Below are 113,727 nucleotides of genomic sequence, written 5' to 3' on the forward strand. Positions count from 1 at the left end.
AAGAAAACGACAAGACGGTTCTCCTAGGCTGAGCGCATGCGACGTGTCCCTCGGCGTGCGCGCGCCGTCGCCTCGGTGGCCGTCGCCACCCTCACGCTCGCCGTCTCCGCTCTCCCCGGAGCCGCGTCGGCCACCGCGTACCGGCGACGGCCCGCCGCCGCGCCCACCCCGGTCGGCCTGCCCGTCATGCCGTCGTCCCTCGCCACCGGCCAGCCCTGCACCGGCGCCTCCCCCACGGAGGCGCACGCCCAGCCGTGGACGGTGCGCGCGCTGAGCCTGTCGCGGGTGCGCCAGCTGAGCCAGGGCGCGGGGATCACGGTCGCGGTCGTGGACACCGGCGTGTCCCCCACGGTGCCCGCGCTGGCCGGCCGGGTCTCCGCACCGGGCGGCGCGGACAAGGACTGCGTCGGCCACGGCACCTTCGCCGCGGGCCTGATCGCCGGCCGCGCCGACGACGCGACCGGCGGCGGTGTCGCACCCCAGGCGCGGATCCTCGCCGTACGCGGCACCGGCCCGCGCGGTGAGCCCGACCCCACCGCGGTCGCGGCGGGCATCCGCTCCGCGGCCGACGCCGGCGCGCGCGTCGTGTACGTCGGTGTGGCCCTGATCGTGGGACGCGCCGAACTCACCGCGGCGGTCGCGTACGCCACCCGCAAGGACGTCCTCGTGGTCGCGCCCGCGGCGCTGGACGTGGCCCCCACCACCGGCGGTGTGCCCGGGGCCGCGCCGAGCACCCCGCCGGCCCAGCCGTACTTTCCGGCCTTCATCCCGCAGGTGGTCTCGGTCGAGGACTACGGGGACGGCGGCACCCGCCCGAAGGACGCCCCGACCATCTTCGCCGCCGACCTGGCCGCCCCCGGCGACGCGGTGGTGAGCGTCGGGCCGAAGGGCACCGGCCACTTCATCGGCTCCGGCTCGTCACTGGCGGCGGCCAACGTGGCGGGGACGGCGGCGCTCATCCGGGCGTACGACCCCAAGCTCACCGCCGCCGAGGTCGCCCGGCGGCTGGTCGTCTCCTCCTATCCGGCGGCGGTCCCGATCCTGGACCCGTACGCCGCGGTGTCCGCCGTCTCGTCCACGGCTGCCCCGGCCGCCGCGCCGCGGCCCGACCCCGCCGTCCGGATGCCCGCCTCCGGCGCTGACACCACGCGCGGCCGGGCCCTGATCGTCGCCGCGGTGGGCGGCGGCCTGGTCGCACTGGTGGCCGCCGCCGCCGTGGTCATCCCCCGCGGCCGCGCCCGCCACTGGCGCCCCGCCGGACGCGACGGCTGAGCCGGCGGACGCGCGAGCGCGTCCCCGGCACCTCGCCGATCAGTACTCGTCGAGTCAGTACTCGTCGAGGATGGCCAGGCGGGCGGTTCCGCTCACGTCGGCGACCGTCGGCCGGACGCCCGCGACGCGGCACAGCAACTCGATGTCGTGGTCGAACGCGGTGTCCAGAGCGTCTTCGGAGTCCATCTCCTCCAGCGCGCGCCGCGCCTCGGGTGAGTTCACCTCGCCGTCGCCGTTCTCCCCGAAGTTGTCGACCTCCTCGCCGTCACGGGACACGATGAAGCCGAAGTCGGCGTTGACGCTCATGTAGCTGGACACCGCGAAGGTGCCCGCCGAGAGGGCGGGATCGTTGACCGCGCGGTACCCGTTGTCCTCCACGAGCAGCGTGTGCGGGCCGAGCGCGAAGGCGGCGACCGTCGTGTTCGGCTCGGCCTCCTCCAGGTCGGCGCGCTCCATCAGGTCGGTCCACGTGCCGGTGGTGACCTGCGACGGTTCGGCGCCGAGGCGCCGCAGCGCCTCGTCCGGCTCGACGTCGTGGATGACGGTCACGCAGTACGCCTCGTCGTTCAGCCGCTCCAGCCATGAGGTGTGGTCCTCTTCCGCCGTCGCGGCCGGTTCGCCCTCGCGCCAGACGACGGTTCCGTCCTCGCGGCGCAGCACGACGCTCTCGCGTCCCACGACCAGCTCGTCGCCCGGCCCGCCCAGGTCCAGCGCCGAGGAACCGTCGTCGGCGCGTAGGCGAAGCATGCCGTCGTCGTCGAGCGTGAGATGGGTACGGCCGTCGTCCCCGAAGTGACTGTTCCAGAGCCAGCGTCCGTCCTCGCCGTACAGCACGATCCGGCAGTCGTCGCGATGGGCCAGCACCGTGCCGCCGTCGACGGAGGTGAGGGACTGGCGCCGCAGCGTCTCGCCGCGGCGCAGCACCGATCCCCGCGCCACGTCGGCCACCGGCGCCGGGGCATGCGGCCCGGTCCTGACCTCCCAGACCGCGGTGCCCGCGTCGTCGAGCAGCGCGATGCCGCCTTCGTCGTCGACGACGAGCCACTGCGCGTCCGAGCCCGCCGTGCCCGACCGCCAGACCGGTCCCCCGCACAGGTTGCGGACGACGAGTTCGCCGTCCTCGGTCAGGTCGGTCCAGCCGTCGCCGGCCCACCACGTGTCCGTCGCCCAGACCGCCCGGCGCTCCGGGTTGTAGTACAGGACCAGGTTCCCGTCGTCCTGGTGCACGAGCGTGTAGACGCCTGAGATCGAGGTGAGCGACTGGTGTCGCAGGCGTCCGCCGCGGCCCAGCTCCGGGCCGCCGTACACGTGCGGGAGGGCCTGTGGGGGCACCGGCGACAGGCCGCGCATGTCGTCGCGCCAGAGCGGTTCGCCCTCGGTGTCCACCAGGCAGAGTTCCCGGGTCTTGCGGCCCTCGTACGGGAGGATCCGCCAGGTCAGGAGCGTGTCGGGTTGCCGCTCCATCCACTGGACCAGCGGGGCGATCAACGTGTGGCTCCAGCCGTAGCCGGGCGCGCTCATGCTGACCTGCAGCGAGCCGTCCGGGTTCCGGACCACGACGTGGCGCCTCTTTCCGCCTTCCCGCAGCAGGTAGCGGTCGCCCGTGATCGCAGCGACGGGCGCCGCGTCGCCCAGGGCCGCCGAGTCCACCGGGCCGGTGCGCGAGTTCAGCAGCCGGACGCGTTGCCCGTCGAGAAGTTCGAAGTCTCCGTCGTCGGTGAGGACGAGCGCGCGTGCCTCCGGCGCCGCGCAGTCGGAGCTCCACAAGGTCTCGTAGCGGTCGTCGGCGGACTCGACCTGGATCGCCCCGCCGCTGCCGAGGAGAAACCGTCCCGCGACCGGCCGGTCCGGCTCGCCGGCCCGCCACCGGACCTCTCCGGTGCTCTGGTCCGTGACGGTGGCGACGCCGTCGGCGTCGTATCGCAGCACGAACCGGCCGGACGGCGAGCTGAGCGGTTCATCGTCGTCGTAAAGCCGATTGAACTGGATCAATTCCTGCACTGATATCTCCGCTTCACCTGAGTGGAAAGACGGCGCCGCCCATTCGCCCGGTCAATCCCGCCTACGAAGCGAAGGACGGAACGGTTCACCCATCAGCGACATCTCCTCCCAAATCGCCGTCGAGGATCGAACGCGCCGTACGATGATCGCTCTCGAGAACAGGCAGGTGGCCCGTGATCAGACAAGTCGCCTCGATCGCGGCTTCGGCCGCCTTTCTCCTGCCGGCGGCGAGCACACCGGCCCGCGCGTCCGACACGACGGCCGAGCGCATCGACGGCTACAACGTCGTCCTCACCGTCGAGCCCGGCGGGCGCCTGCACGTGGCCGAGCGGATCCGGTACACGTTCGCCCCCGGCCGGGAGCGGCACGGCATCGAACGCCGGATCCCCGAGCGCGTGCGGTACGACGGGCGCCACGACCGGGTTCTGCGGCTCAGCGGGTTCCGCGTGGCCGGCCCACCAGGCCCCGCGGGCGCGCTGGCCGGCCACGAGGACGACGGCACGGAGAAGCTGCGCATCGGCGATCCGCACCGGACCGTCACCGGCACCCAGACCTACGCGATCGACTACGACGTCGACCGCGCGCTGACACGCGACGCCTCCGGGATCCTCCTGACCTGGAACGCGATCGGAACCGACTGGAACGTCCCGATCACGCGTGCCGACGTGACCGTACGCTCGCCCGTCCCCATCCTGGGCGTGACCTGCGCCGCGGGCGCCGAGCACGACACGGCGCCGTGCGCACGGGCGACGTCGGCGGGCACCGGCCCTGCTCTTCGGGCGACCTTCGCCGCCACCGCGCTACCCGACCACGCCGGGCTCACCGTCCGCGTCGGGCTTCCGCGGGGTTCGGTCCCCGTCTCGCCGCCCCGGCTCCTGGCGCTCACCGAGCCGTTCGCCGTGACGCGCTTCACGACAGTGGGAATCGGCACGGCGGCGGGCCTGCTGCTGATCGCCGCCTGGTGGTTCCTGCCGCACCGTCGCCGTGGCCGGGCCCGTGGCGACGGCGGCCCGCCGGACGGCCCGCGCGTGCCGCCGGGGCCGGCCGCGCTGGCGCTGAACGGCCCGGGCGCGGAGCGGCCCGCCCTCGCCGCCACCCTGGTGGACCTCGCCGTACGCGGCCACATCCGCCTGGAGGCGTACCGGCCGACCCGTGAGGAGAAACTGATCCGGGCCATCCGGGGTGAGGCGGCGGAGGAGGACCTTCTCGACGTCGAACGCCGGTTCCTCGACATCGTCTTCCGCACGCACCGCACCGCGTCCGTCCACATGCTGTGGACACACGCGCCCCTGCGGCCGATGAGTGAATCGCTGGAGCGCGCCCTCGTCGAGCTCGGCTGGTACCGCAGGTCCCAGCGGGCGCAGGCGGCCCAGGGAACCGCGGCGGCGTGGTCGGCCGGGATCGTGGGCGTGCTCCTGTTCGTGCTCTCCTTCGCCGCATCGTCGTTCGCCGGTGCGGGATGGGTGAGCCTGACCGCACTGGTGATCGTGCCGGCGCTCGCGGTGATGGGACGGTACGCCGTGCCGCGCCGGGCGGCGGGCGCACGGGCGGAGGCGGCCGCGGACGCCTGGCGGACGACGGTGATGGGAGGACCGCCGCGCGACGACGTCACCGCGCTGTCGCGCACGTTCCCCTACGCGCTGGCGTTCGGACGAGCCCACGCCTGGCCCGAGGCACTGGCGCCGTCGGCGCTCCGCGGCGAACTGGACTGGTTCACCGTCGTCGAGCACGGGCGTGGACGTAGGCGCAGGCGTGAGCGGGAGACCGAACAGACGGTCGCCCCCTGGATCAACAGCCTGGGGGCCGCCTGGCCTCGGCACCGGCCCCTGCGGGGTACCGCGGGTCGTACGAGCCGGAGTTCCGGCCGGGGTGGAAGCACCGACTCCTACCCTCTCGGCTCCGCCGGCGGTGGCGGAGGAATGTCCGTCGGCGATGGTGGCGGAGGGGGAGGAGGTGGCAGCTGGTGAGAGGAAATGGAAATGGCGCGAAATCAACGCGATCGAACATGACGACTCGTCGAATTAAACAGTGATTGACACGATTGACCCAGCTATTTAACTTAAATCGACACCTAGGTGCAGCCCCGCCAAAACGTCCGCCGTGCCGGCCGGCAGACGCTTCCAACCCTCCGCACCAGGAGCCGTCGCCATGCGCAGACATCGCCCCATGACTGCCGCCCCGCCCCCGGCGTCACCGCCATCCCGACGCCGCATCCGCCTGTCGTCCGTCCTCGCCACCCTCGTCCTCGCCATCGGCGCCCTCATCGGCATGACCGGCGCCGCGCCGGCCGCCACGTCGCTCCCCTGCGACATCTACGCCGCCGCCGGCACGCCGTGCGTCGCCGCGCACAGCACCGTACGCGCCCTCTTCACCGCCTACTCGGGCCCGCTCTACCAGCTGACCCGCGCCTCCGACCATGCGACGCACGACGTGGGCGTGCTGTCCGCGGGCGGCTATGCGAACGCGGGCGACCACGACGCGTTCTGCAACGGCACCACGTGCGGCATCACGAAGATCTACGACCAGTCCTCGCGCCACAACGACCTGACCCCGTCGCCGGCCGGCACGGCCGGGACGGGGGCGGACAGCCCGGCGGACGCGAGCGAGATCGCGGTCACCGCCGGCGGTCACAAGGTGTACGGCGTGTGGATCTCCCCGCAGCACGGCTACCGGCACGCCGTCGGGTCCGGCGTCGCGCAGAACGGCCAGCCCGAGGGCATGTACATGGTCGCGAGCGGCACCCACGTCGGATCCGCGTGCTGCTTCGACTACGGCAACGCCGAGGCCACGCCGGCCGACACCGGAAACGGCCACATGGACGCCGTCAGCATCGCCACCACCTGCTACTTCACCCCATGCAGCGGCTCGGGTCCATGGGTCGAGGCCGACCTGGAGAACGGCATGTTCCAGGGCGCCAACGGCTCCAACACCGCGAACCTCGGCAACAACAGCACGTACGTCACGGCACTGCTGAAGAACAACGGCCAGACCACGTACGCGCTCAAGGGCGGCAACGCGCAGTCCGGCGGCCTGAGCACGTGGTGGAACGGCGCGCTGCCGAACCGCGGCGGCTACATCCCGATGCACCAGGAGGGCTCGATCATCCTGGGCACCGGCGGCGACAACAGCAACTGGAACATGGGCACGTTCTTCGAAGGGGTGATGACCTCCGGCTACCCGACCGACGCCGCCGACAACGCGGTGCAGGCCAACATCGTCTCGGTCGGCTACTCCGGTCAGACGAACGTGCCGAACGGCCCGCAGGGCACGGTCATCGGCCCGGGCAGCAAGTGCGTCGACGTCGCCGCCGACGACACCGGCGTCAACCAGGCCGCGGTGCAGCTGTGGGACTGCCAGAGCTACGCCGAAGACCAGCACTGGGAGCACTTCGCCGACAACACGCTGCGCACCCTCGGCCGCTGCCTCGACATCAACGGCAACGGCACCGCGAACGGCACGCAGGTGGAGCTGTACGACTGTAACGGCGTCGGCGGTCAGAAGTGGGTCCAGCAGGCCGACGGCTCGCTACGCAACCCGCAGTCGGGCCGCTGCCTCGACTCACCGAGCGGCGCGACCGGGAACGGCACGCGGCTACAGATCTATGACTGCAACGGCTCCGCGGCGCAGAAGTTCGCGGTGAACGGCGGCGGCGCGATCGTCGGCCCCGGTGGCAAGTGCGTCGACGTCCTCGGCGACGACAACGGCGCCAACTCCACGGCCGTCAACATCTGGGACTGCCAGTCGTACTCGGTGGACCAGCACTGGGTGCACCAGTCGGGCGGCACGCTCAAGACGCTCGGCCGCTGCCTGGACATCAACGGCAACGGCACGGCGAACGGCACCCAGGTCCAGCTCTACGACTGCGACGGGGCCGGTGGCCAGGTCTGGCAGCAGCAGGCCGACGGCTCACTGCTCAATCCGCAGTCCGGCCGCTGCCTCGACTCGCCGAGCGGAGCGACGACGAACGGCACCCGGCTCCAGATCTGGGACTGCAACGGCGCCGCGGCGCAGAAGTTCGCCCTGAGCTAGGGCCCTGCGGCGAGGCCCGTCGTCGTGGCGGGCCTCGCCCCGGTCACCGGGCAGATGCGCTTTAAGGTCCATCCGATTCCCGCGACGCAGGCACGCACCCTTTAAGCGTATTGTTTCCGCCGAATTCCATGCTCCTGAAATCGAGTATGGACTCTCCCGAGAATCCCGGGTTACCTTTCTTCGACCATCGACGGGGAGAGGAACGCGCCATGTCACAGCCGCTCGGCGAGGTGGACCAGAAAGCACTTCTTCGGTGGGCGTTCCAGCGCCGTTCGGAGATCTCGAAGATCCTTTCCCGGATGCCCGCCCGCGAGTCTCGAACCGGGGTCGAGACGCTGATCAGCCGGGTGAGCCGGCTTGAGACGAACCTGGTGGGCGGCACGGACCCGATCGAGGCATGGGACGAGTTCGTCGAGTTCCTGGACGGCGAGGGCGCCGACGCCTGGGAGTACTACCTCAAGCAGCAGGAGGCGGTCGACAAGGAGCTACAGGAGGCCGAGCGCCGTAAGGCGCGGGACCGCCTCGCCGCCCTCGCCGCCAGGGTCGCCGTCAAAGCGCGCAACAAGTACCAAGGCGGCCCGAACGCCCAGGTCGGCACCGTGATCGCCGGACTGGTCGACGTGACCACCGGCCGCACGTGGGTCGGCACGAGCGGAGTCGCCGCGCACGCGACCGCGGCGCATCCGGTCATGACCGCACTGCTCGACCGGACCAGAGACGTCGAGAAGTGGCCGGTCGCCTCCTGCGCCGAAGTCGACGCGATGAAACAGTATCTCCACGCGAACAACATCACCTCGCTGCAGGAGATCCCGGCGGAGTCCCTGTTTTTCCACGCCGAGACGTGGAACGAAGAAGCCCGCAAATGGCAGGGCCGCAGCGCCTGCAAGAACTGCAGCCAGTGGTTCACCAAAATCCAGGCCCAGCGCGTCTGAGCCAAGGCAGGACGGCGAGGCCCGCGGATACCCCCCTGCGGGCCTCGCGTTTACGCTAACCGTCCGTCTCGACGGCAGCGCCACGGTACGAGAAAATGTCAGGTGATGAGCCGCAAGAGCAGGAAGCCGCGACAGCGGCCGTTACCGCGGCGTTCCCCCGACAAGGCGGATCCGGGGAGAAACGGGAGCACTGTGGGCTCTGGTCGGTGCCGGAGGCGACGAGCTGGACCCGGTAGGCGTGGATCTGCTCGCCCAGGGCCCCGGCTTCACTGTCGCAGGACCGCCAAGATCGGGGCGCTCTACAGTCCTTATGACGATGTGTTGTCATTGTTGGATCCGACGCTCGACGAAGGCACCGTACCTCTGGCGTGGGTCTGCCCTCGCCGGTCCCCTTTGCGCGCACTGGAAGGCGAACCGGGAGTTCAGGCGGGTCTCGGGGCGGACGCCGATGAGGATGCTCTGCTCGATGCGGTCGGGAGTCTTGAGCGATGTGTCGTCGTTGTCGACGACGCGAAGCTCATGCCAGGCATAACACACCCAATACAATCCGCGCTTGCACTACGTCAGGCCGAGTGACGAAGATTCGGCAGACAGGGCAATAGTCGGTCAATACCGCGGATCGTTCTGTGATCTCGCAGCCCGAGGGCTTACCTTTTCGGGACAGCTCCTCAGCGCAGCCTGGACTTTATTGATCAAATCATCCGCGAAAGAGCGCAATTGCCCCCTCTTCTCTATTTAGAATCACCAACCGCTGGAGAGCTACTGATACGCGGCCCATGAAACTTGTCCACCCGACCAAGCAGATCACCTGAACGGGAAGGTGGCTTCAGGCAGGGGCCACTTATCTCAATGTTCGCCACAGACGCCTTCTCGGCGTTCTTCAGAAAGAACTTATCCTTGTCTTTCAGCGCAGAGATCTCCCAAGCGTCGCCGTCATGCAGAGTCCCCGGACCCCAGACCTCGTCCATCCCCCACTCAGAATTCTTGAGGTACGCGATAATGCGGCCGATGAGGTCACGCCGAAAGCTTTTCGGTTTGAACGCGTCTTCCATTGAAAGCTTGACCTGATAACTACGCTCCCCAGCCGACCCATAACAATCGACAAAGTCGCCAGTTCCATCAATGGAGACATAAAGCGAAACAAAGTTGTGCTGGAACGCTGACGCAAACCGGCTCAGAGATGCCCTACTTTCTTCCATTCGCTTACGCGGCAGCGCAGACTGGTCATGGGAACCGCTCGAGCACCCAGTCAAGCCAACGGATATGACTAGGGCGGCTACCGCCGTCACGCCAGAAGGTTGCCTCATTCGGGCCATCTTATACAAAAACTTACTAGAGGTATTAAGAGCAGACGTCACCACGGCAGGCATTCGCTAGTCTCCTGGTGCGAACCTAGACTCCACTGAATGGACCACGACTGGATCGGTTGGTCTATTTCAACGACATGATGGGGCGGCGCATCGGCGCACTGCCGTCGGCGTCACCGCCTTCCGCGGTTCTCGTCGCGGTAGCGGTGTACCTGGCGGTCGTCGCCGTCCTCGGGCTCGGATTCGACATCCTGCGGATCGTGGCAAGGGACGGCAACTTGATCTTTGGGACGGCCGGTGTGGTCGGCTTCGTCAAATGGGCTCGCCTGGTGGCCGCCGACGACCCCGAAACCGTCGGTCACGCCGACGTCCGGTGGTGGGTCGGTTCGCTGTAACGGTCGGCCCGCGACGCCCATTGCCGTGGTGGGACTGGTGCTCCGCTGCTGCCGCCGCTGAACGCCGCGGCGGAGGCCGCCGCGTCCGCGCGGACCGCGTTACTCGTCGGCGCCGCCATGGTGCTGGCCACCGGGAGCGCCCAGCAGGCCCCGGACTACCTGAAGGCGGTCCTGGATAAGGCCGTGTTGCCGAAGTGACCGGCGACCCTCCGCCCGTGACCTGCTGATCACGCTGGGTCGGTGCGGCGCGGGTGGGGGCCGGGCGGCGTCAGGGGCGTGAAAGACTTGGGCCGGGAAGAAGTCGAACGACGCCCGGTGATTCGCGCTGGTCAGCCTGGCCTTGCCTCATCGCACCGCGGTCCGTACGCGCGGTCGGCGCTCGGGGCTCTCCGTGTCGTTCGCCTTGTCGGGGGTACGCGCGGTACCGGTCGCGCGCGCCGGGATCCCGTCTCTTCGGAGTGGGGCGTCCGCGCGCCGTGGCGTCGGTGCCGTCGCAGTGGAAGGAGCACGTGTGAAGATCCCGAGGCGTCTCAACTCCGCCTTGGACTGGATCGGCGACCATGCCCGGGTCATGTTGATCGTCGTGTCTCTGGTGATCGCCGCGATCGCCGTGCCGTGGATGCCCGCCCTGGCCGCGCTCGTGGTGGGCGTCGGCGCCGGCAGTGTGGCGGTCCACTTCCGGATGAGCAAGCGGGTGGCCCGGCTGCGCGCCGAGGTCGACGACCTGCTGCGCGAGAACGGCGCGCTGCGGCACCGGCGGACCATGATCGCCCAGGCGAACATCACGTCCGAAAGCGTGCTCACCCAGAGGCTGCCCACGATCCCCGAGGAACGCGACGAGTAGCCGCCCCGCAGTACGCCGAACGCGCGAACGCCCGCAACCTCGGTTCCCTCCCCCAAAGAAACCGGTGCGGACGTCCGCTCTGGGGCCCCGTGGACGTCGACACACAGCCGGGCCCCACTCGGCCGGAGCGCGAGAACCCCCCAATTCTCGCCGCGGTCCGGCCAATTCTTCGCTCAGACCGCGAGGATACGAAAATCCCCCGCCGACTTGCGTCAGTCCACGGTTGACATCTGCGTGTACACCCACGGTTGACATCACGCCCGGGGTCACCCCGTCGGGATCCGGACGCGCAGCGACGTGCCCTGGCCGGGCGGGCTGGAGATCGCCAGGTCGCCGCCCAGCGCCTCGACGCGGTCCCGGATCCCGATCAGGCCCGACCCGTGCGCGAGGCTCGCCCCGTGCGGGAGGTGGGCCCCGCCGCGGCCATCGTCGTGGCACCACATCCACACGGCCCCTCGCTGGAGGCGGACGTCGATGTGGGCCCTGGTCGCGTTCGCGTGTTGGAGCGTGTTGGCCAGCGCCTCCGAGGCGGCGGCGTACACGGCCGTCTCGACGGTCTCGGCCAGCCGGCCGCCCACACACCCACTGAGCTCCACCGGGAGCGGCGAACGGCGCGCCAGCGACTTCAGAGCGGCGTCGATGCCGCCCTGGGACAGGCTGACCGGGTGCAGCCCATGGGAGATCTCCCACAGGTCCGTCATGGCGCCGTACAGGTCCGCCTCCATGCGCCGCACGCGTTCCCTCAGCTCCTCGTCGACGGCGCCCTGGAGGCCGCGCAGCTCCAGGGCGAGCACGACGAGGCGCTGCTGGACCCCGTCGTGGAGATCGCGTTCGACGCGACGCCTCGTGACGTCGCAGGCGAGGGCGAGGCGGGCGCGAGAGGCGAGCAGCTCGTCCCGGCTCTCGGCGTGGGCGATCGCGGCGGCGAGGAGTTCGGCGAACTTTGCCATCCGCTCCTCCGTGCCGTCGGGCCGCGGCGCGGGCCCGAAGGAGACCTCCGCCATGAGGCCCCACAGGCGTCCCTGGACGATGACCGGGCACGCGACGATGTGCCGCGGCCCACGGGTCCACACGCCGATCTTGGTGCCGTGGCGTGCCTGGTCCGTCCGGCGCGCCGACCGGCCCGTCCGCGCGACCTCGGACCCCAAGGCGCTCTCGTCGACGGAACGGCGCCGGGCGGAGAACGGAGCACGGCCGGCCCAGCGGCAGACCACGATGGTCGTACGGTCCGGCTGGTACCTGCTGATCGTGACGTGGTCGCCGCCCAGCAGCCGGCCGAGCTCCTGGGCGACCGAGGCGAACATCCGCGCGGGCGAGGCACCTTGCGCGGCCAGCGTCATCACACGGTGAAGCGCCGCCTGCTCGTCCGTGAGTTCACGCAGCCATGCACGCGCCGTCGCCAGCGAGATGACGGCGCTCTGCCCGCCGGCCCGCGAGCCGTCGTACGTCCACGCGACCGGATCACCGCGCGCTCCGGCCGGGTCCGTCCGGCGGCGGGCACGGCTCCAGGCCCTGGTCCGGCTCCCCCAGCCTCCCACCGATGGTCCCCTCGACACGATAAATGACTGGTCACGGGGGATTTCACCAGCAGTCTACGCGGGTCGGCGGACGTTCACCGCCGCCAGCGGGACCACCAGCCACGCCGGGGACGTGGGGCGGCCTCCGGTGCGCCGACGGGCACGGGCTCGAGCGCGTTGCTGAGGTAGACCAGGCGGAACTTGCCGATCTGGACCTCATCGCCGCTGGACAGGGCGGTCTCGTCGATCCGCTGCCGGTTGACGTAGGTGCCGTTGAGGCTGCCCACGTCGCGTACGGAGAACCGCGCGCCCTGCCGGTAGAACTCGGCGTGCCCTCGCGACACGGTGACGTCGTCGAGGAAGATGTCGCTCTCCGGGTGACGGCCCGCGCTGGTTCTCTCCCGGTCGAGCAGGAACCGGCTGCCGGCGTTCGGCCCTCTCTTCACGAGGAGAAGCGCCGTGTTGGGCGGGAGTGACTCGATCCCCACCTGATCGCCGGTCGACTCGTCGGCCTGCTCGGCCGCCACGGCCGCCTCGATCGCGCTGAACGACATCGTCGACGTCGAATCACCGGGCTCATCTGTCACCGGCGGAACACCGTGAGTGAGCGGAGTGCCGCAGTTCGAGCAGAAGCGGGCACCATCCGGATTGGTGTGACCGCACTGCGTACAGGAAGCGCTCGGCATCGTCGCTCCACCTCCTACCTGTGGCTTCGGGGGTGCCTCGTGCACCGTACGGCACGCGCGTCGCGCATTCGTCCTCCGGTGGCACCACGGCTCCGATCCGTCCGCGTCGCACCGCCCGTCACGCTACGTACGAACCGAAACGATCTTGAAGATTTCCCGCCTGAGGGTTGGCGAAACGTTGACTGATCAACACTTGGGCGCCGCGAGGAGTTCCCGCCGGCACGAGAAACCCGGCGATCCAGTGATCCCGGTCAAGGTTATCTGGCCCGAGGGAGCGATCAATCGATCCCGGATGGGCTGGAAATCTCCCCCCAAAAAAGTCAATCTCTGACGCGTCACGGATGTTCAGCGGGAGGCCGGCTTGACGAGCATGATCGACCTGCGTGATGGAAGACGCGTCGCGGTGGAGGAATGGGGGGCGCCCAGCGGAAGTCCCGTCTTACTCCTCCACGGCACGCCGGGCAGCCGTCTCGGGCCGGTTCCGCGGCCCCTCGTCCTGTACCAGCTCGGCATCCGGCTGATCACCTTCGACCGGCCCGGCTATGGCCGCTCCGACCGCATGCCCGGCCGCAGGGTCGCCGACGTCGCCGCCGACGTTCTGGAGATAGCCGACGCCCTGGGACTGGAACGGTTCGGCGTCCTCGGCCGCTCCGGCGGCGGGCCGCACGCACTGGCGTGCGCCGCGCTCCTGCCCGAACGGACGACCCGCGCCGCGGTGCTCGTCGGGCTGGCGCCGAGCGAGGCCGACGGGCTCGACTGGTTCGCCGACATGACCGCCTCGAACGTCGACGCCTACCAGGCGGTCCGCGACGACGGCGGCGAGGTGATGGCCCGCCTCCGGCCGATGGCCGACCAGATCCGGGCGAACCCCGCGCAGTTGGTCACGAACCTCTACGACGAGCTCACCCAGTCCGACCGCCGGATCGTGGCGGATGCGGGCATCAGACGGCAGCTCATCGAGAACTACGCCGAGGCCGTGCGGGACTCCGCCGATGGCTGGTTCGACGACCTGCACGCCTTCGCCACCTCCTGGGGTTTCGAACCCGGCAGCATCGAACGACCGATCATGCTGTGGCACGGCGCCGAGGACACCTTCTCCCCGGTCGGTCACTCACGATGGCTCGGCGAGCACATCCCCTCCTCCTTCGTGATCGTGGAGCGGGGCAGCGCGCACTTCGGCGCGTTGAACGTCATGCCCGACGTGCTGCACTGGCTCGCCGGATCGTGATCAGGCGGGCTGCGGCTCGAGGTCCCGGCAGAGACGCCGGCCGCGCCGTACGGCGACGACGTCAGGGTGATCTTCGCCGAGCAGCCGGCTCATGAGAGCGATCGCCTCCTGGCGGTGTGCCCTCGCCTCCGTGGTGCGGCCCAGCGCCTCCAGGCTGGCGGAGAGGTTGCAGCGGGCGGCCAGCGTGTCGGGGTGCGTCGGGTACAGGCGGTCGGTCAGCTTCGCGATCGCGTCGCCCTCCAGCTCGGCGGCGTCCGCGTACCGGTCGAGATCGGCGGCGCAGTTCGCCAGGTTCAGCATGCCGGCCAGCGTGAACGGGTGCTCCTCCCCGAAGGTCGTGAGGAGCCGCGGCACGGTCGACTTCGCGAGTTCGTACGCTCCGCCGACGTCCCCGACCTCCCGGAGGAAGATGGCCAGGTTGTTCTCCAGCAGCCGGCCGTAGTGGTGATCCTCGCCCAGGGCGTCGCGGAGCACACCGAGTGTCCGGCGGGTACGGTCCCGGGCGGCGACGCCGTCGCCGATCGCCCACAGGCAGACGGCGACCTCCGCGTCGGCCGCCACAGCGTCGGGCGAGTCCGGATAGAACTGGCGGTAACGGTCGTAGGTGCCCTCCGCCAGCTTGAGGGCCTCCTCGGTATGTCCGGCCTTCCGCAGCGACACCGCGAGGCTCTTGGCGGTGCGCAGTGGATCCGGGAGCTGGTCGCCGAGCACCTCGAGGTAGGTCTCGTAGGTCGCGCGCAGGCGCGTCACGGACTCCTCGTACTGTCCGCCCTCCCGCAGGTCGCGGGCGAGGTTGGCGGCCGAGAAGAGCGTGTAGGGATGTTTCTCCCCGAGTGCGGTCTGCCGGCGCTCCAGCGTGTCCTCGTCCAGCTTCCGCGCGCTGTAGTAGTTCCCGACCGAACGATGCGACACGGCCAGGTTGTTCGCCGTCATCAGCGTCCGGGGGTGATCCTCTCCGTAGAGGTCCTTGAGCGCCGCGTACGTCTCCTCGTCCAGCCGGAGCGCGTTCTTGAACATGCCGAGCGCGCGCATGTCGGCGGTCAGTCCGCTGGCCGTGATGAGCGTGTGCGGATGCGTGGGCCCGATCGCCGGTGACTTCTTCTGCCGGTCCCAGACGTCCATGTCGAGCTTGTACGCCTCGGTGAACAGGCCCTGCGAGCGGTAGACGTTGGCCAGTTGCGACAGCAGGAACAGGCGCTGCCAGTAATCCGCGCCGAGCCGATCGCGCCACAGGTCGGCGAGGTACTGACCGCTGGCGAGAGCGCCCTCGAAGTTGCCGCGCTTCCACTGGTAGCGGACGAGATCGATGAACATCTGCCGGGTGTCCTCCTCGTCGCACTCCGCGGCGAGTGAGGCTTCGACGTGCGGCATGATCTTGTCGAGGCTGGGCCAGTTGTCGGGGTCGTCGGTGTCTCCGTGCGGGGGCCGCGCGCCCACGAGGATCTTGTGTACGTCGTGCATGGTCTCGTTCGCGCGTTCGGGATCCATGCCCTCTCGCATGACGGCCTGCACCAGTGTGTGCACCTGGATGGAGTTGTTCCCCTGGTCCACCTTGGCCAGCGCGAACCGGCTGATCTCACGCACGACCTTGCCCAGCACCAGCTTGTCGCGCAGGGTCTCGTCGTACGGGACGAGGATCTCGGCCGTCTGGTCGCTGTAGATCAGGTCCAGGGAGATCGGCTCGGAGGAGAAGAAGGCGAGGAGTTCGAGCAGGCGGGCCGCGGCCGGTGACGCCTCTCTGAGCTGCCGGAAGGACACGTTCCACGTCAGCGCCACCGACTGGGGGAACTCCTTCGTCCTGAGATCGAGCGTCGAAGCGGTCTCGTGTTCCAGTGCGTTGAGGTACTCACTCGCCGGCATCGAGGTGGCCTCCAGCCACGCGGCCACCTGTTCGATGGCCAGTGGCAGGAACCCCAGCGCCCGGCCGATCTTCACGGCGTTCTCCGGGGCGAGGCCCGGCACCCGGCGCAGCAGGTGTAACGCGGCCTCCCTTTCGGTGAAGACGTCGACGGCGATCGGCTTGGCGAGCTTGGTCCAGGCCGGATCCAGGGACGTGATCAGCACGTGGCCGTCACCGCCGGGGAGGAACTGCTTGAGTTCGGTCTGGTTGGGGGCGTTGTCGAAGATCAGGAGCCAGCGCGCGTACGGTGTGCCCCGGCGAAGGGCCTCCAGAGCCGCGTTGGCGGCCTCGGCGACGTTGTCGCCCACTCGTAGTCCGAGCCGGCCCGCCATGGCGGCCAGCGCGCTCCTGATCGAGTCGGGTTGCAGCGCGGGAACCCACCAGACCACGTCGTAGTCGGCGCGGAAACGATGGGCGTACTCAAGCGCGACCTGGGTCTTGCCCACTCCCGCGAGGCCGTGCAGCGCCTGGGGCAGCACGACGCGCTGGGTGGCGCCGAGCAGTTGGTCGCGGAGTTGTTCGAGCACCTGGCCGCGACCGGTGAAGACCGCGTTCCGCCGGTCGACGTTCCACACCGCCGGTGAGGTCCTCGCCGCGCCGGGGAACCTCGCGGTCAGCCGGCCGTGTTCGCTGACCGGCTCGGCGGTACGGCTCGGCCGGCCGAGTGCGCGCAGGACGGCGTCGGCCGCCTGTTCCTCGCCGAGGCCCGTGAGGTCCAGCGGCGTCAGCTGGGAGAAGAACGGCTCGAGCTTGGCATTCAGGATGCGGAGAACCGTCACCTGCTGAAAGGCCGCGCCGGGCTGCGTCGGCGCGAGCGACTCCCAGGTCCGTCGGCCACGCTCGGATTCGATGAAGGCCGGCGAGAGAAGGACGATCGTATGGCTGCTCCGCTCCAGACGAACGTCGAGTTCCTCGGGAGACGCCACGTCCGTGCAGTTGGCCGTGACCCGGAAGCCCGCCGAACTGAGCACTCCCGAGACCCAGTCAGCCCAGGGCCGGTCCTCGGCGGCGTGGACGATGAGGGCTTCGGAGCTCTCCGCGGGTCCACGCCTCGTGAAGCGCTCGAGCGTCGCCAGGCGGAGTTGTTCGTCCATGGGAGAGATGGCCGAGACCTGTCCCTCGGTGATCTCCGCGGCGAGCCGTTCGAACGCGGCCAGCATGGAGTTGGGCGAGCCTGGCGCGTCGCCGAACGTCGCGAGTGTCTCCTCGAACGCATAGAAGGGCCGATAGGGGATCTCGACGGAGAGCCAGTACCGATTCGCCTCTTCGTGGTCGAGACCTTTCGGGAACCGGTCGAAGCGCGCCCGAGCCAGCGCACGACCCGCCTCGACCTTGGCGTTCTCCCCGAATTCAATACGCATCGGAACCGGAAGGATGCGGATTTTACGCCGGCGGCCGTAGCGCTGGTCGATGTGCCGGGCCACCGCGGAGGCGCCGTCGATGCTCTGGTCGCTCAGGGTGAAGCAGTCGACGAGGACGTCCGGGAACTGCACGGTGCAAATTTCGGCGATGTCGCTCAGTCCGGTCCTGCTGTCGATCAGCACGTAGTCGTAGTGCCGCTTCATGTCCTCTCGTAGCGCGTCGAAGAACTGGCCGCCGCCGAGCCGCCCATAGAAGTTGTCCCAGTCCATGCTGGTGATCAACGACGAGTAGTCGCGGTTCTGACGTCCGGCGGAGACGAAGTCCAGCGTGCCCTCGCCAGGGAAATCCCATTCCAGCGACACCGCGTAGTCGAGTATCTTCGCGAACTCCATGTGCCAGTCCAGTGCGTTCTCGTGCTGCTCGGTGGCGGCCCATGAGTATCGGCTCAATAACTCGACGACGCCATCGGTCACAGCCAGCGCGCTCTGATCGATGAATGGCTGGAAGAACCGGTGCAGACCCGGCGACTCGAGGTCCCAATCCAGGGCGAGAACTCGTTTACCGGCCATAGCGAGGATCCAGGAGACATTCGCCAGCGCCATCGTGCGGCCGGTGCCTCCCTTGTAGGAGTAGAAGGTCACTATCGTTCCGGCCGTTTTTTCCACGAGTCCCCCAAACGTCTACTTATCCGGCAGTTCTAGGGTCGGCCGCTCCATCGTCGGCTCGATCTCCGGCGGGTGCACCGGAGCCTCCTTGAAATATCGATTGATCGCTTCACCCACGGCCTTCGGGAGGGCCGCACGGAACGCCTCGATGCTCGCCACCGACTTCACCGAACCGGGGAGGACGAGGCTGCGGCCGAGCACGGCGTCGACGGTCCGGTTGAGGTCCTTCTCCGCGTCGGTGGTCTCCCCGTCGTCGGCGTTGTAGGGCACGAGGACGTTCACCGGATCCTCGTCGATCCGGCGAAGCTCGCCGCCGATCGCCGGATCCCGGCTGACCCACGGGTCGACGAGCAGTACCGTCGGCGACGCGGCCGGATCGGTCGCGGGCTCGTCGACGCTGTCCACTATGGGCTCGTGGCCGAGCTCGGCGACCACCTGCTCGGCGTACCGCGCGATCGGAGTGGTGTAGTCGGCGTTGCGATACGGGGTCCATTCGGGCATGGTCCGCCCGTAGTAGTACGTGTCCCGACCGGGTGGAAGGCTGTCGAGCCGGTGTGCGGCCACCGTGAGCTTGATCGGCCGGCGGCCTCGCGCGCGGCCGCGATAGTCGGCGAAGGCGTTGCCGAGGGCGTCGAAGTCGGAGATCGGCCCGGTCGCCAGATCCGCCTGCTCTGCGGTCTCCTTGACCAGCCGGGCGAGTTGAAGAACGGCCTGTTTGTACTGCTCGCGGTAGCGTCCCAGCTTCATGATTCCGTAGAAGCCCTCCGCGGCGTACTGAGACGGAAAGTCGGGAGGGATGTACTGCATGGACTTCAGGTCAGGCGGGAGTTCGGACGGGTCCAGCCGCGTCCATAACGCGGGAATGACCGCCAACGGGCGATCGAGACCGGCCTGCTGACTCTTCACCCGCCCTAAGAACGCCGCCCACTCCTTACCGCAGTATTCGCTCGTGAAGTACGCGGGCGACAGCAGCGCCAGGAACACGCGGCAGCTCGCCAGCGCCTCGGCGAGATGATCGGGCCACTGCGTTCCGGCGGGTATTTGCCTGTCCATAAAGCCGGGCGTGGGCATTCCGGTAACGACACCGACGTCATGGCAGAGATCTTTGAACAGTTTCGTCACCCAACGATCGGGATCGGTGCCGTCGTCGGGCCGGAAGCGGGACCTCGCGTAGCTGAGGAAGAAGTAGGGACGCCGATCATCGTCACCGTATATTCCCAAGGTCATACATTCCTCCCCATCTCCGACTATACGGGCGGAACAACTGGCAACGGCACCCCTGTTCTCCCGGAGATATGGCGCTCAGCGTTCGCGAGTGGCGGCGAACCAGCCGGCCGCGAAGTCGACCAACCGCCGGAGCGATACCAACCGGGAGTCGGCGAGCCCCACCCGCCCCCGTCTGACGTATGAGGTGTCGTCGAAGGCGGCACCGACCGCGAGGAAGTCACGGTCGTCGAGAACCACGTCCGCGTAGGTCCACCACCGTGCCTCACCGTCCCGCTCGATCACACAGCTGTAGCCGCGCGTCGGCGGGTTTCGGGTGTAGCGGTACTCGGCCAGGTGAAGAGCCGTACAGGTGTCGTATCCGGTGCCGAGCATGAGCACCTCGGCGTCAAGGTCGTACAGCCGGGCGAGCGGGGACTCCTCGCCCAGGTGGCAGTCGGGCGCATGGCCGTCGATGATCAGCTTCGCCTGCGCGCCCACGGCCGCGAACGACGTCTGCGGATGCTCGCTGCGCAACGCACCGGGGGTGAGCCGGACGCTCTCGGGAAAGACTCCGGCCCCCGTGGACGGTGTGCGCGCCGGATCGAAGGCGGGCATCGCGGCACGGTGGCGACGCCGCTCCGCGGCGGTCATTCCCTCGACCCGGGCCAGATGGGCCCGCGAGGAATCGGAGTTCTCCGGCGTCGGGGTGGGCACGACGACGGTGCCGTCCGGCCCCAGCGCCGCGAGGATCGCTTCCGCCAGGGCCGTCGCGCCGCCGATGAGGCGGCCGATGCGCCGCATGGACGTGTGCACCAGCAGCGCCGTGCCGGGACGCGGACCCAGGGTACGAAGATCGGAGAGGAGATCGTCGCGAGTCATCTCAAGCCGACCACGCGTCCAGCGTGCCGCGCATCTCTTCGACGAATTCCCTGCCGAGCCGGGTCAACGAGCCTGATGCGAGAATCACATCCACATCCGTCGCCGCCTCGGTTATGGTCTGGCCTCCCGGACGCCGTCGCCGGAAGTCGGTAATGGCGAGCCGAGCATACGAGTCGAACAAAAGGCGTTCTGTGTCGGCTGACGCAGTGGACGTGCGATCGTCGAACAGCTGCAGCATGTCCAGGACGCCACCGAGTTTCATCCGCTGTGTCTCCCCCAGCAACAGCAGGCACAACGTCTCGGGGTCCGGGGGCAGGGCGACGCCGACCGAGCCGAAGGCGTCCCGCACCGATGAGCCCATCGGCTCCCCTTCGACCGGCACCACCGTGGACAGGGCGACCGTCAGCGTGGGGACGTACTCGGGACACCGCGTCGCGATAAGGTCCCAGGCCGCGTCGAACATCACCTGCCAGTGCCCGGCCTGCTCGTCGGTGAGCCGGCCGGCGACCGGCCGCCGGTGACGGTCACGGAGCGGATCCAGGTCCTCGACCAGCAGCGGATGACCGCCGACGTCCAGGAACCGCACCCGGCGTACGGCGGTGGCGCGCTCGACCGTGACCTCGCCGGACCGGATCTCGACCGTGGTCTCGACCGCGTCGGGGACCTCGTAGCGGCCGACGGTGGGCAGGAAGACCGCGCCGTCCCGCACCGGCACGCGCAGGGCCGCGGACATGCCGGCGCGCGCCGCCGCCACACAGGCGAGAGCCGCCAGACGACCGTCGTCACGCCGATCCGGGTGGCGCAGCCGGCCCACCGCCCAGACCCGGTTGTACGGATGGCTGAACACGTCGTCCACGATGGCGGGCTCGACCCGGCGAAGAAGATCCCACTCCGGCGACGGGCCGGCCTGGTCCCGCACCGCGGTGATCAACGCCCGGCGAATGCTTCGCTGGCCCCGCTGGAGAATGGTGAGCGCCTCCACCGTGCCCTGCCCGGCCGCGATCGACCGCAGGGCCGCGTGGGGCACGATGTGGCGGGGAACGGATATGCGCCGTTGGACGTGCTCGATCAGTTCTTTCAGGTCGGCACAGAAGACACTGGGGTTGTCGAAACCCGAGCCGGCGCGATAGCGGTGCGCGAAGAGGCCACCTCCGCAACTCTCCAATACCGGGCAGGCGCGGCACGTCGCGCTCACGCCGTCTCTGCCTCGCCGCCGGGCGGCCACGCCTTCGTGTTCGGCGACCTGATCGATCGAGTGCCGGAAGACGTCCGTCCCGGTTTCCGGGGCGCCGTCGAACGCGATCTTGATGGAATCCGCCTGCTCGAACGTCCCGTCGGTCTCCACGACCAGAAGGTCGCTGGGTTCGAGGCCGAGCGACTCGGTCAGTGCCGGGCCGCCCTGACTGGTGCTGATGATGGAGTCGAACGTGCGTACCGGAACCGGGCGACCGTCCGCGAGCCACTTGTCGAAAATGGTGGCGAGCCAGTCGGCGTAATCGGTCTCACCGGCGCGGAATGGAGGATCGTCCCAGGTGGCGTGCGGGAGCAGCAGATCGATCGCCGGCGGATCATGGGACACCAGAGCGTCGTACACCGCGATGGGATCATTTCTTATGTCGATCGTGCAGAGGAGCCCGGAGTAGAGGTCGGGATACCCGGTACGGAGCAGTTCGATGGCTCTGGCCACCTTGTCGAAACTGCTCCGCCCGTCCCGGTAGCGCCGGTGCCGATCATTCGCCGCGCGGTCTCCGTCGAGCGAAATACCGACCTTGACGCCGTGCGCACGGAACAACTCGCAGAACCGGCGGTCGAGCAGCACACCGTTGGTGTGGATGTGCAGGTCGAGTTCGCAGTCTCCGGGGAGTCCCGACTCCAGCGCGCGGATCAGCGCGGACAGCCGCTCGGGGCCGCAGAGCAGTGGTTCACCGCCGTGCAGCACCGCGTGGACCCGGTCGAGCCCCTGGCTCCTGGCGTGCTCCCCGATCCGGGCAGCCACCTGGGCCATGGTCTCGACGGCCATCGTGACCGGCTTGCCACGCCAACTCTGGTCGGCGTGTTCGTAGACGTAACAGTGATCGCAGGCGAGGTCACATCTACTGTGCACCTTGAGCACGAATTGACGAAACGGGAGTCGTGTGCTCATTGTGCGGCTTACGATTTATATGTAAGAGTTGAAGGCGCCGACCGTGCGGGCTTGGGGCTTGCGCTCCCCGAAGGCGAACCGGGCGACCATCGCTTGCATGGCGACACCGGTGGCCGGCTCGGACAACGGGGCGCCACAGAGGTCAATAACGTCGGATGCGTTCGAAGGCACCGTGATCATTGCGTCGTTCATATCGACCATCCAGGTCAGTTGAGAGGACGGCACGACGCCTGGAGTGCCCGGGGTCCACGGCAACCTACGCCGAACACCGCCACATCTCCAGCGGCGTGCCGGAAGGGTAGCCTGACTTCGCAGGCTAGCAAGATAACTCCTTTCCGCCGCCGCCATGCGGGATTCTCGTATGTGATTTTGTACCGAGTCGGCTAAAGCCAAACCCGGGACTCGGCCATCTCGCGCCGACCGGCGCGAAACCCCGACACCGCGCTGAGCTCAGATGTCGACCTGGGACCCCATGACCACGAGGCGGAGCTCGGGCAGGTTGAAACGCTCCGCCGGGCTGGCGGCGTTGTTGGCCAGCACGAGGAACAGGCGCTTACGCCACATGCGCATCCCCGGTGCCCGGGTCACCTGCAACGTCACCTTCGACAGGAAGTACGACGCCTGATCCGGGTCGATGTTCAGTTCGGCGTTCGTACGGTCCGACGCCAGACGACGCAGCGCCGCCGGGATGTCCCGGTCGTCCTGGAAGCCGTACCGGAGGGTGACGTGCACGAGCCCGTCGTCCCGGTAGCCGAGGTCGTCGACGCTGGCGCGTTCGGCCACCGGGACGTGCGGGACGTTCTCGTCCATGGTCGAGACGATCACCACGTGCTCGTGGACGACCTGGTTGTGCTCGACGTTCGCGCGCAGCGCCAGCGGCGTGGTCGCCTTCGTCGGATGCGGGAAGACCGCGGTGCCCGGCACGCGGACGACGTCCGAGCCGCGGAGCGTCTCGACGAACTCCGGCAGCGGACCCTCCTTGGCCGTACGGCGCTCGGTGACGATCTCGCGTCCCCGCTCCCAGGTCTTCATGATGGTGAACACCGACACGGCGATCAGCAGCGGCAGCCAGCCGCCGTGGGCGACCTTCGTCAGGTTGGCCGCGAAGTAGGTGACCTCCGCGCCGCCGATCACGACCGCCACCACCACGAGCCTCCACACCGCCCAGCCCCAGTGCGCCCGCGCCACCACGAGGAACAGCACGGTGGTGATGATCAGGGTCGCGGTGACGGCGACCCCGTACGCCGTCGCGAGGCGTTCGGAGGAGCGGAAGCCGAGCATCAGGCCCAGCACGCCGACGAACAGGATCCAGTTGACGGCCGGCACGTACACCTGCCCGACCTCACGCGGCGACGTGTGCCGGATCCGCAGGAACGGCAGGAAGCCGAGCCGTACCGCCTGCCGCGACACCGAGAACGCGCCGGTGATCACCGCCTGCGAGGCGATCACCGTGGCGAGCGTCGCCAGGACGACCATCGGCACCCGCGCCCAGGTGGGCAGGAGCAGGAAGAACGGGTTCGCGATGCTGCGCGGGTCGCGCAGGATCAGCGCGCCCTGGCCCAGGTAGTTCAGCGTCAGCGCGGGGAACACCACGGCGAACCAGGCACGCCGGATCGGCCGGCGGCCGAAGTGGCCCATGTCCGCGTACAGCGCCTCCGCGCCGGTGATCGACAGCACCACCGCGCCCATCGCGATGAAGGCGATGTACGGGTGGTCGAGCACGAACGCGCCCGCGTACGTCGGCGACAGGCCCGTGATGATGCCGGGACGCCGGACCACCTCCTGCACGCCCGCCACGGCGATCGCCGAGAACCACAGCACCATCACCGGCCCGAACAGGCTCCCGACCCGGTGCGTGCCCCAGCGCTGCGCCACGAACAGCAGCGTCAGGATCGTCGCCGCGACCGGCACGACCACGTGGGACAGGCTGGGCGTGGCCACCTTGAGGCCCTCCACGGCCGACAGCACCGAGATCGCCGGCGTGATGACGCTGTCGCCGTAGAACAGCGAGGCGCCGAACACGCCCAGCGCCATGACCGCGGCCGCCCTCCCGCGCACCCCGCCGAGCACCCGGCGTACGAGGGCGGCGAGCGCCATCACGCCGCCCTCCCCGTCGTTGTCGGCGCGGAGGATGAAGACCACGTACTTCACCGACACGATGAGGGTGACCGACCAGAACACCATCGAGATCACGCCGTAGACGTCGCCGCTCGTCGGGCGCACCGCCCCGTGGTCGATCGAGAAGACCGTCTGCAGGGCGTACAGCGGGCTGGTGCCGATGTCCCCGTACACGACACCCAGCGCACCGAGCATCAGCGCCAGCTGCCCGGCGCGGCCGCCGGACGCACCGGAATGAGAGCCTTGCGGCCGCTTCGCGGAAGACGCGCCGGTGACGTGCGCGGAATCTGTCATGGTGCCTACCTAACCGGACGGCCCGGCGACGACCAACGACGGCCTCCGATTCCTGAGCCGACGACCGGTCGGCTACCGCACTCCTGTCGGCCAAACCCCCGGCTGGCCGACACAGGCCTCGTACTAGGTCGAGTCGACCATTCACGGTAAAGTCCGCTTGGGTCTTTTGGGGTGCATGTGTACGGGGGGAAAGCGGATGACGCATGGGGTTCGACGCATCGTCACGTGGATGGTCGCTGTCGTACTCATCGGGGCGGGTATCGGATTCGCCGGCACGGGCCAGGCGGACGCGGCATTCAACCCGAAGGCCGGACCGGTCTTCAACGATCCCGAGGGCGACACGGCCGCCCAGTACGCGATCGTCCGGCAGATCGAGACGAACATCGACACCGCGCCCGCGGGATCGGTGATCCGGGCCGCGTTCTACAGCATCAATCTGAGCGATTTCGCCGACAAGCTGATCGCCGCGCACAAGCGCGGCGTCTACGTCCAGGTGCTGATGGACCAGCACGCTCAGAATTCGACCTGGTCTCGCCTGGTCTCCGCGCTGGGGAAGAAGGTGAGCACCGCGAGCGCCGCCAGCTACGCGGCCGTGTGTTACGGCGGGTGCGTCGCGCACCATTACACCAACGGGGCGCCGTCGGCGTTCCTGCACACGAAGTTCTTCCTCTTCTCCGGCGGCGGAACGCGCGCCGTGACCGTCTCCAGCGCGAACCCCACCGACACGCAGGCCGAGGTCGCCTACAACAACAGCTACACCGTGGTCGGCAACACCGGTCTCTACAACGCCTACGTCAAGACCTTCACCGACATGGCGAAGGGTGCGACGGGCAAGTACAAGCCCGGTTACTACTGGACGTACGGCTCGAACCCGAAGGCGTACTACTGGCCCAAGGCCAGCGGGGGCAGCGACACGGTCCTGGGCATGCTGCAACTGGTCACGTGCTCCAAGACCTACCCGAGCCAGGTCCGCGTGGCGATGTTCGAGTGGACCGACAACCGGCTCCCGCTCGCCAAGCAGCTCGTCAGCATGGCGTCCAAGGGTTGCAAGGTCACGGTGGCGTACACCAAGGCCCAGGTCTCCTCGACGGTCCGGTCGACACTGGCCAACTCCAAGATCGACGTACGGGACACGACCCACGGCAAGGACGCCGACGGGTACGCCGAGCACTACACGCACGACAAGTACCTGCTGATCGACGGCCGGTACAGCGGCGCGAGCGGGCAGAAGATCGTCCTGACCGGCTCGGCGAACTACACCGCGAACTCGCTGTACCACAACGACGAGTCGGACGTTAAGGTCACGAGCTCGACGGTGTACGCGGCCTACCTGGCGAACTTCAACGACCAGCTCGCGGCGATCCCGACGATCACCGCGAAGCAGCAGGCGCTCGGCCAGAAGCCCACCATCCCGGTCAACCCCGAGGAAGCCGCCGACAGCTGATCGTTCGCGGTCTCCGCGACGCCGTGCGGCGTCGCGGAGACGCCGGCGGCCGGTGAGAGACTACGGCGCCTCCGTGCGCGGGGAACGGGTCCGCGTCGCCCGGCGGTAGCGGAGCTCGGGACGGCCGACCTGCCCGTACTGCGGCGCTCGTTCGGCGTAGCCGTGGTCGACGAGGTACTCCAGATAGCGGCGAGCGGTGACACGGGAAACACCCGCCGCCTTCGCCGTGGCCTCGGCGGTCACGCCCTCCTCGGCGTGGCGCAGGATCTCCCGTACGGACTCCAGCGTCGGCGCGCTCACGCCTTTCGGCAGGGCCGATCCGTCGGGGCTGCGAAGAGTGGCGATCGCGCGGTCCACCTCGTCCTGGTCGGTCGCCTCGCCCGGCCGGCCGAGCGTGGAGTGGAACCGGGCGTAGCGTTCGAGTTTGGCGCGGAACGTGGCGAACGTGAACGGCTTCAGCAGGTACTGCACCACGCCGACGGACACCGCCGACCGGACCGTGGCCAGGTCGCGCGCCGAGGTCACCGCGATCACGTCGGCGAGGTGGCCGGCGGCGCGGAGGCGCCGGCAGATCTCCAGGCCGTGGCGGTCCGGCAGGTAGAAGTCGAGCAGGACCAGGTCGACGGGTCGCCGATCCAGGACGCGCAGTGCCTCGGCGCCGGAGTGGACCACGTCCACGACGGCGAAGCCGGGCACCCGTTCGACGTAGCGCCGGTGCGCCTCCGCGGCGAGCCGGTCGTCCTCGACGACGAGGACCTCGATCATGCGTTCACCTCCTCGTGCAGCGGAAGCGTGACGGTGAACACCGCTCCGACGTCGCGGTCCACGTCCACGCGCCCGCCGTGCCGGGCGGCCGCCTGCGCGACGAGGGCGAGGCCCAGCCCCCGGCCGGACGGCCGGGCTCCGGGTTTGGTCGACCAGCCGCGCCGGAACACGTTTCGCACGGCGTCGCTCTCGACGCCACGGCCGGTGTCGGCGACGCGCAGGACGAGCGCGCCGGCGTCGGCTCGGACGGTGACGAAGACCCTCGGCGGGCGTCCTTCGCCGTCGGCCGCCGCGTCGATGGCATTGTCGACCAGGTTCCCCAGGATCGTCACCAGGTCGCGCGCCTCGAGACCGTCCGGTATCGCGTCATCGTCGACCTGCGTGTCGGGCGTGACGACGAGTTCGACGCCTCTCTCGTTCGCCTGCGCGGCCTTGCCCAGCAGCAGCGCGGCGAGCACCGGCTCGGCGACCGCCTCCATCAGCTGGTCGGTGAACCGCTGCGCGATCTCCAGCTCGGCCGTGGCGAACTCCACGGCCTCGTCCGTACGGCCGAGCTCGATGAGGGAGACGACGGTGTGCAGGCGATTGGCGGCCTCGTGCGTCTGCGAGCGCAGCGACTCGGCGAAGCCGCGCACGGAATCCAGCTCACCGCTCAGGGCCTGCAGTTCGGTGTGGTCTCGAAGGGTGACGACACTGCCGAGGTCGCGGGTGCCCGACGTGACGGCGGACTTGTTGACCACGACGACACGGTCGCGGGTCAGGTGGATCTCGTCGACGCACGGTACGTCTCCCGACAGCGCCGCGGTGAGCGCCTCCGGGAGTCCCAGGCCGGCCACGTGCCGGCCCTCCACGTCGGCGGGGAGACGGAACAGCTCGCGCGCGCCGTCGTTGGCCAGAACGATGCGGTGGTCCGGGCTGAGCAGGAGCAGCCCCTCCCGCACGGTGTGCAGGATCGCGTCGTGGTACTCGTACATCCGGCTCAGCTCGGCGGTGCTCATCCCGTGCGTGTGCCGCCGCAGCCGCGCGTTGGCCAGGTAGGTGCCCACGCCGCCGACGGCGAGGGCGATCAGGGCGACCGCGACCAGGACCAGCACCTGAGCCCTGACCTGCGCGCTGATGGTCCGTACGGTGATCCCCACGCTGACCAGCGCGACGACCTGGTGCCGCGAGCCGAAGACCGGGGTCACGACGCGGACGGACGGCCCGAGCGTCCCGGTGTAGGTCTCGGTGAACGTGTGTCCGGCGAGCGCTCGCCCGGTGTTGCCGAGGAAGCGCTTGCCGATCATCGCGGGATTGGGATGGGTGTAACGGATGCCGTCCGGCCTCATGATCGTCACGAAGTCGACACCCGTGTCGCGCTGGACCTGATCGGCGTACGGCTGGAGCACCCTGGACGGGTCGGCACCGGTCACGGCCGCGGCCGTCGTCGGCGCGTCCGCGATGCCGGCCGCCACGGCGATGACCTGGTGGCGGGCCGAATCGCTCGTGCCGCGCTCGGCCTTCACCGAGGCGAGGCCGGCGCCGCCGGTCACGACGACGGCGACGACGATCGCCTGCATGAGGAAGAGCTGGCCCGCCAGGCTGTGACGCCGGTGTCCACGGGATGGGTGGCGCATCTCGACAGTGTGCCTCCTTCGGCACGCTGTTCGTTACCGGCACGTTAAGGGGGATTTTCGTGAACGTAATGAACGAAAACGTGACCTGAGTCACCCCGCACCGCATAGTCCTTGCAGATTTCGGCCGATGGAGCCACGAGCAAGGAGATCGGATGCCCGTCGAAACCGCGCCGGTACGACCGCGCCCCCGCAGACGACGCGACCGCACGCACTTTCTCTACCTCGCGGTGGTCGCCGCGGTGATCGCCGGTGCCGTGGTGGGCCTGGCGGCACCGGGCTTCGCCACCGAGCTCAAGCCGCTCGGCACCGGGTTCGTGAACCTCATCAAGATGATGATCAGCCCGATCATCTTCTGCACGATCGTGCTGGGCGTGGGTTCGGTCACCCGGGCCGCGAAGGTCGGCGCGGTCGGTGGCCTCGCCCTGGCCTACTTCCTGATCCTGTCGACGTTCGCGCTGGCCATCGGCCTCGTCGTCGGCAACATTATGCATCCCGGCGCCGGCCTGCACCTGACGGACGCGGCACGGCACGCCGGCCGGGAACAGGTCGGCGAGGGCAGCACGGGGACGGTCGACTTCCTTCTGGGCATCATCCCGACGACGCTGGTGTCGGCCTTCACCGAGGGGCAGGTGCTGCAGACGCTGCTCGTCGCCCTGCTCGCCGGGTTCGGCCTGCAGGCGATGGGCGAAACGGGCCGGCCCGTCCTGCGCGGGCTGGAGTACATCCAGCGTCTGGTGTTCCGCGTCTTGTCGATCATCATGTGGGCGGCACCGGTCGGCGCGTTCGGCGCGATGGCGGCCGTGGTCGGCGCGAGCGGCGTCGACGCCCTGAAGGGCCTCGTGATGATGATGGTGGCCTTCTACGTCACCTGCCTGCTGTTCGTGGTGGTCGTGCTCGGCTCGATCCTGTGGCTCGTGGCTCGGGTGAACCTGTTCTCGCTCCTGCGCTATCTCGCCCGTGAGTTCCTGCTCATCCTGTCGACGTCGTCCTCGGAGAGCGCGCTGCCACGGCTCATCGCGAAGATGGAGCATCTCGGCGTGAGCCGGCCGGTCGTCGGCATCACCGTGCCGACCGGGTACTCCTTCAACCTGGACGGTACGGCGATCTACCTGACGATGGCGTCGCTGTTCATCGCCTCCGCGACCGACGCTCCGCTCTCGATCGGCGAGCAGATATCGCTGCTGCTGTTCATGGTCGTCGCCTCGAAGGGCGCCGCCGGCGTGACCGGCGCCGGTCTGGCCACGCTGGCCGGGGGCCTGCAGTCACACCGGCCCGCGCTCGTCGACGGAGTCGGCCTCATCGTCGGCATCGACCGGTTCATGTCCGAGGCGCGGGCACTGACGAACTTCGCCGGCAACGCGGTCGCGACGGTGGTCATCGGCACGCTGACCGGGGAGTTCGACCGGGACCGAGCGCAGCTGGTGCTGGCCGGCCGGGACCCGTTCGACGAGACGACCCTGCTGGACGACGCCCCCTCGCGGCCGGACGCGGTCCGCGACTCGCGGGCCGACGGCTCACCGGCCATCGCGGGCGCGGACATCTGAGGAGCACCTGATGAGATTCCCCCTACGTACGGCGGCCGCGGTCTTCCTCGCCCTCACCCTGTGCGGCGCCGCCGCCGCTCCCGCGATGGCGCAGGCCGGAGGAACCGTCGACCGTCCGCTGCCGACGACCGGCTGCGGCAAGGCACCGTCGGTACGACCCGGCGACTCGTCGACGGAGTACCTGGTCTCCGGAGGAGTCCGGCGCGGCTACCTGCTGCACGTGCCGGACCGTTACGACCCGCGCCGGCCGTACGCGCTGGTGCTGTCCTTCCACGGCCACAAGCGCACGTCGGCGTACCAGGAGGAGCTGACCGGCATGTCGGCCCTGAACGCCGTCACGGTCTACCCCCAGGGCCTGGTCGGCACTGACGGGCAGACCGCGTGGCAGGGCGCGCCGTACTCCGCCGACGTCGACGACGTGCTGTTCACCAGCGACCTGATCACTCGGCTGCAGGGAGGCTACTGCGTCGACCCGCACCGGATCTACGCGGCCGGCAAGTCCAACGGCGGTGGCTTCACCGGCGTCCTCGCCTGCCGCATGGCCGGGCGCATCGCCGCCTTCGCCCCGGTGTCCGGAGCCTTCTATCCCCAGGGCGGCCCCTGCGAGCCGTCCCGCCCGGCCCCGATCGCCGACTTCCACGGCACCGCGGACACCACGATCCCCTACAACGGCGACCCGGCCAGGGGACTGCCGGACCTCCCGTCCTGGCTGAACGCCTGGGCGGCCCGCGACCGCTGCCTGCCGCGTCCGGCCGAACACGTGATCGCGGGAAACGTGACGGTCCAGGACTGGCGGGGCTGCGCGCGCGGGAGCACGGTGCGGCACTACCGCATCGCGGGCGCGGGCCACGTCTGGCCGAGCACGAGCCCGAACCTGGACTCACCCACCCCGACCTCCATCGACGCCACACCGTTGATCTGGGAGTTCTTCCGGCGAAACCCGCTTCCGGCGGCTTGAGGCCCGCCGACGACCGACCGTCAGCCGCGGCGCCGTACGGCGTCGCGGAGGCGATGGAGGATGTCCTCCAGGATCGGCCGGGACGTCGCGAAGTTCAGCCGCGCGAACCCCTCCCCGCCCGGCCCGAAGGCCGGGCCGGAGGAGAGCAGCACCCGGGCCTCGTCGAGGAAGAACGCGGCGGGGTCCGGGCCGGTGCCGAGGTCGCGGCAGTCGAGCCAGGCCAGGTATCCCGCCTCGGGAGGGCGGTGGCGGAGGCCGGGCGGGAGGGCCCCGGCGACCAGCGCCCGGTTGCGGGCGAGGGTCGCCCGTGCCTCGGCCAGCCAGTCGTCGCCGTCTCGCCAGGCCGCCAGCGTCGCGACGACGCCCAGCGCGCTCACCTCGCCGAACAGCAGCGGCGGCTGGGCGGCCAGCGCCTCGCGGACGCGGCGGTCGCCGACGTGCGCGACCGAGCAGCGCAGGCCCGCGAGGTTGAACGCCTTGGTCGCCGAGGTGAGCGTGACCGTGCGGGCGGCGGCCTCGGGGCCGAGCGAGGCGAACGGCACGTGCCGGTGCGGGTCGTGGACGAGCTCCGCGTGGATCTCGTCGGCGATCACGAGCAGGTCATGCCGTTCCGCCACCTCCGCGATCGCGGTGAGCTCGTCGCGGCGGAACACGCGGCCCGTCGGGTTCTGCGGGTTGACCAGCACCAGTGCGCGGCAGCCGTACCGGGCGACGTCCTCGGCCAGCCGGGCGGCGTCGAACCCCCAGCCGCCGGCACTCTCGATCATGGGGATGGGGACGAGCCGCCGGTCCATGTCCGCGAGCGTCTCCACGAACGGCGGGTACGTCGGCGTGTGGATCGCGACGGCGTCACCGGGCCGGGTGGCGACGTGCAGGATCGCCTGCAGCCCCTGGATCAGCTCGGTGAACTCCCGTACGTGGGCGGGGTCGACGGCCAGGCCGTACCGCCGGTGCATCCGTTCGGCGTACGCGGTCCGCAGCGGGTTGCTCTCGGGGTGGTCGTCCCATGCGGGATAGCCGAGATCGTCCAGGCTCTCGGCGAGGGCCGCCCGTACGGGGGGAGGAGACGGGAAGTCCATGTCCGCGATCCAGGCGGGGAGCACGTCCGCGGCGACGTGGCTCCACTTCACTCCCGGACGCCGCCGCAGCTCGGTCAGGTCGAGGTCGTCGAACATGCGAAAAATCCTACGAAGTGCCGGTCTGACGGATCGCCACGGCCGCCGCGAAGGTGAGGGCGGCCAGCACGCAGTACGAGACGGGGTACCCGCCGGTCAGCCGGGCGAGCAGCGCGCCGCCGCCGGGAGCGAGCGCGATGGCGACCGTGATCGGAGCGGTGAAGACGCCGTTGACGTGCCCGAACGCGCGGGTACCCCAGCGGTCGGCGATCGTCGTGGCCTGGAGCAGCGTGAACATCCCGCGTGCCGCGCCCGCCAGGACGGCGACGACGACCGCGCCCGGGCCGCGGAGCACGCCCAGGACGGCGACCGTGACCGCGCCCGCGGTGAGGATGGCGGCGGCACGGCCGGGCGGTGCGGTGCGGGCGGCGAGCCGCGGGTAGCCCAGCCGGCCGAGCACCTGGCCCGCGCCGCAGAGGCCGAGGGCCACGGCCGCCAGGTGGGTGCCCATTCCGCCTGAGGTCAGCAGCGGGACGAGGTTCACGGTGGCGGCGTAGCAACCGAACGCGGCGCAGGTCATCGCGGCCGTCAGCACGGCGAACGGCCGGCTGCGCACGACCGCCCGCGCATGGGCGTCCCGCTCGTACGGGGCGCCGCGGGTCCGGCCGTGCCGCCAGGGCGGAGTCAGGCACAGGACGTGCAGCGGGACGGTGACCACGCCCAGGATCACGGCGAGCGCGAGGTAGGTGCCACGCCAGGTCAGGTGGTCCAGCAGGAGGGCGGTCAGCGGGGCGAAGACCGTACTGGCGAACCCGCCCGCGAGCGTGATCGCGGTGAGCGCGCGCACGCGGTCGGGACCGTACCAGCCGGTGAGCGCGGTGAACGCCGGCTGGTAGAGCACGGCCGACTGGGCGAGACCGGCGAGCACCCAGGCGGCGAAGAAGAGCGGCAGGCTCGGCGCGGCGGCGATCGCCACGACGGCGGCGACACCGACGACCGAGCCGGTGGTCATGACCGGGCGGGGGCCGCGCGCGTCGATGAGGCGGCCGACGAGGATGCCGGCGAGGGCGGAGACGACGGCTCCGGCGGAGAAGGCCGCCATGGCGGTCGCGGTCGACCAGCCGGTGTCGCGGGTGAGCGACGACAGCGTCACCGGGAACGCGTAGTACAGCACGCCCCAGCTGGTGATCTCGGTGGCACACAGGCCGATCAGCACACGCCGCGGCGGTCTCGGCGCGGTGGCCCGCTCCACCGCCGTCCCGGTTTCCTGCGGCATGCGCCTCCACCGACCACTCGACGACCAGAGGGGCCGAAAGTCCCGTGGAAGCCGGGTCCGTGGGCTCTCCGCCCCTTGGGGGATTTCCCGCAGGCTGGACGAGGAAACAGGAGGTCGGTCATGCACATCATCCCTGGGCCACGGTACGTGCTCGTCGGATTCGACGGGTCGCCCAACTCCGCGGTGGCGCTGCGGCGCGCGGCGGAGGAGGCGCGTCGGCGCCACGCCCGTCTCGACGTCGTCCGTGTCATCCCGCGCGACGGAGGCCCGCTGCGCGGCCCGAAGGCGTGGCTCCGGCTGCGCGAGGAGGTCGCCCGCCTCCTTCCGCGCGCGCAGCACGTCTCCACCCGCCTGCGGATCGCCCGGGGCGAACCCGGCGCGCGACTGAGCCGGCTCGCGGATCGCGCGGAGGTCCTCGTGGTCGGCGCGCGGCTGAACTCCCGCCACGGCGCCCTGTTCGGCGGCGCCACCGTGCCGACGGTGTTGTCCAACGCCCGCTGCGGCGTCATCGTCTGCGAGGACGGCGCGGAAAGCTGACCGTCCTCGCGGGACAGCCCGCCGGACCCGGTCCGGCGGGCTTTTCGCTTCGGGTATGGGGTCAGCGTGGGCCGAGGCGCATGCCTGACGTGTGCTGGACCGGGATTCGCAGGGCCGGGGGGCGGCCCGGTGGGCCGGAGCACGGGCGTGGGATCGGGCCGCCGGTGAAGAGTGCCCGGCCGATGACCGTGACGGACCAGCCGGTCATCGTCCGCGGGTCGACGTCGTCCGCCTGGAAGGCCACGATGCTGCCGCCGATCGCCGCGCCGAGCGTCGGCTCCGCGTGGACCGTGACCACGTCGCCGTCCAGGACGAACGTCACCGGCGTCACGGCCGGCAGCGCCCGGTCCGTGTGGACGATCCGTCCGATCGGCACGGTGGCCAGCAGGGTCAGGCACTGCCGGCGGCCGAGGCATCCCCCGCCGTCCGCGGTGAAACTCATGGTCTCTCCAGGAAAGGGGAAGGGGAGCGGACTCTCGCCGCTCCCCCTTCGGCGCTACTTGAGGACGGGGAACCGCTGGACGAGGCGCGTCCGGCCCCACCAGCGGCCGAGGCCGAATGTGTCTCCCGCGCCGACCAGGGCCAGGCCGACGACGACCAGCGCGTAGATGAGGTGGTCGTCCATGAAGACGTTGCTGTCCGGCGGGAGGACGACGCTCCACATCATGACCAGCATGACCACGCCCGCGCCGGCCGCGACGCGCATGCCGATGCCCAGGAGCAGTGCCGCGCCGATCCCGGCGAGGCCGAGCATGAACAGCCAGTCGGCCCAGGCGGCGCCGGCGATGGAGTGGTAGAAGCCCTTGAAGGGTCCGGCCGCCGAGAACTTCAGGAAGCCCAGCGTCGGGTGACCGCCGTGGATCCACGCCTGCTTGGCCGGGGTGCCGTGGCCGAGGCCGAACAGCTTGTCGGCGAACGCCCAGAAGAACACGAAGCCGAGGGACAGCCGGGTGACCGCCCACACGGCGGGCGCGAAGGTACGGCCGGTGCGGGCGGCGGTCATGCGGATGGGGCGGGAGCGAGCGGTCCGGGGGTCGGTGACGGACATCTCTTCACCTCTTTTCACGCCGGAGCGTTTCCGGCTGCCCTCACCCAACGCCAGGGAGCCCGCGCACCGCAGAGGCGAAGGAAACGGTGCGCGCGGGACCTTGGTCCCGCCACCATCGTCAGGAGCTGAGCGGCACGCGCCACTCCAGGACCGTCCCGCCGGTCTCCCCCGCACGGACGTCGAACGTCCCGCCGAGCCGCCGCGCGCGGTCGTCGAGGTTCGCCAGGCCGCTGCGCCGGCCGGTCGCGCCGAGGCCGACGCCGTCGTCGGCGACCCGCAGCAGCAGGTCGGAACCGGCGGCGACGGTCACGTCCACCCGCGACGCGCGCGCGTGGCGCGCGACGTTCGACAGGGCCTCGCGCAGGACCGCGATGAGGTGGTCGCCGGTCGCCTCGTCGACCACCGTGTCCAGCAGCCCGTCGAGCCGTACGGCGGGCGCGAACCCCAGGCTCTCGCCCGCGCCGTCGATGACGCCGAACAGGCGTGCCCGCAGGGCCGGCTCGTCATCGGCCGAGGTCTGCAGCGCGAAGATGGTCGAGCGGATCTGCCGGATCGTGTCGTCCAGGTCGTCGACGGCCCGCTGCACCCGGACCGCGACGTCGGGCTTCTTGGTGATCTTGATGGCGCTCATCAGCGTCATGGCGATGGCGAACAGCCGCTGGATGACCGTGTCGTGCAGGTCCTTGGCGATGCGGTCGCGGTCTTCGAAGACGACCAGCCGCTCGACGTCCCGGCGGCGTTCGGCCAGTTCCAGGGCGATGGCCGCCTGCGCCGCGAAGGTCTCCAGCAGCCGGCGTACAGGCTCGGCGAACGGCACCTCGCCCGGCGCGTTGGCCACCGACAGCACGCCGCGCGCGGCCGTTCCGGCGCCCAGCGGCACGACCAGGACCGGCCCCAGAGCCTCGTCGCCGGCGTCGAGCGACGCCAGTGACGTGCCCGTACGGTAGACCCGCCCGGCGAGCGTGTCGTCGAACGGTGTCCGCAGGTGCCGGAACTCATCGGCGTGCCGGCCGTCGGCGGCCCTGACCTCCAGCTCCTCCGTCGCCTCGTGCGCGAGTGCGACCGTCGCGAGCTCGGCGTCACAGATCTCCCGGGCCCGCCGCACCACCAGGTGCAGGACCTCGTCCGGCTCGGTGCCCGACAGCAGCGCCGTGGACACCTCGGCGTTGGCCTCCAGCCAGCGTTCGCGACGGCGCGCCTCCTGGTAGAGCCGGGCGTTCTCGATCGCCACGCCGGCGGCGGTGGCGAGCGCCGAGACGACGCTCTCGTCCTCGTCGTCGAACTCCTCGCCGTCGGCCTTCTCGGTGAGGTAGAGGTTGCCGAACACCTCCTCGCGCACCCGGATGGGGACGCCGAGGAACCGGCGCATCGGCGGGTGGTTCGCCGGGAAGCCGTAGGACTCCGGGTGCTTGCTCAGGTCGGCCAGGCGGATCGGCCGCGGCTGCTTGATGAGCAGGCCCAGGATGCCCAGGCCGTGCGGCCAGTGGTCCAGGGCGTCGATCTGCTCCTGCGTCACGCCGACCGTGATGAACTGCACCAGGCCGTCGTCCTCCCCGATCACGCCGAGCGCGCCGTACCGGGCGTCCACCAGCGTGGTGGCCGCCTCGACGATGCTGCGCAGCACGGTCGCCAGGTCCAGGTCGCCGCCGATCGACACGATGGCCTCGAGGAGTCCGTGCATCCGGTCGCGCGTGGTCAGCACGGTCGCGAGCCGGCTCTGCAGCTCGGTGAGCAGGTCGTCGAGCCGCAGCTGAGGGAGCACCGGGCGAGCGCGATCCTCGCCCGGCGGGTTCGGGACGGACACGGAGCCGTACTCCTCTCCACGCACGGGCCCCCATTGTCCTACCGTCGTGGCATGACCACCCCCATCAAGGTCTTCCTCCTCGATGACCATGAGGTCGTACGGCGTGGGGTCGCCGCGCTGCTGGAGTCCGAGCCCGACATCGAGGTCGTGGGCGAGGCCGGCACCGCGGAGTCCGCGCTGGCCCGCGTCCCGGCTCTGCGGCCCGACGTCGCCGTGCTGGACGTACGGCTCCCGGACGGCGACGGCGTGTCCGTGTGCCGGGAGCTGCGGTCCCGGATGCCCGAGCTCGCGTGCCTGATGCTCACCTCCTTCTCCGACGAGGAGGCGCTGATCGACGCGGTGATGGCCGGGGCCGCCGGGTACGTGCTCAAGCAGATCCACGGGTCGGACCTGGTCGGCGCCGTCCGTACGGTCGCGGCCGGCGAGTCGCTCCTCGACGCGCGCAGCACCACGCTGGTGATGCGGCGCCTGCGCGAACGCCCGCGCGAGGACCCGCTCGCCGCCCTGACCGAGCAGGAACGCCGGATCCTCGATCTGATCGGCGACGGCCTGACCAACCGGCAGATCGGCGAACGCCTCTTCCTGGCCGAGAAGACCGTCAAGAACTACGTCTCCAGCATCTTCACCAAGCTCGACCTGCGCCGCCGTACGCAGGCCGCGACCCTCATCACCCGGCTTCGCGCGTCCGAGTCCCCGGCTCCTTCGGAGGACTGAGCGCCGGAGGACACCCCCGCGACGGGACCTTCGTCCCTCACCTCGTCCGGCCGCCGGATGGTGGGCTTGGTGCCGGCCCGGTCCGGACCGTCCCGACCGGGTAGGGCACTGACCTGATGCCGAGATGAGGGGAACCCGCGATGCTCACCGATGAGGAGATCCGGCCGATCGACGCCTGGTGGCGTGCCGCGAACTACCTGTCCGCGGGCCAGATCTACCTGCGCGCGAACCCGCTGCTGCGTGAGCCGCTGCGCCGGGAGGACATCAAGCCCCGGCTGCTCGGGCACTGGGGCACCTCGCCGGGCCTCAACTTCTGCTACGCCCACCTCAACCGCGTCATCACCGCGCGCGACCTGGACATGATCTACATCATGGGGCCGGGGCACGGCGGCCCGGCGGCGGTCGCGAACGCGTGGCTGGAGGGCACCTACTCGGAGGTGTACCCGCACGTCTCCCAGGACACGGCCGGGATGGCGCGGCTGTTCCGGCAGTTCTCCTACCCCGGCGGCATCCCCAGCCACGTCGCGCCCGAGACGCCGGGCTCCATCCACGAGGGCGGCGAGCTCGGCTACTCGCTCGCGCACGCGTACGGCGCGGCCTTCGACAACCCCGACCTGATCGTGGCCTGCATCATCGGCGACGGCGAGGCCGAGACCGGGCCGCTGGCGGCGAGCTGGCACTCCAACAAGTTCCTCGACCCGGCGAAGGACGGCGCGGTCCTGCCGATCCTGCACCTGAACGGCTACAAGATCGCCAATCCCACCGTGCTCGCGCGCATCCCGGAACGGGAGCTCGAAGCGCTGCTGGAGGGGTACGGGCACCACCCGATCATCGTGAGCGGCGACGACCCGGCGGTGATGCACCGGCGGATGGCGGAGGCGCTGGACGAGGCGATCGGCGAGATCCTCGCGATCCGGCGGCAGGTACGGGAGACGGGCGCCACCGGGCGGCCGCGGTGGCCGATGATCGTGCTGCGGACGCCGAAGGGCTGGACCGGCCCGAAGGAGGTCGACGGACTGCCGGTCGAGGGCACCTGGCGGGCCCACCAGGTGCCGCTCGCGGGCGTACGGGACAACCCGGCGCACCTGGCGGAGCTGGAGGCGTGGCTGCGGTCGTACCGGCCCGAGGAGCTGTTCGACGCCGACGGGCGGCCGGTCGCGGGCGTGCTGGCGGCGCCGCCGGCCGGCGACCGGCGGATGAGCGCGAATCCGCACGCGAACGGCGGCCTGCTGCTGCGCGACCTGGAGCTGCCGGACTTTCGCGCCTACACCGTCGCGGTCGACGCGCCCGGCACCAAGTCCACCGAGCCGACCCGCGCCCTCGGCGCGTACCTGCGCGACGTCGTCGCCGCGAACCGGGACAACTTCCGCATCACCGGGCCGGACGAGACCGCCTCGAACCGGCTGTCGGCGGTGTTCGAGGTCACCGACCGGGTCTGGGCGGCCGACGTCCTCAAGGTGGACGAGCACCTCGGTCCGCACGGCCAGGTCATGGAGGTGCTGAGCGAGCACCTGTGCCAGGGCTGGCTGGAGGGCTACCTGCTGACCGGACGGCACGGCCTGTTCAACTCCTACGAGGCGTTCATCCACATCGTCGACGCGATGTTCAACCAGCACGCCAAGTGGCTGGAGACCACCCGGAAGATCCCCTGGCGGCGGCCGGTCGCGTCGCTGAACTACCTGCTGTCCTCGCACGTCTGGCGCCAGGACCACAACGGCTTCACCCACCAGGACCCCGGCTTCCTCGACGTCGTGATGAACAAGAAGCCCGAGGTCGTCCGGGTCTACCTGCCGCCGGACGCGAACACACTGCTGTCGACGATGGACCACTGCCTGCGCTCCCGCGACTACGTCAACGTCGTCGTCGCGGGCAAGCAGCCGGCGCTCGACTGGCTGTCGCCGGAGGACGCGATCCTGCACTGCACCCGCGGCATCGGCATCTGGGAGTGGGCCAGCACGGACAATGGCACCGACCCCGACGTCGTGCTCGCCTGCGCGGGCGACATCCCGACGCTGGAGACGCTCGCCGCCGTGGACCTGCTCCGGCGGTACTTCCCCGGCCTGCGGGTGCGGGTCGTCAACGTCGTCGACCTGATGCGCCTGCAACCCGACACCGAACACCCCCACGGGCTCTCCGACCGGGAGTACGACGCGATCTTCACCGTCGACCGGCCGGTGATCTTCGCCTTCCACGGCTACCCGTACCTGATCCATCGCCTCACCTACCGGCGCACCGGGCACCATCACCTCCATGTCCGCGGCTACAAGGAGGAGGGCACCACCACGACGCCGTTCGACATGGTCATGCTCAACGACCTCGACCGGTTCCATCTCGTCATGGACGTCATCGACCGGGTCCCCTCCCTCGGAGGCCGGGTGGCGAACGTCCGGCAGGAGATGGCCGACGCGCGGCTGCGTGCTCGCGCGTACACCCGCGAACACGGCGAGGACATGCCGGAGATCTCCGGCTGGACCTGGCCCACCACCGACTGAGAGAGGAGCGCACGTGCGGATCCTCGTGGTCAACGCCGGGTCGTCCAGCCTGAAACTCAGCCTGCTCGACCACGACGACACCGTCCTCGCCCGGCCCGCCGGCCTGGACGACCTGCGCGACCTGCCCGCGCCGGACGCCATCGGGCACCGCGTCGTCCACGGCGGCGCGGAGTTCACCGACCCGGTCCTGATCGACGACGACGTCGAGGCGCGTCTCCGCGCCCTGACCGAGCTGGCGCCCCTGCATCAGCCCAAGTCCCTGCACGGCATCGACGCCGTACGCGCGGTGCGGCCCGGCGTCCCCGAGGTGGCCTGTTTCGACACCGCCTTCCACGCCCACCTGCCCGAGGCCGCGGCGACGTACGCGCTGCCCGCCGCGTGGCGGGAGAAGTACGGCATCCGGCGGTACGGCTTCCACGGGCTCTCTCACGCCTATGCCACCCGGCGCGTCGCCGAGCTGCTCGGCCATGTGCCGGAGCGGCTCGTCGTCTGTCACCTGGGCGCCGGCGCCTCCCTGTGCGCGGTGGCGCACGGACGCTCCGTCGACACGACCATGGGCTTCACCCCGCTGGAGGGCCTGGTCATGGCGACCCGGTCCGGCAGCGTCGACCCCGGCCTGCTGCTCTGGCTCCAGGAGCGCACGGGCCTCGCGCCCGGCGAACTCGCCGACACCCTCGAACACCGATCCGGGCTGCTCGCCCTCACCGGCACCGCCGACATGCGCGAGATCGGCGAGGGCCTCGGCCTGGAGGTGTACCTGCACCGCCTGCGCGCCGGCGTCGCCGCGATGGCCGCCGCGCTCGGCGGGCTGGACACGCTGGTGTTCACCGGCGGCGTCGGCGAGCACGCGACAGGGGTACGCCGCCGTGCGGCGGAGGGGCTGGGCTTCCTCGGCGTCGCACTCGACCCGGCGCGCGAGGACACCACCGACGCCGAGATCGGCCACACCGGCGCCCCCGTACGCGCCTTCGTCGTCACCTCGCGCGAGGACCTGGAGATCGCCGCCGGGGTCCGCGCGCTCATCTGATCAGCATGTCGTTCGGATGCGGTAGCGCAGGTGCGTGACGTGCCGCGCGAGATCCTCGACCTGGGGAGTGGTCAACCGGCGGACCGCGTCGAGCTCGATGTGCTCGGCGGGCAGGTCGTCGAACAGCCTTCGTCCCTGCCCGAGCAGGACCGGTACGACGTGCAGTTCCAGTTCGTCGAGCTGCCCTGCCCGCAGCAGCGCCTGCCCCGCCCCGGCACCGTGCACCATCACGTCGCCGTCTCCGGCCGCCGCGCGGGCCTGTGCGGCGCACTCGCGGACGTCGGTGACGTAGCGGACGCTGCCCGGCGGCGGATCGTCCGGCACGTCGTGGGTCAGGACGAAGATCGGGACGCCGTCGTGGTGGTCGCCCTGCCAGCGGTCGGCGTGCTCGTAGGTGCGGCGGCCGGAGATGAGGGCGCGGGTGGCCAGCGCCTCGGCTTTCACCTGTCCGTTCGGTCCCGGGTCGTTGCGCCGGTCGAGCCAGTTGAAGAGCCGGAACCCGCCGACGCCCATCGGGGTGTCCGGGCTGTCCTGCGGCCCGGTGACGTAGCCGTCCAGGGACATGGTCATGTACAGCCGGATGATCGCCATCGCCTCAGCCAGCCGTCCTCACGCGGTAGCGCAGGTGCGTCACACCCGGCCCGTCCACGTCGCGGAGCAGTTCGAGCTCGATGTGGTCGGGTGGCATGTCGTCAAAGAGCGGTTCACCCTGTCCGAGGAGGACCGGGACCAGGTGAATCTGCAGTTCGTCGAGGACGCCGGCGGCGAGTGCCAACTGAGCGGTACGGGCTCCGTGGACCAGTACGTCCTTGTCACCGGCCGCGTCCTTGGCCATACCCACCGCGGCCGCGACGTCGCTCACATAGGTGACCCCGGGCCATCGCGGCTTGGGATCGGGCTGACGGCGGCTCAGGACGAAGATCGGCACGCCGTCGTGATGGTCGCCGCCCCAGCCGTCGGCGAGCTCGAACGTCCGCCGGCCGACGACGACCGCCCCGGTGGCCATGGCCTCGTCCATGACCTCACGGTTCACGCCCGCCAGGTGGCTGCCCGTTCTGTGCTCGGCGTCGGCATCCGGCAGAAACCACTCGTGCAGCCGCTCCCCTTTGTCACCGAGCCCGTTGCCCGGCCCCGCGTTCGGCCCGGCGATGAACCCGTCCACCGACATCGACATGTACAGCACGGTCTTACTCACGTTTCCAATCCCTTCAGTACGTCTGCAGGTCAGCTCACCTTGGCAGGAATCGGTCACGCCGATAAGGTCCGATTCCGTGGGCCGATCGGGTACCAATTCAGGGCTGGCCGAGGACCTGCTCATCGAGCTGAACCGCGATGGCGGGGTGCCTCTGCACCGGCAGATCGAGGCGTCCATCCGCGCGAGCATTCGGGCGGGTCGGCTGCGAACGGGCGCGTCGCTGCCACCCACCCGCGCCCTCGCGGCCGGCCTCGGGGTTTCCCGCGGGGTGGTCGTGGAGGCCTACCAGCAGCTCGTGGCCGAGGGCTACCTCGCCAGCCGATCGGGCGGGTACACCCAGGTCGCCGCGTCGATGCCGCCGGTCGCCGCCGACGCGGGCTCCACGGCTTCGACGGTGCGGCCGGCCGCGCGCAGAGCCGGCTTCAGGATCGACTTCGGGTACGGGCGCACCGACGTGTCGCAGTTCCCGCGGGCGGCCTGGCTGCGCTCGATCCGCACCGTGCTCGCGACCACGCCCAACGACCGGTTCGCCTACCTCGACGGGCGGGGCGTGCCGGAACTGCGCGAGGCCCTGTGCGACTACCACAACCGGGTGCGCGGCACCTCGTCCGTCCCGGACAACGTGGTGATCTGCAACGGCTACGCGCAGGCCATCTCGCTGCTGATCCAGGTGCTCGCCCTGCACGGCGCCAGACGGATCGCCCTGGAAGACCCGTCGTCCGACGACGACGCCCGGGTGCTGGCCGCGGCCGCCGGTCTGGACGTGGTCGGCATCCCGGTGGGTCCGGACGGCGTCCAGGTCGATGCGCTCCATCGGGCCGACGCCGATGCGGTCGTGCTCACGCCGTCGCACCAGTGGCCCACCGGGGGAGTGCTGTCGGCTACGGCGAGGGCCGAGGTGATCCGCTGGGCGAAGCACCGCGGCGCGATCGTGGTCGAGGACGACTATGACGCGGAGTACCGCTACGACCGGTCGCCGGTGGGCGCCATGCAGGGCCTGGCGCCCGACCATATCGTCTACTGCGGTACGGCCAGCAAGACGCTCGCGCCGGGGTTGCGGCTCGGCTGGATGGTGGTGCCTCCCCAGCTGGTCGCCGACGTCGCCGCGGCGAAGGTGCTCGCCGACCGCGGTTCGCCGGTCATCGAGCAGTTGACGTTCGCCGACTTCCTCACGCGCGGCGAGTTCGACCGCCACCTGCGCCGGATGCGTCCGGTGTACCGCCGCCGCCGTAACGCGCTGCTGGGCGCCCTGCGCACTCACCTGCCCGATCTGGAACCGGCCGGGATCGCCGCCGGGCAGCATGTGGTCGCCTGGCTCCCGCCCGACCTCGAGGAGGCGGCGGTGGTGACGGCCGCCGCCCGGCACGGGCTCGGCATCAAGGGCGTCGGCCCGTACCGGATCGCCGGCACCGGACCGGGTGGCCTCATCTTCGGCTACGCCCCCCTTGGCGAGACCGCCATCGCCGAGGGGGTCGCGCTGCTGGCGACGGCCATCCGGGAGGTACGGGGATCCTGATCCCGCGCAGCGGCACGTGTGCGTCAGCGTGCCGGGCGGATGTTCTGGTTCAGGTGGAACACGTTGGCCGGGTCGTACGCGGTCTTCACCGCGGTCAGCCGGGCCAGCTTCGCGGCCGAGTACGCCCGCCGTACGCCGCGCCGCCCATCGGCCAGTTCGTCGGCCGTCAACGCGTTGACGTACACCCCGCTCGCATAGGGTTCGAGCGCCGCACCGGCGGCGCGGGCGGCGCCCATCCTGGCGTCGTCCTCGGCCGGGTCGGTCCAGCGGGAGCCGGCGCCGAACTCGAACATCGTGCCGCGGTGGCTGAACGCCGCGTCCGCATCCGGGACATCCGCGATCGCGCCGCCGTGCGCCTGCAGGTCGACGCCCGGCAGGTACGGGCTGGAGCTCAGGTCGGTGCCGCCGCGCAGCAGGAACGCCTCGATCGCCGCGGTCGGGAATCGCCGCAGGTAGTGCCCCTTGGCGTAGCGGCGGTAGGCGTGGCCCCCGGTGGTGTCGTTGCGCTGCTGGAGGTCGAGGTAGGACGGTGTGGTGACGCGCGACGCGAGGGGACGCCCGAGCGCCCGCATCGAGGGAAGCAGCCGGCGGCCCTGCTCCGGGTCGCCGACCCACACGAACCCCACCGTGGCGATCGGGCCGGCGGGACCGCTGTCGACGGCGGCGGTGAACGTCGCCTGCCGGGGCGCGACGGCGTTCAGGTCGCGCCAGCGCTCGATGACCGGGACGGCGTCCTCGGCGCGGAAGTCGAACTCGGCGACCAGCGTCCGCGTGCCGGTGTGATGCAACGCGAACTCGAACTCGGTCACGATGCCGAAGTTGCCGCCCCCGCCGCGCAGCCCCCAGAACAGGTCGGGATTCTCGTCGCGGCTCGCGGTGACCACGTCCCCCTCGGCGGTGACGACCGTGTAGGAGACGACGTTGTCGCAGGCCAGGCCGTGCTGGCGAGCCAGCCAGCCCATGCCGCCGCCGAGCGTGAGCCCGCCGACGCCGGTGTGCGAGACGTTGCCGGCGGTGGTGGCCAGGCCGTACGCCTGGGCCGCCCGGTCCAGGGCACCGAGCAGTGCCCCGCCCTGCACCCGGGCCCGGCGACGGACCGGGTCGATCCGCACACCGCCCATGGGCGTCAGGTCGATCATGAGACCACCGTCGGGCACGGCGAAGCCGGCGGCGTTGTGGCCGCCGCAGCGCACGCCGATCTCCAGGTCCAGTTCCCGGGCCAGCCGCACGGCGGCGACCACGTCGGCGACGCTCGCCGCGCGGACGATCATGCGGGGACGCCGGTCGATCATGGCGTTCCAGACGGTACGGGCGGTGTCGTAACCGGCGTCGCCGGGCATGAGGAGCCGGCCGTCGAAGTGAGTCGCTGTCGTTGTCATGCCACTCAGCCTGACAGGAATTGGTACCCGCAATAAGGTCCGATTTCAACGGCCAATCAAGGACCAATTTCGGCGTGGGGCGGTGGTGCGCTCGCCCCGCGTGCCGCCTTGCGGTACCGACCCGGGGTGGTCCCGAACTCCCGCTGGAAGGCGTGTGAGAGTGCGTACGGGCTGCCGTAACCGACCCGGCCGGCGATGGAGGCCAGGGTCTCCGACGTCTCCCGGAGCAGGGTGGCGGTGAGGATGACGCGCCACCACGTGAGGTACGCCATCGGAGGGCGGCCGACCAGGGTGGTGAACCGGCGCGCGAGGGTGGGGCGGGAGACGTTCACCTCCGCGGCCAGGCGCTCGGTGGTCCACGGGACGGCCGGATCCGAGTGCAGCGCCCGCAGGGCGCCGGCCGTCACCGGATCACCCAGCACGCGTGGCCAGGCTCCGCTGGTGGCCTCGCTCATCCAGGCGCGGATCATGTAGACGAGGAGCAGGTCGAGCAGGTGCGGCAGCGCGACGCAGGAGCCGGGCAGCCTTTCGTCCAGCTCACCGGCGAGCAGGTCGATCGCGGCGCGCAGTTCCCGGTGACCGCCCACGCGGCCGGGAAGGTGGACGACCTGCGGCATCTCCGCCAGAAGCGGATGGATGCGGCTGCAGTCGAGCCGGTACCGGCCGCAGAGGATCTCCGTCTCGCCGCGCTGAGGCCGTTCGGTGAGCACATGGCCGGTGCCATGGGGCAGCAGCACCGCGTCACCCACGCCGAGGGACACCGGGGCACCATCGTCGGGAAGCAGCCGGCAACCGCCCTTGAGCACCACGTGAAAGCCCGCACCGCCGAACGGCTCCAGCCGCGTGCACCGGCTGCCGCTCATCCGTACCCGCTCGGACGAGGGGTGCCCCAGCCGCACGGCGGAGATCGCGTCGCTCACCACATCCATCCATGGACTGTAGCCTCCGTATGGTCTGTGAGCCGGATGCGTATCTCAGTGAGCCAGATGCGCATTGAGACGCTCTTCCACCTTTCCTACGGTCGAGTGCATGACGAACGAGAGTGTGCACCGCCTCGTGCTGGGCGATGTCGAGGTCATCCGGGTCGTGGAGTGGCAGGGCCCGTTCGTGCCCGTCTCCGGCTTCCTCGCGGAGACCGCCGGCGAGGTGTGGAAGGACAATGAGGACTGGCTGGCGCCGGACCACTGGGAGCCGGAAACCGACCGGGCGGTGGTGGCGCTGCAGACCTGGGTACTGCGCAGCGGCGGGCGGACCGTCCTGGTCGACACCGGAGTGGGCAAAGGGCGCGAACGACCGGGCTCGCCGCGGTTCCACCACTGGCAGGGCGATCTTCTCGGCCGCCTGGCGAAGGCCGGCATCCGCCCGCAGGACGTCGACGTCGTCGTCAACACCCACCTGCACGTCGACCACGTCGGCGGGAACACCGTCGAGGCGGACGGGGAGTGGGTACCGGCGTTCGCCAACGCCCAGTACCTCATCCCGTCCGCCGACGACTTCCACTTCGGCCCGGAAGGCGCCTACGGCGACGGCTCGCAGGCGGACGGCCGCCTGATCTACGAGGACAGCATCGCGCCCGTCCACCGGGCCGGGCAGGCCGTGCGTTGGGACGGTCTCCACCGCATCGACGAGCACCTCACCCTGGAGTCCGCGCCCGGCCACACGCCCGGCTCGTCCGTGCTGCGGCTCGCCTCCGGCGGCGACAGGGCCGTCTTCGTCGGAGACCTGCTGCACAGTCCGGTGCAGATCCTCCGGCCCTGCCGCAACAGCAACGCCTGCCTGGACCCGGAACAAGCGGTGGCGAGCCGCCTGCGTGTCCTCCAACGCGCGGCCGACCAACGGGAGCTGCTGGTTCCCGCACACTTCGCCGGTGACGCGGGTGCCGTGGAGGTCCGGCGGCGAGGCGACGGCTTCACCCTCGGCCCCTGGGCGACGCCGCCTGGATCATGACACCGATGAGCTCCTCCGCCGGCGCCCCTGGAGCTCGGCCTCAGAACGCCTCGTCGAGGCTGACCGTCCCTTCCACGGCGACCTGGTAGGCCGAGACCCGGCGTTCGAAGAAGTTGGACAGCTCCTGCACGTCCTGCAGCTCCATGAACGCGAACGGGTTCTCCGCGCCGTACCGCGGCGGCATGCCCAGCCGGGCGAGTCGCTGGTCGGCCACGTAGCGCAGGTAGGTGTGCATGTCCTCCGCGCTCATGCCGGGCAGGCCGTCGCCGCACAGGTCGTGGGCGAAGGCCAGTTCGGCGGCGACGGCCTCCTCCAGCATCGCCGTCACCTGCCCGGCCAGCTCCTCGTCGAACAGCTCCGGTTCCTCGGCGCGTACGGTGTCCACGACGCTGAAGGCGAACTCCATGTGCATCGACTCGTCGCGGAAGACCCAGTTCGTGCCGGAGGCCAGACCGCTGAGCAGGCCGCGCGAGCGCAGCCAGTACACATAGGCGAAGGCGCCGTAGAAGAACAGGCCCTCGATGCACGCGGCGAAACAGATCAGGTTGAGCAGGAACGCCCGCCGGTCCGCCCTGGTGCGCAGCTGCCGCAGCTCGCCGAGCGAGTCGATCCAGCGGAAGCAGAACTCCGCCTTGTCGCGGATCGAGGGGATGTTCTCCACCGCCGCGAACGCCCTGACCCGCTCGTCGTGGTCGGGCAGATAGGTGTCGAGCAGCGTCAGGTAGAACTGGACGTGCACCGCCTCCTCGAACAGCTGCCGCGACAGGTACAGGCGCGCCTCGGGGGCGTTCAGGTGGGCGTAGAGGTTCAGCACCAGGTTGTTGGCCACGATCGTGTCGCCGGTGGCGAAGAACGCGACCAGCCGGTTGACCAGGTGCAGCTCCTCGGGCGTCAGCCGGGCCAGGTCGGCGAGGTCGGAGTGCAGGTCCACCTCCTCCACCGTCCAGGTGTTGCGGATCGCCGCGCGGAACCGGTCGTAGAAGTCCGGATAACGCATGGGCCGCAGCGTCAGGTCCATGCCGGGGTCCAGCAGCGTCATTGGCACGCCTCGCAGGTCTCGGGGTTCTCCAGGGAGCAGAAGACGGCCTCAGTGTCCGAGGTCACCGTGGTCTGCGCGATACGGGTGGCCGGGCGTGAGCGCAGGTAGTACGTGGTCTTCAGGCCCGAGCGCCACGCGTAGGCGTACATCGACGAGAGCTTGCCGATGGTCGGGCTCGCCATGAACAGGTTCAGCGACTGGGACTGGTCGATGTACGGGGTCCGTGCGGCGGCCAGGTCGATCAGCGCCTTCTGCGGCAGCTCCCACGCGGTCCGGTACAGGGCGCGCAGATCGTCGGGCAGCTCCTCGACGCCCTGCACCGAGCCGTCCGCGCGCTTGATGGCGTCGCGTACCCGCGGCGTCCACAGGCCGCGCTCCTTCAGGTCCGCCACGAGGTAGGTGTTGATCTGCAGGAACTCCCCCGACAGCGTCTCGCGCTTGAAGACATTGGACACCTGCGGCTCGATGCACTCGAAGCAGCCCGCGATGGAGGCGATGGTCGCGGTCGGCGCGATCGCCACCAGCAGCGAGTTGCGCAGCCCCACCTGTCCGATCCAGTCCCGCAGCGCGTCCCATTCCTCGGGGTGCACCGGCGCGGCGTCCGGCCAGTGGTCCGGGTGCAGGACGCCGCGGGCGGCGCGGGTGCGGTCGTAGGACGGGTGCGGGCCGTACGCGGCGGCCAGCGTCGCCGACTCCCCGTACGCCGCGAGCGCGATCTCCTCGGCGATCCGCGTCGACAGCGCCAGCGCCTCGGGCGAGTCGAACGGCAGCCGGAGCCGGAAGAACACGTCCGCCAGGCCCATCACGCCCAGGCCGACCGGCCGCCACCGCCGGTTCGCCTCGGCCGCCTCCGGCGTCGGGTAGAAGCCGCGGTCGATCGTACGGTCCAGGAACCGTACGGCCGTACGGGCCGTCGTCCGCAGTGCCGCCCAGTCCACGCCGTCGCCGGTCACGTGCGCGGCGAGGTTGATGGAGCCGAGGTTGCACACCGCGGTCTCGCCGTCGGAGGTCACCTCCAGGATCTCGGTGCACAGGTTCGACAGGTGCACGACGTTGCCGGGCTCGGCGGTCTGGTTGCAGGCGCGGTTGGCCGCGTCCTTGAACGTCATCCAGCCGTTGCCGGTCTGCGCGAGGGTGCGCATCATCGCGCCGTACAGCCGCCGCGCCGGCAGCTGCCGGACGAACCGGCCCTCGGCCTCGGCCGCGCGGTACGCGACGTCGAACTCCTCACCCCACAGGTCGACCAGTTCCGGCACCTCCTTGGGGTCGAACAGCGACCAGACCTCATCGGCCTCGACCCGGCGCATGAACTCGTCCGGCACCCAGTTGGCCAGGTTGAGGTTGTGCGTACGCCGCGCGTCCTCGCCCGTGTTGTCGCGCAGTTCGAGGAACTCCTCGACGTCGGCGTGCCAGGGCTCCAGGTAGACGCACGCGGCGCCCTTGCGACGCCCGCCCTGGTTGACCGCCGCGACGCTCGCGTCCAGGGTCCGCAGCCACGGCACGATGCCGTTGGCCAGGCCGTTCGTGCCCCGGATCAGCGAACCCCGGCTGCGGACCCGGCTCCAGGAGATCCCGATGCCGCCCGCGTACTTGCTGAGCCGCGCGACCTGCCCGTACCGCTCGTAGATGGCCTCCAGCTCGTCGCGCGGTGAGTCGAGCAGGAAGCAGGAGGACAGCTGCGGACGGGCGGCGCCGGAGTTGAACAGGGTGGGCGAGCTCGGCAGGTACGCCAGCCGCGACATCAGCCCGTACAGCTCGGCGGCCTCGCTCACGCTGTCGGCCAGCCCGCACGCGACGCGCAGGAGGAAGTGCTGCGGACGCTCCAGCACGCGGCGCGTCTCCGGATGCCGCAGCAGGTAGCGGTCGTACACGGTCCGCAGGCCGAAATAGGTGAACCGGTCGTCGGCGTCGTGGTCGACCAGGGCGTTCAGGCCGGCCGCGCTGCCGGCGACGAACGCGGCGGTCCGCTCGTTCAGCAGGCCCTCGGCGTAGGCCGCCGCGACGGACTCCGCGAAGGTCACCGGCCCCGTCTCCTCGGCGATCGACCGGGCCAGCAGCCGGGCGGCCACGGTCGAGTAGACCGGGTCGGTGACCACCAGGGACGCGGCCTGCCGGGCGGCCTCGGCCAGGTCCGCGGCGGCGCCGACGCGCCGGGGATCGGCGTCCGGCAGGCCGGCGCAGGCGCGTTCGACCTCGGCCGCGATCGGCAGGGGGGTGGTCGGCGCGACGAGCTCTTGTGTCACGTGCTCTCTCCCTCGGGAACTTCCGCTCCGCGAGAAGGCGCGCACGACGACGGAACTCGCCGCCGACCCTCCCGCGAGGCCTGGACGACCGCACGCTCGCGCGCACGGGCCGCTGGCAGGTCTTCGGACTCGCGGGCGCCGCGCCCATCGGACGCGTCCTACTGGCCGTCGCTTCCCGGGCCCGTCGGCCCAGTGCCGTTGACGGCGGTCGTTTCCCGCTCACCGCTGCGGGGCAGTCCCGGACTCACACCGGGTTCCCTCTTGCCTCACCGGTCCCATCGGTCCCTGGTGAACCAGCAACGCCAGAACCATACATCTAGGGTTTGCCTTGCGCCACCACCCCAAGATGTTGGGCATGTCGGTTCCGCAGAGCCGTCACGTACGCCGGACGGGACGCTCGCTATAGGCTCGACGGCGAGTAGGCGATCGGGACATACCGCCGCGCGACGCCGCGGGTGATCCCGCAGGACGGAAGGGCGGGGGCAGTGACGGAGGACCGTACGCGCCGGCGGCGGCCGGCCGTGTCGCTGCCCGTCGCACTGCTGCTCGCCCTGTGCGCGGTCCTCACCCCCGCCCTCATCTCGACCGGCGGCGGCATGGCCGCCGCGTCCCCGGCGAAGGCCGAGATGGCGGTGACGGGAGCCGCCTGCCCGCTGCTCCGGCCCGGTGCCGCGCCCCGGCTGGACAACGCCGAGAGCAAGCCGCTCCCGGCCGCCGCCCTGCCGGCCGCCGCGCGGCCCGGCGCTGTCATGTGCGCCCGGTCGAACCCGCCCGGCACCGGAGTGACGACCACCGCCCTCGGCCGGTTCACCCGTGACGGCCGCGCGCCTCCGTACGCGTACTGACCTGGGACGTTCCGCGAGGAGTCGTCCCGTGGAACAGCGCTGACACCGGCTCGCCGAGCCGCCTTCTCACCGGCCCTCGCCCGCCCCGCACCACGGGCCCGGCGTGGCTGCCGTCTACCCGCCATCAAGGCGGAACACCACCGAACCAAACAGGGAACAGCCGTGGACGTCGAACGCACCGCTCTGCCCGGAATCGGGCTGCAACACGTCTTCACCACCGCCAAGGGCCGCCGGATCGGCGCGATCTCTCATCGCGACGGCCGCCGTGACCTGCTCGTCTACGACCGTGTCGACCCCGACACGTGCGTGCTGACGGTGCCGCTCACCGTCGAGGAGGCCAACGCGCTCGCCGAACTGCTCGGCTCCGCGCGGATCGTCGAACGCCTGACCGAACTGCACCGGCAGGTCGAGGGTCTGGTCAGCTCGCAGATCCCGATCGCCGCGGGCTCCCCGTACGACGGGCGTACGCTCGGCGACGCCCAGATCCGGACCCGGACCGGCGCCTCCATCGTCGCGGTCGTCCGCGACGGGAACGTCGTCGCCAGCCCGCGCCCGGACTTCGGCTTCCAGGCTCGCGACATCGTCGTCGTGGTCGGCACCGCGGAGGGGACCGCCGCCGCGGGCGACGTCCTCGCCACGGGATAGGCCGCGGACGCATATGACGGGTCAACTGATCGAGCTCGGGGCCATCATCCTCGCCCTCGGGCTCCTGGGGGCCGTCTCGGTACGGTTCTCCATCTCCCCCATTCCCCTCTACCTGCTGGCCGGCCTCGCGTTCGGCTCCGGCGGAATCCTGCCGCTGACGACCAGCGAGGAGTTCGTCTCGCTCGGCGCCGAGGTCGGCGTGATCCTGCTGCTGTTCACGCTCGGCCTGGAGTACACCCCCGACGAACTCGTGGCCACGTTGCGCACGTCCGCGCCGGTCGGCCTGGCCGACCTCGCGCTCAACGCCGCACCGGGCGCGATCGCGGCGATACTCCTCGGCTGGGGACCGGTGGCTGCCGTGGCGCTGGCTGGCGTCACGTGCGTCACCTCCTCGGGCATCACCGCCAAGGTCATCGGCGACCTGGGCTGGCTGGGCAACCGGGAGACGCCCGCGGTGCTGTCGGTCCTGGTCTTCGAGGACCTCGCCATGGCGGCGTACCTGCCGATCCTGACCGCCCTGCTCGCCGGGGCCGGACTGCTGGGCGGCACGCTCACGCTGCTGATCGCGGCGGGGACCATCAGCGTCATCCTGTTCGTGGCGCTGCGGCACGGCACGATCGTGGAGCGTTTCGTGGCCAGCCCCAGCCAGGAGGTCCTGCTGCTGAAGGTCCTCGGACTGACCGTGCTGGTCGCCGGGCTCGCCCAGCAGTTGCAGGTCTCGGCGGCCGTCGGCGCGTTCCTCGTCGGCATCGCGGTGTCGGGGCCGCTCGCGCACGACGCGCGGCAGCTCATCGCCCCGCTGCGCGACCTGTTCGCGGCCGTCTTCTTCGTGTTCTTCGGCCTGCACACCGACCCGACCGAGCTACCGCCCGTCGTCGGGATCGCCGCGCTGCTCGCGGTGGCGGGCATCCTCACCAAGTCCGCCACCGGATGGCTGGCCGCCCGCCGCGCCGGAGTCGCGGCGACGGGACGCCTGCGCGCCGGGACGGCGCTGGTCCCCCGAGGGGAGTTCAACATCGTCATCGCCGGCCTGGCCGTCACGGCCGGCGGCGACTCACGTCTGGGCCCCCTCGCGGCGGCGTACGTTCTCATCCTCGCCGTCGCTGGGCCGCTCCTGGCCCGCGCCGCCGAACCCTTCGCCCATGCCGTACGGATGCGACGGTCGACGGCCGGTTCGTAACGACGTTCACCGGGGCCCGCGGGCCCCGGTGAACCGTCCGGGCGGATATCGCGGTGCGGAGGCGGCCGCGACCGCCTAACGTGACCGGCGTGAGGGCACGGCCGGAAGACCTCGATGAGGAGCGGCTGCTCCGGGCACTGGACGCGTGGGGCATCGGTGCGACGTCGCTGGAGTACGCGCCGGTCGGTTTCGGCGACCACCACTGGATCGCGGCCGGCGGCGGGGAGAAGTGGTTCGTCACCGTCGCCGACCTCCGGCTCAAGGGCGAGCCGGACGCGCACGCCGCGCTGCGGCACCTGCGTGCGGCCATGGACACCGCCGCGGCCCTGCGCGACCTGGACTTCGTGGTCGCGCCTCTGCCGGCCGCCGGTGGCGAGACCGTACGCCCGCTCGGCCCTCGGTACGCCGTCAGCGTCTTCCCGTTCCTGGCCGGGACGTCCGGCGACTTCGACCGGCCGCGGACCGAGTCCGAGCGAGGCGCCGTGCTGGAGCTGCTCGCCGTGTTGCATCGGCAGGCGCCTCCGGCGTCGGCGCCGGTGCTCGGCCTGGAGCTGTCAACGCGCGACCTCCTGCGGAGCGCTCTGGACGGCGCGATCGGCTGGGCGGCCGGGCCGTTCGCCGAACCCGCCAGAGCCCTGCTCGCCGGACACGCTCGGGCGATCCGGCGACGGCTGGAGGAGTTCGACCGGCTGGTCGAGGACGTGCGGACGCGCGGCGGCGCGCCCGTCCTCACCCACGGCGAGCCGCACCCGGGCAACCTCCTGCGGTACGAGGACGGTCACCTGCTGGTCGACTGGGACACGGTCGGCCTCGCGCCACCCGAACGCGACCTGTGGTCGGTCGCGGAGAGCCCGGAAGACCTGGAACGGTACGCCGACGCCGCCGGCCGTACGGTCGACGCCTCCGCCCTCGCGCTGTACCGGCTCCGCTGGGACCTCGAGGAGGTGGCCTGCTACGTCGACTGGTTCCGCGCGCCGCACGACCGTTCCCCCGACACGGAGGAGGCGTGGCAGGGACTCCGGGAATCGGTCGCCAACCTGGGTGAACGGTCCGTAGGGTCCTGCCATGATGCAAAGGCGTAGATCCTGGTGGGCCGCCGGTCTCCTCATGCTGGGGATCGCGCTGCTGCTGAGCACCGTGCTGATCGAGGCGCTGTCCCCCGACTCCGTCGGGGCGTCGGTCCTCCTGGGCACGTTCGGGGTGATCTGCCTCGTCGTCGTGGTGGGCACGCCGCTGCGGCGACGACGCGCGGGCAGCGCGGCCACCGGCGGGCGTCTCATCGCGTCCGCGCTGGTGCTCACCCTGCTCTGCGGCGTGCTGTACACCCTGCCGCCGCACTCGGTCGTGTTCGCGGCCCTGCTGCTGATCGTCGCCGCCGGGTTCTTCACGATCGGCGTGGCGATCGTGGGCGGCGGCTACTTCGGCCTCGTCGGCGCGGTGGGCGCCGGGCTCATCTGCGCCGCCGTCATGATGGCGCCGACGCCGATCGCGCTGGCCACCATGGACCACACGGTGACGTGCGAGATCCCGGCGCAGCGCTACGCCGGCACGAGTGACGACTTCGACGTCCACTGCCCGGGCGGCAAGGTCTACCCGATCCGCTCCCGGCAGCCGCACGCGACGGGCGTGCCGGTGCGCATGCTCATCGACCCGCACGGCCTGCTCCGGCCGGAGATCGCCGACCGCGTCCACGTGCACAAGGACGAACTCGCGCTCCTGCTGTCGCTACTCCTCGGCGCCGCAACCGTGGTGGCCGCCTACGTCAACCGCCGCCGGGGCCGCGTACGCCCGGTCGTCTCCCCACGCCCCGGCTCCGGGGGCTGACTCCAGGCTCAGCGGCAGCCGGCGCAGTCGTCGCAGAGGGTTTTGATCCAGGCACGCTCGCGGGGAGCGCCCGGGTTGCCGCAGGACTCACAGATCCCGGCCGACTCTCGCTCGGCGGCGTGGACGAGCTCCCTCGCCGCGTCGTCCTCCGCCTTGTAGCGTGCGGACTGGCCGGGGTCGGGCCAGTCGGTGTTTCCCATGTTCAGGTGGCGCAGCAAGCCGGTGTAGAGCTGCACGCGCAAGGTGCCGTACTTCTCCTTGACCTGCTGGACGCGGTAGGTGGGGCTGACGGCCAGCAGTCGCTCGTGCAGGCGTAGCAGCAGCGGATGCCAGCCGGGGCCGACGAAGTCGAGGTGATCGGGAATCTGCTCGGACACGAGCTCATTATCGGATCGAACTTCGGGCATCATCGCCTGAACGCCGGGTACCGGCTCGCTCATGCGGGTGATGACCATGAACCTCTGGAGCACGCGCGGAGACTGGGCGCAGCGGCGAGAGGTGCTCAAGAAGGGAATCGGCGAGCTCGACCCCGACCTCGTGGCCTTCCAGGAAGTGATCGAGACCTCGGCGTACGACCAGGCCGCCGACCTGCTCGGTCCGGGATATCACCTCGCGCGCGGTGCGGCCCGCGAGACGGACGGGCAGACCATCGCGATCGGCAGCCGGTGGCCGATCGGCGAGGTGCGCGAGGCCGACCTGAACGTCACGCCGCGGACGGCCGGGTTCGCCTGCACGACAATGGCCGCGCGCATCGAGGCGCCGGACCCGATCGGGCCGCTGCTGTTCGTCAACCACTTCCCCAGCTGGCGGCTGGACATGGAGTACGAGCGCGAGCTCCAGGCCGTCGCCGCCGCGCGCCTGATCGACGACCTCTCGGACGGACAGGACCCGCACGTCGTACTGGCCGGGGACCTCGACGCGGCACCCGAGTCGGCGAGCATCCGGTTCTGGACGGGCCGCCAGTCCCTGGACGGGATGAGCGTCTGTTACCGGGACGCCTGGGAGCGGATCCACCCGGACGAGCCGGGCGTCACCTACACCCCCGACAACCCGCTCATGGTGGACGGAGACTGGCCGTTCGGGCGGATCGACTACGTGCTCGTACGCTGCGGCCTGCACGGCGGCCCCACGCTGCCGATCCGCGACTGCCGGCGACTGTTCGCCGAACCGGTCGACGGCGTCCAGGCCAGCGACCACTACGGCGTCACCGCCGACCTCGGCGATCCGGAGCGGTGATCGCGGCGGCCGCCCGCCAACCGCTGGTGAGCGCACCCTGCACGGACGGGCTGTCGCGGTGGTCGCCGACGACATACCGGCCGTCGCCCAGCGCGACCGGCCGGCGTAGCCGGTCCATGGGCGGTGACGCGTCGGGTAGCGCGTGCGGGATCCGCACGGTCGCCAGATGTTCCCATTCTCCGGTCACCGTGCCGTACACACGCGCCAGCTCGGCCCTGACCGCGGCGTGGTCGGCGTCGGGCGCCGCGACCGTGGTGGCGATCAGGTGCCGGCCGGGCGGGGCGTAGGCCGGTACGGCGTTGCTGACGACGACGGTGTTCGCGATCGACGGGCCGCCGGGCCGGGCGAACCCGTCGGCGTCCAGGACGAGCGTCGCCTCCTCCAGCGGGGGTTCGGACGCGGCGTGGTAGACGGTGGTCAGCGCGTGCATGACCGGTGCCGGTAGCTCGGGCAGCAACCGGGCGGCCGTGACCGGGTCGGTGGCGACCAGCACCACGCGTGCCCGTACCGGGCCGGAGGGGGTGTGCGCCGTAGTGCCGCTCAATCGCTCCACGGGGGTGTGGAGCCGGATCCGTTCGGCCGGCAGCGGTGCGGCGAGCGCCGCCGGCACCGCGCCCACCCCCGTACGGGGCAGACCGATGCGGCCGTGGACGAACGACCGCACGATCATGGCGAGGACGTGGCTGGAGGTGGCCAGTTCCGGGTCGGCGAACACCCCGGTGAGGTACGGGCGGACGAGACCGTCGAGCATCGCCGGGGACAGCCCGCTCATCGCCTGGGCGGTGGTGGTCTCCGGCTCGTCCAGCAGCCGCGCCGGGGGCAGGGCGGCGTACCGGGCGATGATCGCGGCCAGCCGGACCCGATCGGTGACGGTGCCGACACCGCCGACGGCCGACTCCAGCATGCCCGGCACGCCCCGCGGGTCGCGCAGCGGGTGGGCGTAGCGTTCCAGCCGGTCTCCATGGCGGACCAGCACTCCGGACCGAAAGCAGCCCAGGTCCAGAGCTGCCAGGTCGACCAGGGCGGCGAGTCGTGGATACGCCGTGTTGACCACTTGGAAGCCGCGGTCCAGGAGGAACCCGTCGGTCTCGTCGGTGGCCACGCGTCCGCCGACGCGGTCGCCCGCCTCCAGGAGCAGGAAGTCGACGCCGTCGCGCTGGGCCCGCCGGGCGGCGGCCAGGCCCGCCATCCCCGCCCCGATGATCAGCACGTCGGTGTCCGTCACGTCTTTCAACTTCCCGCCGCTCGGCCGCCCAAGCGTCCAGCGGAACCTAGACGCAGCTGTCGAACGCGACGTCGACCGGGGTGGGTGAGAACGTGCCCGAGGCGGTGCCGGCCGAGATCGACGCGGCGAAGTCGACGTTCGGGCACTTGCTGACGCCGCTCACATGGCTCCACTTCATGGTGTTGCCGGTGATCGCGGTGTGCAGCATGCCGGTCGCGCCGATGCCGGTGACGACCCGGGCGGTCTGCGAGCCGGTGGTGTTTCCGGAGATCTCACCGCCACTGCCGGTGTTGGACTTGGGCCCGAACCAGGAGCGCGTCCCGTCGACCAGCCCGATGACGTAATGGGCGTTCGGGCTGGTCCACATCGTGTTGCCGCTGATGGTCGCCCCGGTGAAGCCGACGGTCGCCGGCGTGTCGGACGGCAGCGGGTCCAGGCCGAGACCGCCGTACGCGGAGTTGCCCGCGTTCAGCACCGTGTTGCCCGTGACCTTGGACCGCTGGGCGACAGTGGCGCCCGTCACCGGCTGCGAGCGGTAGAGCACGATCGGGACGTCGGAGGCGTCCACGATCTGGTTGCCGCTGACCGTGGCGTCCTGGCAGGTCACCGCGACGCCGTCGCTCCAGGTGTTGGTCTTGACGTGGTCGCTGGAGTAGGCCGTGATCACGTTCCCGCTGATCTCGACGTCGGCGCAGGCGTACCCGTCGAAGGCGCCCAGCGCGTACACCGCCTGCGGCCCGGCGGAGTTGGAGATCTTGCTGTTGGTGACGGAGGTTCCGGTGCCGCCGTCGAGCACGACGTTGTCGCGGCTCGCGTCGGAGTTCTCCGGGGTGTCGCGCGCGCCGTCGACCCAGACGTTCTCCAGGTGGGCGCCGTCGCCGAGCTCGACGAGCCGGTCGTTGAACGCGCCGTCGCGTACGAGCCGGCCCATCGACGCGTAGTGGCGCGGGTCGGGGCGACCGGTGGTCGCGAGGGTCACCCCGGCGGGGATCCGCAGCTTGGCGCCGAGCCGTACGACGGCCTTCGAGGCGAGGTAGACCGTGCCGCCCTTGGGCGTGGCGTCGAGGACCTTCTGCAGGTCGGCGCCGGCGCCGGTGAACCCGCTGCCGCCGGTCGGCAGGGTCAACGCCGGGATTGTGCCGAACTGGTACGACGAGCCGCTGCCGTCCCTGACCCCCGTGCAGATCTTGGGCACGAGCGCGGTGAACTCCCCGCCGGTGAAGAACTTGTCCACGACGGTGGACCAGGCCATGCCGCCGTTGAGCTGCCCGATCCAGTTGTCGAAGCCGGCCTTGTCGGGCTCGCGGTTGATCGCCCCCCGGTAGAGGGCGAGCACCTTGGCGTCGTCGTCGTACCCGAGCCCGGCGAACTCCGAGGAGGTGTAGATGGACCGCCCGACGTTGGCGAGCGTGGTGGCGTTGCAGCCGTCGGACTGGAAGTACGCGACGTCACCCTGCCAGCCCGCCTGGTCGGGGAGCCGGCCGAGCGCCTCGGTGTACTGCTTGGCGATGAACTGCCCGGGAACGTAACCCGCGTCCGCGTGCGCCGCCGTGACCGGTGCGAGCACCGTCGCCCCCAGCGCGACCGCCAGGGCCCACCGTCGAAAAGCCACCCTGTTCCTCCGTCCCCGAATCCGTCGAAACGGTCGGAGAATAACCAGCCGGAGCCGGAGCCGAAGGACATTTCAACGATCCTTGTCAGCCGGGCTTGGCGTTCCGCATGCGTTCGTCGGTCCAGTACGTGGCGACGTCGTGCGGATCCTGCGTCGAGCGAACGGTGACGGTGTCCTCGGGCTGCTTACCCGCGTGCACGCCGTACGCGACGCCGATCCCGGCCCCGAGCCCGACGACCACGACCCCACCCACGACGACGACGCGCGTCCTGCGTTTCATGCCACTGCCCTCTCGTTGCTCCTTGAGCCGAACGATACGACCCTGCCTCTGGGCGCTTGCTCGGAATCCATCGAACATGGTCAGATTCGTCATCGGGAAGATGCCAGGAGATATCAGAGGGCAGCGAGCGCCATGACCATCGGAATGGGCGCCTGTCGAGGAGCGGCATATGGCCGCTGACCACCCGGGAACGAGCCCGGACTCAGATGTCGAGCGCATCGGGCAGGAGCTCTCAGCCGAGCGACGTCTACCGCCGGATCGCCCAGGTGACGCGGCATTCCCCTCCCGCGCCGACAGCCGCCTCGCCGCAGCCAACGCCCCCAGCGGCGAGAAGCACGGCCTTCTGGACGAGTCCGCGCATGATGACAAGGGGCCAGAAGCAGACGTTCCCGAGTTCACTCCGAAACAACTCGCGGACCTCAAAAAGATCGAAAGCGATATCCGCGCCTTAGAGCGTGTTTGAGAAGTGATCTCATCAGCGGTATTCGAGGGGCCGTCGGCCGGGGCGAGCGGTGGGGTGGCCGCGGGCGAGGCGGCGGGTCATGGTGTTGATGGCGGCCCAGCGGATCATGGCTTCGGAATGGGCGGGGTCGCGTTCGTAGTCGCGGGCCAGGCGGCGGTGGGCGGTGATCCAGGCCAGCGTGCGTTCGACCGCCCACCGGCGTGGCAGGACACTGAAACCCTTCTGTCCCTCGGGTTTGCGGACGATGTCCACGATGATCCCGAGCACGCGGGCCGCCCATTCGACCAGCCGGCCCGCGAAACCGGCGTCGGCGGAGACGAGGCGGCAGCGGCGAGCGGACAGGTACGTTCCCAGCAGCGCGCTCTTGGCCCTGTCACGGTCCTGGACACTCGCGGCGCACACCATCACCGTGATCAGCGAACCCATGGAGTCGGTGACAATGAAGCGCTTACGGCCATTGACCTTCTTACCCGCGTCATACCCCCCGGCTCCCGCGCCCAACGGTGTCGGCGCCCTTGACCGACTGAGAATCGATGATCCCGGCGTTCGGCTCGGCCGCCCGGCCCTCGGCCAGCCGCACCGGCTGGCGCAGCGCGTCCAAAAGCCGCAGCGTGACGCGCTGTTCCTCCCACTGAACGAAGTACCAGTACACCGTCTGCCATGGCGGGAAATCCGCCGGCAACTGCCGCCAGGCGCACCCGGTCCGCACCACATACAAGATCGCATCCACCACCTCCCGGCGCGGATGCTTCTCTGGACGGCCGCCCTCACCCGGTGGTGGAAGAAGCGGTTCCACCAGCGCCCATTCGGCATCGGTCAGGCCCGAGGGATAACACGACACACGAGCCATCCACCGACCATCACTACACCAACCGGCCAAGATCACTTAGACATGCCGACACCTAACAAGATCAACTTCTCAAACACGCTCTGAGACTGGTCCCGCCCAGCCGCGCCGCCGACATCCGCGACGATGGCCATCGATCTGATCGCCGGGTGTCCAAGGTCGGTGCCCGGCCCGCCATTCCGAGTCCGCATCCGCGTCCTTGCGCTGAACATCAATGATTCGTGCGCTCAGCGTCAATGACCCTCGCGTGACTCCCATTAGACAATCAGGGCCATCTCACCAGATACATCGGGGGAAATCCTGAATTGGAGAGAGGGCTCAATCATGCGCATTGCTTCCGCAGTACTCGCCTTCGTTTCTGCCGGCACACTGGTTCTGGCCGGAACCGGCACCGCCGCAATTGTGGCCGACATCGGTCTCATCAGCCCGGCGGCGAACGCGGCCGAGCGTAACTATGAGGCAGAGATCTGTTCCGACGGCGGCGGCTACGACTTGGCCCTTGTCAACGTAGGCGGATACAATCAGAACAACAACTTCGTCCACACTCCGAACTTCCGACTCACCTCAGTGGGCCATGGGTGTAATTACAAGGTGAATTGGTGGTTCAAGCCGAACCAGACCATCGAGATCAACGCCCGGATGTACGGCGAGACGACCTGGCATCGCTTTTACCGGAACTTCGCCCACTGCGCGATCGACAGCATCCACACCTCTGCCCGGATGTGCTACATCTGGTGATCGTCGAAAAGTGCGCGTACGGCGGTCATCGGGTCTCGGTGGCCGCCAGTGCGGCTAGACCGCGTTTCAGAAGTCTGCTCGTAGCCAACACAGACGCCGGCCCGGGCAGCCAACCTTCGGAGACACGGCCTAGGTCGCAAGCGCATGAGCTCCTCGAGCGAACGGATACCGGCTCGAATCTTAGCTTTACGCCTTCGCTCGTAGCCGCCACGACAGTCGCTTGTCTGTCGCTGCGAATTTTCGCATACGCGGCGTTCGCCGAGAGCTCTTCGATTACTCCGATTCAGACGAGCCTACGCGTTAGAGGCATATTTCTGTCGAGCTTTCCAGACGGCGCACCAGAAGACATCTATCCGAACGGATACGACCATCGGCTTCCATGTCCGGGAGACCGTGGAACAAGATTCGAGCTCAAAGAGGGCTCGGAAAATTTTCTGCAGGACTACGAGGAGTTCGTCCCCGAGGAGAAACTCGCAATGTCGTGCCTCGCTGGTCGAACGCCTGGCCGGAATCCCGTCGTTGGGAGTCCCGGTGTGGACGGACGGCTCGCCTGCGGTCGCGCGTATCGGCGATGCCGACTGGCTCGGCGTGTCCACCTCTGGCGAGCCTCAAGGCGGTTGGCAAAGCCCGGAGTACTGCGCACGCTGGGACCGCGTCGACCTCGGCTGGATCACCTCGCGTGTGCCCGCCGACACATTGCTCTTCGTCGACGAGCAGGGCCCATTGCTTCCCGTACGCGACATCCGGAGGTGACCGATGCCCCACCGGACCGGTCATCCCGTGACAGCTCAGGACTCCGGGGGCACGCTCGGCAGCGCGGGGCCAGTGGGGTGAGCCCCCTCGCCGGGATGGGCGCGTGAGGCTCCCGGGCCCGGAATGGAGACGTGTGGCATGTCCGTGGTCGGCCGGCTGAGGGCCTGGAGCTCGGCCAGGGCCTGGCGCTGGCGGTCGGAGATCCGGTAGACGCCCGAGTCGTCGAGGCAGCGGACGTAGTCGTCGAAGCTCTGGTTCTGGATCGCCAGGTTGCCGATGGCGGACCGGAACGCGTCGGGCCCGGCCCGGAACGTCCGGCCCGGCTCCTCGCGTAGGTCGACCAGCAGCAACGGACGCTCGGCCGAGGAGAACGTCACATCGTCGGCGACGACGAGCACCGGATAGCGGCTGTCGTCCGGGACCAGCGCCAGGAGTTCCGGGACGGACAGGCCACGATGACCGGCGTCCTCCATGACCGTCAGCCAGTCGTCGCCGACCTCGTCGAGCAGCGACCGCCAGGCCTGGTCATCGGTGAAGTCGGTGCGCAGGAGCGGCGAATGGTCGCTCTCGGCCAACCGTCCGGCGGTCATGTGCCCTCCAGGTCTCGGAAAGAGGCCGCCAGGCTGCAAAGTCCCTCCGACAGGAAGCCGTGCTATGGCCGGTCGGTCAGCGCGCCTCGGCGGAGGTCGGCGGCGGTCTGGCCGTACTCTCGTTTGAGCGCGCGGGACAGATGGGCCGAGTCGCGCAGTCCCCACCGGGCGGCGATCGACGCCGTCGTGCGGCCCGCGAGAGTCGGGTCGAGGAGGTCGGACCGTATCCGGCGCAGGCGTTCGGATCGGACCCATGCCGCGAATGTCACGTCGCGGTGGCGCAGCAGCGTATGCAGGTGACGGACGGAGATCCCGTGCCGTGCGGCCACGGACTCCGCGGACAGGGTCGGGTCGTCCAGGTTCGCCAGCGTGTACGCCAGGATCCGGTCGGCGAACTCCGTGCCGGTGTCGACGCGCTCGGGCGTGCTGTCGGTGAACGCCGCGACGATCAGCGACGTCATGGCGTCGGCGATTCGTGCGCCGCCGGGGCCGGGCAGTTCGTCGAGGTGGTCGGCCAGTCCGGTCAGCACGGACGCGATGACCGATCGGGTGCCCCGGTCGGCGGGCAGCACACGCGCGCCGTGGCGTGCGACGGCGTCCGCTCTGCTGCCGAACGCCGCACGGGGCACGCCGACGACCACGACGTCGCAGGAGTCCGGGGCCGTGACGTCGTACGGCCGGGCGGCGTCGAAGATCACGATGTCACCGGGGCGCATGCGGGCCCGGTGGTCGGCCTGCGCCACGTCCAGGCCGCCGCGGCGGTGCAGGACGAGCTTGAACAGATCCCGGTCGGTCGAGGTGATGGCCCCCGGCCGCCGGACGACGGCGTGGGGCGTACTGCGCACGCGGGCGACGACCATGGGCCCGACGTCGGCATGCTTGACGTGCGCACGGAACGGCGCGCCCGCCGCGGCCTCGATCCGCAAGGGCACGAGGAACGATGAGACGAGCTTCTGCAGCACTCCGGCGTGCAGCACCTCGGCACCCGAAATCATGATCTCAACGATAGATCCGAACACTCCGCCTAATCACCCGAATTGACCTCCGCGAGAAGGCGTTCGGCCTGGCGGACCACGGCGAGGTCGACGAACGCGCCGTTCTCCAGGGCGACGGCTCCCGTGTCCGTGACCGTGGCGGACGCGAACGCCTCGACGACGCGGCGCGCCGCCTCGACCTCGGCCGGGTCCGGCCGGTACGCCTCGGCGATCACCGGTAGCTGCGCCGGATGGATCGCGGCCCGCCCCCGGAAACCCAGGGCCCGGCCCATCCGGCAGGAGGCCGCCAGGCCGTCCAGGTCCGCGACGTCGGGATACACCGACTGCACCGGAGCCGGCAGGCCCGCGGCGCGGGCCGCCACGACGACCCGTGACCTCGCCCAGGTCAGGCCCGCGTCGTCCGACACTCCCAGGTCGGCGCGCAGGTCGGCCTCGCCCAGGCCGATGCTCGCCACGCGCGGGTGGGCGCGGGCGACGTCGTAGGCCCGCTCGACCCCGAGTGCCGACTCCAGCAGCGGGTGCAGCGCGACCCCCGGCGCGAACGCCGCCGCCTCCCGTACCTGGTCCGCCGACTCGATCTTCGGCAGCCGTACGCCGTCGGTGCGCGACAGCAGCGGCGCCAGGGAGGCCAGGTCGGCGCGGCCGTACGGGGTGCGCAGGTCGTTGACGCGGACCTGGATCGGTCGCGGCGGATCCGCGAGCAGCCGCACGACCGCCGCCCGCGCGGACTCCTTGTGCGCGACCGCGACGGCGTCTTCCAGGTCGAGGATCACCACGTCCGCGCTGGAGGCGAGCGCCTTCTCGACCCTGCGGGCGTGGTCGGCCGGTACGTAGAGCAAAGTCGGCATCAGACGACCCCCCGCGAGCGCAGCCCGGCGATGTCGTCCGCGCTCAACCCGAGGGAGCCGAGGATCCGGTCGGTGTCCGCGCCGTGGGACCGGCCGCTCCACCGTACGGCGCCCGGCGTTCCCGACAGGCGGAACAGCACGTTCTGCATGCGCACGGCCCCCAGGTCGGGATCGTCCACGGTGGTGATCGCCTCCAGCGCCGCGAGCTGGGGGTCGGCCATGATGTCGGCGACGTCGTAGATCGGCGCGACGGCCGCCTCGGCCCGCTCGAAGGACTCCAGCACCTCGGCGCGGGTGCGCGCGCCGACCCACGCGGCGACGGCCGCGTCGAGCTCGTCGGCGTGCTCGGCACGGCCCGCCCCGGTGGCGAACCACGGTTCGTCCAGGTACTCGGGGTGTCCGACCAGCCGCATCACGCGCTCGGCGATGCTCTGCGCCGACGTCGAGACGGCCACCCACGAGCCGTCGGAGCATCGGTAGGTGTTGCGCGGCGCGTTGTTGACCGACCGGTTCCCGGTACGCGGCGGGACGACGCCGAGCTGGTCGTACGCGGTGGGCTGGCCGCCGAGCACGGTGAGGATCGGCTCGATGATGGACAGGTCCACCACCTGGCCCGTGCCGCTCGCGTCGCGGGCGCGCAGCGCGGTCATCACGGCGTACGCCGTGGCGAGCGCGGCGATGCCGTCGGCGAGGCCGAAGGGCGGCAGCGTCGGCGGGCCGTCCGGCTCGCCGGTCATCGCGGCGAACCCGCTCATCGCCTCGGCGAGCGTGCCGAACCCCGGACGCCGGGCGTACGGGCCGAACTGGCCGAAGCCGGTGACGCGCGCGAGCACCAGGCCGGGGTTGGCCTCGCTGAGCCGTTCGTAGGACAGGTTCCAGCGTTCGAGGGTGCCGGGCCGGAAGTTCTCGATGATCACATCCGCGTCGCGGGCCAGGCGCAGCAGCAGTTCCTGCCCCTCCGGCGCGGACAGGTCGAGGGTGATCGTCTGCTTGTTGCGGCCGAGCATCTTCCACCACAGCCCGATGCCGTCCTTGGCCGCGCCGTGCCCCCGCGACGGGTCCGGCCGGCGGGGGTGCTCGACCTTGACGACCTCGGCGCCGAAGTCGCCGAGGAACATCGCGGCCATCGGGCCGGCGAACAGCGTCGCGATGTCCAGGACGCGGACGCCCTCCAGCGGTTTCGTCACAGCGCCTCCGCCCCGAGGTTCGCGAGGGCGGTGGTGCGCTCGGCCAGCTCGCTGATCCGCACGCCGTCGAAGCCGGTGAGGCTGCTGGTCATCCGGTCGCGCAGCGGCGCGGTCCACGCCTCGGGCAGGCCCGGGGCGCCGCCGAGTGCCCCGGCGATCGAGCCGACGGTCGCGCCGTCGGAGTCGGTGTCCCAGCCGCCGGCCACCGCCGCCGCGATCGAACGGGTGAAGTCGCCGTCCCCATGGGCGAGGGCGGCCGCGACCAGAGCGGCGTTGTTGACCGAGTGCACCCAGTGCAGACCGGCGTGACGCTCGTGCAGCCCGTCGAGGAGCCGGTCGAGGTCGGGTTCGGCGCGGGCCGAGGCGACGGCCTCGTCGACCGCGCACGCCATCCGCGAGCCCTCCGGCAGCACCGCCCGGCCGGCCCGCAGCACCTCGTCCACCGAGTCGGCGACGAGGGCGGTCGCGCACATCGCCGCGGCGAACATCGCGCCGTAGACCCCGTTGGCCGTATGGCTGAGGCACGCGTCGCGGTGCGCCATGGCGGCCGCGGCCGCGGGATCGCCCGGGTTGACCCAGCCGTAGACGTCGGTGCGGATCTGCGCGCCGATCCACTCGCGGAACGGGTTGCGGTACGTCGCGGTCCGCGGCGGTTCGACGCCGAGCAGCAGGTTCCGGTAGGCGACGCGCTCGGCGGTGAACACCCGTCCGGCGGGCAGCTCGTCCAGCCATGCCTGGGCGACCTCGTCCGTGGTGAAGTGCGGCCCGTGCCGTTCGAGCAGCGCCAGGGCCAGCATCGGGAAGTTCAGGTCGTCGTCCTCGGGCGTGCCGTCGAGATTCTCGGCGAGGCTGTTCACCGCGCTGCGGCGGTTCCACGGCCACCGATCGGCGATCTCCCGGGGCAGGCCCTTCGCGGTGAACCAGCCGCGGATCGGCCAGTTCCCGGTGGCCTCGGCGATCTCCCGGATACCCTCGCGCGGGATCTTCTCCACCGGCTTGCCGAGGACGCAGCCGGCCGCGCGGCCCAGCCACGCGCCGTACACGCGGTCCTCCTTCACGGTGGCGGGCGCGGCGGCGGGCCAGTCCGGGCAGGCCGCGATGATCTCCGGCAGGGCGGTCGGCTCGTGCAGCGGCGAGGGAATCGTGTCGAGCTCGGCGAGCAGGTCATCGGCGAGCGCGCGCAGGTCCGGCTCGGCCGGCTCCGGAGAGGCGCCGGCGCGGGGCGGCGCGTCGTGCCCGCCCGCCGCGTGCCAGCGGTCGGCGATCGCGGAGACGTCCCGGCCGTCCTGCTCGGCCTGCCGCAGCTCGTGCCCGACGAGGTCCTCCGGCTGGATCCAGGTCAGCCTCATGCCAGCAGCCCCTCGAACGCACGCTCGTGCGTGCGCCTCCGCTCGACGTCGGCCGCGTGGACGCGCTCGGCCACCGCCGCGATCGCCCGGCCGGGCGCCTCCAGGTCCAGCCGGCTGGCGGTGGAGATGTCCCCGCGCCAGTCGGCGGGTACGGCGTCCGCCCCGCCCAGGGCGCCGGCGATGGCGCCTCCCATGCTGGCGATCGAGTCGGCGTCGCGGCCGTAGTTGACCGCGCCGAGCACGGTGTCGCGGAAGTCTCCCGCCCCGATCAGCAGGAACGCGAGGGCGAGCGGCAGCTCCTCGATGCTGTGCGTCCGGCTCGGCCGGCGCGCGCCCAGCCCCTGGTCGCGGTACGTGTCGGCGACCGTGTCGTACGGACGGACCGCCTCGCGCAGCCCAGCGAACGAGCCGTCCCAGTGCGTGAAGTCGCGCGCCCGCTCGCAGACGGCCTCGACCGCGGCGCGGGTGCCGTCCCTGGCCACCCGGATCGCCGTCGCGACCACGGAGTCGGGCGTCGCGCCGGGCCGCATCGCCTCGGCGACCGCCGCCGCGAACACGCCCGCCGCCTCACGGCCGTAGCTGGACTGGTGCGCGCCCGCCAGCTCGACGGCCTCGGCGTACGCGCCGTCGGGGTCGGCGGCGTTGACCACGCCGACCGGCGCCATGTACATCGCGGCGCCGCAGTTGACGATGTTGCCCACACCGGCCTCGCGCGGGTCGACGTGGCCGTAGTGCAGGCGCAGGACCAGCCACTTCTCGGCCAGGAACACCCGTTGCAGCGGCAGCGCCTCCGCCTCCAGCTCGGGGATCCAGCGCTTCTCGCCCATCATCTCGGGCACGAGGTACTCCGCCGCCGCGTACGCGTCCAGGTGGCCGCCGGCCCGCTCGTACACGCGGATCAGCGCGTGCGTCATGAGGGTGTCGTCGGTGACGTGCCCGTCGCCCTTGTGGTACGGCGCGATGGGCCGCGCGTTGCGCCAGTCGGCGAAGTACGGCGGGACGATGCCCGTCACCCAGCCGTCGTAGCGCTCGCGGATCTGCTCGGGCGTCCACCCCTCCGTGGCCCCGCCGAGCGCGTCGCCGACCGCGGCACCGGTGATGGCTCCGACGGCCTTGTCCTGTAGGAGCGTCATTGTTTCCCTTCCGTGCGTGCGCCGGATCGTTCGGCGACGCCGTCGGCGATGGCGATGAGGTCCGCGCCCGCCAGGTCCGGCAGGCAGCATCCGGCGAGCACTCTGGTACTGGCCCGCCAGGGTTCCGGCAGTGCCGAATAGCCGGTGAGCGCACCGGTCAGCGCGCCGGTCAGCGCGGGTGCGGAGTCGGCGAGCGAGGCGAGGCAGGCGGCGGCCGGCACGGCACGGGTCAGGTCGCCCGCCGACGCGTTGGTCAGCGCCAGCGCGACCGGTACGGTCTGCGCGGCGGCCACCCCGTAGCTGTAAACGTGGTCCTGCACCGCCGCGTCGAGCGCGGGGACCACGGCGAACGCGTCGCCCGGCGCGTCGAGCGCGTCCAGCGCCGCCTGCCGGATCGCGGTGCCGCAGGGCAGCGCGGCGAGCCCGGCGTCGACGGCGTCGACGGCGGACCCGCCCGCCACCGCGACGGCGACCGCCGAGGCCATCGCGGCGGCCCCGTGCACGCCGTCCCCGGCGTTGGTGACCTCCGCGTCGGCACGGGCCCGCCGGGCGGCCGCCTCCGGGTCGCCCGGCGACGCCGCGCCGAACGCCACCGCGCGTACCGCCGCGGCGTCGTCGAAGTAGTGCGGGTTGTCGTGACCGCTGGCGGGCGGGTCCAGCCCGCGCGCCAGGTTGTCCAGGGCCGTGCGGACCGAGATCCGGGCCCTTACGGTGTCGTCCAGCGCGGCGAACGCGGCCCGGCGGTCCTCCTCCAGCGTGCGGGCGGTCCAGGCGAGCCACTCCGCGTCGTCGGAGGGGCCGATGCCCAGCGCGGCGACCGGCTGGTTCAGCGCGAACGGCACGGGCAGCGCCGTGACACGGTGCTCCTCGGCGAACGCGTCGAGCTCCCGGCCGAGCCTGCGGGTCCACGGGGCCAGCAGCGCCCACCGGTGCCGGGCGGCGGGCCAGCCGGCCGCGTCGCCGATGGCGAGCCCGGCGAAGGCGCCGCGCACCCGATCATCCCCCGATGACATGTCCGTTCCTCCGCTCGTCAGCCGCTCATCCGTCGCCGCACCAGGGCGTCGGCGACCTCGCGTACGTCCCGGCCCGCGACCGTGGGCAGGCACGCGCCACGGGCCGGGCCGATGGCGCGCGCCCAGCGCGCCGGGATCCCGCCCTCGCCGCGGCCCGCGCCGGCGAGCGCGCCCGCGATCGCGGCGGTCGTGTCCGCGTCCCGGCCGAGGCTCACCGCGGTCACCGCGGACTCCTCGACGTCACCGCCGCCGGCCAGGTAGGCGGCGAAGGCGAGGGCGACCGCCTCCGGCGCGAGGTCCGTCCACGGGTAGTGGCGGGTGACCACGGCCGCATGGAGGCGGCGTGCCAGGTCGTCGCGGGATGCGGCGATCCGGATCGCGGCGCCGACACTGCGCGCCGTCCAGGAGTCTGCCGGTACGGCGGCCAGCCCCGCCGCCACGACGGCGTCCGGTTCCGCGCCGGTCATCGCGACGGCGACCGCCGCCGCGACCGCCCGGCCGCCGTGTACGCCCTCGCCGTTCTGGCTGACCGCGCCGTCGACCGCCGCGAGGCGCGCCGCCTCCGCCGGGTCGCCCGCGGCGAACACCCCGTACGGGGCGGAGCGCATCGCCAGGCCGTCGGACCAGCCGTGCCGGTGCCAGAGCCCGGTCAGCGGCGGCTCCAGCCCACGGCGGAGCGCCTCGACCGTGCCGAGCTCGGAGAAGCCCGCGCCCTTCATCGGCCCGCTGATCGGCAGGATCTGCTCCCGGTACGTACGGGCGACGTCCTCACTGGTGAGCGCCGAACCGTACGTCTCGAGCAGCAGACCCACGAAGATCGCGTACTCGGTGTCGTCGGTGCCCGCCGCGACGCCGTCCGGGCCGGGCTCCAGCTCGGTCAGCCGGCCCCACCGCCGGGTGATCTCCTCGGGGGTGAGGTTCTCGGCGGGGCGCCCGAGGGCGTCGCCGGCCGCCAGGCCGAGCAGACACCCCCGAGCGCGGTCCGCGATCGTCATCTGGCCGCTCAATGCTGGTATCTCGCCAGCACCTTGTCCCCGTCGCCGGTCAGCTTCTGCGCCAGCTGATCAATGCTGATCTTGTTGGCGAAGTAGGACTGGAGCGCCGGCGTGGCGACCTTGGTCTTGAACTCGTCGTAGCCGTCGACCTTCAGGTACGGGGCGAGGATGAGGCTCTTCGCCGAGGCGGTGGCGATGTCCCAGCCGTCCTTGGAGGTGTTCAGCGACGGGTCCTTGGCGGCGGTCTGGCTCGTCGGGATCAGCCAGTCGCCCTTGGCCAGCTCCACCTGGTGCTGCCCGTTGAGGAACCAGCTGATGAACTTCACCGCCTCCTTCGGGTGCTTGCTGTCGGCGGCGACGGACAGCGTCTGGGCGATCTCCCCCTGCTGCGTCGTCTGGCCCTTCAGCGGCGGGATGGTGACCCACTCGAAGTTCTTCGGCGCCTGCTCGATGACCTGCTGGCGCATGTAGATGCTCGCCGGGAGCATGGCGTACTTGCCGGCGTAGAAGCCGGGCAGCGGGTCGGCGGTGCCCATGCCCAGCGCCGAGGGGTCGGCGCTCTTGTCCTTGTAGAGCTGGTCGTGGATCCGCTGGAGCACCTCACGCTCCTGCGGGCCGACCTTGACCGTCGTCTTGCCGCCCGAGGTCTGGAAGAACGTGCCGCCGTAGTTCAGCGACAAGTTGAGCACGCGGTTCACCGGGGACTTCAGCGCCCAGGCCACGCCGAAGCGCTTGCCGCTCGTGAGCTTCTTGGAGATCTGCTGGAACTGGTCCCAGGTCCACGGCGCGTCGACGGTCGGCACCTTCACACCGGCGTCGTCGAGCAGCTTCTTGTTGGCCAGGATGACCTGCGACTCCTGGAGGAACGGCACGCCGTAGATCCCCTGGTCACCGCCGCCCTGGCCGGCGAACGTCGCGGTGCCCCAGGCCGCCTGCGGGATGTCGCTCTTCAGGCCGGCCGGGAGCAGCTTGGTCAGGTCGGTGAGGTACCCCTGGCTCGCGAACCCGGCCAGCGCCGAGGAGTCGTCGTGGATGACGTCCGGCGGGTCGCCGCCCTCGAAGGAGGTGACGAGCTGGTCGTTCACGTTGTCCCAGCTGCCCTGGACGTACTGCACCTGGATCTTGGGGTTCTCCTTGTTCCACTCGGCGACGAGGCGTTTGTTCGCCGCGAGTGAGTCCTTCTGCCAGGCAAGGCTGAGGAACTTCAGCTTGACCGGCTTGCCGGAATCGCTGCTGCCACCGCCGGAACAGCCGGCGGCCAGCCCGATCACGGCGGCCGCGGCCACCGCGGCCACGGAACGAAGACGACGACGCATGGGCAACCTCCTGATTAACCCTTAACGGCACCGGCGGTGAGGCCCGAGCGGAGCCGACGTTGGATGACGGCGAAGAAGATGAGACTGGGGATGGTCGCCAGCACGGACGCCGCCGCGAGCGGTCCCAGCCGGGCGGCCTGTTCGGCGCCGGTGAACTTCACGAGCGTGAGCGGCAGCGTCGCCTTGTCCGGGTCCTTGAGGATCACGAGCGCGAAGAAGAACTCGTTCCACGAGGAGATGAAGGCGAACAGCAGGGTGGCGATCACCCCCGGGGTCAGCAGTGGGGCGATGACCCGGACGAGCGTGCGCAGCCGCCCGGCGCCGTCGACGGCCGCCGCCTCCTCCAGCTCACGCGGAACGCCGCGGACGTACCCCTGGAGCATCCACAGCGCGAACGGCAGCGTGAACGTCACGTGCACGAGGATCAGCCCCGGCAGGGTGTTCACCAGGTCCAGCCGCCGCAGGATCATGAACAGCGGGATGATGATCAGCATCACCGGGAACACCTGGCTGACCAGCACCCACCCGATCGCCACCCGGTTGAGCAGCGACCGGTGCCGGGCCAGCGCGTACGCCGCGGGCAGCGCGAGCACCACCGTGATGACCGCCACCGAGAGCGCGACGACCAGGCTGCGCAGCGCGCTCCCGGTGAGGTCCTGGGTGGAGAACGCGTCGGTGAAGTTGCTCAGGGTCGGGTGGTGCGGGATCCAGCGCGGATGCAGGGTCGCCATCTCGCGCTGCGTCTTGAACGACGTCGACAGCAGCCACAGCAGCGGGAACCCGAGAAAGACCAGGTAAGCGAGCAGCGCGACATATTTGAGCGGCTTGCTCATGCGTTCTCCCTCATCTGGCGCCAGAGGTAGAGGCCGAGCACGACGAGCACGACGATGGTGATCGCGACGCCGAGCGCCGCCGCGTACCCGAAGAACCCGTAGCGGAACGCCTCCTCATACGCGAAGAGCATCGGCAGCCGCGTACGGCCGCCCGGTCCGCCCTGTGTCAGCGCGTAGACCATCGCGAACTGGTTGATGTTCCAGACGAAGTCGAGCGAGGTGATCGCGATGATCACCGGGCGGAGCTGCGGCAGCGTGATGCTCCAGAAGCGCCGCCACACTCCCGCGCCGTCCACGGCGGCGGCCTCGTGCAGTTCCGACGCCACGCCCTGCAGCCCGGCCAGCAGGACCACGGTGGTCTGCGGCATCCCGGTCCACACGCCGACGACGATGATCGCCGGCAGGGCGGTGCCGAAGTTGTTCAGCCAGTCGACGTTGTGGCCTATGACGTGCGCGTCGCGCAGCGTCGCGTTGAGGATGCCGGCGTTCGGGTGGTAGACGAGCCGCCACATCAGGCCGATCACGATCGGCGGCATCGCCCAGGGCGCCATCGCGAGCGCCCGGGCGAGCCCGCGGAGCCGCAGGTCGGAGTTGAGCAGCAGGGCGAGTCCGAGCGCGGCGGCGAACTGCAGCACCGTGACGCTGACCGCCCAGATCAGCCCGATCTTGAAGGAGGACCAGAAGTCCCCGTCGGTCAGCACCTCGCCGAAGTTCTTCAGTCCCACGAAGGAGACGACCGCGTTGCGGCCGCCGCGCGCGTCCGTGAAGGACAGGTAGATCCCGTACAGCAGCGGCCCCACGCTGAAGATCAGCACCGGGATGAGCGCCGGGAGCAGGAGGAACGAGACGCCGCGGTCGGCGCCGCGGCCACGCGCGGCCCTGCCGCGGACGGCGGCCTGGACGGCTGTCATGAGGTGCCCTTCGTCGATCCGCGAACGACCAGACGGGGTTCGACCGTGACGACGCGGGGCTCGGCGTCGCCGTCGGCGAGACGGTCGAGCATCAGCTCGGCCGCGCGGCGGCCGCGTTCGGCCGACCCGAGCGCGACGCTGGTGAGCGTGGGCCAGGCCACCGGCGCCAGGTCGGTGTCGTCGGTGCCGACCACGGCGACGTCCTCGGGCACTCTCAGCCCCTCCGCGCGCAGCACGTCCAGCGCGCCGAGCGCGATCAGGTCGTTGGCGCACATGAGGGCGTCCGGGCGGGTCCGCGCGAGAAGTCTTCGGGTGGCGGCGGCGCCGTCCGCGCGGTAGAAGTCGCCGATCTCGATGAGCGCCGGATCGTGCGGCAGGCCCAGCTCGGTCAGCGCGTCGGCGTACGCGCGGGCGCGCGCGGCGCCCGGCACGGTGTCGAGAGGGCCGTTGACGAAGCCGATGCGCCGCCGCCCCAGCGCGTACAGGTGGTCGAGGGCGAGACGCAGCCCGGTGCGCGAGTCGGCCCGTACGTTGTCGACGGGCGTTCCGTCGGGCACCGAGCCGATGACCACTACCGGGGCTCGCGCCTCGGCGAACGCCTCAAGGTGCCGCTCGGTGAGGCGGATCGGGCTGATGATGAGGCCGTCCGCGTACCGCTCGCCGAGCCGGCGCAGCACGTCGAGCTCGTCGTCGATGTCGGCGTCGGTGGAGTGCAGGATGAGGCGGAAGCCCGCGTCCTTCAGCACCGGCTGCATCGCCCGGACCATCGCCACGTACGTCGGGTTGCCGATGTCCGCCATGGCGAACGCGACCTGGTTCGTCCGGCTCGACTTCAGCGACCGCGCCACGGAGTTGGGGACGTAGCCGAGCTCCTCGGCGGCGACCCGTACGGCGCGGACCGTCGCCTCGCTGGTGGGCAGCCCGTTCAGGACACGCGACACCGAGGCGATCGAGACGCCGGCACGCTCGGCGATGGTCGTGATCGTCGGTCCCTGACGCATGACCACCTCCAGTCGGGGTTCTCCGTAAACGTTTACGGCTACGCCGTCCGGGTGGTCGTAAACGTTTACAGATGGGGGGCGAGGCGCGAGCTGAGCGACGCCTCTGGGAGTGAGGAGTATGAAACCGTCCAGAAACCTCCACGTCAAGGGGGGTATGTGAATAAGCTCTCTGCCGAGCCCGTCGACGGACAGGGGGACGCCATGACCGAGGGCCGGATCTGGTTCCCCGGCAACCCGTGGCCGGACGGCCACCGCGTCGCCGAGTTCCAGTGGAAGGGCCGGCTGTCGCCGGAGGACGGCGCCGGTTTCGGCTTCTCCCTGAAGAGCGCGCCGTACGACGAGGACGACCGGGCCGAACTCGACGGCGAGGAGGACCATCCGTTCGGCGGCGGCAGGGCGACCTGGCGAAACTACGGCTGGACCACCATCGATGCCATGCAGGGCTTCGTGGCCGGCACGCCGGACGAGCCGCTCGACTTCGGCCGGCTCTCCGAACGGGAGTTCCACGTCGACCCGCTCGACCAGGTGGCCGAATACGAGGACCACGACGACTACGCGTTCCACGTCTACCTGCTCGGCCACGACTCCGTGGCCGACCACCGGATCCGCTTCCCGGTACGGCAGGCACCGTTCCGCTTCGACATCGCGTGGAACGGGCGCGTCGCCCTCACCTACATCGGTGAAACCGAATTCGAGTACGAGTTCCGCGCGCGGGTCTCCGCGGCCGACTTCACCGGCTTCGAGCTGCCCCGCGACCTGAACGACGACGACGCTCAGGCCCTGCTGGCCCGCTGCGTACGCGACGCCGACGCGTTCCGCCTGGACGACCGGGGCTCCGTTCGCCGCTTCGTCCCCGCGACCTGAACCGTTCCCGCGCATGCCTCGTATGCGGAAGTGAACTGCCTGAAAAGGCGGTTCTTCCGACACCGAAGGGAACCTCATTATGGGTGCTCGTATGAAGGCCATGCTGGGTCTGACCGCGGCGGGTATTTTCGCATCGGTATTGGTCCCGTCGGCGGCGCACGCGGACGGCGTGAACTTCCGGTTCTGCAACGTCAGCGGCAACATCGACCCGCACGATGAATACGTGGCGTTTCCATACCGCGGATGGTTCGCTTCGTACGTCGAGGCGCCGGGCGGTTGCTGGAGCGCCAATCTGAGCGGCGTGGCCAACGACGAGGCGGTGGGCTACCGGAACGTCAACGGACAATGGCTGGCCGTCGCCACCAAGTATTTCAGTGACTCGTCGGGCTCCGTCGAATTCGACTTCTGACCCTCCAGTCGACCAAGGCCTGGTTCGCCATCGCGCGAACCAGGCCGAACGTTGACTCTCGCCACAGATCAACCTAATTTCCTCCTGACGCCCCCCCGGCAAGGAGGTCCGGATGCGCGACCAGGGACTGGGCTCGTGGCCGGTACGGCGAGCGCGCAAGACCCCGGACGACATCGCCCTCGTCCACGAGGACCGGTCGGTGACGTACGCGCGGTTACGCGACCGGGTGGTACGGCTCGCGCACGCACTGCGCCGCGCCGGGGTCGGGCCCGGCGACCGGGTCGCCTACCTGGGCTTCAACCATCCGTCGTTCCTGGAGACGCTGTTCGCCACGGGGATGCTCGGCGGGGTGTTCGTCCCCCTCAACGCCCGGCTGACCGGGCCGGAGATCGCCTACCAGCTCACCGACTCGGGCGCCTCGGTGCTGATCCATGCACAGCCTGTGGACGACCTTCCGGTGACCACGATCGCGCGGGAGGAACTCGATCGGCTGCCGGAGGCGGATGAGCCGATCGACTCACCGGTCGCGCTCGACGATCCCTGCATGATCATGTACACGTCCGGCACCACCGGACGGCCCAAGGGCGCGGTCCTCACCCACGGCAACATCACCTGGAACGCCGTCAACGTCCTGATCGACCACGACCTGATCGCCCGCGAGGTCGCCCTGGTGTCCGCGCCGCTGTTCCACACGGCGGGGCTCAACATGCTGACGCTGCCGGTGCTGCTCAAGGGCGGCACCTGCGTGCTGACCGCCGGGTTCGACCCGGACGCCACCTTCGACCTGATCGAACGGCACCGGGTCACCTTCATGTTCGGCGTACCGGCGATGTTCCAGGCGGTGGCCCGCTCACCGCGCTGGACGGAGGCGGACCTGTCGTCGCTGCGGCTGCTGACCTGCGGCGGAGCGCCCGTGCCGCCGTCGCTCATCGCGACGTACCAGGAGCGCGGGCTGACCTTCCTCCAGGGGTACGGCATGACCGAGGCGGCGCCCGGCACCCTGTTCCTCGACGCGGCGCACGCGGTGACCAAAGCCGGCTCGGCGGGCGTGCCGCACTTCTTCACCGACGTGAAGGTGGTCGCCCCCGGCGGCCTGGACGAGGTGCCACCCGGCGAGACCGGCGAGGTCGTCGTCGACGGCCCGCACGTCATGTCCGGCTACTGGGGACTGCCGGATGAGACGGCGCGGGCGTTCACGGACGGCTGGTTCCGTACGGGCGACGCCGCACGCCTGGACGCCGACGGCTACGCCTACATCGTCGACCGCATCAAGGACGTGATCATCTCCGGCGGCGAGAACGTGTATCCCGCCGAGGTGGAGAACGCCCTGCTCGCCGACCCGGACGTGGTGGAGTGCGCGGTCATCGGCGTGCCGGACGAACGCTGGGGCGAGACGGGCCGCGCCATCGTCGTCCCCCGCGAGGGCTCGAACCTGACCGCCGAACGCCTGCTCGGCTCACTCGCGGAACGGCTCGCCCGGTACAAACTCCCGACCTCGGTCGTCTTCACCGACGAGATCCCCCGCAACGGCACCGGCAAGATCCTCAAAGCGCGGTTGCGCGCTATGCACGGCGGTGCTCAATAACGGTCTTCCGAGTATTTGGGGCACTGAAAAGTCCATCCTCGGTCAACCGGGCCGCGCCCTCTTGGTAGTGACAGACGCCGTTTGATTTGGCCGACTCTGGTCGGCCAGGCGCTCCCAACCGTCCAAGGTATGGCAGCCGCGAAGAAGCGGGCCGACGAAGAACGTCCGGCCGACGCGTCGATCGGCGAGCAAGACGATAAGCCCAATCCAGGCCACGACCCTTAGGCGCTTCGCATCAGCGTTGTCGCCTGGTCGTCTGCACCGACGAAATCCCCCGCAACCCGACCGGCAAGATCCTCAAGGCGAGGTTGCGCGCGTTGCACTGCGGCCCACTGGCGTCGCGCCAGCCTTCATGGTCGATCGCCGCTCGTCGTCAGTCAGCGCATAGAGCCTGTCGTATGAGGTAGACCGCGTAGGTCATCTCGTAGCGTTCGACGAGCGCGTCCAGCACGTCATCTGCGGTGACTCGCGGCCCGACCCGCCCAGAGCGCTCGGCGATGGCCACGACCGCATCGAATGCTCGAACAGGTTCCAGTTCGACCGTGCTCGCGGCGAAATCGGCCGGCAAGATCACGCCGATTCCGTCCGGAACCTTGCTGCGTGGAAAATCCTTGACGTTGTGTGTGACGATCGCTCCAGCGCCGGCGACGACTGCTGCGGCGAGCACGTGTTCGTCGTCCACGTCGGGAAGGCCGTATGTTCCTTCCAGGCTCTCCCAGCCGTGCACCTCGGCGTCATTGAAAGCCGAACGCATTCGATCAATCAGGAACCGGGCACGTACTGCAGCCTTGTCCTTCTGCTCGCCCCGCCGGACTAATTTTTTGGCTTCGTGATGCTCCAGTTCTTCAAGGATGGCCGCGCTCCAGACAGGCCGGTACATCCCCTCGACCGCTAAGGAAAGCAAGAAGTCACGCTGCAGACTGGGCCACAGAACACAGGTATCCAGAAGCGCGGAGAACATCTCCTAATTCTGTCAGGATGTGCGGCCTCTGCGGCGGCGTTTCGCGACGGCGTGCCGGACTTCGCGTAGCTGCTCCAGCACCGTGTCGAGGTCTTCTTCGTCGTCCATGTCGACAGCGGTGGCCTCTAGCGCGGCGTACTGAGCGGCACGTCGCTGCTCCCGATAGGTAAGCAGGTCGCGGAGAAGGACACGACGGTGACTTCCCGCCCGTTCGAAGGGGATCTTGCCCTCGTCGAGCAGCTTGACCAACGTCGGACGGCTCACCCCCAAGAGGTCTGCGGCCTGCTGCGTCGTCAGCGTCTGAGTCAAGGGTGCGACGGTGACGGCCAGCCCCTCTCGCAGGGCCTCTACCACGTGGCGAAGAGCACGATAGATCTCAGCCGGGAGCTCTATGCGATCACCTGGGGCGGAACCCGCCAGGAAGTAGCGCGGCGCGGGTCGGCCTCGGCCGGCCTCTTCATGCGCCTTGAGGAAGTCATAGATCTGAGCGACTTGGCCGCGTGCATCCGGTAGGTAGGTCTCTTGCCGCATGGTCACTGCGTTCATGGCGCCTCCTCGCAAGAACCGTACCTCGTTACGTTTCTTTCGTCTATCTTGCCCACAGCTGCTTTCGGTGACACCTCCACGCCGATCCCAGTGAAGCGATCACGATCCAGCGCGCCGGACGAGACAGCATTTCAACGAGGCCACAGCAGCCCGGATCGCCACGGATCGTCCGGTCTTGGCGTAGCGTCTCGCCCCCGCGCCGCGTCTGCACCTGGGAGCCCCAACGGCTCGCACCAGGCTCCGGCCACCCAGAGCAGGTGGTTGCTCGGACGGCGGCCAGCCCTTCTCGTCAGGTCAGCCGGGACTAACCTTCTTGACCTCTACGCAGTTCGTGTTGGCGTCGCCACCGCTTCTGCTGCTCTTCTTCCAGCCGTCCGGTGTCTCCATCAGAGAGCCTCCAAGGCCCGTTGGACCAGTTCTCGGGACGATGGCTCGGGAAGCGCCAGCTGCCCTATTCGGTCGAACCGGATGCCGTATTCACGCACCTCGGTGACAGACGGCACGAGCCTTCCTCCTCCTGTCGCCTCAGTGTAGGCGATATCTCCCGAATCGCCAGATATGACCAAGAAGCTTCCGCTGAAACCTCCGTGGGCTCCCGCGGCGCGAGGGACGATCCGTAGCCCTATGTTCGGCTTTTCCATCTCCTCCAGCAGGCGGGAAAGCTGCTTACGCATCAGCTCCGCGCCACCCACCGGCCAGTCGAGTACGTTCTCGGTGAGCAGGAGCCACAACATCGGCGGCGAGTCTCGCTTAAGGATCTCCTGACGCCGCATTCGCTCTTCGACCAGGCCGTTCACATCGGCGGCTCCAGTGGCCGTGAACAACTCGGCGGCATACTCGGGGAGCTGGAGCAGACCTGGGATCGCCAGAGCCTCATACGACTTGATCACCTTGGCCGCGACCTCATGTTCGAGGTACTGGCCGAACCACTTCGAGTTGGACTTCAGCTTGGCGTAGCGGAGCATCCTGCCGAAGTGGTGATTCAGATCCCACAGCTTGTCCAGGATCTTTGCGTCTTTGTCCTGAATCCGCCGTCGCCCGTTGAGGATGTTGTAGACGCTGGAAGGGTCCCGGTTCAGGATCCGCGCTAACTCGGCACCCGACAGACCAGACTTTTTGACGTGATGCCGCAGGTCATCAGTGATCCAGTCCCACATGCTCGTGTCGGGATTGAGCCTGGATTCCGAACTCATCTGTCCTCCTAGCCCTTCCAATCATTCCAGGAAGGTATCGCCGACCGCCCGGACCACTCAGACTTCACCACGACTCGTAATACGACGAAGCGAGGTGAAGCCTTGATGGCCATACTTCATCGGAATAAAGAGACTACCAATCTCGCGCGGATATGGACCAGGCATTTCCTGTCGACCCACCACCGGGAAGATCTGGTCGAAATTGGAGAAATCTGCATTTCCGAGCTGGTCGGCAACGCCATCAGGCACACGGCGAGCCCGCTGGTCGCCGTGACCATGCATCCGAATGACGGCAGCCCGCTGTTCGAGGTATGGGACGACTCACCGAAGCTCCCGGAATTCCCGAAGGTCGTTTCCTTCGACGATTTGGAGGCGGAGTCGGGCCGAGGACTGTGCCTCGTCAAGCATCTGTCCCGAGACTGCGGAACCGGCCCCGCCGCCGAGGACGGAAAGATCGTCTGGTTTCGCCTCTAGACGTCACGGAAAAAGAACCTCCCCTCCTGCTGGATTGGCCTCCCCCATGTCTGCTGATTTCGATGATCTGCTCAAGCCGCGCGAGGCGGCGGCGCTGCTGGGCGTACGGACCACCACGCTCGCCCGGTGGGCGCGGGACGGGCTGCTCAAACCCGCCGTTCACACCCCCGGCGGCCATCGCCGCTACCGGCGCGGTGAGGTGCTGGCCGTACGGACCGCCGGCACCGTGAAACGGCCGTTCGAGGAGGACGCGACCCGGCTCTACGAACAGGGCTGGCCGATCCGCCGGGTCGCGGCCGAGTTCGGCGTCAGCTACGGCATGATGCGCCGGATCCTGGCGAAACAGACGGTGCTACGGAACCGTGCCGGCCGAATGGAGGAGGCGTGATCGGGAAGCGCACCGTGCATGGGTCATTTGTCGTCCCCCGTACTCTTGGTCCTCTTCCTGGTCAGTGCGGGCATCGTCTGGTACGCCGGAGTGCACCTGTCCGACACCACCGACGTGCTGTCGGAGCGGCTCGGGCTCGGCAGTGCGCTCGGCGGGCTGGTGCTGCTCGCCGTGGCCACCAACCTGCCCGAACTCGCCATCACGGTGAGTGCCGCCCTCGCCCATGACCTCGATGTGGCGGTCGGCAACATCCTCGGTGGCATCGCCGTGCAGACCGTCGTCCTCGTCGTGCTCGACGTCGCCGGCCGGAGCGAGCCGCTGGCGTACCGGGCCGCCGGCCTGCTGCTCGTGCTCGAAGGCGCGCTGGTCGTCGCGCTGCTCGCCGTCGTCGTCATGGGCACGCAACTCCCCGGCGACTTCGCCTACGCCCGGCTGGACCCGGCGGCCGTGCTCATCGCCGTTGTCTGGGTGGCCGGGCTCCTCCTGCTGAAACGGGCCGGCCGGGGGCTGCCCTGGCACGAGGGCGGCGACGCGCCCGGTGCGCAGGCCGAGCCGCGCGGCCACTCCAAGGGAAAGAAGGACAAGCGGGCCACCGCGCAGGGCGTCGGCACCGGACGGGCGGCGCTCGTGTTCGGCGCCGCCGCGGTCGCGACGCTGGTCGCCGGAGTGGTGCTCGAACGCAGCGGCGAGGCGTTCTTCGGCCGGGTCGGCATGAGCGGCGTGGTGTTCGGCGCGACCGTACTGGCCGCCGCGACCTCGCTGCCGGAGATCAGCAGCGGCGTGACGTCGGTACGGCTCGGCGACGACCAGCTCGCGGTCAGCGACATCTTCGGCGGGAACGCCTTCCTGCCCGTGCTGTTCCTGGTCGCGTCGGTGCTGTCCGGCCATCCGGCGCTGCCGGCGGCGCACCGCTCCGACATCTACCTGACCGCCCTCGGCGCGCTGCTCACGCTCGTCTACATGACCGGCCTGATCTTCCGGCCGCGGAACCGGCGGCTCCGCATGGGCCCGGACAGCCGGACGGTCCTGGTCCTGTACGCGCTGGGCGTCGCCGGCCTGATCGCCATCGGCGGCACCTGAACAACGTGACGAACGGCCCCCTCTTGCGCACGGCACGCAGGTGCGACATAAGGTAAGGCTCGCCTAATTCAAGGTGATTCTCAGCCAAAGGAGTCCCGAGTGTCTCTTCGGCGCCGCGGCACAGCCGCCGTCGCTCTCGCCGTCGCCGCCGTCCTCTCCCTCGGGGCGTGCGGCAGCGGATCCGCCGGGAACGGAGAGGAGGGCAGCGCCGGGAAGAAGGACAAGCAGTCGGTCGCGAAGGGTGGGAAGGACTTCGCGGACGCCGCGAGGAAGACGGCGGCGATGGGGACGGACGCCAAGCCGGGCCAGTGGCCGCGGACGATCACGCACGCGATGGGCCGTACGGTCATCAAGGCGCAGCCCAAGCGGGTGGTCGTGCTGGACGTCGGCGAGCTCGACAACGTCGTGTCGCTGGGGATCAAGCCGGTCGGGCTGGCCCCGACCGAGGGATCGCCGCAGCTGCCGTCGTACCTGAAGAACGACGCGGGAACGCCGAAGAACGTCGGCACGATCAACAACCTCAACCTCGAGGCGATCGCCGGGCTCAAGCCCGATCTGATCCTGGGCAGCCAGCTCCGCGCCGCGGACTCCTACGACGAGTTGTCGCAGATCGCCCCCACGGTCTTCTCCATCCGCCCCGGCTTCACGTGGAAGGAGAACTACCTCCTCAACGCCGCCGCGCTCGACCGTACGGCGCAGGCCAAGGCGAAGCTCGCGGAGTACGACGCGCAGGCCAAGGCCCTCGGGAAGAAGCTGGGCGCGAAGAAGCCGACCGTGTCGATGGTGCGTTTCATGCCGAACGGTGTCATCCGGCTGTACGCGAACGCCTCCTTCATCGGCACCATCCTCAAGGACGCCGGCATCCCACGGCCGAAGGACCAGGACATCAACGACCTGGCCGCCGAGATCAGCGCCGAGAACATCGACCAGGCCGACGCCGACTACATCTTCACCGGCGTGTACGGCGACCCGAAGGCCACCGACAAGAGCAAGGCCCAGGGCAACCCGCTGTGGAAGAACCTGAAGGCGGTCAAGGACGGCCACGCCTTCGACGTGCCGGACGAGACCTGGTACCTCGGGCTGGGCGTCACCGCGGCCGACGCGGTCCTGAACGACCTGCAGAAGTACCTGACGGCGTGACCGCCCGCTCCGGGAGGAGAAGGTGAGCGCGCCGACCCGCCGCCGTACCGGCTGGCTGCTCGCGGCCGCGCTGATGCTGCTCGTCGCCGTGCTGCTGAGCCTGGCGGTGGGCAGCCGGCAGATCGGCCCCGGCGAGGTGTTCCAGGCCCTGCTGCACGGCGGCACCAGCGACAACGCCCAGGTGGTGCGGTCGCTGCGGGTGCCCCGCACCGTCATCGGCATCGTGGTCGGCGTCGCGCTCGCGTTGGCCGGGACCCTGTTGCAGGGCGTGACGCGCAACCCGATCGCCGAACCGGGAGTCCTCGGAATCAGCCAGGGCGCGTCGGTCGGCGTGGTGTGCGCGATCGCCTTCTTCGGTGTGCACACGTTGGCGGGTTACGTGTGGTTCGCGTTCGCCGGCGCGGCGCTGGCGGCGGCCGGCGTGTACGCCGTCGCCAGCGGCGGGTACCGCGGCGCCTCGCCGGTCAGGCTCGCCCTGGCCGGCGCCGCGATGAACGCCTTCCTCGCCTCCGTGGTCTCCGGGATCGCCACCACCAACGCCCGGGCCCTGGACGAGTTCCGCTTCTGGCAGGTCGGCTCGATCAGCGGACGCGGCAGCGAGATCGTCGGTCAGGTATGGCCGTTCCTGCTGGCCGGCCTGCTGCTGGTCGCCGTGGTGTCCCGTGGGCTGGACGCCCTGGCCCTCGGCGACGACGCCGCCACGGGCCTGGGCCACAACGTCGCCGTGCTGCGCGCGCTCGGCGCGCTCGGCGCGACCGTCCTCACCGGCGTGGCGGTCGCCGCCGCCGGCCCGATCGCCTTCACCGGCCTGGCCGTACCGCACATCGCGCGGAGCCTGGTCGGCAGCGCGCACCGCTGGGTGCTGCCGCTGGCCGCGCTGCTCGGACCGGTGATGCTCCTCGTCTCCGACGTGATCGGCCGGATCGTCTTCCCACCCTCGGAGATACCGGTGGCCGTCATGACCGCGCTGCTCGGCGTGCCGTTCCTCATCGTCCTCGTACGGCGCAAGTCGGTGGTGGCCGCATGAGTCGTGCGATGTCGGGACGCCCGCCCGGTCACGTCTTGTTGCGTCTTGGACGCGGCAGCTTCCTGGTGCATCGGCGGGCCCTCGTGGTCGTGGTGGCGCTCGCCGTGCTGCTGGTGGCGGTCGTGGTCGCCTCCCTGTGCGTCGGTGAGTCCTTCGTCTCGCCGGTGGAGGTCTGCCGGGTCCTGCTGGGCCGGCCCAGCCCCGACCGGCTCGTCGTCGGCACCCTGCGCCTGCCACGCCTCGTCGTGGGCCTGCTCGCCGGGGCCGCCTTCGGCGTGGCCGGCGCCCTGATCCAGACCGTCGCCCGCAATCCGCTGGCCAGCCCCGACGTCATCGGCGTGACGCACGGCGCGGGCGCGGCGACGGTCGCCGCGATGAGCTTCGGCGTCGTCTCGCACAACGCCCTGCCGTACCTCTCCGTCGGCGGTGGCCTCGCGGCGACGCTGCTGGTGTACGTCTTCGCGTGGCGGCGCGGGCTGCACGCCTCCCGCTTCGTGCTGGTCGGCATCGGCATCTCGGTCGCCCTGGGCTCCCTCACGCAGTTGTTCCTCACCAAGGGCGACTACCTCGTCGCACAGCAGGCCAAGGTATGGCTGACCGGCTCCCTCAACGGGCGCGGCTACGACCAGGCGGCGCCGCTCGCCCTCGTTCTGCTGCTAGCGCTCCCGGCGGCGCTGTGGGCGGGCCGCGCCCAGCGCAGCGTGACCTTCGACGATGACACGGCCACCGCTCTGGGCGTACGGCTGGACCAGGTGCGGCTCGGGCTGGCCGCGCTCGGGGTCGTCCTGGCGTCGGTGGCGACCGGCGCCGCCGGGCCGATCGACTTCGTCGCCCTGGTGGCGCCGCAGATCGCCCGCCGGCTCACCCGTACGATCCAGATCCCCCTGCTGTCCTCCGCGCTGACCGGCGCCCTGGTCGTCGTCGTGGCGGACCTGCTGGCCCGCCGCCTGTTCGCCCCGATCGAGCTGCCGGTCGGCGTCCTCACCGCCGTCGTGGGCGCGCCGTACCTGATGTGGCTCATCGTCCGCACCCGCAGCCGTTCCGGAGGCACGACTTCATGAGCAGCAGCCGCCTTACGGCGAAGGACCTGACACTCGCGTACGAGGACCGGACCGTCGTCGACGGCCTGGACCTGGAGATCCCCGACGGGCAGGTCACGGTCATCGTCGGCCCCAACGCCTGCGGGAAGTCCACCCTGCTGCGGGCACTCGGCCGGCTGCTCAAGCCGCGCCGCGGCGTCGTGCTGCTGGACGGCGCCGAACTCGCCCACGTCTCCCGCAAACAGATCGCGCGGACGGTGGGCGTCCTGCCCCAGTCACCCACGCCCCCGGGCGGGATCACCGTCGCCGACCTGGTGGCACGCGGCCGCCAGCCGCACCAGACGTGGTGGCGGCAGTGGTCGGAGGAAGACGAGCGGGCCACCACGGAGGCGCTGGAGCGCACCGAGACCGCGGACCTCGCCGAGCGACCGGTGGACGAGTTGTCGGGCGGCCAGCGCCAGCGCGCGTGGATCGCGATGGCCCTCGCCCAGGACACCGATCTGCTGCTCCTCGACGAGCCCACGACGTACCTGGACATCGCCCACCAGGTCGAGGTGCTGGACCTGATCCGGCAGCTCAACCACGAACGCGGCCGCACCGTCGTCGCCGTCCTCCACGACCTCAACCAGGCGGCCCGGTACGCCGATCACCTCGTCGCCATGAAGGCCGGCCGCGTCATCGCCCAGGGCCCGCCACGCGACGTCGTCACCGCGGAACTGGTCCAGGAGGTCTTCGGCCTGGCCTCCGTCGTCGTCCCGGACCCGGTCACCGGCGGCCCGCTCGTCGTCCCCGGCATGGCCTGGCAACCCGAACCGGACGACGACCGCACCCGGTAAACAGGCCGGTGACCGGGTAGAACACGCGCATGGGTGAGCAGCGCAGGCTCACGTTGGCCGTGACCGGGGCCGGCGGGACACGCATGGCGCGGTACGTGCTGTCCGCGCTCGTCCGGGATGAGCGGGTCGGGCACGTGGACCTGCTGGTGTCGGAGGCCGGCCGGACGCTGATCGCGCACGAGTTCGGCGGGTCGCGGACCGACGATCCGGTGGAGCGGCTTCTCGGCGAGCGACACGACAAGGTCGCCGCGTACGACCCGGAGGACCTGCGCAACATGGCGCAGGTCACCGAGGCCGGCGCCGTCGTGTACCCGATGATCCCCACCTACTACAACGTCCCGCGGACCGTCGAGGAGATGTTCGAGGAGTTCACCGCCCGGCTGATGGGCTTCATCGGGCTCGGCCAGACGGACTACTACGAGTGGGCCGGGGAGACGCCGGCGCACCGAGACCGCAGCCACTGAGGGGTTCCGGTGGCCCATGACGACCTCCGCTCGTTCCTCGACGAGCTGGACCGGAACCGTCAGCTGCTGCGCGTCACCGAAGAGGTGGCGCCCGAGCCGGACCTGGCCGCCGCGGCCAACGCCGCCTGCCGGATCGGCCCGAACGCTCCGGCGCTCCACTTCGACAACGTCACCGGCTTCACCCGTGCCCGGATCGCCCTGAACGTGCACGGCTCGTGGGCCAACCACGCCATCGCGCTCGGTCTGCCGCCGGAGACCTCCGTGAAGGACCAGGTCCAGGAGTTCATCCGGCGCTGGGAGGAGGCCCCAGTCGAACCCGAACGGCGGGCGGACCCGCCGTGGACGCGCAACACCGTGACCGGCGACGACGTCGACCTGTACGCGGTGCTGCCACTGTTCCGGCTGAACGACGGCGACGGCGGCCACTACCTCGACAAGGCCGCCGTGGTCTCCCGCGACCCCGAGGCGCCCGACGACTTCGGCCGCCAGAACGTCGGCACGTACCGCATGCAGGTCAAAGGCCGTAACCGGCTCGGCCTGCAGCCCGTGCCCATGCACGACATCGCCGTCCACCTGCGCAAGGCCGAAGAGCGCGGCGAGGACCTGCCGGTCGCGATCGCGCTGGGCAACGACCCGGTCATCACGATCGTCGCCGGTACGCCGCTGGGGTACGAGCAGTCGGAGTACCGCCTGGCCGGGGCACTGCGCGGCGCACCGGCGCCGATCGCGTCCGCCCCGCTCACCGGCCTGGACGTGCCCTGGGGCAGCGAGGTGATCCTGGAGGGCGTCGTCGAGGGACGCACGCGGGAGTTCGAGGGGCCGTTCGGGGAGTTCACCGGCCACTACTCGGGCGGCCGGCGGATGCCGGTGATCCGCGTGGAGCGGATCTCCCACCGCGACGACCCGATCTTCGAGGCGCTCTACCTCGGCATGCCGTGGACCGAGATCGACTATCTGATCGGGCCGGCCACCTGCGTCCCGCTCCAGCAGCAGCTCCGGGCGGAGTTCCCCGAGGTACGGGCGGTGAACGCGATGTACACCCACGGCCTGCTGGCGATCATCTCGACCGCCAAGCGGTACGGCGGCTTCGCCCGCGCGGTCGGCACGCGCGCCATGACCACGCCGCACGGCCTCGGCTACTGCAAGGTGGTCATCATGGTCGACGAGGACGTCGACCCGTTCGACCTGCCGCAGGTGATGTGGGCGCTGTCCACGAAGGTCAATCCGGCGAGCGACCTGGTCGACCTGCCCGCCATGTCGGTCCTCGAACTCGATCCGGGCTCGGAGCCGCCCGGCATCACCGACAAGCTGATCATCGACGCCACCACCCCGGTGCCCCCGGACGTCCGCGGCAGCTACGGCCGGCCCGTGACCGACCTGCCGGAGACGTCGCAGTGGATCGCCAGGCTGACCTCGATGCTCGCCAGGGGAGACTCATGATCTGCCCGCGCTGCGCGTACGAGGGCGTCGACACGCTCGCGTGCTCGCCGGTGCCCGAGGCGTGGGAGGTCCTGCGATGCGGGCGGTGCCTCTACGCGTGGCGCACCACCGAGCCGGCCCGCCGTACGAGCCGCGAGCACTACCCCGAGGAGTTCCGGCTGACCCAGGACGACCTCGACCGGGCGCCCGAGGTCCCGGCCGTCCCGCCGGTCCGCCGCTGACGGCCGGTCAGATCGCCATCGACCGCGGCGCCGGGGCACCTCGATCGTGACCGCCTCCGTAACTCCGCCAGGCCGTGGCCAGGCGGCGCACCGCCTTCGTCAGCGTGTCGGGGTCGGCGAGGAAGTGGATCCGGATGAACTCCCCGCTGCCCCCAGAGGCGTCCAGTCCGCTGCCGGGCAGCACGGCGACGCCGTGACGGAGGGCCGTCTGCGCGAAGGAGTCGCCGTCGCCGTGGGGAAGGCGCACCCACAGGGTCTGGCCGCCGGTGACGGCCGGCGCCTGCCACCGCGGTAGCCGTCGCGCCAGTTCCGCACGCAGGTGGTCATGGCGGGCCCGGCGGTCCGCGGCCAGGTCCTGACAGAGCGTTTCCACGTGGGGAAGGAGTTCGGCGGCGGCGAGCTGTGCGGGGAGGTTCCCGCCGAGATCATGAACCGCTCTGAGCCGGGCGAGGCGGTCGATGACGGGCCGCGCGGCTCGTATCCAGCCGATGCGGAGCCCGCCCCAGACGCTCTTGCTGAGCGAGCCAACGGAGATGACCGTCTCACCGAACGCGGCGAGCGGAGGTGGTGTGTCCTGCCCGGGAAAGGCCAGGTGAGCGAGGACTTCGTCGTCGATGAGCGGTACGTCCGCGGCGTCGGCCGCCGCGGCGAGCCGTCGGCGCGGGAGCGCCGGCAGTAACCCGCCGGTCGGGTTGTGATGGGTGGATACGACGTAGGCGAGTTTCGGGCGAGGGCCAGGTGTTCGGGTCGCCGCCTCGAAGCCGTCCAGCCCGACGGGGAGTGTCCGCACGGACGCGCTCTGTTCGTGGAACGCCTCGAGCGCGCCCGGATAGGTGGGTGCCTCGACGAGGACCGTGCCGCCGGGCTCGACGAGAGTACGGGCGAGCAGGGAGAGGGCCTGCTGACCGCCGTTGGTGACCAGAACCTGCTCGGGGCCGGTCGGCACCCCACGGCGTGTGTAGTGGTCGGCGACGGCGCGGCGCAGCAGCCGGTGACCCGATGGGTGGTACCCGATGTCGTTCGTGACCGTGGCCAGCCGGGACAGAGCCCGCTCGTACGCCGTCAGCAGCATCGCCGGCGGCGCGGTGGGCGCGGCGCACGCCAGGAGGATCACGTCATCGTCCCGTGGCTCCAGCAGGTGGAGGAAGACCGGCGCGCCCGTCGTGTCCCGAGGCCCCGGACGCGGTGGCCCGGCCACCCGGGTCCCGCTGCCCTGGCGACGGACGATCCGGCCTTCGAGGCGCAGCTGGTCGTACGCGGCCACGACGGTCCCGCGTCCCACCGCGAGGGCGGACGCGAAGGCCCGGTCGGGCGGCAGTGCCGTGCCGGGCGGCAGTTCGCCTTCGTCGACGAGGCGCCGCAGCCGCGCGGCGAGCAGGAGATACAGCGGTCCGCGGCCCGGCCACCGGCCCAGGCGGTCGGCCAGCTCGGCTGGGTCCATCGGCATGATCGAGTGGTTCCGGTCCAGGAGGCGATTGGTTCGCTCGGTGGACCAATTGTGGCGTATTGGCTCTGGGGCCCGGCCACGGCGAAGGCCAGGATCGCGGCATGACCACACGACATGAGGACCTGCGGCACCTCGCCGCGGTATCGGTGCCCGAGGCCGTCGCCGCCCTCCCGGGGCCCTTCCAGCAGCGCGATCTGGCGATGGTGAACGGCTCCACCGTCGTTCGGCTCGCGCGTCTGGAAGGCGAGTTCCCCTGGCATCACCACGACGAGGACGAGCTGTTCCTGTGCTGGGACGGCGGCTTCGAGATCCAGCTGGAGGGACGGGACCCGGTGGTGCTGACCGCGGGCGAGCTCTTCGTCGTCCCCAAGGGGATGCGGCACCGCCCCGTCGCCGACGAGACCGCCCACGTCCTGCTCATCGAGCATCCGGACACCAAGCAGTACGGGAACTGACGCCCCCGGACGTCGCCGGCCCGGAAGACGAGAAACCCCCGCGCGGGGCGCGCCGCGCGGGGGTCCTTCTCGATGGGCCGGCGGAGGTCAGGTCACCGAGGGGACGGTGCTGGAGCCGGTCCCGGGCTCCAGCTTCTCGCTGACACTGCCGGCGGCCGACCGGATCGAGCTGAGGGGCGCCGCGATGTCCTCCAGCGACGCGCCTTCGGCCTTGACTCCGAAGATCGCCGCGATCACCCCGGCGACGATCATGATTCCCGCCGAGATCAGGTAGGCGATGAACAGGCGGCCCGGGTTCGGGTGGTCCTGGTCGCCGATCAGCGAGCCGAAGACCGTCGGGCCGAGGGCGCCGAACAACTGGGCGATGGCGAAGAAGATGGCGATCGCCTGCGAGCGGAGCTCCATCGGGAAGATCTCGCTCACGGTCAGGTATCCGGAGCTGGCCGCGGCCGAGGCGATGAAGAAGATCACCGTCCACAGCACGGTCTGGCTCATGGCCGTCAGGGCGCCGATCTTGAACAGGTAGCCGCTGAAGGCGAGCAGGGCACCGGACACGATGTAGGTGCTCGCGATCATCTGCTTGCGGCCGATCGTGTCGAACAGCCGGCCGAGGAACAGCGGCCCGAGCAGGTTGCCCGCGGCGAAGGCGAAGAAGTACGTCGCCACACCGCTCTCCGAGACCCCGTAGAAGTGCGTGAGCACGAGGCCGTAGGTGAAGAAGATCGCGTTGTAGAGGAACGACTGGCTGATCATCAGGGTCGCGCCGAGCAGCGACCGCGTCGGGTACTCCTTGAACAGCGTCTTGGCGACCTGCAGGAACGAGACCGACTCCTGCGGCCTGATCTCCAGGGTCTTGGCCTCGTCCACCGGCGCGAGTTCCTTGCCGGAGGCCGCCACCTCGCGTTCGATCTGCGCGATCGTCGCCTCGGCCTCATCCGCGTGGCCGTGGGAGAGCTGCCAGCGCGGGCTCTCCGGCAGGGTGCGGCGCAGCGTCCAGATCGCCAGACCCAGCACCGGGCCGATGAAGAAGCCGACCCGCCAGCCGAGGTTGTCGGAGAACACCGAGTGGTTGAGCAGGACGTACTCGCTGAGTGAGCCGAGGATCGCACCGAACCAGTAGGTGCCGCTGACCGCCAGGTCGACCCGGCCGCGGTACTTCGCGGGAATGAGTTCGTCGATCGCCGAATGGATCGCCGCGTATTCACCGCCGATACCCATGCCAGCGACGAAGCGGAAGAACAGGAAGATCCCGTAGTTGAACGAGAACGCGGTGAGACCGTTCGCGACGAGGTAGAGCCCGAGCGTCGCGACGAACAGTTTGCGTCGTCCGAACCGGTCGGAAAGCCGACCGAAGACAAGTGCGCCGACCACTTCACCGATCAGATAGATCGTCGCGGAGAAGCCGACATCCTGGGACGTGAGATGGAGCGTGTTCGCGTGCTGGAGAACGGGGCCGATGATGCTGGCGATCTGGATCTCCAGGCCGTCCAGGACCCACGCCACACCGAGAGCAATGATCATCCGGGTGTGGAAGCGAGACCAGGGCAGCCGGTCGATCCGCGCCGGCACGAGACTCCGAACGATGGCCTGCGGGGGGGCCTCTGCCATCGTCTTCCTCCTTCGTGTTGTTTCCGTAGGGTTACAAGACGATCACCATAGGCGCAGATACATAACATGTATATAGGGTCAGCAGAATTCTTGTGATTACTCATGACAGACGTCGTATCGTACGTGCTCTACCGCACTGATAGACGATCTGATCGTCCAGATGGCGCTGCACGGCGATCGTCCCTTGAGACGCCCACAGCGAGCGCATGGCCGCCGAACGCCCGCGTCGACGACACGCCGTGGACGCGCCGGAGGCCCCCGGCGGGCGCGTCCCGAGGCTTCCGCGGGCGCGCCGGGCGGCCCGCACGCGCCTCGGGCGGGCGCCTCACGCCCTCCGTGCCGCCGCCGGGACCCCGAATGGCGGTGACCGCGTTAGGAGCGCGAAATAGCGGGCAAGGAGAAAGTGGGCCGAGGCGAATCGGAGACGGTTCACAATTGGCTCAACGATGCCTTTATCGAGAAGGAGACAGCCATGAGCGCCGCCGACAAAGCCCGCAACAAGGCCGACGAGATCAAGGGCAAAGCCAAGAAGGAGACCGGTAAGGCCATCGACAATGAGCAAATGGAGGCCGAGGGCAGGTCGGACGAGGCCAAGGGCGATCTGAAACAGGCCGGCGAGAAAATCAAGGACGTCTTCAAGGACTGACGAGTTCGACCCCCGTCACAGGACCCGTCCGCGACCGGACGGGTCCTGTGACGCGCACGGAAACGCCGTTTCCGGCCGCGCGATCGGGTCCACCGGAACGCGCGCCGCTCCTCCTTAGGCTCTCGCGCATCGAAGCGAGAGGAGCCACGACGTTGTTCCGCGTTTCAGGCCGCACCCGGCCCGCCGCCGTCCGCTGGGCCGCGCTGATGGCGCTGGCCGCCGTACCGACCGGCTGCCGCGCGCGACCGGCGACCGTCCCCACTCACGCCGCCGCGCCGACCCCCACCCCGACAGTCACCGCGACACCCACCGCGACGGCCTCCGCGACACCGGACACGCCCCCGGCGTCGCACCCCGTCACGGCACCGGCCACCGGGGTGCCGAGCCGCTCCGCCATCCGGCGGGTGATGGCCCGGACGACCGAGGTCGCGACATCGGAGGGGCACTTCGTCCTCGACCAGGGACCGGTCAGCGTCGCCGACGGGTACGGCGGGACGCTCACCGCCGCGGTCGGCCAGCGCTACCCCACCGCCGACGCGCACGGCCAGCTCGTCTTCTTCTGGCACGGCACGCGCTTCCTCGGCCTGGACTCCGTGCGCGAGAGCGACACGATCACCGGGCTGCGCCGGGGCACCGCCGGCGCCTTCCGCGTCACCTACGCGCACTACGCCCCCTCGGACGCCGAGTGCTGCGCCTCCCTGCCGCCGGTCACCGTCGCGTACCGCTGGACCGGAAGCCGGCTCGTCGCCTCGGGCACGCCTCCTCTGCGCGGAACGCCCCTCCGCGTCCATGTCGCCCTGATTGGATGATCAAACGCAGGCGAAACGGACTAAGCCGGGGCCAGCGGGGTAACAGCGCCCGGCGGGAGGCGCTAAATGGGCATACGTGATGGTTTCCGACGTTTCGGGCGTCGACGGCGGCAGGTGCAACGGACCGCACGGGAGGTGTTCGGCTGGCGGGAGCTGAGGCCCGGCCAGGACGAGGCCATGCAGCATCTGCTGCAGGGGCGTGACGTTCTCGTCGTCATGCCGACCGGGGGCGGGAAGTCCGCGACGTACCAGATCCCCGCCCAGCTGCTCGACGGTCCGACCATCGTGATCTCGCCGCTCATCGCCCTGCAGCGCGACCAGATGCTGTCCCTCGCCGAGCGGAACGCCGGGGGCGCGGTCGTGGTCAACTCCGCCCAGCGCGCGGGTTCGAGCGAGAGCTCCCTGGAGCAGGTCCGCGCCGGTAAGGCGGAGTACGTCTTCCTCTCCCCCGAGCAGCTCGCCAAGCCGGATGTCGTGGACAAGCTCGTCGCGGCGAAGCCCTCGCTGATCGCCATCGACGAGGCGCACTGCGTGTCGTCCTGGGGACACGACTTCCGGCCCGACTACCTCCAGCTCGGCCGGGTGATCGAGCGTCTGGGCCATCCGCCGGTGATCGCGCTGACCGCGACCGCCTCACCGCCCGTACGCGAGGACATCGTCGAGGTACTCGGCCTGCGGAACGTACGGCAGGTCATCCGGGGCTTCGACCGGCCCAACATCGCGCTGCGCGTGCGCCGGTTCACCGAGGAGTCCGCCAAGCGACGGGCGCTCGTCGAGGACGTCGCCGGACGTGACGGGCTCGGCCTCGTGTACGTCGCCACCCGCCGCGACGCCACGGCGTACGCGAAGGAGCTCACCAAGGCCGGCGTACGCGCCGAGGCGTACCACGCGGGGATGAAGGCCGCCGACCGTGAACGGGTGCACACGCTGTTCTCCGAGGACGGGGTCGACGTGGTGGTGGCCACCTCGGCGTTCGGCATGGGGATCGACAAGCCGAACGTCCGGTATGTCCTGCACAGCGCGCCGCCGGAGTCGCCGGACTCCTACTACCAGGAGATCGGCCGCGCCGGTCGCGACGGTGAGCCGGCCGAGGCGGTCCTGTACTACCGGTCCGAGGACCTGGGCCTGCGCCGGTTCTTCGCGGCGGGCAGGCCGGACGAGGAGATGCTGCTCCGGCTCGCGACGCTCCTCCACGAGCACGGCGGCACCGTGAAGGCACGGGCGGTCCGGGAGACGCTGAGCATCGGCCCGTCCAAGCTGACCGGCCTGGTGAACCTGCTCGAACACGCCGAGGCGGTCGAGGTCAGCGAACGCGGCGAACTGCGGTACGCCCCGAAGGGACCCGCACCCGAGCAGGCGGCGGCCGACGCGATGGAGTGCGACGAGAGCCGCCGCAAGATGGACGACTCACGCATCGACATGATGCGGGGGTACGCCGAGACGACGGGCTGCCGCCGCCGCTATCTGCTGGAGTACTTCGGCGAGCCGTACCCCCGGCAGGCCTGCGGCCACTGCGACACCTGCGCGAGCGGGTCGGTCGAGACCGAGCAGGCGGACACGCCGTTCCCGATGCACTCGCAGGTGGTCCACGCGTCCTGGGGCGCCGGGACGGTCATGCGCGAGGAGCCCGACCGGATCACCGTGCTGTTCGAGGAGATCGGCTACAAGACGCTCTCGCTCGACGCCGTCCAGCGCGACTCCCTCCTCACGCTCGCCGAACCGGTTGCCGGAGGACGGTCCTGAGTTTGGCCGGCTCGGTCCGGCGGGAGTCCCCGAGGTAGATCTCGTGATGGTGCCCGGACATGGTGAGATCGTTGGCCGCGAGGTACTCGTGATGGAGCCGGGCGAGCGCGGGTCCTTCGTCGTCGTAGGGGCCCACGTGCAGGAGCTGGGCACTGGTGCCCTCTTCCAGCGTCTCACGGCGGACGTCGGCGATCGTGGCGAGCTTCTTCTTCGCCAGCGCGGCCTGTCGGCACTCGTCGATGAGGTCTACGGTGATCCAGTCGGGCTGGCTGATGAGCATGCGCCAGTGCCACGCGCCCTTGTCGCGGGTGATGAACACCTCGGGCCGGTCGGACCACCACAGCCCCTCGAGCGGCCCGACGACGAAGTCCCGGTCGAGGGTGCGCTTACTGGTGAACTTGATCGTGTAGGCGACGGTGTAGAGCGCCTCGACCGCGCGGGCGTAGTCGGGGCTGGTGTTCGGGTCGCCGCGGCCGTCGACGGCGATGAACTGCTGGGCCGGCACGTCGACGAGCGCCCAGTCGGTGTTCTTCGGCGCGTAACACTGCTTGAGCTCCCGCTTGACGTCATAGCGAGTCATGGACTCTCCTGGCTCGTCCGGTATGCGTCCAGCCACCGCTGTTCGGCCTCCAGCTGGCCCAGCGTGTAGTCGAAGATGGCGCGGACGAAATCGGGAATGTCTGGCTGGGTGTCGCGGGCCGCTCCGATGGCGGCGATCCTCTCCGTCAGGGCCGCGGCCCGCCGGTCGAGCGCGGCCCTCAGGCGCTCGGGCGGAATGACCGGCTGGTTGGCCAGCCCGACCAGGATGGGCGGGAACACCGGCCGGAGCTCGGCCACCGCCGCCTCGGCCGCCCGTGCGCACGCCCGGCGCCCCTCGGGCGTCGGCTCGTACACCCGGCGCGCCTTTCCCCGTCCTGCTCGCGGCGAGCCGACCTCGGTGATCAGGCCACGGTCGCGCAGCCGCCCCAGTAGGTAGTAGATCGAGCTGAAGCCGATCTCGGTCCACTCGCGCATGCCACGAGCGTCGATGACCTCGTCGAGTTCGTAGCCGTGTCTCGGCTTCTCCACGAGCAGGCCGAGCAGGGTCAGCTCGGCGGGCGTCAGGTTGGCGGCCATGGTCGTATTCTAGTACTAGAATAGGCGCTGTTCACCCATCGGAGGGTAGGAATTCAGCGGCCGCTCCCCCAGGCCGTCGATCATGCTCCGCGGACACGAGCGATGGGGAGGCGCTGATGGGTGAGTCGCGGAGCGAGGTGGCCCGGCGGCAGGTGCTGCGCGGGCTGGGCGGGCTGGCGGTCGCCGGACCGGTGTTGGGCGGGGCGGGACGGGCGACGGCACTGGTGACGACGCCGGACGAGGCGGGCGCGCCGGCTCCGGAACAGCTGCACCTGCAGTTCGGCGCCGACGCCGGGCACGAGATGGCGGTGTCCTGGGCGGCGCCGCAGCGCGTGAACCGGCCGGTCGTCCGGCTCGGCAAGCCCGGCCACGGGCTCGGCACGCGTGTGCCCGCGGAGGAGCGGGTCTACACGGAGGCGCTCACCGGCCAGACGGTGTACACCTACCACGCCGTACTCCCGCGGCTGAACGCCGACAGCCGCTACGACTACCAGGTCGAACACCGGGGCGCGGCGCCGCTCGCCGGGTCCTTCCGCACCGCGCCGACCGGACGGTCCAAGGGCTTCCGGTTCACCAGCTTCGGCGACCAGGCCATCCCGGCGAAGGTCGGCAAGGGCCTGGGCCCCGCGACCCCGAACGCCGGCTACATCGTCGACGCGGTCGACCGCCTCGACCCGCTGTTCCACCTGCTCAACGGGGACCTGTGCTACGCCAACGTGAGCGACGCGCCGGTCGAGACGTGGCGTTCGTTCTTCGCCAACAACCAGCGGTCGGCCAGCCGCCGCCCCTGGATGCCGTGTGCGGGCAACCACGAGAACGAGGTCGGCAACGGCCCGGAGGGCTACCTGTCGTACCAGACGCGGTTCACGCTGCCCTCGAACGGGTCGCGGGAGTTCGCCGGCAACTGGTACGCCTTCACGGTCGGCCCGATCCGGGTGATCTCCATCAACAACGACGACGTGTGCCTGCAGGACGGCGCGTTCAGCGCGTACCGCCGCGACAACGTCCCGGGCTACAAGGCGAAGGGCTACGACCCGTACATCCGCGGGTACAGCCACGGGGCGCAGAAGGCCTGGCTCGAACGCGAGCTGCGCGCGGCGAGCCGCGACCACGGCATCGACTGGATCATCGTCTGCATGCACCAGGTCGCGATGTCCTCGGCGCACTTCAACGGGGCCGACCTCGGCATCCGGCAGGAGTTCCTGCCGCTGTTCGACAAGTACGGGGTGGACCTCGTCGTGGCCGGCCACGAACACCACTTCGAGCGGACGTTCCCGGTACGGGGCGTGCTGCCGGGCAGCTCCCTGCTCACGCCGGCGCCCCAGGCCACCGACGCGAAGGTCATCGACACGACCAGGGGCACCGTCCACATGATCATCGGTGGTGGCGGCCACTCGTCCGCGACGCCGTCGTCGGCCTTCGACAACCCGCACGACGGCGTCCTGATCTACGACGTCGGCCCCGGCGACCCGCAGAACCAGCGCGCCTCCCTGACCACGACCGAGCCCGCGCCGTGGTCGGCCTACCGTGATCTCCAACGCCCGTACGGCTTCGCGTCGTTCGACTTCGAACCCCACGCGCCGGGCGGCCACACGGAGATCACCGTCACCCACTACGGCGCCGACCTCGGCTCGGCCGACTACCAGGAGCTGGACCGCTTCGTCCTCCGCAAACCCCGCGGCTGATCCACGACAGAATGCCGTTTTTGCCCACCTGACCTGGGACGACATAGTCTGAGCGAGGCGAGCGCAGGGCTCGTCGCAGTCGATCACGAGGCGGTCCGTGGGAGTACGCGACGCGGTCACGCGGCTGGCGAACAGGCCGGCCGCGCGCTCGTTGCGCGCACGTGCCACGGAGTCCACCGCGGCGCTCAGATCGGCGCTCGTCGACCGGGCCGAGCTCGACCGGCTCGAACGGGCGCACGGGGCGCTGCGGCGGGTGACGACGCTGGTCGCCCGCGGGCTGTCGCCCACAGAGGCGTTCACGGCGGTCGCGAGCGAGCTCGGCGCGCTCGTCGGCGCGGACCACGCCGCGATCGACCGGTACGAGGACGACCAGACGGCGACGGTGGTGGGATGGTGGTCGGAATCGCGTTCCTCCGAGATCATCGCGCCGATCGCGGAGCGGTGGCCGATCGGGCCGCGCTCCGCCGCGGCGCTCGTGTTGCGCACCGGCGGGCCGGTCCGCAGGACCGGCGCGTCCTTCACCGGCGAGGCCGGTGCCTGGGCCCGGTCGCACGGGATCGGTCACATCGTCTCCTGCCCGGTCTGGGTGGAGGGGCGCCTGTGGGGGGATGTCGCGGTCATGTTCCGCGGCGAGACGCCACCGCCGGACGACACCGAGACGCGCCTGACCGACTTCGTCGAGCTCGTCGCCTGCACGCTCGCGCAGGCCGAGTCGCGGGCCGACCTGATCGACTCACGTGCCCGGGTGATCTCGGCCTCGGACGCCACACGCCGCCGGATCGAACGCGACCTGCACGATGGTGTTCAACAGCACCTGGTGGCCCTCACGTTCGACCTGCGCGCGGCGGAGTCGGCCACGCCGGCCGGCCACGACGACCTGCGGAAACGATTGACGAACACGGGCGAGAGCCTGGCGAACGCCATCTCCGAGCTGCAGGAGATCTGCCGGGGACTCCATCCCGGCGTCCTGTCCAAGTCAGGGCTGAAGACGGCCCTGCAGACGCTGGCGCGCCGGTCGCCGGTGCCGGTGGAGCTGCGTGCGGAAGTGCCGCCGTCGCTCTCGGAACAGCTCCAGGTGACGCTTTATTACATCGTGTCCGAGGGCCTGAACAACGTCGCCAAGCACGCGGACGCCTCCGTCGTCCGCGTCGACCTCGACCACGACGACCACGAGATCCGCCTGTCGATCCGTGACAACGGGCGTGGTGGCGCCGTCGTCGGCCACGGGTCGGGACTGATCGGGCTCAAGGACCGCGTCGACACGGTGGACGGCACGCTGCGGCTGCGGAGCCCGACCGGCGAGGGCACCTGGCTTGAGGTCACCATCCCCACGTGACCCCCTGTCCATGCGCCCGCTCGGCGCGCTCGCCGCTTGGTGTCCCCGTCCTGGTGCGGCGCGGTCACGGCTGCGGGGTCGTGAAGATGCGGTTGAGCTGGTGATCGATGAGAGCCACGGCCTGTTCGGGGGTGTGCTGGCCGAGCAGGACGCCGGCCTGGAGTCCTTCGGCGCCCGCGACCAGGAAGGCGGCTTCGGCCGCGATGTCGACGCCGGGGAGCAGCTGACCGAGTTCGCGTCCGTGGCCGAGCAGCTCGGCGACGAGTTTCTCCAGGGCGGGCGGAGACTCACGGACCGCTGCGGCCAGGGCGGGGTCATTGAGGAAGCGCACGAAGTAGGCCACGTACACCAGGTGCCGATTGCGCCGTTCCTCGTCCAGCGGGAGAAGTTCCAGGAGCACGCCCCGCACGAGCAGGCGCATGCCGGGTGTTTCGCCTAGTTGTGTCAGGCGTGCGCGGGCCCGCTGCTCGGCGTCGGTGTTGAGGATCTCCAGGGCTCCGAGCAGCAGCTGGTCGCGCGTTCCGAAGTAGTACTGCAGCAGCCGGGCGGAGACTCCGGCCTCGGCCGCGACCTGACGCAGCGTGACATGCTCCAGCCCGCCGCGGGCGGCCAGACGCCATACGGCCTCGGCGATCTGCTGACGGCGCACGTCGTGATCGACATATCGCGGAATGCGTACTGGGAGCGCAGGACGCCATCCGGCTGCTGGCCGACCACCACAACGCCGGGTTGCCGCGCTGGCTGCCCGGCGGGTTCGCGGCACGGCTCGCGTGCTACGCGGTGGCGACCGTCACCGGAGAGCTCCTGGCCGCTTGGGCAAGCACCGGGGGCAAGCAGAGTGGGCACGGCGAATGACCGGTTGGACGGCCACGCGGGTGCTGGCCATCGCGGCGCGCAGTTCTCCAGCACAGCGGTCTCCCTCTCCCACCGCGGCGGCCGGCCGGTCAACTCGTCGGCTACTGGACCCGATTCGCGAGAACCGACATCAGAACCTCCCCCAAAACATCCGGCGATCGGTGCTGGCGGCGGGCGCACTCGGCCGCACAGTCGGGAACTGAGGGGCTATCCGCCCTGAACGGCCGGCCGACGATGGGAAGTACCGGGGACACTGTGAATACGACTGCACCGAACCTCGTCGTGGCGGGGGGCACGGACATCGCGCACGAGCTGCGCGGGACGGGCCGGTTCCCCGCGGTGTTCAACGTCTTCTCCGCGAGCGAGCTCCGCGCGCTGTCTCGTAGCGGCCGGGTCAGGCTCCCGGCGGCGTTCGTGTTCGCTCCGCGTTTCGCCGAGGACGTCGACGGGGCCGGTGTGGCCGTCCTGGCGAACGGGCTGGCCGACATCGGGTTCAGGGTCGTGGTCCACGACTCCTTCGTCGAACGGGGCGACCGCTTCGGCGCGAACGTCCGCATCACCGGAAGCCGGCAGCCGATGCCGGAACTGCTGGCGTTGCTCGGCGCCGCCGGGCGGAGCCCCCTACCGCTTCCCGCCCCGGCCTCCGACGGACCTCCGGGCCCGCTCTCCGGCCCTCGTGCGGGCGGACGGGTCATCGCCACCGCCGCGGCGAAGGGCGGCGTGGGCCGGACCAGCCTGATCGTGAACCTCGCGGTCCACGCCGCGCGGTCGCTGCGGTCGGCCGGCCGTACGGGACGGACGGTGCTGCTGGACACCAGCGTCCAGAAGGCCGACGTCGGACGGTATCTGAACGTCAGATCCCCGACGATCCTCGACCTGCTCCACGCGCCCGGACCGCTCTCCCCGGACACGGTGCGGGACCATCTCGCCCACGTTCCCGACCTGGATCTGTACGCGCTGCTCGGGCCACCGGATCTCACCAGTGCCGATCCCGCCTCGGTGGGCTCCGCGCCGTACCTGCGGATCATCGCTCTGCTGCGGGAGGTGTTCGACTACGTGTTCATCGACACGCCGGTCGCCGAGCCTCATCGCACAACCCTCACCGACCTGATCCTGCGTGAGGCGGACGCGGTCCTGGTCCCGGTCGAACCCAGCCGTCCGACGCTGGAGACCATCCACTCCTGGCTGGAGAGGATCACCATGCCGCCGTCCTCACGCGGCGGCGGTGTCGCTCCCGAGAAGCTGTCGCTCATCCTCAACCGGGCACGCGCCGACGTCGGCTGCGGCCCGGAGGAGATCATGCGCATCATGGACGGTTGGCGATTCGTCGGAAGGATTCCCCACGACCGCGAATGGACGCGCGCCGTGAACGGCGGAAAGTTGGTCGCGTCCAACGGTGACCCGGAGCTGGACGCCGTCTTCGGCGGCATCCTGCGGGCCGCCACCGAGGACCCGGTGTTCGCCACGGCCATGGGATCGCCGAACGGCGGCGGGGGCAGGCGCCGGGGGATCATCGGCCTGCCCATCAGGTGATCGACGGCTACCGTCACGTTTCTTCGCGGAAGGATCTGCCCCATGTCAGCGACACAGCCCCCCACTCCGGCGACGGACTTCTGGAGCGCCCTCGGCGTCGGGAACGACACCCTGGACCGGAACGAGACACCGGACCACCAGGCCTCCCCGGCCGCGGGGACGGCTGCCGATCCGGAGGCCGAGCCGTCCGAGCAGGCCGAGCTCGATCTGGAGGCCACCGTACGGGACTGGGCGTCGATGTTCACCGGTGATGACGGTCCTCCGGAGGACGACACGGCCGAGGCGGAGGAGGTGACGCCGGCCGCGCAGGACGAGGACACGGGGCCGGATCCGGAGCCGCACGTCCTGGCGGAAGCACCGGAAACGGAGCCGTCCGACGAGCTGTTGTGGCCTCCCCGCTCGCCGTCCCCGCCGTCCCCGAGCCCTGCCGAGGAGGAGCGGTCCGTCGCCGCCGTCGCGCAGCGCGCGCCCGAGGCGCCGCAGGTCCACGCGGACCCGGCCGAGACCCGGATCCTGCTGGCCAACGGGCAGAGCTTCCGCCATCTCTGGCTGGACGAACGCGTCGACGAGGTGCACATCCGCGGTACGCAGGTGAGCGTGTGCGGGACGCTCGGCGTCTACCAGGTTCCCGGCTTCGGCAGCCTCACCATGGCGCACCGGGCGATCGCCGCCGTACGCGAGGAGGCGGGAGCGGTCGTCACCCAGATCGGTGACTCCGTCGTGCTCAGGCGCTCCCGGCGAACCGGCCCGGCCCTGCCCACGCTCGTCGCCGCGGGCGTCGTCACCGACGACCAGCTCGCCGAGGTCAGAACGGCGCTGGAGCGGACTCAGGCGGTGGTCCTGACCGGGCCCGCCGCTCCGGTCATCATGCGTTCCTTCACGGCGCTGCTCCCGAAGGGCAGCCGGGTCTTCGAAGGGCCGTACGCGGCCCTGCCCGCCTGGTGCGTCGCTGCGGAGAGCCCGCTGGACGCCGACTACGTGGTCGGAGTACGCCCGGGTGCGCCGGCCGAGGAGATGGCGGCGATGGGGCAGATCGGTGCTCTGATCGCCAACCCGGAGACGGCGTTCGAAGCCGCGGTGCGGTTCGGCGTGCAGGGAAGGTCCGCGGCGCCCGAGAAGCTGACCTCCGGCCATCCCCATCGTTGAGTCGTCGTGAGTCTCCCCGTTCCGGTACCGGTGTGGGGCGACTCACCACGGCTCACGCGTCATAGTCGTAGATCTCCAGAACCCGGGCACGCGTGGCGACTCCGCGCAGTGGCGCGATGAGGCGACTCAGTGCCACCCGGCGTGCCGTACCGGGCAACTGCCGTACCGCGGTGGGCCGCCGCGGGCCGCCGTCCGTCCCTTGCAGCTTGAAGCCGTAGGCCGGATCGACCCAGACCCTGCCGTACGGCGTGTCCATGACCGCGACCGGCTCGTCGGCGGGCGCGGCGGCGATCTCCCAGAGTTGCCACCCGGTGCGGAGGGTGGCGTCGGCGAAGGCCGTGACCTGGTCCAGATCGCGCCGGAACCGCGGCACCTGTGGACCACTCAGTAAGGTCGGCCGGCGGACGAGCGGGGTCGCGTCGTGGCAGCCCAGCCGGAAGGCGATCTCCGCCACCCGGTTCAGCACACTGCGATGGACCAGGACGGTGTCCACGCCGTCGACCACGACGATGGCCATCCCCAGCAGGCCTTCCGTGGATGCCGGTGCCTCGTGCCCTCTGCGGGTGACCCTGTTCACGCGTCCTCCCGCACCGCGCACATGTCGACCACCCGATCAGAGTCCAGGATGAAGGAGGCCGCCTCGTCCGGGGTGATGCCCAGCACGTCGAGGGCCAGCCGGATCGGGCCGAGTTTCTCGGCGTCACAACCAGGGCACCGCGCGCGGTTGTCGGAGTACACGTGCATCGACGAGTCCTCGTCGCCGTTCCAGTGCCGGCGCGGGCGCGGGCATCGCCACTCGTCCCGATCCGGTCCGTCGGATGACGAGCCGAGCCGGCGCAGCAGCGTACGGATGTCCACCGCGTCGGCCTCGCGGATCCGCTCGTCGTGGTGAGAGCCGGACTCGGTGTCCTCCCCCTGTTCGAGCCGGTACCGGACGGCCTCCTGCCGGACCTTCTCCAGGTCGATCCCCTGCTCCGGGTCGTCTTCGGCGACCGGGACGGGCTCCTCGCCGGTGGACAGGAAGGGGAACCGGTCGTCGGAACGCCTCCGAAGCGCCGCGACGAGGACGAACATGGCGAGCGAGTCCCGGGACGAGTCCGGTGGAACCATGCGGAGCCGTTCCGCGTACCGGATCACGGTCGCGGCCTCCGGGCTGACGAGTCCCGGTTGGCTCGGCCCCAGCGCGACGCAGCGGACGCCGTCGGCGAACGGCTCACCGACCTGCGCCCAGACGAGGGCCTCGTCGGGCTCACCGGAGTCGGGGAACGGCCCGCCGTCGTGGTGGAGCCGGGAGAATCTCAGGATCACCCCATCGGCGTACGCGTCGATCCGCCGCCCGGCGAATCCGCACAGGCCCGCGTACGTCACGAGGCCGTGACGGCCCGCCGGCGCGAGGAAAATCGCCGGGGACCGGAAGTCGGCAGCGGTGAGCCCGCTGCTCCGCATGGCGCCGACGGTCGAGGAGATGACATCGCCCTCCTCCAGGACGAGATCGACCGTCCTGACTCCCTCCGGCGCCGGTGGCGAGCCTTCGGTGCGAATGGCGAGCGCGTAGTCGGTCAGCGTGGGCATGGGTTCGGATCTCACGACTCTGACCGTCCCGACAGATGGACGACCCGCATATCCCGGTCACGGCTGTCAGCGGATGGCGCCCGGCTCATCGCGCCCCGTCAAGCCGTGTCCGCGAAGGGCTCGTGGAGCTTGCTCAGCGCCTTCTCCTGAATCTGCCGTACGCCCTCGCGGGACAGGCCGAGCTGGTCACCGATGATCCGGAGCGATTCCTCCGACTCTCCGTCCAGCCCGAACCTGCGGGTCAACACGTACCGCTCGCGGGCATCGAGTCTCGGCAACCCGCGGTCGCTGAGCGCACGCAGGTCGAAGCGGAGAAGCACCTCGTCCTCCACACTCACCGCAGAGTCGGTCAGCCGCTCCGCCCACGGCATCTCGTCCGCGTCGTGACCGGCGCTCAGTGCCTGAAGGCTGTCCAGCCGCGGCGCGTTCAGGACACGGCGCGCCTGCCCCTCGGTCACCGCCGCACGCCGGGCGATGTCGGCGTAGTCGAGCGAGACGTCCGCGCCGGACGCCTCGACGAACTCACGGGCGGCGGCGAGGATGGCAGGCCGTTTCTCGAAGTCGCCGGGGTTGAGGTTCGGGTGGTCGGCGTCGCGCACGGCACGCAGGACCTCCCGCTGGATCGGTTTGAAGGCCCAGGTCGAGAACGAGCCCAGCGCCGGGTCGTAGGAGGAGATCGCCCACAGCAGACCGACCTTGCCGGCGCTCTCGAAGTCCTCTCGATGCTCGGTGCCCTTCGCGGTGAACGTCGCGACGTACCGGCGCACGAGACCGTAGTTGGCGGTCATGATCTCGTACGTGAGGTCCTCGTACTCACGCTCCACCGTGCGCAGTTCGAGTTCCGCGGACACGTCGGCCTCGCCCGCTGCGATCTCCGCACGCAGGATCTCGAGTCGTTGTTGGAGGTGCCTCCGGCGGCCGAACAGTTCACTGTTGCGGCTGCGGTGATCACGGGCGTCGAGGCGGTCGTTATCGCCCCGCTTCACGATATGCATGGTCCGTCACCCCCACCGCTTTCATTCTTAAATGACTTCTCCGAGAACTACCCAAAGACCCTAAGGGCGACGGATTAAATCACGATGTAGCAGTGATTAATCATCCCTGGCGGGAACCTTCAGCAGTACACGCGCACCATGGTGGCCAGGTTGGTGCCGTCCAGCGTCCGCTGCGACCACGGCGCGACGTAGTCCCATTTGCCGTTCTGGTAGTAAACAGTGAAGCCGTTGCCGTAGGCGATGGCGTAATCGAAATAGTCGTGGAGCGAGCTGTCGCCGCACCGTTCCACGTTCCAGTAGGAGTTCTCTACGGGGATCCTGTGTCGAATACAGGCGTGCCCATAGTCACACCCGTAATTCCAGTACGTGGGGAGAGCGGGGGTCGTCGATGCGGCCTGAGAGGGCGCCGCGAACAATCCGATCGCGGAAGCGGCCATCGTGGCACATGCAAGAAGTTTTGCGAGACGACTGGGCATGACTTTTGGTTCCTCCTGTTACGGGCACGGCAAGCCGCACATGATTACGCAGAGTTTGCCGCGTGCCCCTGGAGGCTCAACGTACGAGGCGAGCAGGGATCCGCTCGAACGTTTAAACAAATATGGAACCATTCTTCATGACCTGCCGTGACGACCGGCGGGCGATCCGTGCCGAGGCGCCGCTAGGCTCCTCCAGCACTGCGGTTTCGCTGGAAGGTGTTCGTCATGGCGCATCTGCCGGTCTCAGGGGAACGCGGGTACGCCGGCCTGCGGCCGAATCCCCTCACGCCCGAGGATCAGGTTCGGCTGCGTGAGCTGGCGGAGCGATTCGGAATCCCGGAGCGCACCGCCGATCTCCTGACGATGGCGCAGAACGGCATCCTGATCCGTCCGCCCGCCGACGGCGAGGAGACCTCTCTGGAGCGGACGCGAACGGCCGGGCCCCTGTCGCTGCCCGCAGGCTTCCGCTGGCCGCACGTCCACTGGGACCGGATCGACGACCACCCGGACATGGACGACCTGGTCCCGCTCGGCGCGCTGGTCTGCCAGTGCGACTGGTCGACCGGCTTCCCGCTGGAGAGGGAAGAGCACGGCCGGCTCGTCCACCGCGACCGGCTGCCGTCGCTGCTGCATCACATCATCCAGCTGGACCTGGCCGAACTGGCCCCGTACGACATCAACGGCCTGCTGCCCCGTACCGGCCTGCTCCAGGTCTTCGCCGGCCGGACGACCGACGCGGCGGGCGTGGGCATCGGCCACGTCGAGTACCTGCCCGACGGCGATGATCCGGCTCTGGTCCCGTTCGACCTGCGCGACCGGGCCGACCCGGCGGTGTCCGCCGCCTGCGAGTGGCGCCGTTCCTGGCCGAACGAATACGGTCATCGGCCGGCCGCCCTGACCGCCCAATGCCTGTCGACGCTGCCCATGTACGTCGGCCCGGTGCTGGCCGGCGGCCGGCCCGACGAGGACTGGTTCGACGACGACGAGGACCTCGACGACGAGGACCTCGACGGCGAGGACCGGCTCGGCGGCCGGGACTGGCCCGGTGACGAGCACGGGGCCGGCCTGAGCGCGCGGCTCGGCGGAAGAGAACACGGCACGGGCTTCGTCGGCGGGGAGTTCCGTCTGCTCGGCCACCCGCAGGACTTCGACAAGGAGTTCTACGGCGGGTACCCATGGCACGGGCTCGACCCGACCATGCCCAGAGGCGCCCAGATGCTGGTGGGCTGGGTCGACCCGGGCACCGACAGCCCGGCCTACGTCTACGTCGACGACGGCGCGCTCGCCCGAGGCGACTTCAGCCAGGTGACCGTGGAGTTCACCCAGCAGTGAGCCCCGCGCCGGTGGTCCGGCGCGGGGCTGTGGGGATCGGCGAGCTGCCGGCTCAGCCGTTCCAGCCGGAGGTGAGCTGCTGCCGTGCGGCGAAGCCGGTGGCGCGGCCCGCGTAGACGTACATCACGCCGGTGTTGCTCTGCACGCCCAGCAGGTCCGGGGCGCCGTCGCCGGTGATGTCGCCGGTGTAGGTGAGCGAGCGGATGCCGCCCCAGCCGGAACCGAGCTCCTTACGGGTGCCGAGCGCCTTCGACGCGCCGGGGTAGACCCACAGGGTGCCGTCCGAGATGCGCACCGCGATCAGGTCGGGCTTGCCGTCGCCGGTGATGTCCTTGACGCCGACCAGCTTGTTCATGCCGTTCCAGCCGCCGGTGCCGATCTTGATACGGGTGCCGACCGCCTTGGACGCGCCCGGGTAGAGCCAGAGCGTGCCGTCGGACTTCTTGGCGGCGATGAGGTCGGGTTTGCCGTCGCCGGTCAGGTCGCCGATCCCGGTGAGGTCCTTCATGCCGGTCCAGCCGCTGTTACCGATCTTGATGCGGGTGCCGAGGGCGTTCGTGCCGCCGGGGTAGAGCCACAGCGTGCCGTCGGACTTCTGGACGGCGACGAGGTCGGACTTGCCGTCGCCGGTCAGGTCGCCGATGCCGGTGAGCTCGGTCATCCCGTTCCAGCCGCCGGTACCGACCAGCCGCCGGTTCGCGGCGTCCAGCGTCGGGCCGGGGTAGAGCCACAGCTTCCCGGTCGCGCGTTCGGTCGCGACCACGTCGGCGGTGCCGTCCCCGGTCAGGTCGCCGAGGCTCGCCAGGTCGGCGTCGGTGTGGCCGGTGACCTTGTACATGCCGCCGGGCTGCATGTCCGCGGCGAGCTTGGCGGCGGTGATGGTGTGCGAACCGCCGGTGGCCTTCCACGGGTCCCAGACGGTGATCGTGCCGGCGCTGCTGTCGTAGCCGTACGCGATGATGGCGTGGCCGACCTTGGAGCCGGTCATGCCGGAGTTCCAGGGCAGCTTCTCCATCCACACGCCGAGGATGGGCGCCCGCTTGAGCACGCCGACGTCGTAGGAGACCTGCGACATCATGCTCGACGCCGTCGAGGCGTCGGAAAAGCCGTAGCTGTAGCCGAGCGGGTCGGCGTAGTTGTTGACGACGGGCAGCGCCTGGCTGCCGGACGTGCCCTTGGCCGCCGTCGTGCCCATCTGGGTGGCCAGGGTGTCCTGGCTGACGGACACTCCGAACGTCGACAGGCTCATCGACGCCGAGGTGGGCACGCACTTGTAGTTCGTGTTCTGGTACTGGCCCGTCAGGGACAGCTTCGCCGAGGAAGGCGCCGAGGCGGTGGCCGCCGCCGCGACCTTCGGGGCCATGAGGGAACGCGTCGCGTGGACGACGGCGTCGCCGCGCGGCGGACGGGGGGCCGTGGACGCGTCGGCCGTTCCCGCCGTTCCCGTCACTCCTACGGCCGCCAATGCGAGCGCGGCCACCGGGACCACCCACGGCAGGCGCCGGCCGAACGACTTCATGGACTCTCCTCGCATTCGGGGGAGCGCGGCCTGCTCCGCGAAGGGCGGCCACGCCACGAAAAGACCGGCGGGCGCGGGCACCCGCGTCACCGGTCAAGATCTTCGACGCCGTCACAAGATACGAGGTTCCCGACTGTTCGTTATCAGCGGGGCATACTGGGGCGCTCCGCCACCAGGCGGTCGGCCCAGCGGCGCAGTGCCGGTTCGATCGGCGGGAGGCGCAGCCCGGCCGCCTCGGCCACGCGGCGCGCCGAGCGGGTGTCGTAGCGGTCCTCACTCAGGAAGGTGAGGGTCTCCGGCTCCACGCCGGTGAGCCGGGACGGCAGCCGGCGCACCAGGCCGACCGGAACCATCAGGCGTGGGGCGCGTACGCCCAGGTGGTCGGCCAGCAGCCGGACCAGGTCCCGCAGGTACGGCGTGTCCTCGTCGAGGACCCAGTGCGCCCCGCCGGGCTGCGGATCGTGCTCGGGCACCGCGGCCATGAACCGGGCGAGATGGTCCACGGTGACCACCGGAACGAACGTGCGGGCCGTGCCCGCGAGGGCGGGAAGCCGGCCGGCCCACAGCTGTACCACCAGGTCCGCCAGGCCGATGTACTGGCCCGACTCGCCGGTGACGGAGTGCCCGATCACGGTGCTCGGGTTCACGACGGTGAGCGGCAGGCCCGCACGTGCCGCGAGCTCGCGGACGGCCGCGTCGCCCTCCACCTTCGACGCCTCGTAGGCGCCGCGGACGCGGTACAGCTCCTCCGACTCGGCCGCGGGCAGGGGATACCGGGTCGCGGCGTCCGAGCCCACGCGGTACCCCGACACGTGGACGACCCGCCGTAGGTCGCCCCGGGTCGCCGCCCATCGCACCACGTTGAGCGCGCCGTCGACGTTGGCGGCGCGCGCCTCCTCCCGGCCGAGCCCGAACCGGAACAGCGCGGCCGCGTTGAACACGTCGCGCACGGCCCCGAGCCGCGCGTCGTCGGCGCTCGACAGGCCCAGCCCGGCGGCCGCGATGTCGCCCGGGACGACCGTGAGGCCGGCCGCGTCCCCGCCGTGTTCGCCGATCCACTCGCGAAGCCGGTCCGCTCGCCCGGGAGAGGCGTCGCGCAGGACGGCGGCGACCGGGCGGCCCTGGCCGAGCAGTTCGAGCAGCAGCCACCGGCCGATGAAGCCGGTGGCGCCGAGCACCACCGCGTCAGGTGTTCGCACCGAAGATCCTCCCAGTAGACCGATCTACATATTCCATGGACATGGCGATTCCCTTCGGGCGGACCGGCCGGTCAGCTCGCCAGGAGCGTACGGACGCGGCGGCGGGCCTGCTCGACCGGCGTGCGACTGCGGTGGGCGCGGGCCAGGACGAGCGCGCCCTCGACGAGAGCGAGCACGGTCCCGGCCAGCTCTTCCGCCTCCTCCGGCGGGCGCCCCTCGGCGCGCAGGGCGTCGGCGAGTGCCCGTTCCCAGGCGCCGTACACGTCCGCGCAGATGCGTCGCAACGGTTCGTGGGTGGCGGAGACCTCCAGCGCGACCGTCGCGACCGGGCAGCCCTTCGCGTAGTCCGCCGCCTCCATCCGGTCGGCGAGCGCGCCGAGCAGCGCATGGACCAGGTCGACGGCGCCGGCCGCACCGGAGCCCAGCTCCCGTACGAGCGCGTCGATCTCCTTCCCCGCCCGCGTGAGCGCCTCGCCGACCAACTGGTCCTTGCCGCCGGGGAAGTGGTGGTACAGCGAACCGCGAGGAGCGCCGCTCGCCGCGAGCACCTCATTGAGGCCGGTGCCGTGGTACCCCTTCGCCTCGATCAGGTCGCGCGTCGCCTCGATCAGCCGCATACGGGTCTCGTCGCCCTTGACCGCCATGCGAGCAATCTAGACCGATCTACATATTTCTGTCCACGTCGGCGCGCCCAGCCTCCGTACGGGCTCAGGCCGTTTCGGCGGCCAGCCGGTCCAGGGCGGGCCGCAGGTCGGTGCCCGGTGTGACGACCTGGACGGCCAGGCCGGTCAGCCGGCCGGCGAGCCGGGCGTTCAGGCTCCGCTCTCCGATGTCGCCGGAGAGCTGGTGCGGCTCGACCACGACGACCGCGTGCTCACCCTCCACGAGGAGGTCCGCGACCTCGACCGGCATCATCGCGTTCGTAAGGAATGTGGCACGGTCGTCGGAGTGTTCGACGATCTCCAGTGTCTCGCTGCCGAAGGCGCGGTTCAGCAAGCTCTCGACGCCCTTGACCCGGGTCGCGCCGGGACCGACGCATGCCCGCCTCGCGTCGACGCCAGGGACGGTGGGAGCCACGGCGATCTTCGTTCTGGTGCCGGCGGCCCGCGCGATGGCCTTGATGACGACCTTGCCATCGAGGATCTCCCCCACGAACCCCGTCAGGAGGCGTTCGACCAGTTCGTGCGAGGTGACCGAGAGCATCAGCTCTCTTTCGTCGGACACGCCCACGACGAGCGCGATGACGGTGTCTCCCGGTGCCGGTACGGGCGGAGCGGCTCCCGCGGAAAGCTCGTGGGCGACGCTGCGTGGCAGCAGCGCGTCATGAGCCCGGCCGGTTCCGGCATCGTAGACGGTGCAGGTGAACCCCTCCGGGCCGCGTGACTTGATGTGCGCCGTCACGGCCTTCCCGAGGAGCGGCGGCTCGAGGTCGGGATCGCTCAGGATCGTTCGCACCGTCAGGGGGTCCTCTCGCCTCACGAACCGTTCGCCGGTCCTCTTCCCTAACGTCCGTCAGACGCCGGAACGGCAACCACGACCTCGCCCGAGCGCGAAGGGTGTTGCGCATCCGGGCGATGGCCGCACTGTCTGATCCGGATAGGGCGGGAGGTGAAGCATGCCGGAAGAGTCGCCGATGCGCCTCACTCGGGCGTCCGGTGAAGCACCGTGAGTGCGGGCACCTCAACGCAAGCCGGAACGGGGCACGGCTTCGCGTGGATGGTCGGCTTGGGGGTCGGCGCTACCGGGCTCGTCATGACGTCGATGCTTTTCGTCACGTTTGTGGTCTTTCTTCAGACGGAGTCCAGTTCGCTATGCGGCGGCTCCGGGCCTTCCGGCGATTCCGGTGATTCCGTGACGGCGGTGCAGGCGAAAGCGGCGCCGTCGGCGGGCGACATACCCGAGAACTATCTTGCTCTGTACCAGAAGGCCGGAGCGGAGTGGAACATCCCCTGGAACATCCTCGCCGGAATCGGGTGGATCGAGACCCACCACGGCACACTTCAGGCGCGGGGTGTGCACTCCGGAGAGAACTTCGCGGGGGCCGGAGGGCCGATGCAGTTCCTGCAGCCCACGTTCGATCGGGCGGCAGTGGACGGCGACCACGACGGCGCGACGAGCCGATACGACCCGGCCGACGCCATATTCAGTGCTGCCAAGCTCCTCAAGCTCCACATCTACCCGGGCGGGAGCGACGCAGAGCTCAAAAGCAGAACGCTCACGGACGCCCAGATACACCAATCAATATTCTCGTACAACCATTCTGAAGCGTACGTCAACGACGTCCTGGCGGCGGCGAACCGCTATGCGCAGGGTGGTTACACCAAGACATCGGCCAACTTCGCGGGCATGGAATGCGCCCTGGGGATATCCGCGATGAGCAGCTCCTTCGGTCAGAGCATCGCCGACGGGGCCGCATATTATGCGAGACGGGACCAGGGGGGACCGAATCCCAGCCGGTGGGTCGGCCGGCTGATCCCCTATTCGTGGGGCGGCGGCGACCTCGACGACGGTCCCAGTTACGGCATTCAGCAGGGTGCGTACACCAAGGGATTCGACTGTTCAGGCCTCGCCTGGCACGTGGTCTACATCGCGTCCGGCAAGAAAATCGTTCTCCCTCGTACGGCGGACGCGATGTACGAGAGCAACAAGGGAGTCAAGGTACCCCGCGACCAGCTGGCGCCCGGGGATCTGGTCTTCTTCAACGGGCTGAGCCATATGGGCATCTACTGGGGCGTGTACCAGGGTAAGCACTGGTTCGTCGAGGCCCCGGACACCGGCCAGTTCGTGAAGTTCAGCGTGCTCGACGGCAGGTCGGGTTATGTGGGAGCGCTTCGGGTGACGCCGCCGGCGGACATGGCGAGTCCGTCCCCGAGCTCCTCGGACTGGATTCGTGCGATGCCTCCGCTCGGAGCGGGGACCGGCGGTGATGTGACGTGACCGGCACGTCGGCGACGGGAATCCGTTCCGTACTCTGCGTCGTTTCGGCGGCCGCGCTTCTGGTCGGCTGTGGTGGCGAGAGGCGGGCACGGCAGGACCGCGTGCCGTCCGATCCGGGCGCACCGACGGTCGTTCCGACGGCCGGCGGCGGTTCACCGTCGCCGGCACGGAGTCCCCACGTACCCGGTGGTCTTCCGGACCGGCACCGGATCGACCAGAAGGACGCGACGGCGGTGTCGCGGGCCGCCCTGACCGTCATGTACACGGTCGACAGCACCGTCGACACCGGATTGCGCGACGCGCGCCTCCGCGCGGCGGGCTACCTCACCTCCGGCTACACCACCGTGGTCGAGGGGGAGCCCGAGCAGTACGTGCCCGAGGAATGGCGGCGGCACCGGGCCTACCTCGCAGTGCGGCTCCGACCACTCGTCCGGGAGACCGGGGCGCCGCACGATCGGCGGACCGCCGCCTACCGCCAGTGGGAGATGACCACCGTCCCCACGGGACGCGACCGCTGGCGCGGTTCGTCCAGCGCGTCGGTGGTCTTCATGTCCCTCGCGAGGTCATCCGAGCGCGCCCCCTGGCGGGTCTCCGATGTGACCGTCGCGGACGACGGATAGTCCCTGGACAGGAGAGCGGCCGAGGCCGCTCGGGATCGAAGAGAGGAGCCCGATGAGTGATACCGATGACGATGCGGCGTACACCATTTTTCTGGGTATCGCCTTTGTCGCCGTCCCGGGCGGAACATGCAGCTTCATGACCTGGCTGGCGGGCCAGCTGTCCGGTCTTCTCGCGAGCGGCGCCTGGCCGGACTCCAGCCCGACGGACTTCCTGAAGGTGGCCTTCCACTTCGTGCGGAACCCCGGCGATCCGCGGAGTGCGTGGCCGCCCGCCGCGGCCGCCATGATCGGTCCCACCGCGCTGTTCTTCGTCCTGCTGATCGTGCTTCTCCTCATCACGGCGGTGGTGCTCTACGTTCTGGCGCGGCTGCTTCTGAACTGGCGGCGTCACCAGCCGTACCGTCGGCTGCGGCTGGGCTTCGCGTCCGGCTGGGAGGTCCGCAAACTGCTGAGCGCGCGTACCGTCCAGAACAAGGCACGGCAGGTCCGGCCGGCCACGGGGAATCGGTCCGCGCGCGAGGTGAAGCCCGAGGAGGTCGGTTTCTTCATCGGGCGGGACATCAGGTCCCGGCGGAAGCTGTACATGTCCCTGGAGGACATGATGATCGTCGTCGCGGCGCCGCGGCAGGGAAAGGACGTGCACTTCGTCACGCCTTTCACCATCGACGCGCCGGGTCCCTGCATCGTCACCTCCAGCCGGCGGGAAACGTTCGTCAACACCGCCATGATGCGGGCGCGGTACGGCGAGGTGTACGTGTTCGACCCGTTCAACTG

At 70.4% G+C, this 113,727-nt stretch carries 105 protein-coding genes, 1 pseudogene and 1 riboswitch (1 of these 107 cut by a window edge); of the genes and pseudogenes, 50 read left to right on the forward strand and 56 right to left on the reverse strand.

The window, feature by feature from the left end; all coding sequences use genetic code 11:
* Positions 1-36 precede the first annotated feature (36 nt).
* Positions 37-1,272, forward strand: a complete 1,236-nt coding sequence (locus tag QSK37_RS42845) for a S8 family serine peptidase (RefSeq protein ID WP_285633126.1) — start codon at positions 37-39, stop codon at positions 1,270-1,272.
* Between the two features lie 54 nt (positions 1,273-1,326).
* On the opposite strand, the gene QSK37_RS42850 is transcribed toward QSK37_RS42845, so the two are convergent.
* Entirely contained in the window at positions 1,327-3,273 is a 1,947-nt protein-coding gene (locus QSK37_RS42850; RefSeq protein ID WP_285633128.1) for a DUF6461 domain-containing protein, read from the reverse strand.
* A gap of 173 nt (positions 3,274-3,446) precedes the next feature.
* Between QSK37_RS42850 and QSK37_RS42855 the strand changes: the two genes are divergently transcribed.
* The 3 genes from QSK37_RS42855 to QSK37_RS42865 all read left to right on the forward strand — a co-directional run bounded on the left by QSK37_RS42855 (position 3,447) and on the right by QSK37_RS42865 (position 8,234).
* A complete protein-coding gene (locus QSK37_RS42855; protein WP_285633130.1) occupies positions 3,447-5,240 on the forward strand; it encodes a DUF2207 domain-containing protein in 1,794 nt (597 codons plus the stop codon).
* A 199-nt stretch (positions 5,241-5,439) separates the two neighbouring features.
* A complete protein-coding gene (locus QSK37_RS42860) occupies positions 5,440-7,302 on the forward strand; it encodes an arabinofuranosidase catalytic domain-containing protein (RefSeq protein WP_285633133.1) in 1,863 nt (620 codons plus the stop codon).
* Between the two features lie 209 nt (positions 7,303-7,511).
* Positions 7,512-8,234, forward strand: coding sequence for a hypothetical protein (locus tag QSK37_RS42865; protein WP_285633135.1), 723 nt, complete (start codon positions 7,512-7,514; stop codon positions 8,232-8,234).
* A gap of 731 nt (positions 8,235-8,965) precedes the next feature.
* On the opposite strand, the gene QSK37_RS42870 is transcribed toward QSK37_RS42865, so the two are convergent.
* Positions 8,966-9,604: a hypothetical protein gene (locus QSK37_RS42870; protein WP_285633137.1), complete on the reverse strand. Its 639-nt coding sequence runs from the start codon at positions 9,602-9,604 to the stop codon at positions 8,966-8,968.
* A 56-nt stretch (positions 9,605-9,660) separates the two neighbouring features.
* Here QSK37_RS42870 and QSK37_RS42875 point away from each other — a divergent pair, with 56 nt between their 5' ends.
* Positions 9,661-9,936, forward strand: a complete 276-nt coding sequence (locus QSK37_RS42875; RefSeq protein ID WP_285633139.1) for a hypothetical protein — start codon at positions 9,661-9,663, stop codon at positions 9,934-9,936.
* A gap of 511 nt (positions 9,937-10,447) precedes the next feature.
* Positions 10,448-10,780, forward strand: a complete 333-nt coding sequence (locus QSK37_RS42880; RefSeq protein WP_285633141.1) for a hypothetical protein — start codon at positions 10,448-10,450, stop codon at positions 10,778-10,780.
* Positions 10,781-11,046: 266 nt separating this feature from the next.
* Here QSK37_RS42880 and QSK37_RS42885 read toward each other — a convergent pair whose 3' ends face one another.
* Together QSK37_RS42885 and QSK37_RS42890 are read right to left on the reverse strand one after the other, a co-directional pair.
* On the reverse strand, positions 11,047-12,318 hold the full coding sequence (locus QSK37_RS42885; RefSeq protein WP_285633143.1) for a GAF domain-containing sensor histidine kinase: 1,272 nt from the start codon (positions 12,316-12,318) through the stop codon (positions 11,047-11,049).
* A gap of 74 nt (positions 12,319-12,392) precedes the next feature.
* Positions 12,393-12,983 (reverse strand): double zinc ribbon and FHA domain-containing protein, encoded by a 591-nt coding sequence (locus QSK37_RS42890; protein WP_349497842.1) that lies wholly within the window; start codon positions 12,981-12,983, stop codon positions 12,393-12,395.
* Positions 12,984-13,353: 370 nt separating this feature from the next.
* Here QSK37_RS42890 and QSK37_RS42895 point away from each other — a divergent pair, with 370 nt between their 5' ends.
* Positions 13,354-14,211 (forward strand): alpha/beta hydrolase, encoded by an 858-nt coding sequence (locus tag QSK37_RS42895; RefSeq protein WP_285633517.1) that lies wholly within the window; start codon positions 13,354-13,356, stop codon positions 14,209-14,211.
* Here the strand turns inward: QSK37_RS42895 and fxsT are convergent, their stop codons facing one another.
* From fxsT to QSK37_RS42920, 5 genes are all read right to left on the reverse strand, one after another.
* Positions 14,212-18,114 carry an FxSxx-COOH system tetratricopeptide repeat protein gene (fxsT, locus tag QSK37_RS42900; RefSeq protein WP_285633145.1) on the reverse strand — a complete coding sequence of 1,301 codons (3,903 nt, stop codon included), beginning with the start codon at positions 18,112-18,114 and terminating at the stop codon, positions 14,212-14,214.
* Positions 18,115-18,153: 39 nt separating this feature from the next.
* A complete protein-coding gene (locus tag QSK37_RS42905; RefSeq protein ID WP_285633148.1) occupies positions 18,154-19,365 on the reverse strand; it encodes a TIR-like protein FxsC in 1,212 nt (403 codons plus the stop codon).
* A 75-nt stretch (positions 19,366-19,440) separates the two neighbouring features.
* Positions 19,441-20,223, reverse strand: coding sequence for an AAC(3) family N-acetyltransferase (locus QSK37_RS42910; RefSeq protein WP_285633151.1), 783 nt, complete (start codon positions 20,221-20,223; stop codon positions 19,441-19,443).
* A gap of 1 nt (position 20,224) precedes the next feature.
* A complete protein-coding gene (locus tag QSK37_RS42915) occupies positions 20,225-22,336 on the reverse strand; it encodes an FxsB family cyclophane-forming radical SAM/SPASM peptide maturase (protein WP_285633154.1) in 2,112 nt (703 codons plus the stop codon).
* A 480-nt stretch (positions 22,337-22,816) separates the two neighbouring features.
* Positions 22,817-24,778 (reverse strand): potassium transporter Kup, encoded by a 1,962-nt coding sequence (locus tag QSK37_RS42920; protein WP_285633157.1) that lies wholly within the window; start codon positions 24,776-24,778, stop codon positions 22,817-22,819.
* A 229-nt stretch (positions 24,779-25,007) separates the two neighbouring features.
* On the opposite strand from QSK37_RS42920, the gene QSK37_RS42925 reads away from it, so the two are divergent.
* Complete coding sequence (locus QSK37_RS42925) at positions 25,008-26,222, forward strand: phospholipase D-like domain-containing protein (RefSeq protein ID WP_285633159.1); 1,215 nt, start codon at positions 25,008-25,010, stop codon at positions 26,220-26,222.
* A gap of 60 nt (positions 26,223-26,282) precedes the next feature.
* Here QSK37_RS42925 and QSK37_RS42930 read toward each other — a convergent pair whose 3' ends face one another.
* A complete protein-coding gene (locus tag QSK37_RS42930; RefSeq protein ID WP_285633162.1) occupies positions 26,283-26,987 on the reverse strand; it encodes a response regulator in 705 nt (234 codons plus the stop codon).
* Positions 26,984-28,603: a sensor histidine kinase gene (locus tag QSK37_RS42935; protein WP_285633164.1), complete on the reverse strand. Its 1,620-nt coding sequence runs from the start codon at positions 28,601-28,603 to the stop codon at positions 26,984-26,986. Before QSK37_RS42935 ends, QSK37_RS42930 begins: the two co-directional genes overlap by 4 nt.
* A gap of 152 nt (positions 28,604-28,755) precedes the next feature.
* On the opposite strand from QSK37_RS42935, the gene QSK37_RS42940 reads away from it, so the two are divergent.
* Positions 28,756-30,147 carry a cation:dicarboxylate symporter family transporter gene (locus QSK37_RS42940; protein ID WP_285633166.1) on the forward strand — a complete coding sequence of 464 codons (1,392 nt, stop codon included), beginning with the start codon at positions 28,756-28,758 and terminating at the stop codon, positions 30,145-30,147.
* 10 nt (positions 30,148-30,157) lie between these two features.
* Positions 30,158-31,105: a CE1 family esterase gene (locus tag QSK37_RS42945; protein WP_285633168.1), complete on the forward strand. Its 948-nt coding sequence runs from the start codon at positions 30,158-30,160 to the stop codon at positions 31,103-31,105.
* A gap of 20 nt (positions 31,106-31,125) precedes the next feature.
* Here QSK37_RS42945 and QSK37_RS42950 read toward each other — a convergent pair whose 3' ends face one another.
* The gene (locus QSK37_RS42950) at positions 31,126-32,280 is read right to left on the reverse strand and encodes a MalY/PatB family protein (protein ID WP_285633170.1); all 1,155 of its coding nucleotides are present in this window, start codon (positions 32,278-32,280) and stop codon (positions 31,126-31,128) included.
* A 10-nt stretch (positions 32,281-32,290) separates the two neighbouring features.
* Positions 32,291-33,496, reverse strand: coding sequence for an MFS transporter (locus QSK37_RS42955; protein WP_285633173.1), 1,206 nt, complete (start codon positions 33,494-33,496; stop codon positions 32,291-32,293).
* 120 nt (positions 33,497-33,616) lie between these two features.
* Between QSK37_RS42955 and QSK37_RS42960 the strand changes: the two genes are divergently transcribed.
* A complete protein-coding gene (locus QSK37_RS42960) occupies positions 33,617-34,033 on the forward strand; it encodes a universal stress protein (RefSeq protein WP_285633176.1) in 417 nt (138 codons plus the stop codon).
* A gap of 61 nt (positions 34,034-34,094) precedes the next feature.
* Here QSK37_RS42960 and QSK37_RS42965 read toward each other — a convergent pair whose 3' ends face one another.
* The 3 genes from QSK37_RS42965 to QSK37_RS42975 all read right to left on the reverse strand — a co-directional run bounded on the left by QSK37_RS42965 (position 34,095) and on the right by QSK37_RS42975 (position 36,885).
* Positions 34,095-34,475 carry a pyridoxamine 5'-phosphate oxidase family protein gene (locus QSK37_RS42965; protein ID WP_285633179.1) on the reverse strand — a complete coding sequence of 127 codons (381 nt, stop codon included), beginning with the start codon at positions 34,473-34,475 and terminating at the stop codon, positions 34,095-34,097.
* A 54-nt stretch (positions 34,476-34,529) separates the two neighbouring features.
* Complete coding sequence (locus QSK37_RS42970; RefSeq protein ID WP_432705656.1) at positions 34,530-35,081, reverse strand: hypothetical protein; 552 nt, start codon at positions 35,079-35,081, stop codon at positions 34,530-34,532.
* A 118-nt stretch (positions 35,082-35,199) separates the two neighbouring features.
* Positions 35,200-36,885 (reverse strand): sensor histidine kinase, encoded by a 1,686-nt coding sequence (locus QSK37_RS42975; RefSeq protein ID WP_285633182.1) that lies wholly within the window; start codon positions 36,883-36,885, stop codon positions 35,200-35,202.
* A 51-nt stretch (positions 36,886-36,936) separates the two neighbouring features.
* On the opposite strand from QSK37_RS42975, the gene QSK37_RS42980 reads away from it, so the two are divergent.
* From QSK37_RS42980 to QSK37_RS42990, 3 genes are all read left to right on the forward strand, one after another.
* On the forward strand, positions 36,937-37,599 hold the full coding sequence (locus QSK37_RS42980; protein WP_285633183.1) for a response regulator: 663 nt from the start codon (positions 36,937-36,939) through the stop codon (positions 37,597-37,599).
* Positions 37,600-37,739: 140 nt separating this feature from the next.
* A complete protein-coding gene (locus QSK37_RS42985; protein ID WP_285633186.1) occupies positions 37,740-40,091 on the forward strand; it encodes a phosphoketolase family protein in 2,352 nt (783 codons plus the stop codon).
* Positions 40,092-40,104: 13 nt separating this feature from the next.
* Positions 40,105-41,118 (forward strand): acetate/propionate family kinase, encoded by a 1,014-nt coding sequence (locus QSK37_RS42990; protein WP_285633188.1) that lies wholly within the window; start codon positions 40,105-40,107, stop codon positions 41,116-41,118.
* Here QSK37_RS42990 and QSK37_RS42995 read toward each other — a convergent pair whose 3' ends face one another.
* Together QSK37_RS42995 and QSK37_RS43000 are read right to left on the reverse strand one after the other, a co-directional pair.
* Positions 41,119-41,709, reverse strand: a complete 591-nt coding sequence (locus QSK37_RS42995; RefSeq protein ID WP_285633190.1) for a dihydrofolate reductase family protein — start codon at positions 41,707-41,709, stop codon at positions 41,119-41,121.
* A 4-nt stretch (positions 41,710-41,713) separates the two neighbouring features.
* Positions 41,714-42,313 carry a dihydrofolate reductase family protein gene (locus QSK37_RS43000; RefSeq protein WP_285633192.1) on the reverse strand — a complete coding sequence of 200 codons (600 nt, stop codon included), beginning with the start codon at positions 42,311-42,313 and terminating at the stop codon, positions 41,714-41,716.
* A gap of 76 nt (positions 42,314-42,389) precedes the next feature.
* Here QSK37_RS43000 and pdxR point away from each other — a divergent pair, with 76 nt between their 5' ends.
* Complete coding sequence (gene pdxR / locus QSK37_RS43005; protein ID WP_285633194.1) at positions 42,390-43,829, forward strand: MocR-like pyridoxine biosynthesis transcription factor PdxR; 1,440 nt, start codon at positions 42,390-42,392, stop codon at positions 43,827-43,829.
* Positions 43,830-43,852: 23 nt separating this feature from the next.
* Here the strand turns inward: pdxR and QSK37_RS43010 are convergent, their stop codons facing one another.
* On the reverse strand, positions 43,853-45,208 hold the full coding sequence (locus QSK37_RS43010) for an FAD-binding oxidoreductase (RefSeq protein WP_285633197.1): 1,356 nt from the start codon (positions 45,206-45,208) through the stop codon (positions 43,853-43,855).
* A gap of 56 nt (positions 45,209-45,264) precedes the next feature.
* Positions 45,265-46,137, reverse strand: a complete 873-nt coding sequence (locus QSK37_RS43015; protein ID WP_285633200.1) for an AraC family transcriptional regulator — start codon at positions 46,135-46,137, stop codon at positions 45,265-45,267.
* Between the two features lie 100 nt (positions 46,138-46,237).
* Between QSK37_RS43015 and QSK37_RS43020 the strand changes: the two genes are divergently transcribed.
* A complete protein-coding gene (locus tag QSK37_RS43020; RefSeq protein WP_285633203.1) occupies positions 46,238-47,155 on the forward strand; it encodes an MBL fold metallo-hydrolase in 918 nt (305 codons plus the stop codon).
* Positions 47,156-47,195: 40 nt separating this feature from the next.
* Here QSK37_RS43020 and QSK37_RS43025 read toward each other — a convergent pair whose 3' ends face one another.
* Both QSK37_RS43025 and QSK37_RS43030 read right to left on the reverse strand, forming a co-directional pair.
* Positions 47,196-48,194, reverse strand: coding sequence for a ribonucleotide-diphosphate reductase subunit beta (locus tag QSK37_RS43025; RefSeq protein WP_285633206.1), 999 nt, complete (start codon positions 48,192-48,194; stop codon positions 47,196-47,198).
* Positions 48,191-50,437 (reverse strand): ribonucleoside-diphosphate reductase subunit alpha, encoded by a 2,247-nt coding sequence (locus tag QSK37_RS43030; protein WP_285633210.1) that lies wholly within the window; start codon positions 50,435-50,437, stop codon positions 48,191-48,193. The genes QSK37_RS43025 and QSK37_RS43030 overlap by 4 nt, the downstream gene beginning before the upstream one ends.
* A 97-nt stretch (positions 50,438-50,534) precedes the next feature.
* A riboswitch (cobalamin riboswitch) is annotated at positions 50,535-50,750 on the reverse strand.
* Between the two features lie 172 nt (positions 50,751-50,922).
* Here QSK37_RS43030 and QSK37_RS43035 point away from each other — a divergent pair.
* The 5 genes from QSK37_RS43035 to QSK37_RS43055 all read left to right on the forward strand — a co-directional run bounded on the left by QSK37_RS43035 (position 50,923) and on the right by QSK37_RS43055 (position 54,931).
* Positions 50,923-51,282: a hypothetical protein gene (locus QSK37_RS43035; RefSeq protein WP_285633213.1), complete on the forward strand. Its 360-nt coding sequence runs from the start codon at positions 50,923-50,925 to the stop codon at positions 51,280-51,282.
* Between the two features lie 162 nt (positions 51,283-51,444).
* The gene (locus tag QSK37_RS43040; RefSeq protein WP_285575158.1) at positions 51,445-51,927 is read left to right on the forward strand and encodes a cation:proton antiporter regulatory subunit; all 483 of its coding nucleotides are present in this window, start codon (positions 51,445-51,447) and stop codon (positions 51,925-51,927) included.
* A gap of 13 nt (positions 51,928-51,940) precedes the next feature.
* A complete protein-coding gene (locus QSK37_RS43045) occupies positions 51,941-53,107 on the forward strand; it encodes a cation:proton antiporter (RefSeq protein ID WP_285575156.1) in 1,167 nt (388 codons plus the stop codon).
* Positions 53,108-53,196: 89 nt separating this feature from the next.
* A complete protein-coding gene (locus QSK37_RS43050; RefSeq protein WP_285633216.1) occupies positions 53,197-54,189 on the forward strand; it encodes a phosphotransferase in 993 nt (330 codons plus the stop codon).
* A complete protein-coding gene (locus QSK37_RS43055) occupies positions 54,173-54,931 on the forward strand; it encodes a hypothetical protein (RefSeq protein ID WP_285633219.1) in 759 nt (252 codons plus the stop codon). Before QSK37_RS43050 ends, QSK37_RS43055 begins: the two co-directional genes overlap by 17 nt.
* An 8-nt stretch (positions 54,932-54,939) precedes the next feature.
* On the opposite strand, the gene QSK37_RS43060 is transcribed toward QSK37_RS43055, so the two are convergent.
* A complete protein-coding gene (locus tag QSK37_RS43060) occupies positions 54,940-55,308 on the reverse strand; it encodes a hypothetical protein (RefSeq protein WP_285633221.1) in 369 nt (122 codons plus the stop codon).
* Between the two features lie 76 nt (positions 55,309-55,384).
* Here QSK37_RS43060 and QSK37_RS43065 point away from each other — a divergent pair, with 76 nt between their 5' ends.
* Entirely contained in the window at positions 55,385-56,167 is a 783-nt protein-coding gene (locus tag QSK37_RS43065; protein ID WP_285633223.1) for an endonuclease/exonuclease/phosphatase family protein, read from the forward strand.
* Here QSK37_RS43065 and QSK37_RS43070 read toward each other — a convergent pair.
* From QSK37_RS43070 to QSK37_RS43080, 3 genes are all read right to left on the reverse strand, one after another.
* Positions 56,136-57,392: an FAD-dependent oxidoreductase gene (locus QSK37_RS43070; RefSeq protein ID WP_285633226.1), complete on the reverse strand. Its 1,257-nt coding sequence runs from the start codon at positions 57,390-57,392 to the stop codon at positions 56,136-56,138. The genes QSK37_RS43065 and QSK37_RS43070 overlap by 32 nt on opposite strands.
* Positions 57,393-57,438: 46 nt before the next feature.
* Positions 57,439-59,004: a DUF4214 domain-containing protein gene (locus tag QSK37_RS43075; protein WP_285633229.1), complete on the reverse strand. Its 1,566-nt coding sequence runs from the start codon at positions 59,002-59,004 to the stop codon at positions 57,439-57,441.
* Positions 59,005-59,089: 85 nt separating this feature from the next.
* Complete coding sequence (locus tag QSK37_RS43080) at positions 59,090-59,284, reverse strand: hypothetical protein (protein ID WP_285633232.1); 195 nt, start codon at positions 59,282-59,284, stop codon at positions 59,090-59,092.
* A 169-nt stretch (positions 59,285-59,453) separates the two neighbouring features.
* On the opposite strand from QSK37_RS43080, the gene QSK37_RS43085 reads away from it, so the two are divergent.
* Positions 59,454-59,747 carry a hypothetical protein gene (locus QSK37_RS43085; protein WP_285633235.1) on the forward strand — a complete coding sequence of 98 codons (294 nt, stop codon included), beginning with the start codon at positions 59,454-59,456 and terminating at the stop codon, positions 59,745-59,747.
* Positions 59,748-59,759: 12 nt separating this feature from the next.
* On the opposite strand, the pseudogene QSK37_RS43090 reads toward QSK37_RS43085, so the two are convergent.
* Positions 59,760-60,597 (reverse strand): annotated as a pseudogene (locus QSK37_RS43090) (IS5 family transposase).
* Between the two features lie 321 nt (positions 60,598-60,918).
* Between QSK37_RS43090 and QSK37_RS43095 the strand changes: the two are divergent.
* Both QSK37_RS43095 and QSK37_RS43100 read left to right on the forward strand, forming a co-directional pair.
* Positions 60,919-61,332 (forward strand): hypothetical protein, encoded by a 414-nt coding sequence (locus tag QSK37_RS43095; RefSeq protein WP_285633237.1) that lies wholly within the window; start codon positions 60,919-60,921, stop codon positions 61,330-61,332.
* A 531-nt stretch (positions 61,333-61,863) separates the two neighbouring features.
* Positions 61,864-62,085 carry a hypothetical protein gene (locus QSK37_RS43100; protein ID WP_285633240.1) on the forward strand — a complete coding sequence of 74 codons (222 nt, stop codon included), beginning with the start codon at positions 61,864-61,866 and terminating at the stop codon, positions 62,083-62,085.
* A 35-nt stretch (positions 62,086-62,120) separates the two neighbouring features.
* Here the strand turns inward: QSK37_RS43100 and QSK37_RS43105 are convergent, their stop codons facing one another.
* The 12 genes from QSK37_RS43105 to QSK37_RS43160 form a co-directional block, all read right to left on the reverse strand.
* Positions 62,121-62,675 carry a DUF6924 domain-containing protein gene (locus QSK37_RS43105; protein WP_285633243.1) on the reverse strand — a complete coding sequence of 185 codons (555 nt, stop codon included), beginning with the start codon at positions 62,673-62,675 and terminating at the stop codon, positions 62,121-62,123.
* A gap of 62 nt (positions 62,676-62,737) precedes the next feature.
* On the reverse strand, positions 62,738-63,670 hold the full coding sequence (locus QSK37_RS43110; protein ID WP_285633246.1) for an AraC-like ligand-binding domain-containing protein: 933 nt from the start codon (positions 63,668-63,670) through the stop codon (positions 62,738-62,740).
* Positions 63,671-63,699: 29 nt separating this feature from the next.
* A complete protein-coding gene (locus tag QSK37_RS43115; protein ID WP_285633248.1) occupies positions 63,700-64,518 on the reverse strand; it encodes an HpcH/HpaI aldolase/citrate lyase family protein in 819 nt (272 codons plus the stop codon).
* Complete coding sequence (locus QSK37_RS43120) at positions 64,518-65,705, reverse strand: CaiB/BaiF CoA transferase family protein (protein WP_285633250.1); 1,188 nt, start codon at positions 65,703-65,705, stop codon at positions 64,518-64,520. Before QSK37_RS43120 ends, QSK37_RS43115 begins: the two co-directional genes overlap by 1 nt.
* Positions 65,702-67,054, reverse strand: coding sequence for an ADP-ribosylglycohydrolase family protein (locus QSK37_RS43125; RefSeq protein WP_285633252.1), 1,353 nt, complete (start codon positions 67,052-67,054; stop codon positions 65,702-65,704). The genes QSK37_RS43120 and QSK37_RS43125 overlap by 4 nt, the downstream gene beginning before the upstream one ends.
* Positions 67,051-68,187, reverse strand: coding sequence for an ADP-ribosylglycohydrolase family protein (locus QSK37_RS43130; RefSeq protein WP_285633254.1), 1,137 nt, complete (start codon positions 68,185-68,187; stop codon positions 67,051-67,053). Before QSK37_RS43130 ends, QSK37_RS43125 begins: the two co-directional genes overlap by 4 nt.
* Entirely contained in the window at positions 68,184-69,200 is a 1,017-nt protein-coding gene (locus QSK37_RS43135; RefSeq protein ID WP_285633256.1) for an ADP-ribosylglycohydrolase family protein, read from the reverse strand. The genes QSK37_RS43130 and QSK37_RS43135 overlap by 4 nt, the downstream gene beginning before the upstream one ends.
* Positions 69,201-69,217: 17 nt before the next feature.
* Entirely contained in the window at positions 69,218-70,195 is a 978-nt protein-coding gene (locus QSK37_RS43140; protein ID WP_285633260.1) for an ADP-ribosylglycohydrolase family protein, read from the reverse strand.
* Positions 70,196-70,203: 8 nt separating this feature from the next.
* Positions 70,204-71,511, reverse strand: coding sequence for an ABC transporter substrate-binding protein (locus tag QSK37_RS43145; protein ID WP_285633263.1), 1,308 nt, complete (start codon positions 71,509-71,511; stop codon positions 70,204-70,206).
* Between the two features lie 14 nt (positions 71,512-71,525).
* Complete coding sequence (locus QSK37_RS43150) at positions 71,526-72,344, reverse strand: carbohydrate ABC transporter permease (RefSeq protein WP_285575119.1); 819 nt, start codon at positions 72,342-72,344, stop codon at positions 71,526-71,528.
* A complete protein-coding gene (locus QSK37_RS43155; RefSeq protein ID WP_285633266.1) occupies positions 72,341-73,255 on the reverse strand; it encodes a carbohydrate ABC transporter permease in 915 nt (304 codons plus the stop codon). The genes QSK37_RS43150 and QSK37_RS43155 overlap by 4 nt, the downstream gene beginning before the upstream one ends.
* Complete coding sequence (locus tag QSK37_RS43160; RefSeq protein WP_285633270.1) at positions 73,252-74,256, reverse strand: LacI family DNA-binding transcriptional regulator; 1,005 nt, start codon at positions 74,254-74,256, stop codon at positions 73,252-73,254. The genes QSK37_RS43155 and QSK37_RS43160 overlap by 4 nt, the downstream gene beginning before the upstream one ends.
* A 156-nt stretch (positions 74,257-74,412) precedes the next feature.
* Between QSK37_RS43160 and QSK37_RS43165 the strand changes: the two genes are divergently transcribed.
* The 3 genes from QSK37_RS43165 to QSK37_RS43175 all read left to right on the forward strand — a co-directional run bounded on the left by QSK37_RS43165 (position 74,413) and on the right by QSK37_RS43175 (position 77,114).
* Positions 74,413-75,120, forward strand: coding sequence for a hypothetical protein (locus QSK37_RS43165; RefSeq protein ID WP_285633273.1), 708 nt, complete (start codon positions 74,413-74,415; stop codon positions 75,118-75,120).
* 91 nt (positions 75,121-75,211) lie between these two features.
* The gene (locus tag QSK37_RS43170; protein ID WP_285575106.1) at positions 75,212-75,529 is read left to right on the forward strand and encodes a hypothetical protein; all 318 of its coding nucleotides are present in this window, start codon (positions 75,212-75,214) and stop codon (positions 75,527-75,529) included.
* 112 nt (positions 75,530-75,641) lie between these two features.
* On the forward strand, positions 75,642-77,114 hold the full coding sequence (locus QSK37_RS43175; RefSeq protein WP_285633276.1) for an acyl-CoA synthetase: 1,473 nt from the start codon (positions 75,642-75,644) through the stop codon (positions 77,112-77,114).
* Positions 77,115-77,487: 373 nt separating this feature from the next.
* Here QSK37_RS43175 and QSK37_RS43180 read toward each other — a convergent pair whose 3' ends face one another.
* From QSK37_RS43180 to QSK37_RS43190, 4 genes are all read right to left on the reverse strand, one after another.
* The gene (locus tag QSK37_RS43180) at positions 77,488-78,075 is read right to left on the reverse strand and encodes a PIN domain-containing protein (protein ID WP_285633279.1); all 588 of its coding nucleotides are present in this window, start codon (positions 78,073-78,075) and stop codon (positions 77,488-77,490) included.
* A 12-nt stretch (positions 78,076-78,087) separates the two neighbouring features.
* Complete coding sequence (locus QSK37_RS43185; RefSeq protein ID WP_285633281.1) at positions 78,088-78,621, reverse strand: excisionase family DNA-binding protein; 534 nt, start codon at positions 78,619-78,621, stop codon at positions 78,088-78,090.
* A 294-nt stretch (positions 78,622-78,915) separates the two neighbouring features.
* Complete coding sequence (locus QSK37_RS51945; RefSeq protein ID WP_432705657.1) at positions 78,916-79,008, reverse strand: DUF397 domain-containing protein; 93 nt, start codon at positions 79,006-79,008, stop codon at positions 78,916-78,918.
* On the reverse strand, positions 79,008-79,814 hold the full coding sequence (locus QSK37_RS43190) for a helix-turn-helix domain-containing protein (protein ID WP_285633284.1): 807 nt from the start codon (positions 79,812-79,814) through the stop codon (positions 79,008-79,010). The genes QSK37_RS51945 and QSK37_RS43190 overlap by 1 nt, the downstream gene beginning before the upstream one ends.
* A 105-nt stretch (positions 79,815-79,919) precedes the next feature.
* On the opposite strand from QSK37_RS43190, the gene QSK37_RS43195 reads away from it, so the two are divergent.
* From QSK37_RS43195 to QSK37_RS43240, 10 genes are all read left to right on the forward strand, one after another.
* Positions 79,920-80,288 carry an ATP-binding protein gene (locus QSK37_RS43195; protein ID WP_285633287.1) on the forward strand — a complete coding sequence of 123 codons (369 nt, stop codon included), beginning with the start codon at positions 79,920-79,922 and terminating at the stop codon, positions 80,286-80,288.
* Positions 80,289-80,334: 46 nt separating this feature from the next.
* Positions 80,335-80,676, forward strand: a complete 342-nt coding sequence (locus tag QSK37_RS43200) for a MerR family DNA-binding transcriptional regulator (RefSeq protein ID WP_285633290.1) — start codon at positions 80,335-80,337, stop codon at positions 80,674-80,676.
* A gap of 45 nt (positions 80,677-80,721) precedes the next feature.
* A complete protein-coding gene (locus QSK37_RS43205) occupies positions 80,722-81,756 on the forward strand; it encodes a sodium:calcium antiporter (RefSeq protein WP_285633293.1) in 1,035 nt (344 codons plus the stop codon).
* Between the two features lie 99 nt (positions 81,757-81,855).
* A complete protein-coding gene (locus tag QSK37_RS43210; protein WP_285633296.1) occupies positions 81,856-82,896 on the forward strand; it encodes an ABC transporter substrate-binding protein in 1,041 nt (346 codons plus the stop codon).
* Between the two features lie 22 nt (positions 82,897-82,918).
* Positions 82,919-83,923: a FecCD family ABC transporter permease gene (locus QSK37_RS43215; protein ID WP_285633299.1), complete on the forward strand. Its 1,005-nt coding sequence runs from the start codon at positions 82,919-82,921 to the stop codon at positions 83,921-83,923.
* Complete coding sequence (locus QSK37_RS43220) at positions 83,920-84,984, forward strand: FecCD family ABC transporter permease (RefSeq protein ID WP_285633301.1); 1,065 nt, start codon at positions 83,920-83,922, stop codon at positions 84,982-84,984. The genes QSK37_RS43215 and QSK37_RS43220 overlap by 4 nt, the downstream gene beginning before the upstream one ends.
* The gene (locus tag QSK37_RS43225) at positions 84,981-85,799 is read left to right on the forward strand and encodes an ABC transporter ATP-binding protein (protein WP_285633304.1); all 819 of its coding nucleotides are present in this window, start codon (positions 84,981-84,983) and stop codon (positions 85,797-85,799) included. The genes QSK37_RS43220 and QSK37_RS43225 overlap by 4 nt, the downstream gene beginning before the upstream one ends.
* A gap of 29 nt (positions 85,800-85,828) precedes the next feature.
* Complete coding sequence (locus QSK37_RS43230) at positions 85,829-86,263, forward strand: HFCD family protein (protein ID WP_285633307.1); 435 nt, start codon at positions 85,829-85,831, stop codon at positions 86,261-86,263.
* 9 nt (positions 86,264-86,272) lie between these two features.
* On the forward strand, positions 86,273-87,703 hold the full coding sequence (locus tag QSK37_RS43235) for a non-oxidative hydroxyarylic acid decarboxylases subunit C (protein ID WP_285633309.1): 1,431 nt from the start codon (positions 86,273-86,275) through the stop codon (positions 87,701-87,703).
* Positions 87,700-87,924: a non-oxidative hydroxyarylic acid decarboxylases subunit D gene (locus QSK37_RS43240; RefSeq protein ID WP_285633311.1), complete on the forward strand. Its 225-nt coding sequence runs from the start codon at positions 87,700-87,702 to the stop codon at positions 87,922-87,924. The genes QSK37_RS43235 and QSK37_RS43240 overlap by 4 nt, the downstream gene beginning before the upstream one ends.
* 7 nt (positions 87,925-87,931) lie before the next feature.
* On the opposite strand, the gene QSK37_RS43245 is transcribed toward QSK37_RS43240, so the two are convergent.
* Positions 87,932-89,371: an aminotransferase-like domain-containing protein gene (locus tag QSK37_RS43245; protein ID WP_349498036.1), complete on the reverse strand. Its 1,440-nt coding sequence runs from the start codon at positions 89,369-89,371 to the stop codon at positions 87,932-87,934.
* Positions 89,372-89,472: 101 nt separating this feature from the next.
* Between QSK37_RS43245 and QSK37_RS43250 the strand changes: the two genes are divergently transcribed.
* A complete protein-coding gene (locus tag QSK37_RS43250; protein WP_285633313.1) occupies positions 89,473-89,826 on the forward strand; it encodes a cupin domain-containing protein in 354 nt (117 codons plus the stop codon).
* Between the two features lie 87 nt (positions 89,827-89,913).
* Here QSK37_RS43250 and QSK37_RS43255 read toward each other — a convergent pair whose 3' ends face one another.
* Positions 89,914-91,434 (reverse strand): MFS transporter, encoded by a 1,521-nt coding sequence (locus QSK37_RS43255; protein WP_285575065.1) that lies wholly within the window; start codon positions 91,432-91,434, stop codon positions 89,914-89,916.
* Positions 91,435-91,906: 472 nt separating this feature from the next.
* Between QSK37_RS43255 and QSK37_RS43260 the strand changes: the two genes are divergently transcribed.
* The 3 genes from QSK37_RS43260 (at position 91,907) to QSK37_RS43270 (ending at position 94,632) form a co-directional block, all read left to right on the forward strand.
* Positions 91,907-92,080 (forward strand): CsbD family protein, encoded by a 174-nt coding sequence (locus QSK37_RS43260; RefSeq protein WP_285633315.1) that lies wholly within the window; start codon positions 91,907-91,909, stop codon positions 92,078-92,080.
* 152 nt (positions 92,081-92,232) lie between these two features.
* Positions 92,233-92,889 (forward strand): LppP/LprE family lipoprotein, encoded by a 657-nt coding sequence (locus tag QSK37_RS43265; RefSeq protein WP_285633318.1) that lies wholly within the window; start codon positions 92,233-92,235, stop codon positions 92,887-92,889.
* A 114-nt stretch (positions 92,890-93,003) separates the two neighbouring features.
* Positions 93,004-94,632, forward strand: coding sequence for a RecQ family ATP-dependent DNA helicase (locus tag QSK37_RS43270; protein ID WP_285575057.1), 1,629 nt, complete (start codon positions 93,004-93,006; stop codon positions 94,630-94,632).
* Here QSK37_RS43270 and QSK37_RS43275 read toward each other — a convergent pair.
* Together QSK37_RS43275 and QSK37_RS43280 are read right to left on the reverse strand one after the other, a co-directional pair.
* On the reverse strand, positions 94,595-95,212 hold the full coding sequence (locus tag QSK37_RS43275) for a GyrI-like domain-containing protein (protein WP_285633322.1): 618 nt from the start codon (positions 95,210-95,212) through the stop codon (positions 94,595-94,597). The two genes, QSK37_RS43270 and QSK37_RS43275, sit on opposite strands and share 38 nt — an antisense overlap.
* Positions 95,209-95,748 carry a PadR family transcriptional regulator gene (locus QSK37_RS43280; protein WP_285633325.1) on the reverse strand — a complete coding sequence of 180 codons (540 nt, stop codon included), beginning with the start codon at positions 95,746-95,748 and terminating at the stop codon, positions 95,209-95,211. The genes QSK37_RS43275 and QSK37_RS43280 overlap by 4 nt, the downstream gene beginning before the upstream one ends.
* 116 nt (positions 95,749-95,864) lie before the next feature.
* Here QSK37_RS43280 and QSK37_RS43285 point away from each other — a divergent pair, with 116 nt between their 5' ends.
* Positions 95,865-97,433: a purple acid phosphatase family protein gene (locus QSK37_RS43285; RefSeq protein WP_285633328.1), complete on the forward strand. Its 1,569-nt coding sequence runs from the start codon at positions 95,865-95,867 to the stop codon at positions 97,431-97,433.
* A gap of 97 nt (positions 97,434-97,530) precedes the next feature.
* Complete coding sequence (locus tag QSK37_RS43290; protein ID WP_285633331.1) at positions 97,531-98,769, forward strand: GAF domain-containing sensor histidine kinase; 1,239 nt, start codon at positions 97,531-97,533, stop codon at positions 98,767-98,769.
* Positions 98,770-98,833: 64 nt separating this feature from the next.
* Here the strand turns inward: QSK37_RS43290 and QSK37_RS43295 are convergent, their stop codons facing one another.
* Positions 98,834-99,418 carry a TetR/AcrR family transcriptional regulator gene (locus QSK37_RS43295; RefSeq protein ID WP_285633334.1) on the reverse strand — a complete coding sequence of 195 codons (585 nt, stop codon included), beginning with the start codon at positions 99,416-99,418 and terminating at the stop codon, positions 98,834-98,836.
* A gap of 461 nt (positions 99,419-99,879) precedes the next feature.
* Between QSK37_RS43295 and QSK37_RS43300 the strand changes: the two genes are divergently transcribed.
* Both QSK37_RS43300 and QSK37_RS43305 read left to right on the forward strand, forming a co-directional pair.
* Positions 99,880-101,157 carry a CpaE/TadZ family protein gene (locus QSK37_RS43300; RefSeq protein ID WP_285633337.1) on the forward strand — a complete coding sequence of 426 codons (1,278 nt, stop codon included), beginning with the start codon at positions 99,880-99,882 and terminating at the stop codon, positions 101,155-101,157.
* A gap of 42 nt (positions 101,158-101,199) precedes the next feature.
* Entirely contained in the window at positions 101,200-102,303 is a 1,104-nt protein-coding gene (locus QSK37_RS43305) for a hypothetical protein (RefSeq protein WP_285633340.1), read from the forward strand.
* A gap of 52 nt (positions 102,304-102,355) precedes the next feature.
* Here QSK37_RS43305 and QSK37_RS43310 read toward each other — a convergent pair whose 3' ends face one another.
* The 4 genes from QSK37_RS43310 to QSK37_RS43325 form a co-directional block, all read right to left on the reverse strand.
* The gene (locus tag QSK37_RS43310; RefSeq protein WP_285633343.1) at positions 102,356-102,880 is read right to left on the reverse strand and encodes a hypothetical protein; all 525 of its coding nucleotides are present in this window, start codon (positions 102,878-102,880) and stop codon (positions 102,356-102,358) included.
* On the reverse strand, positions 102,877-103,890 hold the full coding sequence (locus QSK37_RS43315) for a hypothetical protein (protein ID WP_285633346.1): 1,014 nt from the start codon (positions 103,888-103,890) through the stop codon (positions 102,877-102,879). Before QSK37_RS43315 ends, QSK37_RS43310 begins: the two co-directional genes overlap by 4 nt.
* Before the next feature lie 83 nt (positions 103,891-103,973).
* Positions 103,974-104,861 (reverse strand): sigma-70 family RNA polymerase sigma factor, encoded by an 888-nt coding sequence (locus QSK37_RS43320; protein ID WP_285633349.1) that lies wholly within the window; start codon positions 104,859-104,861, stop codon positions 103,974-103,976.
* Positions 104,862-104,989: 128 nt separating this feature from the next.
* On the reverse strand, positions 104,990-105,307 hold the full coding sequence (locus QSK37_RS43325; protein WP_285633352.1) for a hypothetical protein: 318 nt from the start codon (positions 105,305-105,307) through the stop codon (positions 104,990-104,992).
* A 264-nt stretch (positions 105,308-105,571) separates the two neighbouring features.
* Between QSK37_RS43325 and QSK37_RS43330 the strand changes: the two genes are divergently transcribed.
* Positions 105,572-106,678: a DUF1963 domain-containing protein gene (locus QSK37_RS43330; RefSeq protein WP_285633355.1), complete on the forward strand. Its 1,107-nt coding sequence runs from the start codon at positions 105,572-105,574 to the stop codon at positions 106,676-106,678.
* Positions 106,679-106,730: 52 nt separating this feature from the next.
* Here QSK37_RS43330 and QSK37_RS43335 read toward each other — a convergent pair whose 3' ends face one another.
* From QSK37_RS43335 to QSK37_RS43350, 4 genes are all read right to left on the reverse strand, one after another.
* Complete coding sequence (locus QSK37_RS43335) at positions 106,731-108,197, reverse strand: FG-GAP-like repeat-containing protein (protein ID WP_285633358.1); 1,467 nt, start codon at positions 108,195-108,197, stop codon at positions 106,731-106,733.
* Between the two features lie 143 nt (positions 108,198-108,340).
* Positions 108,341-109,396, reverse strand: coding sequence for an SDR family oxidoreductase (locus QSK37_RS43340; RefSeq protein WP_285633361.1), 1,056 nt, complete (start codon positions 109,394-109,396; stop codon positions 108,341-108,343).
* 71 nt (positions 109,397-109,467) lie between these two features.
* Positions 109,468-110,040 (reverse strand): TetR/AcrR family transcriptional regulator, encoded by a 573-nt coding sequence (locus tag QSK37_RS43345; protein WP_285633365.1) that lies wholly within the window; start codon positions 110,038-110,040, stop codon positions 109,468-109,470.
* Positions 110,041-110,104: 64 nt separating this feature from the next.
* Entirely contained in the window at positions 110,105-110,851 is a 747-nt protein-coding gene (locus tag QSK37_RS43350) for a hypothetical protein (RefSeq protein WP_285633369.1), read from the reverse strand.
* Positions 110,852-111,148: 297 nt separating this feature from the next.
* Here QSK37_RS43350 and QSK37_RS43355 point away from each other — a divergent pair, with 297 nt between their 5' ends.
* The 3 genes from QSK37_RS43355 to QSK37_RS43365 all read left to right on the forward strand — a co-directional run.
* Positions 111,149-112,333 carry a C40 family peptidase gene (locus QSK37_RS43355; protein ID WP_285633372.1) on the forward strand — a complete coding sequence of 395 codons (1,185 nt, stop codon included), beginning with the start codon at positions 111,149-111,151 and terminating at the stop codon, positions 112,331-112,333.
* Between the two features lie 101 nt (positions 112,334-112,434).
* On the forward strand, positions 112,435-112,953 hold the full coding sequence (locus QSK37_RS43360) for a hypothetical protein (RefSeq protein WP_285633375.1): 519 nt from the start codon (positions 112,435-112,437) through the stop codon (positions 112,951-112,953).
* A 52-nt stretch (positions 112,954-113,005) separates the two neighbouring features.
* Positions 113,006-113,727, forward strand: the start of a protein-coding gene (locus tag QSK37_RS43365) for a type IV secretory system conjugative DNA transfer family protein (protein WP_285633379.1). The gene runs 1,015 nt beyond the window's last position; the window shows 722 of its 1,737 coding nt (coding positions 1-722); it begins with the start codon at positions 113,006-113,008; its stop codon lies off the right edge, out of view.

Source organism: Actinoallomurus iriomotensis (assembly GCF_030269445.1).
Classification (GTDB): domain Bacteria; phylum Actinomycetota; class Actinomycetes; order Streptosporangiales; family Streptosporangiaceae; genus Actinoallomurus; species Actinoallomurus iriomotensis.

What these genes read in the sequence shown, in the direction of transcription:
- QSK37_RS43330 (WP_285633355.1), top strand. Translation starts at nt 105,572, where the DNA reads ATGGCGCATCTGCCGGTCTCAGGGGAACGCGGGTACGCCGGCCTGCGG.
- QSK37_RS43355 (WP_285633372.1), top strand. Translation starts at nt 111,149, where the DNA reads ATGACGTCGATGCTTTTCGTCACGTTTGTGGTCTTTCTTCAGACGGAG.
- QSK37_RS42985 (WP_285633186.1), top strand. Translation starts at nt 37,740, where the DNA reads ATGCTCACCGATGAGGAGATCCGGCCGATCGACGCCTGGTGGCGTGCC.
- QSK37_RS43170 (WP_285575106.1), top strand. Translation starts at nt 75,212, where the DNA reads ATGAAGGCCATGCTGGGTCTGACCGCGGCGGGTATTTTCGCATCGGTA.
- QSK37_RS42860 (WP_285633133.1), top strand. Translation starts at nt 5,440, where the DNA reads ATGACTGCCGCCCCGCCCCCGGCGTCACCGCCATCCCGACGCCGCATC.
- QSK37_RS43145 (WP_285633263.1), bottom strand. Translation starts at nt 71,511, where the DNA reads ATGCGTCGTCGTCTTCGTTCCGTGGCCGCGGTGGCCGCGGCCGCCGTG.
- QSK37_RS43160 (WP_285633270.1), bottom strand. Translation starts at nt 74,256, where the DNA reads ATGCGTCAGGGACCGACGATCACGACCATCGCCGAGCGTGCCGGCGTC.
- QSK37_RS42865 (WP_285633135.1), top strand. Translation starts at nt 7,512, where the DNA reads ATGTCACAGCCGCTCGGCGAGGTGGACCAGAAAGCACTTCTTCGGTGG.
- QSK37_RS43200 (WP_285633290.1), top strand. Translation starts at nt 80,335, where the DNA reads ATGTCTGCTGATTTCGATGATCTGCTCAAGCCGCGCGAGGCGGCGGCG.
- QSK37_RS43230 (WP_285633307.1), top strand. Translation starts at nt 85,829, where the DNA reads ATGGGTGAGCAGCGCAGGCTCACGTTGGCCGTGACCGGGGCCGGCGGG.
- QSK37_RS43125 (WP_285633252.1), bottom strand. Translation starts at nt 67,054, where the DNA reads ATGAGGCTGACCTGGATCCAGCCGGAGGACCTCGTCGGGCACGAGCTG.
- QSK37_RS43080 (WP_285633232.1), bottom strand. Translation starts at nt 59,284, where the DNA reads ATGAAACGCAGGACGCGCGTCGTCGTCGTGGGTGGGGTCGTGGTCGTC.
- QSK37_RS42935 (WP_285633164.1), bottom strand. Translation starts at nt 28,603, where the DNA reads ATGCGCCACCCATCCCGTGGACACCGGCGTCACAGCCTGGCGGGCCAG.
- QSK37_RS42970 (WP_432705656.1), bottom strand. Translation starts at nt 35,081, where the DNA reads ATGTCCGTCACCGACCCCCGGACCGCTCGCTCCCGCCCCATCCGCATG.
- QSK37_RS43010 (WP_285633197.1), bottom strand. Translation starts at nt 45,208, where the DNA reads ATGACAACGACAGCGACTCACTTCGACGGCCGGCTCCTCATGCCCGGC.
- QSK37_RS42905 (WP_285633148.1), bottom strand. Translation starts at nt 19,365, where the DNA reads ATGACCTTGGGAATATACGGTGACGATGATCGGCGTCCCTACTTCTTC.
- QSK37_RS43105 (WP_285633243.1), bottom strand. Translation starts at nt 62,675, where the DNA reads ATGACCGCCGGACGGTTGGCCGAGAGCGACCATTCGCCGCTCCTGCGC.
- QSK37_RS42920 (WP_285633157.1), bottom strand. Translation starts at nt 24,778, where the DNA reads ATGACAGATTCCGCGCACGTCACCGGCGCGTCTTCCGCGAAGCGGCCG.
- QSK37_RS43260 (WP_285633315.1), top strand. Translation starts at nt 91,907, where the DNA reads ATGAGCGCCGCCGACAAAGCCCGCAACAAGGCCGACGAGATCAAGGGC.
- QSK37_RS43175 (WP_285633276.1), top strand. Translation starts at nt 75,642, where the DNA reads ATGCGCGACCAGGGACTGGGCTCGTGGCCGGTACGGCGAGCGCGCAAG.
- QSK37_RS51945 (WP_432705657.1), bottom strand. Translation starts at nt 79,008, where the DNA reads ATGGAGACACCGGACGGCTGGAAGAAGAGCAGCAGAAGCGGTGGCGAC.
- QSK37_RS42940 (WP_285633166.1), top strand. Translation starts at nt 28,756, where the DNA reads ATGCCCGTCGAAACCGCGCCGGTACGACCGCGCCCCCGCAGACGACGC.
- QSK37_RS43180 (WP_285633279.1), bottom strand. Translation starts at nt 78,075, where the DNA reads ATGTTCTCCGCGCTTCTGGATACCTGTGTTCTGTGGCCCAGTCTGCAG.
- QSK37_RS43140 (WP_285633260.1), bottom strand. Translation starts at nt 70,195, where the DNA reads ATGACGATCGCGGACCGCGCTCGGGGGTGTCTGCTCGGCCTGGCGGCC.
- QSK37_RS43115 (WP_285633248.1), bottom strand. Translation starts at nt 64,518, where the DNA reads ATGCCGACTTTGCTCTACGTACCGGCCGACCACGCCCGCAGGGTCGAG.
- QSK37_RS43130 (WP_285633254.1), bottom strand. Translation starts at nt 68,187, where the DNA reads ATGACGCTCCTACAGGACAAGGCCGTCGGAGCCATCACCGGTGCCGCG.
- QSK37_RS43135 (WP_285633256.1), bottom strand. Translation starts at nt 69,200, where the DNA reads ATGTCATCGGGGGATGATCGGGTGCGCGGCGCCTTCGCCGGGCTCGCC.
- QSK37_RS43240 (WP_285633311.1), top strand. Translation starts at nt 87,700, where the DNA reads ATGATCTGCCCGCGCTGCGCGTACGAGGGCGTCGACACGCTCGCGTGC.
- QSK37_RS43325 (WP_285633352.1), bottom strand. Translation starts at nt 105,307, where the DNA reads ATGGCCGCTTCCGCGATCGGATTGTTCGCGGCGCCCTCTCAGGCCGCA.
- QSK37_RS43025 (WP_285633206.1), bottom strand. Translation starts at nt 48,194, where the DNA reads ATGACGCTGCTGGACCCCGGCATGGACCTGACGCTGCGGCCCATGCGT.
- QSK37_RS43220 (WP_285633301.1), top strand. Translation starts at nt 83,920, where the DNA reads ATGAGTCGTGCGATGTCGGGACGCCCGCCCGGTCACGTCTTGTTGCGT.
- QSK37_RS43195 (WP_285633287.1), top strand. Translation starts at nt 79,920, where the DNA reads ATGGCCATACTTCATCGGAATAAAGAGACTACCAATCTCGCGCGGATA.
- QSK37_RS43085 (WP_285633235.1), top strand. Translation starts at nt 59,454, where the DNA reads ATGGCCGCTGACCACCCGGGAACGAGCCCGGACTCAGATGTCGAGCGC.
- QSK37_RS43255 (WP_285575065.1), bottom strand. Translation starts at nt 91,434, where the DNA reads ATGGCAGAGGCCCCCCCGCAGGCCATCGTTCGGAGTCTCGTGCCGGCG.
- QSK37_RS42955 (WP_285633173.1), bottom strand. Translation starts at nt 33,496, where the DNA reads ATGCCGCAGGAAACCGGGACGGCGGTGGAGCGGGCCACCGCGCCGAGA.
- QSK37_RS43225 (WP_285633304.1), top strand. Translation starts at nt 84,981, where the DNA reads ATGAGCAGCAGCCGCCTTACGGCGAAGGACCTGACACTCGCGTACGAG.
- QSK37_RS42845 (WP_285633126.1), top strand. Translation starts at nt 37, where the DNA reads ATGCGACGTGTCCCTCGGCGTGCGCGCGCCGTCGCCTCGGTGGCCGTC.
- QSK37_RS43020 (WP_285633203.1), top strand. Translation starts at nt 46,238, where the DNA reads ATGACGAACGAGAGTGTGCACCGCCTCGTGCTGGGCGATGTCGAGGTC.
- QSK37_RS42980 (WP_285633183.1), top strand. Translation starts at nt 36,937, where the DNA reads ATGACCACCCCCATCAAGGTCTTCCTCCTCGATGACCATGAGGTCGTA.
- QSK37_RS43110 (WP_285633246.1), bottom strand. Translation starts at nt 63,670, where the DNA reads ATGATTTCGGGTGCCGAGGTGCTGCACGCCGGAGTGCTGCAGAAGCTC.
- QSK37_RS42995 (WP_285633190.1), bottom strand. Translation starts at nt 41,709, where the DNA reads ATGGCGATCATCCGGCTGTACATGACCATGTCCCTGGACGGCTACGTC.
- QSK37_RS43015 (WP_285633200.1), bottom strand. Translation starts at nt 46,137, where the DNA reads ATGGATGTGGTGAGCGACGCGATCTCCGCCGTGCGGCTGGGGCACCCC.
- QSK37_RS43275 (WP_285633322.1), bottom strand. Translation starts at nt 95,212, where the DNA reads ATGACTCGCTATGACGTCAAGCGGGAGCTCAAGCAGTGTTACGCGCCG.
- QSK37_RS42930 (WP_285633162.1), bottom strand. Translation starts at nt 26,987, where the DNA reads ATGATCGAGGTCCTCGTCGTCGAGGACGACCGGCTCGCCGCGGAGGCG.
- QSK37_RS42965 (WP_285633179.1), bottom strand. Translation starts at nt 34,475, where the DNA reads ATGAGTTTCACCGCGGACGGCGGGGGATGCCTCGGCCGCCGGCAGTGC.
- QSK37_RS42960 (WP_285633176.1), top strand. Translation starts at nt 33,617, where the DNA reads ATGCACATCATCCCTGGGCCACGGTACGTGCTCGTCGGATTCGACGGG.
- QSK37_RS43305 (WP_285633340.1), top strand. Translation starts at nt 101,200, where the DNA reads ATGTCAGCGACACAGCCCCCCACTCCGGCGACGGACTTCTGGAGCGCC.
- QSK37_RS43095 (WP_285633237.1), top strand. Translation starts at nt 60,919, where the DNA reads ATGCGCATTGCTTCCGCAGTACTCGCCTTCGTTTCTGCCGGCACACTG.
- QSK37_RS42870 (WP_285633137.1), bottom strand. Translation starts at nt 9,604, where the DNA reads ATGCCTGCCGTGGTGACGTCTGCTCTTAATACCTCTAGTAAGTTTTTG.
- QSK37_RS43345 (WP_285633365.1), bottom strand. Translation starts at nt 110,040, where the DNA reads ATGGCGGTCAAGGGCGACGAGACCCGTATGCGGCTGATCGAGGCGACG.
- QSK37_RS43155 (WP_285633266.1), bottom strand. Translation starts at nt 73,255, where the DNA reads ATGACAGCCGTCCAGGCCGCCGTCCGCGGCAGGGCCGCGCGTGGCCGC.
- QSK37_RS42910 (WP_285633151.1), bottom strand. Translation starts at nt 20,223, where the DNA reads ATGACTCGCGACGATCTCCTCTCCGATCTTCGTACCCTGGGTCCGCGT.
- QSK37_RS42950 (WP_285633170.1), bottom strand. Translation starts at nt 32,280, where the DNA reads ATGTTCGACGACCTCGACCTGACCGAGCTGCGGCGGCGTCCGGGAGTG.
- QSK37_RS43250 (WP_285633313.1), top strand. Translation starts at nt 89,473, where the DNA reads ATGACCACACGACATGAGGACCTGCGGCACCTCGCCGCGGTATCGGTG.
- QSK37_RS42945 (WP_285633168.1), top strand. Translation starts at nt 30,158, where the DNA reads ATGAGATTCCCCCTACGTACGGCGGCCGCGGTCTTCCTCGCCCTCACC.
- QSK37_RS42895 (WP_285633517.1), top strand. Translation starts at nt 13,354, where the DNA reads ATGATCGACCTGCGTGATGGAAGACGCGTCGCGGTGGAGGAATGGGGG.
- QSK37_RS43045 (WP_285575156.1), top strand. Translation starts at nt 51,941, where the DNA reads ATGACGGGTCAACTGATCGAGCTCGGGGCCATCATCCTCGCCCTCGGG.
- QSK37_RS43245 (WP_349498036.1), bottom strand. Translation starts at nt 89,371, where the DNA reads ATGCCGATGGACCCAGCCGAGCTGGCCGACCGCCTGGGCCGGTGGCCG.
- QSK37_RS43285 (WP_285633328.1), top strand. Translation starts at nt 95,865, where the DNA reads ATGGGTGAGTCGCGGAGCGAGGTGGCCCGGCGGCAGGTGCTGCGCGGG.
- QSK37_RS42925 (WP_285633159.1), top strand. Translation starts at nt 25,008, where the DNA reads ATGGTCGCTGTCGTACTCATCGGGGCGGGTATCGGATTCGCCGGCACG.
- QSK37_RS43190 (WP_285633284.1), bottom strand. Translation starts at nt 79,814, where the DNA reads ATGAGTTCGGAATCCAGGCTCAATCCCGACACGAGCATGTGGGACTGG.
- QSK37_RS43055 (WP_285633219.1), top strand. Translation starts at nt 54,173, where the DNA reads ATGATGCAAAGGCGTAGATCCTGGTGGGCCGCCGGTCTCCTCATGCTG.
- QSK37_RS43150 (WP_285575119.1), bottom strand. Translation starts at nt 72,344, where the DNA reads ATGAGCAAGCCGCTCAAATATGTCGCGCTGCTCGCTTACCTGGTCTTT.
- QSK37_RS43185 (WP_285633281.1), bottom strand. Translation starts at nt 78,621, where the DNA reads ATGAACGCAGTGACCATGCGGCAAGAGACCTACCTACCGGATGCACGC.
- QSK37_RS43065 (WP_285633223.1), top strand. Translation starts at nt 55,385, where the DNA reads ATGAACCTCTGGAGCACGCGCGGAGACTGGGCGCAGCGGCGAGAGGTG.
- QSK37_RS42890 (WP_349497842.1), bottom strand. Translation starts at nt 12,983, where the DNA reads ATGCCGAGCGCTTCCTGTACGCAGTGCGGTCACACCAATCCGGATGGT.
- QSK37_RS43280 (WP_285633325.1), bottom strand. Translation starts at nt 95,748, where the DNA reads ATGGCCGCCAACCTGACGCCCGCCGAGCTGACCCTGCTCGGCCTGCTC.
- QSK37_RS43335 (WP_285633358.1), bottom strand. Translation starts at nt 108,197, where the DNA reads ATGAAGTCGTTCGGCCGGCGCCTGCCGTGGGTGGTCCCGGTGGCCGCG.